At 71.3% G+C, this 114161-nt stretch carries 102 protein-coding genes, 3 tRNA genes and 1 pseudogene (1 of these 106 cut by a window edge); 58 read left to right on the forward strand and 48 right to left on the reverse strand.

What is annotated here, in order from left to right; translation table 11 throughout:
* The 3 genes from CP980_RS16965 to CP980_RS16975 all read right to left on the reverse strand — a co-directional run.
* Positions 1 to 1174: the 5' portion of an MFS transporter gene (locus tag CP980_RS16965; RefSeq protein WP_150528521.1), read on the reverse strand. 92 nt of this gene lie to the left of the window's left edge; only the first 1174 of its 1266 coding nucleotides appear in the window; its start codon is at positions 1172 to 1174; its stop codon lies beyond the left edge, outside the window.
* 105 nt (positions 1175 to 1279) lie between these two features.
* Entirely contained in the window at positions 1280 to 2362 is a 1083-nt protein-coding gene (locus tag CP980_RS16970) for an inositol-3-phosphate synthase (RefSeq protein WP_099890639.1), read from the reverse strand.
* 49 nt (positions 2363 to 2411) lie between these two features.
* Positions 2412 to 3014, reverse strand: a complete 603-nt coding sequence (locus CP980_RS16975) for a PadR family transcriptional regulator (protein ID WP_099890641.1) — start codon at positions 3012 to 3014, stop codon at positions 2412 to 2414.
* 273 nt (positions 3015 to 3287) lie between these two features.
* Here CP980_RS16975 and CP980_RS16980 point away from each other — a divergent pair, with 273 nt between their 5' ends.
* Both CP980_RS16980 and CP980_RS16985 read left to right on the forward strand, forming a co-directional pair.
* Positions 3288 to 5861, forward strand: a complete 2574-nt coding sequence (locus tag CP980_RS16980) for a transglycosylase domain-containing protein (RefSeq protein ID WP_132758123.1) — start codon at positions 3288 to 3290, stop codon at positions 5859 to 5861.
* Positions 5862 to 5946: 85 nt separating this feature from the next.
* Positions 5947 to 7407, forward strand: a complete 1461-nt coding sequence (locus CP980_RS16985) for a glycosyltransferase family 87 protein (RefSeq protein ID WP_150528522.1) — start codon at positions 5947 to 5949, stop codon at positions 7405 to 7407.
* 4 nt (positions 7408 to 7411) lie between these two features.
* Here the strand turns inward: CP980_RS16985 and CP980_RS16990 are convergent, their stop codons facing one another.
* From CP980_RS16990 to CP980_RS17000, 3 genes are all read right to left on the reverse strand, one after another.
* Positions 7412 to 8443, reverse strand: coding sequence for an alanine racemase (locus CP980_RS16990; RefSeq protein WP_099890647.1), 1032 nt, complete (start codon positions 8441 to 8443; stop codon positions 7412 to 7414).
* A 70-nt stretch (positions 8444 to 8513) separates the two neighbouring features.
* Entirely contained in the window at positions 8514 to 9632 is a 1119-nt protein-coding gene (locus CP980_RS16995) for a lipid II:glycine glycyltransferase FemX (protein ID WP_030857748.1), read from the reverse strand.
* 131 nt (positions 9633 to 9763) lie between these two features.
* Positions 9764 to 10078, reverse strand: a complete 315-nt coding sequence (locus CP980_RS17000; protein WP_099890649.1) for a hypothetical protein — start codon at positions 10076 to 10078, stop codon at positions 9764 to 9766.
* A 247-nt stretch (positions 10079 to 10325) separates the two neighbouring features.
* Here CP980_RS17000 and rpsF point away from each other — a divergent pair, with 247 nt between their 5' ends.
* The 4 genes from rpsF to rplI all read left to right on the forward strand — a co-directional run bounded on the left by rpsF (position 10326) and on the right by rplI (position 12027).
* Positions 10326 to 10616: a 30S ribosomal protein S6 gene (rpsF, locus tag CP980_RS17005; protein WP_004950685.1), complete on the forward strand. Its 291-nt coding sequence runs from the start codon at positions 10326 to 10328 to the stop codon at positions 10614 to 10616.
* 72 nt (positions 10617 to 10688) lie between these two features.
* The gene (locus CP980_RS17010) at positions 10689 to 11282 is read left to right on the forward strand and encodes a single-stranded DNA-binding protein (RefSeq protein ID WP_132758119.1); all 594 of its coding nucleotides are present in this window, start codon (positions 10689 to 10691) and stop codon (positions 11280 to 11282) included.
* A gap of 43 nt (positions 11283 to 11325) precedes the next feature.
* Positions 11326 to 11562: a 30S ribosomal protein S18 gene (gene rpsR, locus CP980_RS17015; protein WP_005315025.1), complete on the forward strand. Its 237-nt coding sequence runs from the start codon at positions 11326 to 11328 to the stop codon at positions 11560 to 11562.
* Positions 11563 to 11580: 18 nt separating this feature from the next.
* Positions 11581 to 12027, forward strand: coding sequence for a 50S ribosomal protein L9 (gene rplI / locus CP980_RS17020; RefSeq protein WP_030153214.1), 447 nt, complete (start codon positions 11581 to 11583; stop codon positions 12025 to 12027).
* A 146-nt stretch (positions 12028 to 12173) separates the two neighbouring features.
* On the opposite strand, the gene CP980_RS17025 is transcribed toward rplI, so the two are convergent.
* Positions 12174 to 13511, reverse strand: coding sequence for an MATE family efflux transporter (locus CP980_RS17025; protein ID WP_150528523.1), 1338 nt, complete (start codon positions 13509 to 13511; stop codon positions 12174 to 12176).
* Positions 13512 to 13963: 452 nt separating this feature from the next.
* Here CP980_RS17025 and dnaB point away from each other — a divergent pair, with 452 nt between their 5' ends.
* On the forward strand, positions 13964 to 15427 hold the full coding sequence (gene dnaB, locus CP980_RS17035) for a replicative DNA helicase (RefSeq protein ID WP_132758557.1): 1464 nt from the start codon (positions 13964 to 13966) through the stop codon (positions 15425 to 15427).
* Positions 15428 to 15436: 9 nt separating this feature from the next.
* A complete protein-coding gene (locus tag CP980_RS17040) occupies positions 15437 to 16822 on the forward strand; it encodes a serine hydrolase domain-containing protein (RefSeq protein ID WP_150528524.1) in 1386 nt (461 codons plus the stop codon).
* Between the two features lie 40 nt (positions 16823 to 16862).
* Here CP980_RS17040 and CP980_RS17045 read toward each other — a convergent pair whose 3' ends face one another.
* The 3 genes from CP980_RS17045 to CP980_RS17055 are packed head-to-tail and all read right to left on the reverse strand — an operon-like array spanning position 16863 to position 19477.
* Entirely contained in the window at positions 16863 to 18038 is a 1176-nt protein-coding gene (locus tag CP980_RS17045; RefSeq protein WP_150528525.1) for a winged helix DNA-binding domain-containing protein, read from the reverse strand.
* Positions 18039 to 18092: 54 nt separating this feature from the next.
* Complete coding sequence (locus CP980_RS17050) at positions 18093 to 18554, reverse strand: GNAT family N-acetyltransferase (protein WP_150528526.1); 462 nt, start codon at positions 18552 to 18554, stop codon at positions 18093 to 18095.
* 29 nt (positions 18555 to 18583) lie between these two features.
* Positions 18584 to 19477, reverse strand: coding sequence for a GNAT family N-acetyltransferase (locus tag CP980_RS17055; RefSeq protein ID WP_229907318.1), 894 nt, complete (start codon positions 19475 to 19477; stop codon positions 18584 to 18586).
* Between the two features lie 118 nt (positions 19478 to 19595).
* On the opposite strand from CP980_RS17055, the gene CP980_RS17060 reads away from it, so the two are divergent.
* Together CP980_RS17060 and CP980_RS17065 are read left to right on the forward strand one after the other, a co-directional pair.
* Positions 19596 to 20246: an HAD family hydrolase gene (locus tag CP980_RS17060; RefSeq protein WP_150528528.1), complete on the forward strand. Its 651-nt coding sequence runs from the start codon at positions 19596 to 19598 to the stop codon at positions 20244 to 20246.
* A gap of 140 nt (positions 20247 to 20386) precedes the next feature.
* A complete protein-coding gene (locus tag CP980_RS17065; RefSeq protein WP_425281770.1) occupies positions 20387 to 21571 on the forward strand; it encodes a globin domain-containing protein in 1185 nt (394 codons plus the stop codon).
* 25 nt (positions 21572 to 21596) lie between these two features.
* Here the strand turns inward: CP980_RS17065 and CP980_RS17070 are convergent, their stop codons facing one another.
* From CP980_RS17070 to CP980_RS17090, 5 genes are all read right to left on the reverse strand, one after another.
* Positions 21597 to 22076 (reverse strand): NUDIX domain-containing protein, encoded by a 480-nt coding sequence (locus CP980_RS17070; RefSeq protein ID WP_132758104.1) that lies wholly within the window; start codon positions 22074 to 22076, stop codon positions 21597 to 21599.
* A gap of 74 nt (positions 22077 to 22150) precedes the next feature.
* Positions 22151 to 23056 (reverse strand): LysR family transcriptional regulator, encoded by a 906-nt coding sequence (locus CP980_RS17075; protein ID WP_132758102.1) that lies wholly within the window; start codon positions 23054 to 23056, stop codon positions 22151 to 22153.
* Positions 23057 to 23233: 177 nt separating this feature from the next.
* Entirely contained in the window at positions 23234 to 24400 is a 1167-nt protein-coding gene (locus CP980_RS17080; protein WP_150528530.1) for a cystathionine gamma-lyase, read from the reverse strand.
* Positions 24397 to 24888, reverse strand: a complete 492-nt coding sequence (locus tag CP980_RS17085) for a low molecular weight protein-tyrosine-phosphatase (protein ID WP_150528531.1) — start codon at positions 24886 to 24888, stop codon at positions 24397 to 24399. Before CP980_RS17085 ends, CP980_RS17080 begins: the two co-directional genes overlap by 4 nt.
* A gap of 10 nt (positions 24889 to 24898) precedes the next feature.
* Positions 24899 to 25279: a phage holin family protein gene (locus CP980_RS17090; RefSeq protein ID WP_132758096.1), complete on the reverse strand. Its 381-nt coding sequence runs from the start codon at positions 25277 to 25279 to the stop codon at positions 24899 to 24901.
* Positions 25280 to 25368: 89 nt separating this feature from the next.
* Between CP980_RS17090 and CP980_RS17095 the strand changes: the two genes are divergently transcribed.
* The 4 genes from CP980_RS17095 (at position 25369) to CP980_RS17110 (ending at position 27676) form a co-directional block, all read left to right on the forward strand.
* On the forward strand, positions 25369 to 25686 hold the full coding sequence (locus tag CP980_RS17095; protein WP_150528532.1) for a cupin domain-containing protein: 318 nt from the start codon (positions 25369 to 25371) through the stop codon (positions 25684 to 25686).
* A gap of 163 nt (positions 25687 to 25849) precedes the next feature.
* A complete protein-coding gene (locus tag CP980_RS17100) occupies positions 25850 to 26068 on the forward strand; it encodes a DUF5326 family protein (protein WP_099895491.1) in 219 nt (72 codons plus the stop codon).
* Between the two features lie 290 nt (positions 26069 to 26358).
* Positions 26359 to 27129, forward strand: a complete 771-nt coding sequence (locus CP980_RS17105) for an IclR family transcriptional regulator (RefSeq protein ID WP_132758092.1) — start codon at positions 26359 to 26361, stop codon at positions 27127 to 27129.
* 97 nt (positions 27130 to 27226) lie between these two features.
* Positions 27227 to 27676 carry an SsgA family sporulation/cell division regulator gene (locus CP980_RS17110; protein WP_132758090.1) on the forward strand — a complete coding sequence of 150 codons (450 nt, stop codon included), beginning with the start codon at positions 27227 to 27229 and terminating at the stop codon, positions 27674 to 27676.
* A gap of 76 nt (positions 27677 to 27752) precedes the next feature.
* On the opposite strand, the gene CP980_RS17115 is transcribed toward CP980_RS17110, so the two are convergent.
* Positions 27753 to 29162 carry a YibE/F family protein gene (locus CP980_RS17115; RefSeq protein WP_150528533.1) on the reverse strand — a complete coding sequence of 470 codons (1410 nt, stop codon included), beginning with the start codon at positions 29160 to 29162 and terminating at the stop codon, positions 27753 to 27755.
* Between the two features lie 212 nt (positions 29163 to 29374).
* Here CP980_RS17115 and thiC point away from each other — a divergent pair, with 212 nt between their 5' ends.
* Positions 29375 to 31162, forward strand: coding sequence for a phosphomethylpyrimidine synthase ThiC (gene thiC, locus CP980_RS17120; RefSeq protein ID WP_099890687.1), 1788 nt, complete (start codon positions 29375 to 29377; stop codon positions 31160 to 31162).
* 91 nt (positions 31163 to 31253) lie between these two features.
* Here the strand turns inward: thiC and CP980_RS17125 are convergent, their stop codons facing one another.
* A complete protein-coding gene (locus CP980_RS17125) occupies positions 31254 to 32360 on the reverse strand; it encodes a tetratricopeptide repeat-containing glycosyltransferase (RefSeq protein WP_150530252.1) in 1107 nt (368 codons plus the stop codon).
* Between the two features lie 255 nt (positions 32361 to 32615).
* On the opposite strand from CP980_RS17125, the gene CP980_RS17130 reads away from it, so the two are divergent.
* On the forward strand, positions 32616 to 33536 hold the full coding sequence (locus tag CP980_RS17130) for a hypothetical protein (RefSeq protein ID WP_189999047.1): 921 nt from the start codon (positions 32616 to 32618) through the stop codon (positions 33534 to 33536).
* An 18-nt stretch (positions 33537 to 33554) separates the two neighbouring features.
* Here the strand turns inward: CP980_RS17130 and CP980_RS17135 are convergent, their stop codons facing one another.
* The 3 genes from CP980_RS17135 to CP980_RS17145 all read right to left on the reverse strand — a co-directional run bounded on the left by CP980_RS17135 (position 33555) and on the right by CP980_RS17145 (position 37094).
* On the reverse strand, positions 33555 to 34382 hold the full coding sequence (locus CP980_RS17135; protein WP_165937318.1) for a hypothetical protein: 828 nt from the start codon (positions 34380 to 34382) through the stop codon (positions 33555 to 33557).
* 150 nt (positions 34383 to 34532) lie between these two features.
* Positions 34533 to 35747 carry a metallophosphoesterase gene (locus CP980_RS17140; RefSeq protein ID WP_167535845.1) on the reverse strand — a complete coding sequence of 405 codons (1215 nt, stop codon included), beginning with the start codon at positions 35745 to 35747 and terminating at the stop codon, positions 34533 to 34535.
* Between the two features lie 231 nt (positions 35748 to 35978).
* Positions 35979 to 37094 (reverse strand): LacI family DNA-binding transcriptional regulator, encoded by a 1116-nt coding sequence (locus tag CP980_RS17145; protein ID WP_099890691.1) that lies wholly within the window; start codon positions 37092 to 37094, stop codon positions 35979 to 35981.
* A gap of 362 nt (positions 37095 to 37456) precedes the next feature.
* On the opposite strand from CP980_RS17145, the gene hisC reads away from it, so the two are divergent.
* A complete protein-coding gene (gene hisC, locus CP980_RS17150) occupies positions 37457 to 38536 on the forward strand; it encodes a histidinol-phosphate transaminase (RefSeq protein ID WP_132758080.1) in 1080 nt (359 codons plus the stop codon).
* A gap of 19 nt (positions 38537 to 38555) precedes the next feature.
* On the opposite strand, the gene CP980_RS17155 is transcribed toward hisC, so the two are convergent.
* A complete protein-coding gene (locus tag CP980_RS17155) occupies positions 38556 to 38924 on the reverse strand; it encodes a cyclophilin-like fold protein (protein WP_150528535.1) in 369 nt (122 codons plus the stop codon).
* Between the two features lie 189 nt (positions 38925 to 39113).
* Here CP980_RS17155 and CP980_RS17160 point away from each other — a divergent pair, with 189 nt between their 5' ends.
* Genes CP980_RS17160 through CP980_RS17175 form a run of 4 tightly spaced genes read left to right on the forward strand, consistent with a single transcriptional unit; the run spans position 39114 to position 47003 of the window.
* Positions 39114 to 40619 (forward strand): cytochrome ubiquinol oxidase subunit I, encoded by a 1506-nt coding sequence (locus CP980_RS17160; RefSeq protein WP_132758076.1) that lies wholly within the window; start codon positions 39114 to 39116, stop codon positions 40617 to 40619.
* An 18-nt stretch (positions 40620 to 40637) separates the two neighbouring features.
* Positions 40638 to 41639 carry a cytochrome d ubiquinol oxidase subunit II gene (gene cydB / locus CP980_RS17165; protein ID WP_150528536.1) on the forward strand — a complete coding sequence of 334 codons (1002 nt, stop codon included), beginning with the start codon at positions 40638 to 40640 and terminating at the stop codon, positions 41637 to 41639.
* Between the two features lie 42 nt (positions 41640 to 41681).
* Positions 41682 to 45242 carry a thiol reductant ABC exporter subunit CydD gene (gene cydD / locus CP980_RS17170; RefSeq protein WP_150528537.1) on the forward strand — a complete coding sequence of 1187 codons (3561 nt, stop codon included), beginning with the start codon at positions 41682 to 41684 and terminating at the stop codon, positions 45240 to 45242.
* A 24-nt stretch (positions 45243 to 45266) separates the two neighbouring features.
* Positions 45267 to 47003, forward strand: a complete 1737-nt coding sequence (locus tag CP980_RS17175) for a GAF domain-containing sensor histidine kinase (RefSeq protein ID WP_150528538.1) — start codon at positions 45267 to 45269, stop codon at positions 47001 to 47003.
* A gap of 70 nt (positions 47004 to 47073) precedes the next feature.
* On the opposite strand, the gene CP980_RS17180 is transcribed toward CP980_RS17175, so the two are convergent.
* Positions 47074 to 47958 carry a Cof-type HAD-IIB family hydrolase gene (locus CP980_RS17180; protein WP_132758068.1) on the reverse strand — a complete coding sequence of 295 codons (885 nt, stop codon included), beginning with the start codon at positions 47956 to 47958 and terminating at the stop codon, positions 47074 to 47076.
* A gap of 148 nt (positions 47959 to 48106) precedes the next feature.
* On the opposite strand from CP980_RS17180, the gene CP980_RS17185 reads away from it, so the two are divergent.
* Positions 48107 to 49012, forward strand: a complete 906-nt coding sequence (locus tag CP980_RS17185) for an LLM class flavin-dependent oxidoreductase (RefSeq protein ID WP_150528539.1) — start codon at positions 48107 to 48109, stop codon at positions 49010 to 49012.
* A gap of 55 nt (positions 49013 to 49067) precedes the next feature.
* Here CP980_RS17185 and CP980_RS17190 read toward each other — a convergent pair whose 3' ends face one another.
* The 3 genes from CP980_RS17190 to CP980_RS17200 form a co-directional block, all read right to left on the reverse strand.
* Positions 49068 to 52091 (reverse strand): tetratricopeptide repeat protein, encoded by a 3024-nt coding sequence (locus tag CP980_RS17190; RefSeq protein ID WP_150528540.1) that lies wholly within the window; start codon positions 52089 to 52091, stop codon positions 49068 to 49070.
* Entirely contained in the window at positions 52088 to 53971 is a 1884-nt protein-coding gene (locus CP980_RS17195) for an HSP90 family protein (protein ID WP_150528541.1), read from the reverse strand. Before CP980_RS17195 ends, CP980_RS17190 begins: the two co-directional genes overlap by 4 nt.
* A gap of 119 nt (positions 53972 to 54090) precedes the next feature.
* Entirely contained in the window at positions 54091 to 54630 is a 540-nt protein-coding gene (locus CP980_RS17200) for an RNA 2'-phosphotransferase (protein WP_132758060.1), read from the reverse strand.
* Between the two features lie 142 nt (positions 54631 to 54772).
* On the opposite strand from CP980_RS17200, the gene CP980_RS17205 reads away from it, so the two are divergent.
* Positions 54773 to 55579, forward strand: coding sequence for an aquaporin (locus tag CP980_RS17205; protein WP_132758058.1), 807 nt, complete (start codon positions 54773 to 54775; stop codon positions 55577 to 55579).
* Positions 55580 to 55610: 31 nt separating this feature from the next.
* Here the strand turns inward: CP980_RS17205 and CP980_RS17210 are convergent, their stop codons facing one another.
* The 4 genes and pseudogenes from CP980_RS17210 to CP980_RS17220 form a co-directional block, all read right to left on the reverse strand.
* Positions 55611 to 56525 carry a MerR family transcriptional regulator gene (locus CP980_RS17210; protein WP_099890717.1) on the reverse strand — a complete coding sequence of 305 codons (915 nt, stop codon included), beginning with the start codon at positions 56523 to 56525 and terminating at the stop codon, positions 55611 to 55613.
* 10 nt (positions 56526 to 56535) lie between these two features.
* Positions 56536 to 56691: pseudogene (locus tag CP980_RS36735) on the reverse strand (metal-dependent hydrolase); the annotation flags it as partial.
* Positions 56691 to 58481: an SDR family oxidoreductase gene (locus CP980_RS17215; protein WP_189999046.1), complete on the reverse strand. Its 1791-nt coding sequence runs from the start codon at positions 58479 to 58481 to the stop codon at positions 56691 to 56693. The pseudogene CP980_RS36735 and the gene CP980_RS17215, both read right to left, overlap by 1 nt.
* Entirely contained in the window at positions 58478 to 59335 is an 858-nt protein-coding gene (locus CP980_RS17220) for a M24 family metallopeptidase (RefSeq protein WP_132758056.1), read from the reverse strand. Before CP980_RS17220 ends, CP980_RS17215 begins: the two co-directional genes overlap by 4 nt.
* A 263-nt stretch (positions 59336 to 59598) precedes the next feature.
* On the opposite strand from CP980_RS17220, the gene CP980_RS17225 reads away from it, so the two are divergent.
* The 5 genes from CP980_RS17225 (at position 59599) to CP980_RS17245 (ending at position 63854) form a co-directional block, all read left to right on the forward strand.
* Positions 59599 to 60582, forward strand: a complete 984-nt coding sequence (locus tag CP980_RS17225) for an ABC transporter ATP-binding protein (protein WP_123513636.1) — start codon at positions 59599 to 59601, stop codon at positions 60580 to 60582.
* The gene (locus tag CP980_RS17230) at positions 60572 to 61459 is read left to right on the forward strand and encodes an ABC transporter permease subunit (RefSeq protein ID WP_099890723.1); all 888 of its coding nucleotides are present in this window, start codon (positions 60572 to 60574) and stop codon (positions 61457 to 61459) included. The genes CP980_RS17225 and CP980_RS17230 overlap by 11 nt, the downstream gene beginning before the upstream one ends.
* Positions 61456 to 62367 carry an ABC transporter ATP-binding protein gene (locus CP980_RS17235; RefSeq protein WP_099890725.1) on the forward strand — a complete coding sequence of 304 codons (912 nt, stop codon included), beginning with the start codon at positions 61456 to 61458 and terminating at the stop codon, positions 62365 to 62367. The genes CP980_RS17230 and CP980_RS17235 overlap by 4 nt, the downstream gene beginning before the upstream one ends.
* Positions 62368 to 62381: 14 nt before the next feature.
* Positions 62382 to 63101: an ABC transporter permease gene (locus CP980_RS17240; protein WP_123513638.1), complete on the forward strand. Its 720-nt coding sequence runs from the start codon at positions 62382 to 62384 to the stop codon at positions 63099 to 63101.
* A gap of 84 nt (positions 63102 to 63185) precedes the next feature.
* The gene (locus CP980_RS17245) at positions 63186 to 63854 is read left to right on the forward strand and encodes a rhomboid-like protein (RefSeq protein ID WP_150528542.1); all 669 of its coding nucleotides are present in this window, start codon (positions 63186 to 63188) and stop codon (positions 63852 to 63854) included.
* A 142-nt stretch (positions 63855 to 63996) separates the two neighbouring features.
* Here the strand turns inward: CP980_RS17245 and CP980_RS17250 are convergent, their stop codons facing one another.
* The 9 genes from CP980_RS17250 to CP980_RS17290 all read right to left on the reverse strand — a co-directional run bounded on the left by CP980_RS17250 (position 63997) and on the right by CP980_RS17290 (position 73776).
* Positions 63997 to 64809 (reverse strand): HAD family hydrolase, encoded by an 813-nt coding sequence (locus tag CP980_RS17250; protein WP_150528543.1) that lies wholly within the window; start codon positions 64807 to 64809, stop codon positions 63997 to 63999.
* The gene (gene serS / locus CP980_RS17255; RefSeq protein WP_099890733.1) at positions 64806 to 66083 is read right to left on the reverse strand and encodes a serine--tRNA ligase; all 1278 of its coding nucleotides are present in this window, start codon (positions 66081 to 66083) and stop codon (positions 64806 to 64808) included. The genes CP980_RS17250 and serS overlap by 4 nt, the downstream gene beginning before the upstream one ends.
* 527 nt (positions 66084 to 66610) lie before the next feature.
* Positions 66611 to 67546, reverse strand: a complete 936-nt coding sequence (gene pheA / locus CP980_RS17260; protein ID WP_150528544.1) for a prephenate dehydratase — start codon at positions 67544 to 67546, stop codon at positions 66611 to 66613.
* 42 nt (positions 67547 to 67588) lie between these two features.
* Positions 67589 to 68872 (reverse strand): iron uptake transporter deferrochelatase/peroxidase subunit, encoded by a 1284-nt coding sequence (gene efeB / locus CP980_RS17265; protein WP_373312973.1) that lies wholly within the window; start codon positions 68870 to 68872, stop codon positions 67589 to 67591.
* Entirely contained in the window at positions 68869 to 70869 is a 2001-nt protein-coding gene (locus CP980_RS17270; protein ID WP_150528545.1) for a copper resistance CopC/CopD family protein, read from the reverse strand. The genes efeB and CP980_RS17270 overlap by 4 nt, the downstream gene beginning before the upstream one ends.
* A 22-nt stretch (positions 70870 to 70891) precedes the next feature.
* Complete coding sequence (locus CP980_RS17275; RefSeq protein ID WP_150528546.1) at positions 70892 to 71377, reverse strand: copper chaperone PCu(A)C; 486 nt, start codon at positions 71375 to 71377, stop codon at positions 70892 to 70894.
* Positions 71374 to 72027 carry an SCO family protein gene (locus CP980_RS17280; protein WP_099890743.1) on the reverse strand — a complete coding sequence of 218 codons (654 nt, stop codon included), beginning with the start codon at positions 72025 to 72027 and terminating at the stop codon, positions 71374 to 71376. Before CP980_RS17280 ends, CP980_RS17275 begins: the two co-directional genes overlap by 4 nt.
* A gap of 110 nt (positions 72028 to 72137) precedes the next feature.
* Positions 72138 to 72842: a YcnI family copper-binding membrane protein gene (locus CP980_RS17285; RefSeq protein ID WP_099890744.1), complete on the reverse strand. Its 705-nt coding sequence runs from the start codon at positions 72840 to 72842 to the stop codon at positions 72138 to 72140.
* A 109-nt stretch (positions 72843 to 72951) separates the two neighbouring features.
* Complete coding sequence (locus CP980_RS17290) at positions 72952 to 73776, reverse strand: hypothetical protein (RefSeq protein WP_132758036.1); 825 nt, start codon at positions 73774 to 73776, stop codon at positions 72952 to 72954.
* Positions 73777 to 73995: 219 nt separating this feature from the next.
* Here CP980_RS17290 and CP980_RS17295 point away from each other — a divergent pair, with 219 nt between their 5' ends.
* Positions 73996 to 74493, forward strand: coding sequence for an ATP-binding protein (locus CP980_RS17295; RefSeq protein ID WP_150528547.1), 498 nt, complete (start codon positions 73996 to 73998; stop codon positions 74491 to 74493).
* Between the two features lie 103 nt (positions 74494 to 74596).
* Here CP980_RS17295 and CP980_RS17300 read toward each other — a convergent pair whose 3' ends face one another.
* Both CP980_RS17300 and CP980_RS17305 read right to left on the reverse strand, forming a co-directional pair.
* A complete protein-coding gene (locus CP980_RS17300; RefSeq protein WP_099890750.1) occupies positions 74597 to 76063 on the reverse strand; it encodes an aminopeptidase P family protein in 1467 nt (488 codons plus the stop codon).
* 104 nt (positions 76064 to 76167) lie between these two features.
* Positions 76168 to 77814: a PP2C family protein-serine/threonine phosphatase gene (locus tag CP980_RS17305; protein WP_150528548.1), complete on the reverse strand. Its 1647-nt coding sequence runs from the start codon at positions 77812 to 77814 to the stop codon at positions 76168 to 76170.
* A gap of 407 nt (positions 77815 to 78221) precedes the next feature.
* Between CP980_RS17305 and CP980_RS17310 the strand changes: the two genes are divergently transcribed.
* Positions 78222 to 78962 carry a bifunctional DNA primase/polymerase gene (locus CP980_RS17310; RefSeq protein WP_132758028.1) on the forward strand — a complete coding sequence of 247 codons (741 nt, stop codon included), beginning with the start codon at positions 78222 to 78224 and terminating at the stop codon, positions 78960 to 78962.
* 114 nt (positions 78963 to 79076) lie between these two features.
* On the forward strand, positions 79077 to 79700 hold the full coding sequence (locus tag CP980_RS17315; RefSeq protein ID WP_167535846.1) for a hypothetical protein: 624 nt from the start codon (positions 79077 to 79079) through the stop codon (positions 79698 to 79700).
* A 181-nt stretch (positions 79701 to 79881) separates the two neighbouring features.
* Here the strand turns inward: CP980_RS17315 and CP980_RS17320 are convergent, their stop codons facing one another.
* From CP980_RS17320 to CP980_RS17330, 3 genes are all read right to left on the reverse strand, one after another.
* Complete coding sequence (locus CP980_RS17320; RefSeq protein WP_150528550.1) at positions 79882 to 80856, reverse strand: DUF5926 family protein; 975 nt, start codon at positions 80854 to 80856, stop codon at positions 79882 to 79884.
* Positions 80857 to 81025: 169 nt separating this feature from the next.
* Complete coding sequence (locus CP980_RS17325; RefSeq protein WP_132758022.1) at positions 81026 to 81628, reverse strand: ATP-binding protein; 603 nt, start codon at positions 81626 to 81628, stop codon at positions 81026 to 81028.
* Between the two features lie 85 nt (positions 81629 to 81713).
* A complete protein-coding gene (locus tag CP980_RS17330) occupies positions 81714 to 82511 on the reverse strand; it encodes a glycerophosphodiester phosphodiesterase (RefSeq protein ID WP_132758020.1) in 798 nt (265 codons plus the stop codon).
* A 224-nt stretch (positions 82512 to 82735) separates the two neighbouring features.
* On the opposite strand from CP980_RS17330, the gene CP980_RS17335 reads away from it, so the two are divergent.
* The 6 genes from CP980_RS17335 to CP980_RS17360 all read left to right on the forward strand — a co-directional run bounded on the left by CP980_RS17335 (position 82736) and on the right by CP980_RS17360 (position 88219).
* Positions 82736 to 84223: a S1C family serine protease gene (locus tag CP980_RS17335; protein ID WP_150528551.1), complete on the forward strand. Its 1488-nt coding sequence runs from the start codon at positions 82736 to 82738 to the stop codon at positions 84221 to 84223.
* Between the two features lie 118 nt (positions 84224 to 84341).
* Positions 84342 to 85247, forward strand: coding sequence for a LysR family transcriptional regulator (locus CP980_RS17340; protein ID WP_150528552.1), 906 nt, complete (start codon positions 84342 to 84344; stop codon positions 85245 to 85247).
* 99 nt (positions 85248 to 85346) lie between these two features.
* On the forward strand, positions 85347 to 85901 hold the full coding sequence (locus tag CP980_RS17345; RefSeq protein ID WP_150528553.1) for a cysteine dioxygenase family protein: 555 nt from the start codon (positions 85347 to 85349) through the stop codon (positions 85899 to 85901).
* Positions 85901 to 86959, forward strand: a complete 1059-nt coding sequence (locus CP980_RS17350) for a YeiH family protein (RefSeq protein ID WP_150528554.1) — start codon at positions 85901 to 85903, stop codon at positions 86957 to 86959. The genes CP980_RS17345 and CP980_RS17350 overlap by 1 nt, the downstream gene beginning before the upstream one ends.
* 179 nt (positions 86960 to 87138) lie before the next feature.
* Positions 87139 to 88095, forward strand: coding sequence for a trypsin-like serine peptidase (locus tag CP980_RS17355; protein ID WP_132758010.1), 957 nt, complete (start codon positions 87139 to 87141; stop codon positions 88093 to 88095).
* A gap of 39 nt (positions 88096 to 88134) precedes the next feature.
* Positions 88135 to 88219: transfer RNA gene (locus CP980_RS17360), tRNA-Ser, on the forward strand.
* 175 nt (positions 88220 to 88394) lie between these two features.
* Here the strand turns inward: CP980_RS17360 and CP980_RS17365 are convergent.
* Together CP980_RS17365 and CP980_RS17370 are read right to left on the reverse strand one after the other, a co-directional pair.
* On the reverse strand, positions 88395 to 89348 hold the full coding sequence (locus tag CP980_RS17365; RefSeq protein WP_150528555.1) for an IS481 family transposase: 954 nt from the start codon (positions 89346 to 89348) through the stop codon (positions 88395 to 88397).
* A 110-nt stretch (positions 89349 to 89458) separates the two neighbouring features.
* On the reverse strand, positions 89459 to 89965 hold the full coding sequence (locus CP980_RS17370) for a GNAT family N-acetyltransferase (RefSeq protein WP_150528556.1): 507 nt from the start codon (positions 89963 to 89965) through the stop codon (positions 89459 to 89461).
* Between the two features lie 144 nt (positions 89966 to 90109).
* Between CP980_RS17370 and CP980_RS17375 the strand changes: the two genes are divergently transcribed.
* From CP980_RS17375 to CP980_RS17415, 9 genes are all read left to right on the forward strand, one after another.
* Positions 90110 to 90466 carry a DUF6344 domain-containing protein gene (locus CP980_RS17375; RefSeq protein WP_150528557.1) on the forward strand — a complete coding sequence of 119 codons (357 nt, stop codon included), beginning with the start codon at positions 90110 to 90112 and terminating at the stop codon, positions 90464 to 90466.
* Between the two features lie 541 nt (positions 90467 to 91007).
* Entirely contained in the window at positions 91008 to 91313 is a 306-nt protein-coding gene (locus CP980_RS17380; protein ID WP_099890770.1) for a hypothetical protein, read from the forward strand.
* 207 nt (positions 91314 to 91520) lie between these two features.
* Entirely contained in the window at positions 91521 to 92672 is a 1152-nt protein-coding gene (locus CP980_RS17385; RefSeq protein ID WP_150528558.1) for an acyl-CoA dehydrogenase family protein, read from the forward strand.
* Positions 92669 to 93682 carry a bifunctional MaoC family dehydratase N-terminal/OB-fold nucleic acid binding domain-containing protein gene (locus CP980_RS17390; protein ID WP_150528559.1) on the forward strand — a complete coding sequence of 338 codons (1014 nt, stop codon included), beginning with the start codon at positions 92669 to 92671 and terminating at the stop codon, positions 93680 to 93682. Before CP980_RS17385 ends, CP980_RS17390 begins: the two co-directional genes overlap by 4 nt.
* On the forward strand, positions 93682 to 94731 hold the full coding sequence (locus CP980_RS17395) for an acyl-CoA dehydrogenase family protein (RefSeq protein WP_132761386.1): 1050 nt from the start codon (positions 93682 to 93684) through the stop codon (positions 94729 to 94731). The genes CP980_RS17390 and CP980_RS17395 overlap by 1 nt, the downstream gene beginning before the upstream one ends.
* Entirely contained in the window at positions 94728 to 95123 is a 396-nt protein-coding gene (locus CP980_RS17400) for a hotdog family protein (protein WP_150528560.1), read from the forward strand. Before CP980_RS17395 ends, CP980_RS17400 begins: the two co-directional genes overlap by 4 nt.
* A complete protein-coding gene (locus CP980_RS17405) occupies positions 95120 to 96286 on the forward strand; it encodes a lipid-transfer protein (RefSeq protein WP_150528561.1) in 1167 nt (388 codons plus the stop codon). Before CP980_RS17400 ends, CP980_RS17405 begins: the two co-directional genes overlap by 4 nt.
* A 169-nt stretch (positions 96287 to 96455) precedes the next feature.
* Positions 96456 to 96989 carry a SigE family RNA polymerase sigma factor gene (locus CP980_RS17410; protein ID WP_150528562.1) on the forward strand — a complete coding sequence of 178 codons (534 nt, stop codon included), beginning with the start codon at positions 96456 to 96458 and terminating at the stop codon, positions 96987 to 96989.
* Positions 96990 to 97156: 167 nt separating this feature from the next.
* Complete coding sequence (locus CP980_RS17415) at positions 97157 to 98818, forward strand: long-chain fatty acid--CoA ligase (protein ID WP_123513658.1); 1662 nt, start codon at positions 97157 to 97159, stop codon at positions 98816 to 98818.
* A 25-nt stretch (positions 98819 to 98843) separates the two neighbouring features.
* Here CP980_RS17415 and CP980_RS17420 read toward each other — a convergent pair whose 3' ends face one another.
* From CP980_RS17420 to CP980_RS17430, 3 genes are all read right to left on the reverse strand, one after another.
* Positions 98844 to 99428, reverse strand: a complete 585-nt coding sequence (locus tag CP980_RS17420) for an antibiotic biosynthesis monooxygenase (protein WP_150528563.1) — start codon at positions 99426 to 99428, stop codon at positions 98844 to 98846.
* Between the two features lie 13 nt (positions 99429 to 99441).
* Positions 99442 to 102855 (reverse strand): PAS domain-containing protein, encoded by a 3414-nt coding sequence (locus tag CP980_RS17425; protein WP_150528564.1) that lies wholly within the window; start codon positions 102853 to 102855, stop codon positions 99442 to 99444.
* A gap of 119 nt (positions 102856 to 102974) precedes the next feature.
* Complete coding sequence (locus tag CP980_RS17430) at positions 102975 to 103412, reverse strand: SSI family serine proteinase inhibitor (RefSeq protein WP_132761391.1); 438 nt, start codon at positions 103410 to 103412, stop codon at positions 102975 to 102977.
* Positions 103413 to 103642: 230 nt separating this feature from the next.
* On the opposite strand from CP980_RS17430, the gene CP980_RS17435 reads away from it, so the two are divergent.
* From CP980_RS17435 to CP980_RS17490, 12 genes are all read left to right on the forward strand, one after another.
* A tRNA-Ser gene (locus tag CP980_RS17435) sits at positions 103643 to 103733 on the forward strand.
* Between the two features lie 252 nt (positions 103734 to 103985).
* Positions 103986 to 104058: transfer RNA gene (locus tag CP980_RS17440), tRNA-Arg, on the forward strand.
* Between the two features lie 186 nt (positions 104059 to 104244).
* Positions 104245 to 104610, forward strand: coding sequence for a PH domain-containing protein (locus CP980_RS17445; protein ID WP_054227156.1), 366 nt, complete (start codon positions 104245 to 104247; stop codon positions 104608 to 104610).
* A gap of 116 nt (positions 104611 to 104726) precedes the next feature.
* Positions 104727 to 105161, forward strand: coding sequence for an Lrp/AsnC family transcriptional regulator (locus tag CP980_RS17450; protein ID WP_132761393.1), 435 nt, complete (start codon positions 104727 to 104729; stop codon positions 105159 to 105161).
* Positions 105158 to 106039: a DUF2797 domain-containing protein gene (locus CP980_RS17455; protein WP_150528565.1), complete on the forward strand. Its 882-nt coding sequence runs from the start codon at positions 105158 to 105160 to the stop codon at positions 106037 to 106039. The genes CP980_RS17450 and CP980_RS17455 overlap by 4 nt, the downstream gene beginning before the upstream one ends.
* 115 nt (positions 106040 to 106154) lie before the next feature.
* Complete coding sequence (locus CP980_RS17460) at positions 106155 to 106493, forward strand: antibiotic biosynthesis monooxygenase family protein (RefSeq protein ID WP_167535847.1); 339 nt, start codon at positions 106155 to 106157, stop codon at positions 106491 to 106493.
* Positions 106477 to 107355, forward strand: a complete 879-nt coding sequence (locus tag CP980_RS17465) for an amidohydrolase family protein (protein WP_132761396.1) — start codon at positions 106477 to 106479, stop codon at positions 107353 to 107355. The genes CP980_RS17460 and CP980_RS17465 overlap by 17 nt, the downstream gene beginning before the upstream one ends.
* 88 nt (positions 107356 to 107443) lie before the next feature.
* Entirely contained in the window at positions 107444 to 108211 is a 768-nt protein-coding gene (locus CP980_RS17470; RefSeq protein WP_048476651.1) for a response regulator transcription factor, read from the forward strand.
* A 59-nt stretch (positions 108212 to 108270) separates the two neighbouring features.
* Positions 108271 to 109836 carry a sensor histidine kinase gene (locus CP980_RS17475; RefSeq protein ID WP_150528567.1) on the forward strand — a complete coding sequence of 522 codons (1566 nt, stop codon included), beginning with the start codon at positions 108271 to 108273 and terminating at the stop codon, positions 109834 to 109836.
* 25 nt (positions 109837 to 109861) lie between these two features.
* Positions 109862 to 111130, forward strand: a complete 1269-nt coding sequence (locus tag CP980_RS17480) for a bifunctional glycosyltransferase family 2/GtrA family protein (protein ID WP_123513672.1) — start codon at positions 109862 to 109864, stop codon at positions 111128 to 111130.
* Positions 111127 to 113358 carry an ArnT family glycosyltransferase gene (locus CP980_RS17485; protein ID WP_150528568.1) on the forward strand — a complete coding sequence of 744 codons (2232 nt, stop codon included), beginning with the start codon at positions 111127 to 111129 and terminating at the stop codon, positions 113356 to 113358. The genes CP980_RS17480 and CP980_RS17485 overlap by 4 nt, the downstream gene beginning before the upstream one ends.
* Before the next feature lie 90 nt (positions 113359 to 113448).
* Positions 113449 to 114105 carry a TetR/AcrR family transcriptional regulator gene (locus CP980_RS17490; RefSeq protein ID WP_150528569.1) on the forward strand — a complete coding sequence of 219 codons (657 nt, stop codon included), beginning with the start codon at positions 113449 to 113451 and terminating at the stop codon, positions 114103 to 114105.
* Positions 114106 to 114161: the final 56 nt, after the last annotated feature.

Genomic DNA, 114161 nt, shown 5'->3' on the forward strand with positions numbered 1-114161 from the left:
GCGGGAGCATCAGGGCGGCCACGGCGGCCGCACTCACGAACGCGACGTTGAAGAGCACGTCGTAGACGGAGAACACCCGGCCGCGGAAGTCGTCGTCCACGTGGGACTGGATGGCCGTGTCGGTGGAGATCTTGGCGCCCTGGGTGGCGAGGCCCAGCACGAAGGCGGCTGCCAGCATCGGACCGGGTGCGAAGAACAGGCCGAGCGGGGGTACGAGGACCGCCGCCCCGGCGGAGCAGGCCGTGATCCAGCCCCGGGTGCCCAGCCGGCCCACCAGCCAGGGGGTGATCAGGGCGGCGGCGAAGAATCCGGCCCCGGAGACGCCGACCGCGATGCCCAGCAGCGCGAGGCCGGCGGACTCGCTGTCCGCCCAGGCGTACCGGCAGAGCATGAGCAGCGTCACGAACAGGGCCCCGTAGCAGAAGCGCATCAGGGTCATGGCGGTCAGTGTCTGGGCCGCCTCGCGGCGGGAGGCCAGGTGCCGCAGCCCTTCGGTCATGCCCCGGACGGTCAGGGCTATCCCCTGGGCCACGGTGGGGTGGACCTGGCCGGTGGGGTGGTCCGGGCCGAGCAGGCCCACGGCCAGGCGCAGCGAGACCAGGGCCGCGCAGAGGTAGAGCCCCGCGCCCAGCAGCACGACCAGGGCGTTGGAGTCGGAGACCAGCAGCCGGACGAGGAAGGCCAGCCCTCCGCCGGCGACCGCCGCGAGCGTCCCGGCCGTGGGCGAGAGCGAGTTGGCCGTGACCAGTTGGGCGGGGGCGACGACACGGGGCAGGGATGCGGCGAGCCCGGCCAGGACGAAGCGGTTGACGGCGGTGACCGACAGGGCCGAGGCGTAGAAGAGCCAGTCGGGGACGTGCACGACGATCAGCAGGCCGGTGACGCAGGCGAGGACCGCCCGGAGCAGGTTGCCGTAGAGGAAGACCTGGCGCCGTCGCCAGCGGTCGAGCAGTACTCCGGCGAACGGCCCGATCAACGAGTAGGGCAGCAGCAGAACCGCCATGGCCGAGGCGATGGCCGCCGGCGAGGTCTGCTTCTCGGGGGAGAACACCACGTACGTGGCGAGCGCCACCTGGTACACGCCGTCGGCGGCCTGCGAGAGCAGCCGTACGGCGAGCAGGTTGCGGAAATCCCTCAGGCGCAGGAGTACGCGCAGATCACGTACGACGGGCATGAGGGCAAGGGTCACATACGCGGAGGGTCCCCGGGCACATTGCCCGGGGACCCTCCGCGGAAGAACAGTCGAAGACCAGGTGTCCGAAGACCCGTGGGGTCCGACTTAGCGCTCGACCTCGCCCTTGATGAACTTCTCGACGTTCGCGTAAGCCTCGTCGTCGAAGTACTGCACCGGCGGGGACTTCATGAAGTAGCTCGAAGCCGACAGGATCGGGCCACCGATGCCGCGGTCCTTGGCGATCTTCGCGGCGCGCAGGGCGTCGATGATGACACCGGCGGAGTTCGGGGAGTCCCACACCTCAAGCTTGTACTCGAGGTTCAGCGGGACGTCGCCGAAGGCGCGGCCTTCGAGGCGGACGTAGGCCCACTTGCGGTCGTCGAGCCACGCCACGTAGTCGGACGGACCGATGTGGACGTTCTTCTCGCCGAGCTCACGGTCGGGGATCTGCGAGGTGACGGCCTGCGTCTTGGAGATCTTCTTCGACTCCAGGCGGTCGCGCTCCAGCATGTTCTTGAAGTCCATGTTGCCGCCGACGTTGAGCTGCATGGTGCGCTCAAGACGGACACCGCGGTCTTCGAACAGCTTCGCCATCACGCGGTGCGTGATGGTGGCGCCGACCTGCGACTTGATGTCGTCGCCGACGATCGGGACACCGGCCTCGGTGAACTTGTCGGCCCACTCCTTGGTGCCGGCGATGAAGACCGGGAGGGCGTTGACGAAGGCGACCTTGGCGTCGATGGCGCACTGGGCGTAGAACTTCGCCGCTTCCTCGGAACCGACGGGCAGGTAGCAGACCAGAACGTCGACCTCACGGTCCTTGAGGACCTGGACCACGTCGACCGGGGTCTCGGCGGACTCCTCGATCGTCATGCGGTAGTACTTGCCCAGGCCGTCCAGGGTGTGGCCGCGCTGCACGGTCACGCCCGCGTTGGGGACGTCGCAGATCTTGATGGTGTTGTTCTCGCTGGCGCCGATGGCGTCCGAAAGGTCGAGGCCGACCTTCTTCGCGTCGACGTCGAACGCGGCGACGAACTCGACGTCACCCACGTGGTAGTCGCCGAACTGGACGTGCATCAGACCGGGGACCTTGGCCGCCGGGTCGGCGTCCTTGTAGTACTCGACGCCCTGCACCAGCGAGGCGGCGCAGTTGCCCACGCCGACGATGGCTACGCGAACCGAACCCATTCCGGTTGCTCCCTGTTCGTTCTTGGACGAGGCCTGCGAGATGCAGGCCTCACTTTGCAGTTTCGTCGGGCGGACCGGGGTTTCTCCGATCCCGTCCCGCCCGCTCACTCTCGATGAGCTCGTTCAGCCAGCGCACTTCGCGCTCCACGGACTCCATGCCGTGTCGCTGCAGCTCAAGCGTGTAGTCGTCGAGCCGCTCCCGTGTACGGGCGAGCGAGGCGCGCATCTTCTCCAGGCGCTCCTCCAGCCGGCTGCGGCGGCCCTCCAGGACCCGCATGCGCACGTCCCGTTCGGTCTGACCGAAGAAGGCGAAGCGCGCGGCGAAGGACTCGTCCTCCCAGGCGTCGGGGCCCGTGTGGGACAGGAGCTCTTCGAAGTGCTCCTTACCCGCTGCCGTCAACCGGTAGACGATCTTGGCGCGGCGCCCTGCGAGTGAAGTGGCGAGAGCGTCTTCCGGGGCGTTGCCCGGTTCTTCGATCAACCAGCCGTTGGCGACCAACGTCTTGAGGCAGGGATAGAGCGTCCCGTAGCTGAACGCCCGGAACACCCCCAGTGAGGTGTTGAGCCGCTTGCGGAGCTCGTACCCGTGCATGGGGGATTCGCGGAGCAGGCCGAGGACGGCGAACTCGAGGATGCCTGAGCGCCTGCTCATCCGCCTGCCTCTCCCTCGCCCCTGAGTTTTATACCGAGCTGATGTATCGGCTCGATACATCCAGACGATAGAACGGGGCGCCCTCGGCGACAAGGGGCGGGGTGGTGACCGGCGTCACATCACTAATTCGTACCAAGCGAGTTGCCTGATTTGGGGTGAACTTCGGCACTGTTCGGGTTTTGAGCGTGCGTAGTCTGTGGGCCATGACAACGGGGGAACCGGAATTCACCTGCCGCTTCCAGGCCACTCGCCTGCCCGAGGAGTAGTCGTTCGATGAGCGAGCACCGCCGCAAACCGCCGCAGCCCGAAGGGGGCGGACGTGCCGCGGCCCGTCGGGCCGCCCAGCAGCGCCCCGGCCGGGGCGCCGGGCCCGCACGCGACGTCCCCACCGCGTCGCCCAGCGGTCCGTACGCAGAGCCGCCCGGGCAGGGCGGCCGTTCCGGCGCGCGCCGGGCCGCCTCCCGCGGCTCCTCGGGGCGCGGGCGTGGCGGGGGCCGCCCCGGCAAACGACTGATCAACTACCCCCGCTCCGACAAGGACGGCTGGCAGCGCTTCGTACCGTCCTGGAAGCTGGTCTGCGGCACGGCGCTCGGATTCTTCGCCGTCGTCACGGCGGGCGCCGGGATCGGCATCGCGTCGGTGAACACTCCCGACCCGAACAAGGCGGCCCAGGCCCAGAACAACGTGTTCTTCTGGGAAGACGGCACCCAGATGGTGGCCACCGGCGGCTCCATGAACCGCCAGATCGTGCCCATCGACAAGATCCCCAAGTCGATGCAGAACGCGGTGATCGCCGCGGAGAACGAGTCCTTCGAGACGGACAAGGGCGTCGACCCGATGGGCATCGCCCGCGCCGTGTGGAACATGGCCAAGGGCGGCTCCACCCAGGGTGGCTCGACCATCACCCAGCAGTACGTGAAGAACACGTACCTGGACTCCGACCAGACGCTGAAGCGGAAGGTCACCGAGCTCTTCATCTCGATAAAGCTGGGTGTGTCCGAGGAGAAGGACACGATCCTCGCGGGCTACCTCAACACCGCGTACTACGGCCGGGACGCCTACGGCATCCAGGCGGCCGCGCGGGCCTACTTCGGCAAGGACTGCAAGGACCTCACCCCGTCCGAGAGCGCCTTCCTGGCCTCCGTGCTCAAGGGACCCAACCTCTACAACCCGGACGGCGGCGTCGGCACCGCGGCCACCCCCGAGAAGAACACCGAGCGGGCCAAGGAGCGCTGGGCCTGGGTCCTGGACCGCGAGGTCGCGGTGGGCCGCATGCAGAAGTCCGAGCGGGACCAGTTCACGGAGTTCCCGAAGATCGTCGACTCCGAGCAGGCCCGCAGTCTGTCCGGACAGACCGGCTACCTGGTCGACACGGCCAAGAAGTACGTGATGAAGGTCACGGGCCTCACGGCCGAGGAGATGGCCCGCGGCGGCTACCAGATCAAGACCACCTTCCAGAAGCCCAAGGTGGACGCCCTGGTCAAGGCCGTCGAGGACACCCGCAACAACTTCCTCGACGAGAAGGCCCGCCCCGAGTACGACACCTTCGTCCAGTTCGGCGCCGCCTCGGTGGACGTGAAGTCCGGGGCGATCGTGGCCCTGTACGGCGGTCCGGGCATGGACAAGAAGTACTTCAGCAACAACGCCGACACGCTCGGCGTCCCGGTCGGCTCGACCTGGAAGCCGTACGTCCTGGCGGCCGCGATGCGGTACGGCACCCAGAACTCGCACGGCGACGGCATCTCGGCCGACAGCAAGTACAACGCGAACGACCTGACCGTGATCAACAACCGCGACGGCAAGCCGCTGCGGGACGCCTCGGGCAAGCCGTTCAAGCAGAAGAACGAGAGCACCTACCCCTACGGGTACGTGACCCTCAACGAGGCGATGGAGAAGTCCATCAACGTGCCGTTCGCGCAGCTCGTCTTCGACGTCGGCCACAGCAAGGTCCGCGAGATGGCCCAGGCCACGGGCATCCTCAAGGACTCGATGAACCCGAACGACGACGCCTCGTTCGCCCTCGGCACCTCCACGCCGAGCGCCATCCGCATGGCCGACTCGTACGCGACCTTCGCCGCCTCCGGCACCCACCACGACCCCTTCTCGGTGACCAGCGTCCAGAAGGACGGCAAGGAGCTGCCCGGGTTCGGGGCCCCCAAGGAGACGCGGGCGATGGACGACGCCATCGCCGACAACGTCACCAAGGTGCTGGAGAACGTCATCGACAACGGCACCGGCACCAAGGTCAGGAAGCTCGGGTTCACCCGCCCCGCCGCCGGCAAGACCGGAACCACCGACCAGAACAAGTCGGCCTGGTTCGTCGGCTACACCCCGGAGCTGTCCACCTCGGTCGCCCTGTTCCGCACCGACCCGAACTCGACGGACAAGAAGCTCATCTCCATGAACGGCGTCGGCGGCGTGGACTCCATCCACGGTGGCGACATCCCGGCCGCGATCTGGACCGAGTACATGAAGGAAGCCCTCAAGGGCACCCCGGTCAAGGACTTCCCGGAGGCCGAGAAGATCGGTGTCACCGCCGACGCCTCCGGTGCCCCCTCGCCGAGTCCTTCCTTCTCCCCCTCGCCGTCCCCGTCGATGCCCTCGCCCTCGGCGAGCTCCTCGCCGCCGGTCTCCCCGAGCCCGTCGAAGGGCGGCAAGCCGACCTGCAAGCCGTGGGAGCTGTACTGCATCCCGGACACCAGCGGCGGTACGAACAGCGGCAACACCAACGGGGGCCCCGGCGGCGGGCCCGGTGGACCCAGCGGATCACCGTCGGGCAGCCCATCGGGCAAACCGGGCCGCCCCGGCGGTACCAGCTGGGGGACCTCGATGGGCGCCTCGGGCTGATCCCCTCCCCCCGCTCCGACGAGGGCCGTCGCACACCGTGCGGCGGCCCTCCCGCGTGCCCGGCCCCGTACGGCAGGATGAGCGCATGACGAAGGTGCACGAGGACCCGCCCGTACTGCCCACCCAGCAGGACGAGGTCGCCGCGGCCGGCAGCGAGTTCCTCGGCGGCCCGATGGGTCGCTACGCCCGGCTGGGCGGCCACTGGCTGACCCCGGTCCGCGTCGTGGCGCTCGTGGCCCTGGGGATGTTCGCGCTGGGCATGGTGCAGAAGCTGCCCTGCTACGACTGGGCGTGGTTCCGGGGAGCCGGTTCCCAGTACACGCACGCCTGCTACTCCGACATCCCGCACCTGTTCTCCGTGCGCGGCTTCGCCGACGGGCTCACGCCCTACTTCGACCGCCTCCCGGGCGACATGGAGTACCTGGAGTACCCGGTCCTCACCGGCCTCTTCATGGAGGTCGCCTCCTGGCTGACCCCCGGCGGCGGCTCCCTGCAGCACCGCGAGCAGATGTACTGGATGGTCAACGCCGGGATGCTGATGGCCTGCACCGCCGTCATCGCCGTGTGCGTCGTGCGCACCCACCGCCGCCGGCCCTGGGACGCGCTGCTCTTCGCCCTCGCGCCCGCCTTCGCGCTCACCGCGACGATCAACTGGGACCTGCTGGCCATCGCCCTGACCGCCGCGGGAATGCTCATGTGGTCCCGTGGCCGGACCCTGCTCTTCGGCGTCTTCATCGGCCTGGCCACCGCCGCCAAGCTCTACCCCGTCCTCCTGCTCGGCGTGCTGTTCGTGCTGTGCTGGCGGGCCGGGAAGTGGCGGGCGTTCGGCTCCGCCGTCCTCGGTGCGGCGGTCTCCTGGCTCGTGGTGAACCTGCCCGTCATGCTCTACGCCTGGGACGGCTGGACGAAGTTCTACACGTTCAGCCAGGAGCGCCCGATCGACTTCGGCTCCGTGTGGCTGCTGATCTCCCAGCGCTCCGGAAACCCCCTGTCCGACGCCAACACGTACGCGACGGGTCTGACGCTGCTGCTGTGCGCGGGCATCGGCCTGCTGACGCTGACCGCCCCCCGCCGCCCCCGCTTCGCGCAGCTGGCCTTCCTGGTCGTGGCCGCGTTCATCCTGGCCAACAAGGTCTACTCGCCGCAGTACGTGCTCTGGCTCATCCCGCTCGCGGCGCTGGCCCGTCCGCGCTGGCGGGACTTCCTGATCTGGCAGGCCGGCGAGGTCGTGTACTTCTTCGGGATCTGGCTGTACCTCGCCTACACGACCAGCGGGGACAAGCACCAGGGCCTGCCCACGGAGGGCTACCAGGTGGCGATCGCCGCCCACCTGCTGACGACGCTCTACCTGTGCGCGGTCGTCGTCCGCGACATCCTGCTGCCCGAGCGGGACGTCGTTCGCCGCGACGGATCGGACGACCCGTCCGGCGGTGTCCTGGACGGGGCCGAGGACGTGTTCGTGCTGTCGGACGCCGCGAGGGCGCCGCAGGAGGCGGCGCCCTCGGAGGGACAGCGGGTGGCGTGGGGCACGGCCCCCAGGGACTGACCGGTCAGGCGTCGAGCACCCGGTCGAACTGCGTGGTGGTGTGGCGCAGGTGCGCCACCAGCTCGTCGCCGACCTTCGGCTCGGGGGCGTCCGACGGCACGAACAGGATCGACACCTGCATGTGCGGGGGCTCCGCGAACCAGCGCTGCTTGCCCGCCCACACGAACGGCGACAGGTTGCGGTTCACGGTCGCCAGACCGGCCCGGGCCACGCCCTTCGCGCGCGGCATCACGCCGTGCAGGGCCTTGGGGGCTTCCAGGCCCACCCCGTGCGAGGTGCCGCCCGCGACCACGACCAGCCAGCCGTCGGAGGCGGCCTTCTGCTGGCGGTAGCCGAACCGGTCGCCCTTGGCGACGCGCGTGACGTCCAGGACGGCGCCGCGGTACTCGGTCGCCTCGTGGTCGCCCAGCCACAGCCGGGTGCCGATGCGCGCCCGGAAGCGCGTCTGCGGGAACTGCTGCTGGAGGCGGGCCAGCTCCTCGGCCCGCAGGTGGCTGACGAACATGGTGTGCAGCGGCAGCCGGGCCGCACGCAGCCGGTCCATCCAGCCGATGACCTCCTCGACGGCGTCCGAGCCGTCCGGGCGGTCCAGGGGCAGGTGCAGGGCGAAGCCCTCCAGCCGTACGTCCTCGATCGCCGCGTGCAGCTGGCCCAGATCCTGCTCGGAGATGCCGTGACGGCGCATCGAGCTCATGCACTCGATGACCACGCGGGCGCCGACCAGGCCGCGGACCCCGTCCAGCGAGGACACCGAGCGGATCACCCGGTCCGGCAGCGGCACCGGCTCCTCGCCCCGCCGGAACGGGGTGAGGACGAGCAGGTCGCCGCCGAAGTAGTCCTTGATGCTGGCGGCCTCGTACGTGGTCCCGACGGCCAGTACGTCGGCGCCCAGGCGGGTCGCCTCCTCGCACAGGCGCTCGTGGCCGAAGCCGTAGCCGTTGCCCTTGCAGACCGGGATCATCCCGGGGAACTGGTCCTGGATCTGCTTCTGGTGCGCACGCCAGCGCGCGGTGTCGACGTAGAGCGTGAGCGCCATGCCCGTCCGGAGCCTCTCTCGAAAAAGCTGCCTGTGCAGCGGTGCGGTGGGTGTGGGGTGCGGCAGCGGGTCAGCGGCGCGACATGTAGATGTCGAGCGCCTTGTGCAGCACCTTGTTGAGCGGGAAGTCCCACTCGCCGACGTACTCGACGGCCTCGCCGCCGGTGCCGACCTTGAACTGGATGAGGCCGAACAGGTGATCGTTCTCGTCCAGCGTGTCGCTGATGCCGCGCAGGTCGTAGACGCTCGCACCGAGCGCGTACGAGTCGCGGAGCATGCGCCACTGCATCGCGTTCGAGGGGCGCACTTCTCGCTTGTGGTTCGCCGATGCGCCGTACGAGTACCAGACGTGCTGGCCGACGGTGAGCATCGTGGCCGCCGCCAGCGGCTCCCCCTCGTGCTTCGCGATGTACAGCCGCATCCGGTTCGGGTCCTCGGAGTTGAGGGCCGTCCACTGGCGCTGGAAGTAGCTGAGCGGGCGCGGGCGGAACTTGTCGCGCTCCGCCGTGACCTCGTACAGCTCCTGCCAGACCGGCAGGTCCTCGTAGCCGCCCTGGACGACCTCGACACCGGCCTTCTCGGCCTTCTTGATGTTGCGGCGCCACAGCTGGTTGAAGCCCTTGAGGACGTCGTCCAGCGAGCGGTTGGCCAGCGGTACCTGGAAGACGTAGCGGGGCTGGACGTCGCCGAAGCCGGCGCCGCCGTCCTCGGCCTGCTGCCAGCCCATGCGGCGCAGCTTGTCCGAGACCTCGAAGGCGCGGGGCTCGATGACCGAGGCCTCCACGTCGCGCAGGCGCTTGACGTCCGGGTCCTGGATACCGGCCTTGATGGCGGCCGAGTTCCAGCGGCGGATGACGACGGGCGGGCCCATCTTCACGGTGAAGGCGCCCTGCTGCTTGAGGTGGGCCAGCATCGGCTGGAGCCACTCCTCCAGGTTCGGGGCGTACCAGTTGATGACCGGGCCCTCGGGCAGGTACGCGAGGTACCGCTTCACCTTGGGCAGCTGCCGGTACAACACGAGGGCGGCACCGACCAGTTCGTCGTTCTGGTCGAACCAACCGAGGTTCTCGGAGCGCCACTCGTTCTTCACGTCGGCCCACGCCGGGACCTGGCAGTGGCTAGCCGAGGGCAGGCTCTGGAGGTATCCCAGATGCTGCTCTCGGCTGATGGTCCTCAGGGACAGGCTCATGCGGGGCGTCTCCTCCGGCGGCTTCGCTGGCTATGGCGCGAAGCCTACTGCGACAAGGGCGCCACCCATCTGGGGGACGGGCCGTGCCCGGGCCGGTGAATGGCCGGCGCCCTGTCGCCGAGGTGCCCCGGTCAGCCCGCCCAGCCGCCGAAGAGACCGCCGTGCGCCATGCCGAGGTAGAAGCCCACGCCCGCCGCGCCAAGCCCGATGATCAGTGCGAAGCGCTCGCGTGTCGTCTCCGAGATGAACTGTCCGTACGCGCCGGTGAGGATGCCGACGAGTCCGGTCCACGAGCTCAGCAGGTGCAGATTGTCGAAGAACCCCGTGATGAACGCCACGATGCCGAGCACGACCGTGGCCACCACGAGGGTGTCCTGGAGCGGATGGGGCTTGCCGTCGGTCGCGAGGAGCGAGATGGAGGACTTGGGTTGCATGGCCTGTGCCATCGGAAGGCACCTCCTGGCTGAAGCAGAGCGGTGCGCGGGCGCCTCCGGCTGGGGCCGGGGGCATAGCACCGAGCACACCCGATGCATACAGAGTGTGGCCTCCTCCCGCCGGATTTCAACCGGAAGGAGTCGAGCAGGTAGTCTGTACAGCTGCGCGGTGTCTGCTCACAGACGCCGTGCGCACGCATCACGACCCTCCTGCCACGGAACGACCGTGGCCGCTGAGTCCAAAGGAGGTGGGTTCCACATGCGTCACTACGAAGTGATGGTCATCCTCGACCCCGATCTCGAGGAGCGCGCTGTCTCCCCGCTGATCGAGAACTTCCTCTCCGTCGTCCGTGAGGGCAACGGAAAGGTCGAGAAGGTCGACACCTGGGGCCGTCGTCGTCTCGCTTACGAGATCAAGAAGAAGCCCGAGGGCATCTACTCGGTCATCGACCTTCAGGCCGAGCCTGCGGTCGTCAAGGAGCTTGACCGACAGATGAACCTGAACGAGTCGGTTCTCCGGACCAAGGTCCTTCGCCCCGAGACCCACTGAACTTCGGTTCAGCGGTAATCGGGACCGAGTAGCACAGCAGCCCAGCAGCAATCCCCGCCGAGAGGTTCATCCATGGCAGGCGAGACCGTCATCACGGTCGTCGGCAATCTCGTCGACGACCCCGAGCTGCGCTTCACCCCCTCGGGTGCGGCGGTCGCGAAGTTCCGTGTCGCGTCCACCCCCCGCACCTTCGACCGCCAGACCAACGAGTGGAAGGACGGCGAGAGCCTGTTCCTGACCTGCTCGGTGTGGCGGCAGGCGGCCGAGAACGTCGCCGAGTCCCTTCAGCGGGGCATGCGCGTCATCGTGCAGGGCCGGCTGAGGCAGCGGTCGTACGAAGACCGTGAGGGTGTCAAGCGCACGGTCTACGAGCTGGACGTCGAGGAAGTCGGCCCCAGCCTGAAGAACGCCACGGCCAAGGTCGCCAAGACCACCGGTCGCGGTGGTCAGGGCGGGTACGGCGGCGGCGGCCAGCAGCAGCAGGGTGGCGGCGGTGGCTGGGGCGGAGCCCCCAGCGGCGGCGCCCCGCAGGGCGGCGGAGCTCCCTCCGACGACCCGTGGGCGTCCAGCGCGCCGGCCGGCGGCCAGCAGCAGGGCGGCGGGGGCGGCTGGGGCGGAAGCTCCGGCGGCTCCAACGGCGGCTACTCGGACGAGCCTCCCTTCTAGGGAAGCTCGCATCCCCACTTCTTGATCACACAGGAGAGACACAATGGCGAAGCCGCCTGTGCGCAAGCCTAAGAAGAAGGTCTGCGCATTCTGCAAGGACAAGACCGCGTACGTGGACTACAAGGACACGAACATGCTGCGGAAGTTCATTTCCGACCGCGGCAAGATCCGTGCCCGCCGCGTCACCGGCAACTGCACGCAGCACCAGCGTGACGTCGCCACGGCCGTGAAGAACAGCCGTGAGATGGCGCTGCTGCCCTACACGTCCACCGCGCGATAAGGAAAGGGTGACCGACTAATGAAGATCATCCTGACCCACGAGGTCTCTGGCCTCGGCACCGCCGGCGATGTCGTCGACGTCAAGGACGGTTACGCTCGCAACTACCTGGTCCCGCGTGGTTTCGCGATCCGCTGGACCAAGGGTGGCGAGAAGGACGTGGCGCAGATCCGCCGCGCCCGCAAGATCCACGAGATCGCGACCATCGAGCAGGCCAACGAGGTCAAGGCCAAGCTTGAGGGCACGAAGGTCCGTCTGGCCACCCGCTCGGGTGACGCCGGCCGCCTCTTCGGCTCCGTGACCCCGGCCGACATCGCCACGGCGATCGAGGCTTCCGGTGGTCCGAAGGTCGACAAGCGCCGCGTCGAGCTGGCTGCCCCGATCAAGACCCTCGGTTCGTACCAGGTCTCCGTGCGTCTGCACGCCGAGGTCGCCGCGAACGTGGGCGTCGAGGTCGTCGCCGCCTAAGTGCTGCGAGCGAAGGGCCGCACCCCTGTGGGGTGCGGCCCTTCGTCATGTCCGGGTGTTCGCCGATCGATGTTTCACGTGAAACATGCGCCGGAGCGTCCGATGTTTCACGTGAAACATCGGCTCATGGAGCAGTGGATCACGGATCAGCGGGTCGCCCCCGCGACCAGCCAGCGGCCGGAGCGGGCGCGCAGCTGGAGGGTGGCCATCCGGACCAGCATCATCAGCGTCATGGCCCACCAGAGTGCCGTGAGACCGCCACCGAGGGCCGGGACGAGCAGGGCGGCCGGGGTGAACACGGCGAGCGTCAGGAGCATGGCCCAGGCCAGATAGCGCCCGTCGCCCGCGCCCATGAGGACGCCGTCGAGCACGAAGACGATGCCGCACACGGGCTGGGAGACCGCCACGACCAGCAGGGCCGGCAGGAGAGCGGCCTCGACCACCGGGTCCCCGGTGAAGAGCGGGATGAACAACGGACGGGCCGCGACCACCATTGCACCCAGGACGACCCCGGAGCCGATCCCCCACTGCACCATGCGGCGGCAGACGGCCTTGGCTCCTTCGGTGTCACCGGCGCCCAGGTAGCGGCCGATGATGGCCTGCCCGGCGATGGCGATCGCGTCGAGGGCGAAGGCGAGCAGGCTCCACAGGGAAAGCAGGATCTGGTGGGCGGCGATGTCCGCGTCGCCGAGCCGTGCTGCCACGGCGGTGGCGATCATCAGAACGGCCCGCAGCGACAGCGTGCGTACGAGCAGCGGTACACCGGCCTGGGCGCAGGCCCGGATGCCTGCGGAATCGGGCCGCAGCGAAGCCCCGTGTCTGCGGGCTCCGCGCACGACGACGAAGAGGTAGGCCCCGGCCATGGCGCACTGGGCGATCACGGTGCCCCAGGCGGAACCGGCGATGCCGAAGCCGGCTCCGTAGACGAGGGCGCCGTTCAGGCCCGCGTTGAGGGCGAAGCCTCCGATGGCGACGTAGAGCGGTGTACGGGTGTCCTGGAGGCCGCGGATGACGCCGGTGGCGGCGAGCACCATCAGCATGGCCGGGATGCCCAGGGCGGAGATCCGCAGATAGGTGACCGCGTACGGGGCGACCGTGTCGGAGGCCCCGAAGAGGGAGACCAGCCAGGGCGCCGTGGGCAGCAGGACGGCGACGACGGCGGCGCCGATGAGGAGGGCGAGCCAGATGCCGTCCATGCCCTGTCGGATGGCGGCCCGGAGGTCCCCGGCGCCGACCCGCCGGGACACGGCCGCGGTGGTGGCGTAGGCGAGGAAGACGAAGACGCTGACGGCTGTGGTGAGCAGGGCCGCGGCTATGCCGAGGCCGGCCAGCTGGGGAGTGCCGAGGTGCCCCACGATGGCGCTGTCGGCCATCACGAACAGGGGTTCGGCGACGAGTGCGCCGAAAGCCGGGACGGCGAGCGCGAGTATCTCGCGGTCGTGCCGTCCCGGGGCAGGCTTCAGCGGGGCGAGGGCCTGTGTCATGCGCTCAATCTAATCTTCCACAGGTAATGGATGCAATGGTCTTTGGATCCTTACCGGCGAGTTGGTTCACACGTTCTCGGCACCCCGTTGGAGGCGATCTCGAAACTGGGGCCAAGAATTTTCTCCCCCACAGCCGGTGGAGGAAGAAATCGCAGGTCAGAACCGGTGATTGGGTGGGTCAGGTGATTTTGTCCACAGCGCCGTCCCCCGGTCCGTGCACAGCTTCCGGCGAGTTACCCACAGCATTGGGTCGGTCATCCACATCTCATCCACACAGCCTGTGGATAACAAGATTGGCTGACGTCGCCGTCGGCCCTACCGTTGTGCGTTGCCCGACTCGCCGACGGCGGAACCGGGTGCCCCACATGTCAGAGCCGTGTCGTAGAAAGAGTGGCACGGCAAGGTCCGCTTTGCGGACGGGAGGAGGCGGCCCGGTGAGTATCCCCGAGCCCATGGACGACCCCTGGGCCGACAGCGGTCCTGGTGACCGTCTGCCCGCCCGTCCGCGCCGTAACAACGAGGGCCGCGGCCGCGGGGACGACCAGCACGAGCGGGGCCGCGAGGGCGGCTCCTGGGACGGCGGTGGCGGCGGCTTCGAGCGCGTACCCCCGCAGGACCTCGACGCCGAGCAGTCGGTGCTCGGCGGCATGCTCCTGTCCAAGGACGCCATCGCGGACGTCGTCGAGGTCATCAAGGGGCACGACTTCTACCGCCCCTCGCACGAGACGATCTACCAGGCGATCCTCGACCTGTACGCCAAGGGCGAGCCGGCCGACCCCATCACCGTCGGCGCCGAGCTGACCCGCCGTGGCGAGATCAGCAAGGTCGGCGGGGCCTCGTACCTGCACACGCTCGTCCAGTCGGTGCCGACCGCGGCGAACGCCGAGTACTACGCGGAGATCGTGCACGAGCGGGCGGTCCTGCGCCGCCTCGTCGCCGCCGGTACGAAGATCACGCAGATGGGATACGCGGCGGACGGCGACGTCGACGAGATCGTCAACAGCGCCCAGGCCGAGATCTACGCCGTCACCGAGCAGCGGACCTCCGAGGACTACCTGCCGCTGGGCGACATCATGGAGGGCGCGCTCGACGAGATCGAGGCGATCGGCTCCCGCAGTGGCCAGATGTCCGGCGTCCCGACCGGTTTCACGGACCTCGACTCGCTGACCAACGGTCTGCACCCCGGCCAGATGATCGTCATCGCCGCCCGCCCCGCCATGGGTAAGTCCACCCTCGCGCTCGACTTCGCCCGGGCCTGCTCCATCAAGAGCAACCTGCCCAGCGTGATCTTCTCCCTCGAAATGGGGCGCAACGAGATCGCGATGCGCCTCCTGTCGGCGGAAGCCCGGGTCGCCCTGCACCACATGCGCTCCGGCACCATGACGGACGACGACTGGACCCGGCTGGCCCGCCGGATGCCCGACGTCTCCGCCGCCCCCCTCTACATCGACGACTCCCCGAACCTGTCGATGATGGAGATCCGTGCGAAGTGCCGGCGCCTCAAGCAGCGCAACGACCTCTCGCTCGTCGTCATCGACTACCTCCAGCTCATGCAGTCGGGCGGTTCGCGCCGTCCCGAGAGCCGCCAGCAGGAGGTCTCGGACATGTCCCGAAACCTCAAGCTGCTGGCCAAGGAGCTAGAGGTGCCCGTGATCGCGCTGTCCCAGCTGAACCGTGGTCCCGAGCAGCGCACGGACAAGAAGCCGATGGTCTCCGACCTGCGTGAGTCGGGTTCCATCGAGCAGGACGCCGACATGGTCATCCTGCTGCACCGCGAGGACGCGTACGAGAAGGAGTCGCCCCGAGCGGGCGAGGCGGACCTGATCGTGGCGAAGCACCGTAACGGCCCCACGGCGACGATCACCGTCGCCTTCCAGGGCCACTATTCGCGGTTCGTGGACATGGCCAACACGTAGCATCCGATCATGGATGCCGTATCTGAGGACCTGGAGTTGCTCCCCGCCACCCGGCGCGCCCTGAGGCACCGGATCGCCGTCGCGCAGAGCGAGGGCCGGGCGCCGTCGGTGGTGGCGGCCGTGGCCCGCGGCGGCGAGGTCGTCTGGGAGGGCTCCCGGACCTCCGTCGAGGGGCACGGGCCCGATGGGAACGTGCAGTACAGGATCGGGTCGATCACCAAGACCTTCACCGCGGTCCTGGTGATGCGGATGCGGGACGAGGGTTTGCTGAGCCTTGAGGACCCGCTGGAGAAGCATCTGCCGGGGACGGGCGCCGGAGAGGTGACCCTCGCCCAGCTGCTGTCCCACACCGGCGGGTTGGCGGCGGAGACGCCGGGCGAGTGGTGGGAGCGCTCACCGGCTGAGCTGCGGCCCGAGCTCGCGGACGTGCTGGGTGAGGAGCCGTTCCGCTTCCGGCCCGGGCGGCGCCACCACTACTCCAACCCGGGCTATACGCTGCTGGGTTCGCTCGTCGAGGCCGTACGCGCAAAGCCCTGGGCCGAGGTGCTCCGGGCCGAGGTGCTGGAGCCGCTGGGTCTGGACCGTACGACGACGGGGCCGCAGGCTCCCCACGCGGGCGGCTGGGCGGTACATCCGTGGGCCGATGTGATGATGCCCGAGCCCTCGGAGGATCTGGGGCTGATGGCCGCGGCCGGACAACTCTGGTCCACGACGCACGATTTGGCGCGGTTCGCGGTGTTCCTCTCCCGCGGTGACGAGCGGGTGCTGAGCGCGGAGTCGGTACGGGAGATGCGCACGTCGGCCGCGCCGCCGGAGCCCGGTGTCGCCGAGTTCGGCTACGGGCTCGGCATGCAGCTGACGCAGGTGGGCGGTCGCAGTCTCGCGGGCCACACCGGTTCGCTGCCGGGGTTCGTCGCGGGGCTGTGGCTGAGCGAGGCGGACGACGTGGCCGCCGTGGTGCTGGCGAACTGCACGTCGGGGCTGCCCGCAGCGACGGTGGCCGCGGAGCTGGTGGGGATCGTCGCGGACGCGGAGCCCCGCTTCCCGCAGCCGTGGCGGCCGTTCCGGGAAACCGCTCCGGTCGCTCTTGAGCTGTGCGGGCCCTGGTACTGGGGCACCTCTCCGCAGGTGCTGCGGCTGAAGGCGGACGGGCTGCTGGAGCTCGCGCCGGTGGGGGCGACGGGCCGGGCGGCCCGGTTTCGGGCGGAGCCCGACGGCAGTTGGACCGGGCTCTCCGGCTACTACGCGGGGGAGAGCCTTCGGGCGGTCCGGCGCGAGGACGGCTCGGTGAGCCACCTCGACCTGGGCTCGTTCGTGTTCACGAGGGAGCCGTACGACACGCAGGCCCCGGTGCCCGGCGGAGTGGACCCGCAGGGCTGGCGGGGAATCGGCTAGGCCGTCTCCGGCAGGGAGCCGCCCGGGACAGCCGGCTCGATCACGCGACGAGTTCGCGTTCCAGCGGGGTGCGGAAGCGCGGGGTGATCCGGGCCTCGCCCACCCATCGGGCGAGGCGCGCCGCCTCGGCGGCCACGGATTCCCCGGCGGCGCGCCCGCGGTCGGCGAGCAGACGCCAGACGATCTCGCCATCCGCGCGCTGGGCCCACCCCCCGACGATCTCACCGTTCCACCAGACCGTGGGGCCGATGTTGCCTGCGTAGTCGAAGAGCGCGGGCCGGTGGGCGGGGTCGAGGTGGAAACCACGGTCGGCCCAGCCCATGCCACTGGGGTCCAGGCCCGGCAGCAGCGCGGCCCAGGGCTCCGGGGCGGCCTCGGGCGCGGCGTCACCGGGGCCGACCAAGGCGGTCCTGCCGTCGTCAAGGAGGACCTGTGCGGGACCGACGGCGGCGAGGGCCTTGCGGACCTCGGTGAGGGTCCAGCCCGTCCACCACTTGAGGTCCGCCTCCGTGGCCGGTCCGTACGAGTGCAGCCAGCGGCGGGCGATCTCGGCGCGCGCCTCGGCTGGTGGTACGGCGGGCCAGGGATCGGTGTGCACCCAGCGGAACTGGCTGGAGGTCCATGATCCGCGCGGCCGGTCACGGCGGATCCGGCCGTCGGCGGCCAGGAGCCGTATCACCCGGGTGGCGACGCCGGTCTCGGCCTCGTACTTCTTGCCGCGGCCGACGGTGATCTTCCGTCGCAGGGCCGGCACGGCCGCGGAGAGCTGGCTGCCGGTGCAGGGTCCGTGGGCGTCGAGGGCTTCCAGGGCTGCGGCCTCGGCTGCGGCCAGCCAGTCGGAGTCGAGGCCCTGGACGTCCTCGTCGAGGTGCTTGAGCAGCGTGCTGCGCTCCTTGACGGCGATGCCCCGGGCGGTGGAGGAGTCGACGTACGGGGCGAGTTCGCCGGAGACGGCGAAGAGGGTCCTGCGCATGCTGAGCAGCCGGACGAGGGAGACGTCCTCGTAGAGCGCCTGCTCGACCAGTGCGGGGCCGCCCTCCGCGAGCCGGGCGCGGGCCGAGAGGAACAGGGTCGCGGCGTCGGTGGCGTGCAGGGCGACGACGGCGTCCGCGACCTCGGCGACGCTGGATGCCCGCGTCGACGGGGCCAGGCGGTGCCTGCGCCCGAGCCGGTGGCGGCGCTCGGCGGTGGTGACGATCGGGAGGCTGGGACTCACCTTCCCGATCGTAGGCCGGGCCGGCGACAGCGGCCCGGCCTACGGTGCCGGCGGTCAGAGGGAGAGCTTGAACCCGACGTGGGACGCGGTGAACCCGAGTCGCTCGTAGAAACGGTGGGCGTCGGTACGGGTCACGTCCGACGTGAGCTGGACGAGTCGGCAGTTCTCACGGCGGGATTCCTCGATGGCCCATCGGATGAACTGCGTGCCCAGGCCGCTGCCGCGCTCGTCGGCGTGGACCCGGACGCCTTCGATGATGGATCGGGTGGCTCCCTGGCGGGACAGCCCGGGGACGATGGTGAGCTGCAGGGTGCCCACGACGCGGTTCTCGCGGACCGCGACGACCACGCGCTGGTGGGGGTCGTCCGCCAGACGCTTGAACGCCGCGAGGTACGGGGTGAGGTCGTCGGGTGATTCTCGGGCGGCGCCGAGCGGGTCGTCCGCCAGCATGGCGACGATGGCGGGCAGATCCCCTTCGGTGGCGGGACGGATCTCCGGCTCGTCGGGGTCGGTCATGGGGTCGTTCCTTTCTCGTCCCGGCACCCTCAGCCCGCTGCCAGGGTGAGCGGGGCCCAGCGGCGGGTCCAGTCGCCGGGGAGGGCCGGGATGTCACGGGTCATGACGGCGTTGAACGCCACGGAGTCGAGCCCGCGGTCCTTGAGCCAGGCGAGGAGCTGCTCGTGGCGTACGTCGATGTCGGTCCGCAGCGGCCGGTCGGTGGCGGCGGCGAGCGCGGTGACGAGCGCTTGGGCGTCGGCCGTGTCCCGTGCGATCAGCGGCCCGATGACGTGGGTTTCCATGTTGGGCCAGATCGCGGCATAGCCGATGAGCTCGCCCTGGGCGTCCTCGGCGACCATCAGCCGGTCTGCGAAAGCGGGCAACCGCGTGATCATGTGTGTCCGGTCGGTACCGAAGACCTCGGTGTCCAGGCGGACGATCCGCGGGATGTCCTCGCCGGTCGCCGGCCGGACCGTCGTGGAGCCGGCCTCGGTAGCCAGGGACCCGGGCTCTGCGCGGAAGGTACCGCGGAGCATCTCCGCTCGGCCGGTGGTGTCGAAGCCGAGCTCCTCGTAGAGCGGGCGGCCGTAGGGAGTGGCGTGGAGGGTGAGGGGGACGCCCTTGAGGACGTCGTCGCAGATGTACGTCATGAGGCGGCGGCCCAGGCCCTGCCGGGCGAAGCGCTCGGCCACGAGGACCATGCCGATGGCGGCAAGCTCCGGGCCGGAGGAGGTGTGCCCGTACGAGGTGACGACGCAGGCGGCGGCGAGTCCCTGTCCATCGGGTGCATCGATGCCGTAGCCGCTGCCTGCGGCGAGAAGCAGCCCCCACTTGTGGTCCTCGCGCGGCCACCCGCGGTCTTCGGAGAGGTCGGCGCAGCTGCGGAGATCATCCACGGTCAGCGCACGGATCGGCAGGTCGGTGAGGTGTGGTGGTGTCACGGGCCCAGACTGGATCATCAGCCGGAGGGCGTCCAGAGGATTTGGGATCGATGTTTCACGTGAAACATCGACCGGACGATGTTTCACGTGAAACATGAACGGGCTAGCCTCGTGTGCCATGAGCCTCCTGCACCTCTTCGATCTCGACGGGACGCTGATGCACGGCTCGGCAGCGCCGGTCGAGATCTCCCGACAGCTCGGCCTCAGCGCGGAGATCGCTGAGCTGGAGCGGGCGTTCGGTGCGCAGCAGATGGATCCGCACGAGTTCGCCGTGGCGGCTCATGCACTGTGGGCGGGGCTGACACCCGCGCACGTCCGGGCGGCGTTCGACGGTGCTCCGTGGCTGATGGGCATCCGGGAGGTGTGGCAGGAGATCAGGGAGCGCGGGGACTACTGCGCGGTGATCTCGCTGTCGCCCTCGTTCTTCGTGGAACTGCTCCTGGAGTGGGGCGCGCATGTCGCTCACGGTTCCGTCTTCCCGGAGGTGCCCTTCACCCGGCCCGTGGACGCGGCCGGGCTCCTGACGCCTGAGGGCAAGGTCATGATGGCGGACCGGCTCTGCGCGCAGTTCGGAGTGACCCGGGCCGATTGCGTCGCGTACGGGGATTCACCGACCGACTCGCTGCTCTTCGACGCCGTGTCGGTGTCGGTGGCGGTGAACGCGGGGCCGTATCTGGCGGAGCGGGCGACGTACGTCTACGAGGGCCGGGACCTGCGAGAGGCGTATCGCTTGGTCGGGGCGGCGCGCACGGAGGTCCAAGCATCTTAAGAGGGAAGCGGATCCGAAACGCGGACTTTCCAGGTTTTCCCGCGAGTAGTTGAGGCGGCTGGCAGGCTCTGAGGCCCGGAACCACGGATTCGAAGGCCGTGGCGTGCTTACCGACCGAGATGTTCGAAGCGAGGCACCGCATGGACGCTCCGCCCACCAGATCGGCCAGACGGACGGCCCGGATACCGTCCGGGGGCGGTGCGGTAGAGCCCTCCCCGGACGCGGTGCTCATCCGCCGGACCCTTGAGGAGATCGCACCGATCGCCGACAGGGTGACCTCCTACTTCTACGCCCTGGTGTTCACCGGGCATCCCGAGGTGCGGGGCATGTTCCCGGCCGCGATGGACGTACAGCGCGATCGGCTGCTGAAGGCCCTGCTGACCGCGGCCGAGCACATCGACGATCCGGAGGTGCTCGTCCCGTACCTGCGCCGCCTCGGTGCCGGGCACCGCAAGTACGGGACGATGGCCGGGCACTATCCGGTGGTGGGCGAGGCCCTCATCGGCGCGCTGTCCCGTTACGCCCAGCAGACCTGGGGACCGGAGACACAGGCCGCGTGGGTGCGGGTCTACACCGTGATGTCCCAGACGATGATCGACGCCGCGGCGGAGGACGAGGTGGAGAGCCCCGCGTGGTGGAACGCGGAGGTGGTCTCGCACGATCTGCGTACCCCGGACATCGCGGTGCTGACGGTCCGTCCCGACCAGCCGTACGCCTTCCTCGCGGGCCAGTACACGAGCCTGGAGACCCCGTGGTGGCCCCGGGTGTGGCGGCATTACTCGTTCGCCTCGGCGCCTCGCGCCGACGGGCTTCTGTCCTTCCACATCAAGGCCGTGCCGGCCGGCTGGGTCTCCAATGCGCTGGTGCGGCACGCGCGGCCCGGCGACGTGCTGCGGCTCGGGCCGCCGGCCGGGTCGATGGTGGTGGACCACAGCACCGACAACGGGATGCTGTGTCTGGGGGGCGGGACCGGCATCGCCCCGATCAAGGCGCTGATCGAGGACGTGGCGGAGCACGGCGAGCGCCGCCCGGTGGAGGTGTTCTTCGGGGCACGCAGCGACGGCGGCCTGTACGACAAGGACACCCTGCTGGGGTTGCAGCGCTCGCACCCGTGGCTGTCGGTGCGCCCGGTGGTCGGGGAGGGCCTCGCGGCCCAGCTGCCCCAGGCGATCGGCGAACACGGGCCCTGGAGCTCGTACGACGCGTTCGTCTCGGGGCCGCCCGGCATGATCCGCAGCGGCGTGAGCGAGCTCAAGCGCATCGGGATACCGGGCGACCGGATCCGCTTCGACGCGGTGGAGGAACTGGTGGCCGCGGCCGGCTGAGACCCGGCGTCCGGCCGGGCCGGAATCAGCCCAGGTCGGGGGCGTGCATGGCGCGTACCCCCTCGATGTTGCCATCGAGGTAGTGGCGCAGGGACAGAGGGACGAGATGCACGGCGGCGATGCCGACCCGGCTGAAGGGCACGCGGACGATCTCGTACTCGCCGGCGGGCTCGTCGATTTCGGGGCCGTGTCGCTGGCTCGGGTCCATGGATTCGAGGTGGCAGACGAAGAAGTGCTGCACCTTCACTCCGGTCACCCCTCCGTCGGCGATGTGCTCGATGGTGTCGACGAAGCAGGGCACGACATCAGTGATCTTCGCGCCGAGTTCCTCGTGGAGCTCTCGGTGGAGGGCGTCGACGACGGTGGCGTCCGAAGGCTCCACTCCCCCGCCGGGGGTCACCCAGTACGGATCGACGCCGGGCTTGGTGCGCTTGATGAGGATCAGGTCGTCACCGTCGAGCAGGATCGCGCGGGCGGTGCGTTTGACCACGGGACGTTCGGTCATGGGAGAAGAGTGGCCCGGACCGGGGTGTCTGAAACGCGTGTCGGCGAAACGCGCCGTACAACGCAAGCGGAGGCTCACCAGTGGGCGGCGGCGCGCAGCAGCCGGTCGTGTGCACGGGCGAGGTGGGCGAGCGCGAGACTGCCGGTCCGTACGACGAGGAACCACGTGCGCAGCGGTGGTACGGGCGGCTCCAGCAGGGCGACGATCTGCCCGCTGCCGAGGGCGTCCTGGCACAGATACCGAGGCAGGACGGCAAGTCCGGCGCCGGCCCTGACGCACTCCAGCACGGCCCGCAGATCGGGCGCGACGACGGTGGCGGCATCGGGCCGGGTTCCGGGACGGGTCTCGAAGACCGCTGCCCAGTAGCGGGCGACGAGCGGCAGCGTCTCGTGGACCTCGACGAGCGGAATCCCGTCGAGGGCGGCGGGGCCGCTCTCGCGCAGCCGGTCCGGATCGACGAGGGCGGCCCAGTAGGGCGCGGCGACCAGGACGTGCTCCTCGTCGCACAGGGCGGTCGCGCTGAAGAGGCCGCCGCGTGGGCGGGCCGTGGTGACGACGAGGTCGTGGTGGCCGGCGGCGAGCCCGTCGAGGGCCTCCTCGGCTCCGGCCTGGAGCACGGTGCGCAGGGTGTGGCCCTGGCCGACGAGCGGTGCGAGGGCGGGCAGGACGCGCAGGCACAGGAACTCGGGTGGACCGGCGAGGTGCAGGGTGCGTAACGCGCCGGCGGCCTCGCGTTCCGCCTCGGTTATCCGCAGCAGGGCGTCGAGGTGGGGGGCCGCTTTGTGCGCGAGTTCGTCGCCGACGGCGGTGGGGGTCACCCCGCGCGCCCTGCGGTGGAAGAGGGGCCGGCCCAGCTGGCGTTCGAGGGTGCGGATCTGGGAAGTGACGGCGGGCTGTGACAGCCCGAGGAGCGCGGCGGCCCGGGTGAACGAGCCCGCCCGGTGCACGGCGACGAAGGTGCGCAACAGGGCCAGGTCCATGAAGGCCCCTCTCGGTGGGGGCCTTCAACTATAAATATGCCGATAGGCCCCTGTCGTTACCGTGATTGGACTCTGACGCTGAGTCAACTAGCCTTGTGCGCGTGGTTCTTCGCGCGCGGAACCCGGAGCGGTCCGAGCCACTAGGGGGGAGGCTCGGACCGCTCGTGTTCCTGCTGCTCAGGCGCCCGTGCCCGCCACGTCCAGGGCCCGCAGCACGTCCGCGACCAGGTCGTCGGTGTCCTCGGCCCCGGCGGACAGGCGGATGAACCCGTCCGGGACGGGGTCGCCGCCCCACCGTCCGCGCCGCTCCGCGGTGGACCGTACGCCGCCGAAGCTCGTGGCGTCCTCGACCAGGTGCAGGGCGGCCATGAACCGCTCCGCGTACGCGCGGTCCGGCAGGATGAAGGAGACGACGGACCCGAAGCCGCGCATCTGCCGGGCGGCCGTCTTGTGCGACGCGTCCGCGGGCAGGCCGGGGTAGCGCAGTCCGGTGACGTCCCTCCGGTCGGCCAGCGCTTCGGCGACGGCCAGCGCGTTCGCCCACTGCCGCTGGGCCCGCAGTTGGATGGTGGCCAGCGAGCGGTGGGCCAGCCAGGCCTCCATCGGGCCCGGGATCGCGCCGATGATCTTGCGCCAGCGCCGGACGGCGGCGGCGAGCTCCGGGTCGCGGCAGACGACGTAGCCGAGCAGCAGGTCGCCGTGGCCGGTCAGCCCCTTGGTGCCGCTGGCGACGGAGAAGTCCGCGCCGAGTTCCAGGGGCCGCTGACCCAGCGGGGTGGCGAGGGTGTTGTCGACGGCGACGAGGGTGCCGCCCGCGTGGGCGGCCTCGGCCAGGCGCCGGATGTCGCACACGTCGAGCCCGGGGTTGGAGGGCGTCTCGATCCACAGCAGTCTGGCCCCGTCGAGGACGGCGAGCTGCGCGTCCTCCCCGGTCGGCGCGGTGCGGACGTGGATCCCGTACGCCTCCAGCTGCTCGCGGACCAGGGGCAGCGCCTGGTAGCCGTCGTCGGGCAGGACCACGGTGTCGCCGGTACGGGCCTGGGAGAAGAGGACGGCGGAGACCGCGGCCATGCCGGAGGCGAAGACGACGGTGTCCACGCCTTCCTGGCCCGGCGCTTCGAGTTCCCCGATGGCCCGCTCCAGCAGGGTCCAGGTGGGGTTGGTGTCGCGGCCGTAGGTGTACGGACCCTCCACGTCGCCGGGGAGGTGGAAGTGGGCGGCGAAGACGGGGCCGGGCAGGGGCGGTTCGTTCTTGACCGGTTCGGGCAGACCGGCGCGGACGGCCCGGGTGCCGTCGCCGGTGCCGTCCGCGGCCGCCGCCGTCTCGGCGGAGTGGTCGTTCATGCGGTGTGCTCCTTCACTGCCTCGCGTACCGCTTCCAACAGGCCCGCGCTCGCCGCCTCGACGAGCTCCAGGCACTGCTCGAACCCGTCGAGGGAGCCGTAGTAGGGATCCGGTACGTCGGCGTCGGAGGCCTTCGCCGCCGGGTCGTAGGAACGCAGCAGCCGTACCTTGGCGGCGTCCGCGGGGGTGGGCGCGAGCGCGCGCAGGTCCCGCAGGTGCCCGGCGTCGAGCGCGATGACGAGGTCGAGGCCGGGGAACCAGGAGGCCCGGAAGCGCCGGGCGCGGTGGCTCTGTTCGTATCCGGCGGCCTCCAGGACGGCGACGGTACGCGGATCGGCGCCGTCCCCCTCGTGCCAGCCGCCGGTGCCGGCGCTGTCCACCTCGACCAGGGCGTCGATCCCGGCCTCGGCGACGCGGGCCCGGAAGACGGACTCGGCCATGGGGGAGCGGCAGATGTTGCCCGTGCAGACGAAGCACACGCGGTACATGGCGGCCGGCTCAGTTCTTGTCGGGCAGGGCCATGTTCACGGCCCACGAGACGACGGAGATGATCAGGCCGCCGAGCAGCGCGGTCCAGAAATTGTCGACGTGGAAGCTGAGGTCGAGCTGGTCGGCCAGCCAGGAGGTCAGCAGCAGCATCAGGGCGTTCACGACGAGGGTGAACAGTCCGAGGGTGAGGATGAACAGGGGAAGCGACAAGAGCTTCACCACGGGCTTGACAATGAAGTTGACCAGGCCGAAGACCAGGGCGACCAGGATCAAGGTGAGGGTCCGGCGACCGAGGGAACTGTGGTCGTCGAGCGTGATGCCGGCGAGCAGCCAGATGGCGACGGCCAGGGCGGCCGCATTGGCGAGCGTCTTGACTACGAAATTCGTCATGTGTCTGATCGTGGCAGAGAAGATCCCGGTGGGACATCAGCAGATCAGCGGATGCCAGGGAACGTGAGAGAGCAAGGGGCACAAGGACGATGAAGGCCTTCCGGCTGGACGAGCTCGAGGCGGAGCGGCTCGCGAACGACGGCGCCTATCTGCAGTTCCTGCGCGAGCGGAACATGTCGGTGGGGCTGTACGCCCTCGATGCCGGCCGGAGCGATCCGCAGCAGCCGCACCGCCAGGACGAGGTGTACTTCGTGGTGAGCGGCCGGGGTTCGATCACGGTCGGGGAGGAGACGACGACGGTGGCGCGCGGCAGCGTCGTCTACGTGCCCGCCGGGGTGGTCCACAAGTTCCACCACATCACCGAGGACCTGCGGGTATTGGTCGTGTTCTCCCCGCCGGAGACCTGACCGGGCGGCCCCGGCCCAGGGTCGGACCCCCTGATTCCCCTAGGGGGCGGATCAGGGGAGTCCGAGGGCTCGCGGGCCCCCGGACGGTTGAGCGGCCTCCTAGCATCGAGAGCAGGAAGTCACGGCTCAGGAAGCTCAGGAAGAGGTCGAGGACATGGACGGCATCCGACAGACATTCGCAGGCATGCCCTGGTGGGTTAAGTGGGTCGCGATCCCGCTTCTGGTGCTCTTCGTCTTCGGCGGTGTCATCACGAGCATTCTCGGTGCCCTGATCTCGTTCGTCTTCAAGCTGCTGCTCTTCGTCGCCCTCGTCGGCGGTCTGATCTTCATCGTGAAGAAGTTCACCGGGGGCGGCACGAAGTCCTCCTCGCGCGACTGGTAGGTCGCCGGAGCCCCAGCTCCCAGGGCTCCGGGCTCCGGGCCCCGGGTCAACCGGGGCGATTAACCCGGGTGGGGGAACGTGGGGTGGCAAACCGCCCGCACCGCGGTAATCGGCCGATAGGGTGGCAATCTGCGCCGCTCCCTGGGCACCGGACGCCGGTGGTGCCGCCTTGACCAGCGGTTTTCTCCAGTTCCGGCCTCAGCACGACCCCCAGGAACCGCGGCGCGCGCGGGGGCGGCCCCCGCAGGGCGGGCCCTCCCCAGGCCCGCCGCCACGCCTGGGGGTGAGCTTTGTCTTCGGTTCACAATGCCGGTGTGCCGACGCTGATCGGTTCGGTGCAGCGCGCGTTGAGGCTGCTCGAAGCAGCGGGTTCCCACAGCGAGGGAGCCCCGGCGAAACAGCTGGCGCGCGAGGCCGGGCTCCCGCTCCCCACCGCGTACCACCTGCTGCGCACCCTCACGCACGAGGGCTATCTGCGGCGCGAGAGCGGAGTCTTCGTGCTCGGCGCCGCCGCCGGGCGGCTGGCGGCGGGCGGGCTGCAGCAGAAACGTCGCAGCATGATCCTCGACTCCCTCGCGCACTTCCGTGACGCGGTCGGGGCCCCCGTCTACTTCGCCGTGTTCCGCGAGGGTGAGATCGAGCTCGTGGGAGTCTCGGACACCCCGGCCAGCCCCGCCGTCGAGGAGTGGGCGGATTTCCGTGCGACCGGCCACGCGCACGCCATCGGACAGTGCCTGCTGGCCCAGCTCGACGAGAAGACGCGCAAGGACTATTACGAGCGGCACCCCGTCGAGGCCGTCACCCAGTACACCGTCCGGGACCAGAGCGCCCTCGAACATCGCATCGGCGCCCTCGGACGCATGGAGCCGGTTACGGAGCGTCAGGAGTACGCGCTGGGCACGGTCTGTGCAGCCATCCCCATCACTGCGGGCGATACCGCCGCAACCATGGCGATTTCTCTCCCTTTGCACCATGAAGAAAGATTGCTGTATGTGGTCGATCGACTACGGAGTGAAGTAGGCGCGCTGTTGAGCACCCTCTCGTTCTCTATCAGTATCTGAAAACTCACTCCTTGTGATCTGCATGAGCTTCCACCACCCTTGTCAAGAGGGCCCTGGGGGATCATTCCTGGCCACTTCCACTACAGCGGGGTAGTCCATGCGCGAGTCGGTACAGGCAGAGGTCATGATGAGCTTCCTCGTTTCCGAGGAGCTCTCCTTCCGGATCCCGGTGGAACTCCGGTACGACACCCGGGACCCCTACGCAGTGCGCCTGACGTTCCACCTTCCCGGAGACGCCCCCGTGACCTGGGCGTTCGGCCGCGAGCTGCTCCTCGACGGCATCAACAAGCCGTGCGGCGACGGCGATGTGCACATCGCCCCCACCGATCCGGAGGAACTGTCCGACGTTCACATCAGGCTCCAGGTCGGCAGCGACCGGGCCCTGTTCCGCGCCGGCGCGGCGCCGCTCGTCGCGTTTCTCGACCGTACCGACCGGCTTGTTCCGCTCGGTCAGGAGCGCAGCCTCGGCGACTTCGAGGAGAACCTCGACGAGGCGCTCGACCGGATCCTGGCCGAGGCCCGGCAGAACGAGCAGAACGCCGGCTGAACGGAGGGCCCGGACGGACCGGGCGGACCGACCGTACGCGCCGAGCAGCCCCGGGCCCCCGAGCCTCCCGGGTCGCTCAGCGCTTGCGCCGCCGCCCCCGGCCGCTGCGGACCGGCCCCGAGGCCGCCGCTCCGGCCGGGGCCCCCGGCCGGTCGGCGGAGACCACCAGCGCCGCGAGCGCCGTGGTCACCGGGACCGAGGCCACCAGGCCGATCGACCCGACGAGGGTCCGTACGATCTCCTCCGCGACCAGCTCGCTGTTGGCCACCGACCCCATGCTGCTGTTCGCGATCGAGAACAGCAGCAGCAGCGGCAGCGCCGCGCCCGCGTAGGCGAGCACCAGGGTGTTGACCACCGAGGCGATGTGGTCGCGGCCGATCCGGATGGCCGCGCGGTACAGGGCGCGGGGCCCCATCGACGAGTCGGCCTGGTGGAGTTCCCAGACCGCCGAGGTCTGGGTGACCGTCACATCGTCGAGTACGCCCAGCGACCCGATGATCACTCCCGCAAGCAGCAGACCGCTCATGTCGATGTCCGGGTAGAGCCCGTGGATCAGCCCGGTGTTGTCGTCGGTGTTGCCGCTGAGGAACGCCCAGTCGACGAACACCGAGCCGAGCAGCCCGATCAGCAGCAGAGAGACGAGCGTGCCGAGGACGGCTACGGAGGTACGGGCGCTCAGGCCGTGGCACATGTAGAGCGCGATCAGCATGATGGCGCTGGCTCCGACGACCGCGACGACCAGCGGGTTCGAGCCCTGGAGGATCGCCGGCAGGATGAACAGGGTCAGCACGCCGAAGCTGACGACCAGCGCGATCAGGGCGAACATCCCCCGCATCCGTCCGACGACGACCACGGCCACCGCGAAAATGCCGGCCAGGACCGCCAGCGGCAGCTTGCGGTTCACGTCGACCACGGAGTACTGGAGGTCCCGGGGCGCGTCCGGTGCGTACGCGACGACAACCCCCTGGTCCTTCTCCAACTGCCGTGGCGCGCCCGGCTGGACGATCTCGACGAACGTGCGGCCCTTGTCCGGTCCGGTGCCGACTTCGATGGTGGCCTTCTTGCAGTCGCCCGTCTGCTGGGCCTGGGCCTCGCGGCCCTCGGGGGTGGTGACGTTCCCGGTGGTCGGCACCTGTGAGGCGTTCACCGATTTGCAGTCGACCTGTTCGAGCGAGACGACACGTCCCTGCTGGGTCTGCCGGTCGAACCCCACCCCGGAGCGTTCGTGGGCGGGTGCGCCGCCCGGCCAGAGCACCACCATGCCGACGAAGACGGCGACGGCGAACGGGATCAGGACCGCCGCGATGACCTTCCGCAGGTGCTTCGAGACGGGAGCCGCCGGTCCGTGGCCGTGGGAATGACCATGGGAGTGGCCCGGGGGCGGGCTCTGGTCATGCCCGTGGTCGTGCCCGTGGCCCACGTGCGCGTGGTCGGTGTGACCTGTGGGCCCGGGGGGCTGGGTGGGGGGCTGCGGCGAGAACGTCACCGGCAGATCATCGCAAGAGTTGAGGGGGCCCACTGTTCAGCACGCCACAAATGACGCTAGCGTGGGGGCACCTTTGCACAACGCGGGAGCTCGGAGCACCGGGCTGAGAGGGCGCTGATCACCGTACGCGCAGTACAGATGCGTACGGGAAGAGGCTGCGTCGACCGCCGAACCTGTTACCGGGTAATGCCGGCGTAGGGAGATCAGGTCTCATGACCATTCAGGACGCACGCACGCCTGCCGTCAGCCAGGACGACGATGGCCGGACCGAGCGCCAGCCGGGCTGGCACAAGGGCTACGTGGCGGGCTCCCGCCCCGACATCCGGGTGCCGGTCCGCCAGGTCCACCTCACCAACGGCAAGGACGTGACGCTCTACGACACGTCCGGGCCGTACACCGACCCCCAGATCGAGACCGACGTACGGCGCGGACTGCCGCCGCTGCGCGAGAACTGGATCATCAGCCGCGGAGACACCGAGGAGTACGCGGGCCGCCCCGTGCGCCCCGAGGACGACGGCATCAAGCACACCTCGCCCCGCGGTGGCCTCAAGAACCTCGACGCGGTCTTCCCTGGACGCCCGCGTCAGCCCCGCCGGGGCCGTGACGGCGCCGCCGTCACGCAGCTCGCGTACGCCCGCCGCGGTGAGATCACCCCGGAGATGGAGTACGTCGCGATCCGCGAGAACGTCTCCCCCGAGGTCGTCCGTGAGGAGATCGCCGCGGGCCGGGCGGTACTTCCCGCGAACGTGAACCACCCGGAGATCGAGCCGATGATCATCGGCAAGCGCTTCCTGGTGAAGGTCAACGCCAACATCGGCAACTCCGCCGTCACCTCCTCCATCGAGGAGGAGGTCGACAAGATGACGTGGGCGACCAAGTGGGGCGCCGACACGGTCATGGACCTCTCGACCGGCCGTAACATCCACACCACCCGCGAGTGGGTGCTGCGCAACTCCCCGGTCCCGATCGGCACCGTGCCGCTGTACCAGGCGCTGGAGAAGGTCGACGGCCGTGCCGAGGACCTGACCTGGGAGATCTACAAGGACACGGTCATCGAGCAGGCCGAGCAGGGCGTCGACTACATGACGGTCCACGCCGGCGTGCTGCTGCCGTACGTGCCGCTGACAGCCCGCCGCAAGACCGGCATCGTCTCCCGCGGCGGTTCGATCATGGCCGCCTGGTGCCTCGCGCACCACAAGGAGAACTTCCTCTACACGAACTTCGAGGAGCTCTGCGAGATCCTCGCCACGTACGACGTCACATACTCGCTGGGCGACGGCCTGCGCCCCGGCTCCATCGCGGACGCCAACGACGCGGCGCAGTTCGCGGAGCTGAAGACGCTGGGTGAGCTGAACACGATCGCCAAGCGGCACAACGTGCAGACCATGATCGAGGGCCCGGGCCATGTCCCGATGCACAAGATCAAGGAGAACATCGACCTCCAGCAGGAGATCTGCGAGGAGGCGCCGTTCTACACGCTCGGCCCTCTGACCACGGACGTCGCCCCGGCGTACGACCACATCACCTCGGGCATCGGCGCCGCGATGATCGCCTGGTGGGGCACCGCGATGCTCTGCTACGTCACGCCGAAGGAGCACCTGGGCCTGCCCAACCGTGACGACGTGAAGACCGGCGTCATCACGTACAAGATCGCCGCGCACGCGGCGGACCTGGCCAAGGGCCACCCGGGCGCCCAGGAGTGGGACGACGCCCTGTCGGACGCGCGGTTCGAGTTCCGCTGGGAGGACCAGTTCAACCTGGCTCTCGACCCGGACACGGCCCGCGAGTTCCACGACGAGACGCTCCCGGCCGAGCCCGCCAAGACCGCGCATTTCTGCTCCATGTGCGGTCCGAAGTTCTGCTCGATGAAGATCTCCCAGGACATCCGCCGTGAGCACGGCGGCGATCTGAAGGCCGACGAGATCGAGGCGGGGATGGCGGAGAAGTCCGCCGAGTTCGCGGCGAGCGGCAACCGGGTGTACCTCCCGCTGGCCGACTGACCCGCCCATGGCGGCCGGCGCTGCTCTGGGGAGGATGAGGGGGCTTCCCAGAGCAGTGTCCCGGCACGCACATGCGGTGCGACAGCGGTGGTCAGACCTTCGCTTCGCGCGATGTTTCACGTGAAACAGGGACGGACGGCCCACTGCGCGCCGCCGCGAAACCGCGATTGGCCTCCGTCTGCCGGCGATACGGCTCCGGCAGGTCGGGCAGGGCCAGCAGCCGGTCGCAGGCGCGCAGGGAGGCCTGCATGTCGCCCACCCAGTACGCGGTGATGGAGTGCTCGAAGAGCAGCCCCCATCGGTACACCCAGGGCTGGACGAAGAGCAGGTCCGACGGGGCCGGGCGGTCCAGCACACCCGCCGTGATCGCGTGGGCCGTGTGGTGGCGCCCCAGCACCCTGAGCCTGGAGGCGAGTTCGTAGCAGGCTTCCAGCCGGGTGGGCCTGGATTCCCAGGCCTGTGAGAAGGCGTCCGTGGCCGTGGGCCAGTCGCCGGACTCGGCGCTCAGGACGCCGACCTGGAGCAGCGCGAAATAGACCTCTTCGGCCCAGCCGCCCATGGCCGCGCGGCGTTGGTAGAGCCGGATCGCCGCGGCCGTCTCGCCCATGTCCCGCATCGTCTGGGCCAGGTAGAAGACCGTCCTGGTGTTGGAGGGGTCCCGTTCGAGTTCGGCGCTGAGCAGGCGGGCGTCGCGCTCGAACTTGTCGTGCCGGGAGCCCCCGTCCGCATGGTCCTCGATGGACAGCGCGTCGAGTTTTTCCTGGAAGCCGGGCCGCTCGTCGTACTCCCCGGGCGAGTCGCAGGTCAGGTACTCGTGCGTGACGCCCTCGTACCGCCAGGGGAGATCCCCCCGGACCAGGCGCTTGATGCGGTACTCCGTGGTGCCCTCGTGGCGCAGCATGTACGACTGCGCCGTGAGCGGGGGCAGCGGGCCGGAGCGGCGCAGCACGAGGTCGGCGTCCAGCAGGAGCAGGTAGTCGGCCTTGCCGCGGGCATGCGCGATGTTGAGGCTGCGGTTGTGCCCGAAGTCGGTCCAGGGTTCCTCATGGAGCTCGCCGGGGATCCCGTGCAAGGCGCTGCGGATCAGTTCCTGGGTGCCGTCGGTGGATCCGGTGTCGGAGATGACCCAGGTGTCGATGAGGTCCCGTACCGAGTCGAGGCAGCGCTCGATGACGGCGGATTCGTTCTTCACGATCATGCAGAGGCAGATGGTCGGTTTCACGGCGGCTGACCCTAGGGACGGGGGCGGGCGGGCCGTCGGCGCCGCGCCGGGGCGCGGCCCGGGTGGCTCCCTCCTGCACCGCCAAGTGGCTGCGCGCGCTGGTCCGATTTGCTGACAGGCGGGCGAGGCGAAGTGGCTTCCGGGACATGGAACTTCAGGATGACCCGCGGGTCCGGTCATCTGGCCGGACTTCGAGCGATCATTCGATCCGGTGCGTGCGAGGAGCGGTACATGAGTTCTGAGGACAGGGCCCGATCCATCCTGGGGCCCCTGCCCCGAAGGGCCGGCTGGCTGGCGGGAGGCACCTTCGCCTCCGTCGCGCTGGTTCTGGCGAGCATCGCGGCTCCGGCCGCGGCCGGGGCTCCGCAGCCTGCGGGGACCGTCGTGGCCGGCGGTGGCGACCACTGCGGGCCGCGCGCCAAGAAGGCGATGGACCCGGCGGTCGGCCAGCCCTCGGGCGGTGGCGACAAGTGCAAGGCCGGCCCGACCGGGCCGCGGGGCCCCAAGGGCCACCCCGGGGCGACGGGCCCGACGGGCCCGACCGGTCCCACCGGACCGACGGGCGCGACCGGTTCCACGGGCCCCACCGGCCCGGGGACCGGTGTAACCGGCCCCACCGGTCCGACCGGTCCCACCGGCGACACGGGCCTGACCGGCGCGACGGGCTCCACCGGTCCCACGGGTCCGACCGGTCCGACGGGCCCCACCGGCGCGACGGGTACCCAGGGCGCGAGCGGCCAGTGCTTCGACGTGGACTCGATCCGGCCCGCTGCCTCTCGCGAGGTCAAGGCGGTCCTCTCCGACACCATCACCTACGCGGGCATCCGCGACCTCACGCCCTCGCCGACCAACTGGCGCTGGTACGACCTGACCGACACCGGCGAGACGTACCCGACCGACGCGTGTGCGGTATCGGTCTCGTCCCAGGCCAACATCGTCAACATCGAGGTCCTGACCACCGGGGGTGACATCTACGAGACCTCCTGCACCATCAACCCCGGCAGCCCGGACTCTCTCTCCTGCACAGAGGTGTGGGCGCCTGCGAACCCCCAGCCGACCCCTGGCTCGACCGGCGTCGTGACGCCTCTGATGCGGTTCTCGCACCAGCTGACCAAGGAGGACCTGAACCTGCGCCCCAAGGAGATCAAGTAACGGCAGCCCAGGCCGCCGTCACTGCGAGCCGCCGTCCGGGCTCGTGAAGTCCGGGCTCGTGAAGTCCGGCGGGGTGTAGCCGGGTCGGGGACCCTGTGAAGGGGAACCCGGGCTGGTGAAGTCGGGCCGGGTGTATCCCAGGTTGGGGATGCGCCCGGCCTTCGGCGTGTGCGGGGCCGGATACGCCGGCCCCGCGCTCGGATCGGCCAGCGCGTCCCGCAGGAACGGCAGGATGCCCCGCTCCAGCAGGGCTCGGCGCCAGGCCTCGCGGGCCCGCGCCACCTCGTCGGGTATCGCCTCGGCCCCGTCCTCGGCCACCACTTCGGTCGCCCGGTTGCGGACGGCCGTCACCAGCAGGGCTATCACCGCGAACAGCAGCGAGACCACGGTCAGCGCGCCGAACAGCCAACCGGCCGTCAGCATCGTGTCCGCGAAGGCCGGTTCGGGCTCGATCGCCTTCAGGATGTAGCCCACCAGCAGGAATATCAGCATCGCGGTGCCCGCCAGGACGGGTGCGAGCACGGCGACCACGGCACTGACACCCGCGCCGTCCTCGCCCTCGCCCTCCGACCCGGCACCCTGGTCCCCGGCCGAACCGGGGGTGGACAGCACCTCGTCGCGCCGTTCTCCGCGGAGCTTCACGTAGTGGTCGTACTCGGCCGCGGCCGCCGTCGTCAGCAGCGCGCTGGCCCCGATGGCCATCGTGCGCAGCTGCTCGGCGTTCAGGCGCTCACCGAGGGCGGCGAGCTCGGGCCGTTCGTGCGCGGTGCGCAGCGCCTCGTCGAGGAGCCGATCGAACTCGGGTCGGTCTTCGGTCAGCAGGTGCGGAGCGCTGTTCATGTGCATCCCCCGATGCTCCGTAGGGACCGGTTTGCCCGCGTAGACCCGGGCGCCGGCACAAACGGAGGAGAGCCTGCTACGGATAGGGCGATGGTAGAGCGCCCATGCCACGCCGTGACAGGGGCTTTCCCGAAATTACCCCCCTTCTGATAACCGTCAGTCGTTCAGGGGGAGTTGCACCACCAGCAGTTTGCCGGCCATCGTGACCCCGCCGTCCATCGCGATGGCGAGCCCCTCCGCGTACACGTGCGGCCCGTTCACGGCTTCCGGACCGCGCGACGCGTCGCCGTCCTCGGTACCCACCTCGCCCAGCAGGTACGGGATCGGGCTGTGCCCGTGCACCACGCGGCCACCGCCGTAGGTGTCGAGGAGTTCGCGTACGGCCTGGGGGCCGGTCTCCTCGTCGCGGAACGCGAACCGCTTGGTGAACTTGCGGAACAGGTCCCAGGTGATGTCGGCGTCGTTGCGGTTGAGCAGCTCGTGGATGGTGTCGTTGACGTCCTCGACGGAATCGCCGTAGTCGAGGTACGCGGTGGTGTCGGAGTGGAGCAGCAGGTGCCCGTCCTCCAGCACGGCCGCGTCCAGGCGCTGCATCCACTGCAGGTGCACGTCCTCCAGGCGCTCCATGTCGGTGCGCTGGCCGCCGTTGAGGAGCCAGGCGGCCTGGAAGGTGGCGGTGCCGGCGCCCGAGGCGACCGGGGTGTCGCCGAACCGCTTGGCGCCGATCAGCAGCAGCTCGTGGTTGCCCATGAGGGCCTTGCAGTAGCCGCCGGCGGCGGCGGCCTCGGCGGACAGCCGCATCACGAGGTCGATGACGCCGATGCCGTCGGGGCCGCGGTCGGTGAAGTCGCCGAGGAACCAGATGCGTGCGTTGCCGGCCGACCAGCGGCGGTCGGCGTCGATGAGGCCCTGCGCCTGGAGCTCGTGGACGAGCTCGTCCAGATAGCCGTGGACGTCGCCGACGACGTACAGCGGTCCGGGGCCGGAGGCCGGGGACTCCTGGGGTACGTACTGGACCTGGACGGTGTCGCCCGGTCCGCCGCGGCCGATGACCGGCAGATCGCGCTGGGTCGGCGTGTAGCCCTCGTCGTAGTCCTCGCCCGTCCCGTCCCCGTCGGCCGGGGCGGGTCCGTCGGAGGCGGGAGCCTGGCCCACGGGCGGCTGCGGGGGTCCGGCGGGCTGGGGCGGCACGGAGGGCTGAGGGGGCAGCGGTGCGCCCTCCCCGTAGTACGCGGGGTACTCGCCGTACACCGGGGCTTCTTCGGGAAGCGCGCCGGGCACGCCGTACGGGACGGGCTCGGCGACCGGAACCCGGAAGTCCCGCAGCGTCTCCGTCCGCATAGCGGGTCCCTGACCGGCCCCCTGAGTCATCGACCCCTCCACCACCGTCGCGCTGCCGTACACCTGCGGACCCTCCTGGCCTCCTGGGCGGAGGGTCCGTGATGTCGTGCGCCCATCATAGGAATGCGGCTCGCGCTCTGTGACGCACCAGGGGTGGTGAATCCTGGGCGGAACCAATAGTTCCTGCCGCTTTCTCCCGAAATGGGTGTTGCGGAAATCCCCGGCGGGACCTTCAGCCCCGCCGGTATCACGCCGCGGCGGTCAGTCCTTGGCCGGCGAACGGGGCGGGCTGACGGTCGTCCGGGGCTGCCTGCGCTGTGAGGAAGTGCGGACGATCAGCTCGGTCGGGACGACCTGTTCGACCGGGCGGCCGGTGTCCACCCCCTCGATGGCGTCGATCAGGAGCTGTACGACGGCCGTGCCGATGCGGCGCGGTTTGAGGGAGAGGGTGGTGATGGGCGGTTCGGTGTTGGCGTACACGGTGGACTCGCTGCAGCAGACGAGCAGCAGGTCCTCGGGAACGCGCAGGCCGTACCGGCGGGCGGCGGCGAGCAGATCGGTCCCGTTGGGGTCGAAGAGCCCGTAGACGGCGTCGGGCCGGTCGGGCCGGGCGAGCAGCCGGTCCGCGGCGACGGCGCCCGCGCACGGGTCGTGGGCGGGGTAGGACTCGTAGACGGGGTCCTGGCCGACGCGCTCGCACCAGTTGAGGTAGGCGGTGGTCGACAACCGGGTGTAGGTGTCCGTGGTGGTGCCGGTCAGCAGACCGATCCGGCGGGCGCCGGCGGCGGCGAGGTGGTCGAGCAGGTTGAGTACGGCGGCCTCGTGGTCGTTGTCGACCCAGGCGGTGACGGGGAGGGAGCCCGCCGGACGGCCGTCGGAGACGACGGGGAGTCCCTGTCGGACCAGTTCGCTGACGACGGGATCGTGGTCGGAGGGGTCGATGACGACGGTGCCGTCGAGGGCCACGTTGGACCACACGTCGTGTCGGGATGTGGCGGGGAGGATGACCAGGGCGTAGCCGCGGGCGAGCGCGGCGGAGGTGGCGGCCCTGGCCATCTCGGCGAAGTACGCGAATTCGGTGAAGGTGAAAGGTTCATCCCCGTACGTGGTCACGGTCAGGCCGATGAGGCCCGACTTGCCCGTACGGAGGGTGCGGGCCGCGGCGGAAGGGCGGTAGCCCAGCCGGTCGGCGACCTCGCGAACGTGGCGGCGGGTGGCGTCCGGCAGCCGTCCCTTGCCATTGAGCGCGTCGGAGACGGTCGTGATCGAGACGCCCGCCGCGGCGGCCACGTCCCTGATGCCGGCCCGGCCCTGTCGGCCGGCGGCCCGCCGGGTGGTCTCGGTCCGGCTCACCTGATGCTTCCCTGCTGCTGTCATGGCGAGCCGATAGTAGGGCTCGGCGGGGTGGGTGGTCCGGGTGCATATGCACGCGTTGACAGGCACGATTCTGCACGGTTCGCCACCCCCAATGACCTTGGAAATGAAGGAATTTAAGCGCAGCGAGTGAGCAGGGTGCTTGTCGGCGGGTACGGGCATGCCAAAGCGGTGTGATCTCGGGACGGTCTCAACTCACCTGTACGAGGGATGCGCGCCACGGCGCGGGCCACCGGCGCACGCATATATGCGTGCGCTCCCCCGCAATCCCGGCGCCGCCCATTTTCGGGAGGGCGGAATCCTCATAAGGTGAGCAGTATTGAGTCGACGGCGACGTCGTACGGGACGGTCGAGGAGGACCTGCGGTGAGCGAGAAGAGCCCGAAGCTGCGCGCCGAGCTGGACGGCATTCCCACCTACAAGCCCGGGAAGCCCGCTGCCGCGGGCGGTCCGGTCGCGTACAAGCTGTCCTCGAACGAGAACCCGTACCCGCCGCTGTCCGGGGTGCTGGAGACCGCGGTCGCTGCGGCCGGACAGTTCAACCGCTACCCCGACATGGCCTGCACGGGCCTGGTCAACGAGCTCGCCGAGCGGTTCGGGGTCCCGGTCGAGCACATCGCCACCGGCACGGGCTCCGTGGGCGTGGCCCAGTCGCTGATCCAGTCGACGGCCGGCCCGGGCGACGAGGTCATCTACGCCTGGCGCTCCTTCGAGGCGTACCCGATCATCACGCAGATCTCGGGTGCCACGTCCGTGCAGGTCCCGCTGACCGAGGGGGACGTGCACGACCTCGACGCGATGTTCGACGCGATCACCGAGCGGACCCGACTGATCTTCGTCTGCAACCCCAACAACCCGACCGGCACCGCGGTGCGCCGCGCCGAGCTGGAGCGGTTCCTGGACCGCGTGCCCTCCGACATCCTGGTGGTGCTGGACGAGGCCTACCGCGAGTTCGTCCGCGACACGGAGGTCCCGGACGGCATCGAGCTCTACCGCAGCCGTCCGAACGTCTGCGTGCTGCGGACGTTCTCCAAGGCGTACGGGCTCGCCGGCCTGCGCGTGGGCTTCGCGGTGGCACACGAGCCGGTCGCCGCGGCCCTGCGCAAGACGGCTGTGCCGTTCGGCGTCAGCCAGCTCGCCCAGGACGCGGCGGTCGCCTCGCTGCGGGCCGAGGACGAGCTGATGGGCCGGGTCGGGGCACTGGTGGGCGAGCGCGCACGGGTCCACAAGACGCTGCTCGGGCAGGGCTGGACCGTGCCGGACACCCAGGCGAACTTCGTGTGGATGCGGCTGGGGGAGCGGACCGCCGATTTCGCGGCGGCCTGCGAGAAGGCCGGTGTGGTGGTCCGGCCCTTCGCGGGCGAGGGCCTGCGGGTCACGATCGGTGAGTCCGAGGCGAACGACATCTTCCTGCACACGGCCGAGGCCTTCTTCAAGGAGATGTAGGGCGCTGAGCGGCTGGCGGCTACGCCAGCTCCACGCGGATCGGATCGCCGTCGCGGACGGTGGACAGCAGGCGGGGGTCGCCCTCGAACGAGCCGAGCACATTGCACGGGCTCGCCAGGCGGCTCTCGCCTGCGCGCGATATGGGGGTCGGGCCGTAGGGCAGCGCGAGTGCGTCGCCCTCGGTCCAGAACGCGACCGTGCCCGGCTCGACGACCTGCCGGGCGTCGTGTTCCAGCGCCACCGAGACGCCGGTGTCGAAGTAGACCTCCTCGCCCCAGGTATGGGCGGAGGCGGAGATCGGGAGGGCCTCGGCCAGCGCCTTGCTGGTCGGGGTCTCGTCAAGGGTTGCCGTGAGCTGGCCCGCGGGCCAGGAGATACGAATCCTCATGGTCGGCATTCAACAATCTGTTGAATGTATTGGCTAGGGGGACCCCGGCTGAAACGCGCCGAAGCCGGTACGACATAATGCTTGTGAATGTGAACGCGTTCACAAGCGTGTCCTGGTTCATCCCGTATTGGGTAGGGCATGCCAGGCAAACTGCGGCAGTGACCACGGCGCACCGAAGGAGACGACGACGTGGACGTAGCTTTGGCGCCAGAGACGTTGGCGCGATGGCAGTTCGGCATCACCACCGTCTACCACTTCCTCTTCGTTCCCCTGACGATCTCGCTCGCCGCGCTCACGGCAGGCCTTCAGACCGCCTGGGTGCGTTCGGGGAAAGAGAAGTACCTCAGAGCCACCAAGTTCTGGGGCAAGCTCTTCTTGATCAATATCGCCATGGGTGTCGTCACGGGCATCGTGCAGGAGTTCCAGTTCGGTATGAACTGGTCCGACTACTCGCGCTTCGTCGGTGACATCTTCGGGGCGCCGCTGGCCTTCGAGGCGCTGATCGCCTTCTTCTTCGAGTCGACCTTCATCGGCCTGTGGATCTTCGGCTGGGACAAGCTGCCGAAGAAGATCCACCTGGCCTGCATCTGGATGGTCTCGATCGGCACCATCCTCTCCGCGTACTTCATCCTCGCGGCCAATTCCTGGATGCAGCACCCGGTCGGCTACCGGATCAACGAGGAGCGGGGCCGGGCCGAGCTCACCGACTTCTGGCTGGTCCTCACCCAGAACACCGCGCTCACCCAGTTCTTCCACACCATCACGGCCGCCTTCCTGGTCGGCGGCGCCTTCATGGTCGGCATCTCCGCCTTCCACCTGGCCCGCAAGAAGCACGTTCCCGTGATGCGGACCTCGCTGCGGCTCGGCCTGATCACGCTGATCATCGCCGGCATGGGCACCGCCATCAGCGGTGACCTGCTCGGCAAGGTGATGTTCAAGCAGCAGCCGATGAAGATGGCAGCCGCCGAGGCGCTCTGGGACGGCGAGGCGCCCGCGCCCTTCTCCGTCTTCGCCTACGGAGACGTGGAAAAGGGCCACAACAAGGTCGCCATAGAGATCCCGGGCCTGCTGTCCTTCCTGGCCAACGACGACTTCACCTCCTTCGTCCCCGGCATCAACGACGTCAACAAGGCCGAACAGGAGAAGTTCGGGCCCGGCGACTACCGGCCCAACATCCCCGTGGCCTACTGGGGCTTCCGCTGGATGATCGGCTTCGGCATGGCCTCGCTCGCCGTCGGCGTGCTGGGGCTCTGGCTCACCCGGAAGAAGTTCATGCTGCCCCCGGGGCTGCGCACCGGCGAGGACGAGGTCCCGCACCTGGTCCTCTTCAAGAAGGTGCTCAGTCCCCGCTTCGCCACCTGGTACTGGATCGTCGCCCTCTGGACCATGGGCTTCCCGCTCATCGCCAACTCCTGGGGCTGGATCTTCACCGAGATGGGCCGCCAGCCCTGGGTGGTCTACGGGGTCCTGCGCACCCGGGACGCGGTCTCGCCCCACGTCTCCCAGGCCGAGGTACTCACCTCGATGATCGGGTTCACGCTCCTGTACGCCGTGCTCGCGGTGATCGAGGTCCGGCTCCTCGTGAAGTACGTGAAGCTCGGCCCGCCCGAGCTGACCGAGGCCGACCTCAACCCGCCCACCAAGATCGGCGGGGACGACAAGAACCCCGACCGGCCGATGGCCTTCTCCTACTGAGGCTGAGGGGACCACACCATGCAACTCCATGACGTCTGGTTCGTGCTCATCGCCGTCCTGTGGACCGGCTACTTCTTCCTGGAGGGCTTCGACTTCGGAGTCGGTGTCCTGACCAAGCTCCTCGCCCGCGACCGCACCGAGAAGCGGGTCCTGATCAACACGATCGGGCCCGTGTGGGACGGCAACGAGGTCTGGCTGCTCACCGCCGGCGGTGCCACGTTCGCCGCCTTCCCGGAGTGGTACGCCACCCTCTTCTCGGGGTTCTACCTGCCGCTGCTTCTCATCCTGGTCTGCCTGATCATCCGAGGCGTCGCCTTCGAGTACCGGCACAAGCGGGACGAGGACCGGTGGCAGACCAACTGGGAACACGCCATCTTCTGGACCTCGCTGATCCCCGCGTTCCTGTGGGGCGTGGCCTTCGCCAACATCGTGCGCGGCGTGAAGATCGACGAGGACATGAACTACGTCGGCAGCCTTTTCGACCTGCTCAACGTCTACTCCCTGCTCGGCGGCCTCGTCACCCTCACCCTCTTCACCTTCCACGGGGCGGTGTTCACCTCCCTCAAGACGGTCGGGGACATACGGGAGCGCTCGCGGACGCTGGCGACCCGGCTGGGTGTGCTCACCGCCGTACTGGCCCTCGTCTTCCTGATCTGGACGCAGGTCTCGCACGGTGACGCCAAGAGCCTGATCGCCATGGTCGTCGCCGTCGTGGCCCTGGTCGGGGCCTTGGGCTTCAACCTCGCGGGCCGCGAGGGCTGGTCGTTCGCCCTGTCAGGGGTCACCATCGCGGCCGCGGTCGCGATGCTCTTCCTGACGCTCTTCCCGAACGTGATGCCGTCCTCGCTGAACGAGGCCTGGAACCTCACGGTCACCAACGCCTCGTCCAGCCCGTACACGTTGAAGATCATGACCTGGTGCGCGGGAGTGGCCACGCCGCTCGTCCTGCTCTACCAGGGATGGACGTACTGGGTGTTCCGCAAGCGGATCGGTACGCAGCACATCGCTGACGCGCACTGACCCCGACCCTGCTGCCCGACCCTGCTCTGGGGGATGTTTCACGTGAAACCGATCGACCCGCGCCTGCTCCGGTACGCCCGCTCCACCCGCCTCTTCCTCGCGGCCGTGGTGGCCCTCGGACTTGTCGGGGCGGGCCTGGTCGTCGGTCAGGCGATGCTGATCGCCGAGATCGTGGTCGGTGCCTTCGAGCGGGGCCTGGACGGTGAGGCGCTGCGGACCCCGCTGCTGCTGCTCGCGGCGGTCGCGCTGGGCCGCGGGCTGCTGGCCTGGCTCACGGAACTGGCCGCCCACCGGGCCAGCGCGGCGGTCAAATCGCAGCTGCGGGGCCGACTGCTGGACCGGGCCGCGGAGCTGGGGCCCGGCCGGCTGGGCGGACACCCGGTCGGGTCGCTGGTGGCGTTGGCCACCCGGGGCGTGGACGCCCTCGACGACTACTTCTCCCGCTACCTCCCCCAGCTGGGGCTCGCGGTGGTCGTCCCGGTGGCGGTCCTCGCCCGTATCGTCACCGAGGACTGGGTCTCGGCGGCCATCATCGTCGTCACGCTGCCGCTCATCCCCCTGTTCATGGTGCTGATCGGCATGGCCACCCAGTCCCGCATGGACCGCCAGTGGCGGCTGCTGTCCCGGCTGTCGGGGCACTTCCTGGACGTCGTGGCCGGACTGCCGACGCTGAAGGTCTTCGGCCGGGCCAAGGCCCAGGCCGAGTCGATCCGCAAGATCACCGACGACTACCGCCAGGCGACGGTGCGGACCCTGCGCATCGCCTTCCTCTCCTCCTTCGCGCTGGAACTGCTGGCCACCCTGTCGGTGGCGCTGGTCGCCGTGACCATCGGGATGCGGCTGGTCCACGGGGAGCTCGACCTGTACACGGGGCTGGTCATCCTGATCCTGGCGCCCGAGGCGTACCTGCCGCTGCGCCAGGTCGGGGCGCAGTACCACGCGGCCGCCGAGGGGCTGTCGGCCGCGGAGGAGATCTTCAAGGTGCTCCAGACGCCGGTCGCCGCTTGCGGCGGGGTGGCTCCGGTGCCGGCCGCGGAGCTGCGGATCGAGATCGACGGGGTCGCGGTCCGTTACGAGGGCCGGGGTGAGGATTCGCCGGGAGCGGTCTCACTGGCCGTCGGGCCCGGCGAGTGCGTCGCGCTCACCGGGCCGAGCGGAGCGGGCAAGTCCACCCTGCTCCAAGTGCTGCTGGGCTTCGTCGAGCCGACCGCGGGGCGGGTGCGGATCGGGGGCGTGGACCTCGCCTCTCTCTCGCTCGAACAGTGGCGGGAGCAGATCGCGTGGGTTCCGCAGCGGCCGCACCTGTTCGCGGGGACGATCGCCCAGAACGTACGGCTGGCCCGGCCGGACGCGTCCGCTGAGGCGGTGGCGGAGGCACTGAAGGACGCCGGGGCATGGGAGTTCGTGGCCGCGCTGCCGCGCGGTGTCGAGACGGAGCTCGGGGAAGGCGGGGTCGGGCTGTCCGCCGGACAGCGCCAGCGGCTGGCACTGGCGCGGGCGTTCCTCGCGGACCGGCCGGTGCTGCTGCTCGACGAGCCGACCGCGGCCCTCGACGGGGAGACCGAGGCGGCCGTCGTCGACGCCGTACGCCGCCTCGCGGTGGGGCGGACCGTGCTGCTGGTCGTCCACCGGCCGGCGCTGCTGGCCGTGGCCGACCGCGTGGTGCGGCTGGGTGCGCAGCCGGCCCCGCCGAGCGCGCAGGGGCTCCTGCCAGCTCCCGTCGCAGTCGTCCCCGCGGCCTCCGGCAGCCTCGGCGGGGAGCACAACGGGCCGGCCGGCCCCGGGGAGTGGATCCTCGGAAACGCGCCCGAGAGGGTCACCAAGGCCGCCAGCACCGACGCGGGCGGCGGTGACCCGCTCCGGCGGGTACGCGCCGTGGCCAAGGCGTGGCAGGGGCGGTTCCGGCTCGGCCTGCTGCTCGGGGCCCTGGCCGTCGGATGCAGCGTCGGGCTGATGGCCGTCTCCGGATGGCTCATCTCCCGGGCTTCCGAACAGCCGCCGGTGCTTTACCTGATGGTGGCCGTCACGGCCACCCGGACCTTCGGGATCGGGCGGGCCGTCTTCCGGTACGCGGAGCGTCTCGTCTCCCACGACGCCGTATTGCGGATGCTCGCCGACCTGCGGGTGTCGGTCTTCCGCCGGCTGGAGCGCATCGCGCCCGCCGGGCTGCGCGAGCAGCGCCGCGGGGACCTCCTGGCCCGCCTGGTGGCCGACGCCGACTCCCTCCAGGACTACTGGCTGCGCTGGTTGCTGCCGGTGGGCACCGCGGTACTCGTCGGGACCGGTTCCGTCGCCTTCACCGCCTGGCTGCTGCCGGGGGCGGGCGCCGCGCTCGCCGTCGGGCTGCTCGCCGCCGGGGTCGCGGTGCCGCTCGTCAGCGGAGCCTGCGCCCGGCGCGCGGAGCGGCGCCTGGCCCCGGCCCGGGGCGAACTCGCCACGCGGGTGGCGGACCTGCTGACCGGGACCGCCGAGCTGACCGTCGCCGGCGCCCTGGCCGGGCGCAAGGACGCCGCGAAGGAGAGCGACCGCACGCTGACCGCCATCTCCGCGCGGGGCGCCGCCGCCACCGGGCTCGGGAGCGGGCTGACCGCCCTGGTGTGCGGGCTGACCGTGGTCGCCTCCGCGGCGCTGGCCGCCGATGCCGTGCACGGCGGGCGGCTGTCCGGGGTCGCCATGGCCGTGGCCGTGCTGACCCCGCTCGCCGCCTTCGAGGCGGTCAACGGGCTTCCGCAGGCCGTCCAGTACCGGCAGCGGGTGCGCCGCAGCGCGGAGCGGATCTACGAGGTCATCGACGCCCCCGTCCCGGTCGCCGAGCCGGAGCGGCCCGCCGCGGCGCCGGCCTCCCCCTTCCCGCTGCGGCTGACCGGGCTCGCCGCGCGGCATCCCGGGCAGGAGCAGGACGCGCTGTACGGGTTGGACCTCACCCTGGAGGCCGGCCGGCGGATCGCCGTCGTCGGCTCCTCCGGTGCGGGCAAGACCTCGCTGGCCCAGGTCCTGCTGCGGTTCCTGGACCCGTGCGAAGGCACGTACACCCTGGGTGGCACCGACGCGCGCACGCTCGACGGCGACGAGGTCCGCCGGATGGTGGGCCTGTGCGCCCAGGACGCACACCTCTTCGACAGCTCGGTACGGGAGAACCTGCGGCTGGCCCGGACCGGGGCGAGCGAGGAACAGCTGCGGGAGGCCCTGGCGGCGGCCCGGCTGCTGGAGTGGGCCGATGGCCTCCCGGACGGGCTGGACACGCTGGTGGGCGAGCACGGCGAGCGGATCTCCGGAGGCCAGCGCCAGCGCCTGGCCCTGGCGAGGGCGCTGCTCGCCGACTTCCCCGTCCTCGTCCTCGACGAGCCGGCCGAGCACCTGGACCTGGCCACCGCCGACGCCCTGACCGCGGATCTGCTCGCCGCCACCGAGGGGCGGACGACCGTGCTGATCACGCACCGGCTGGCGGGTCTGGAAGCGGTCGACGAGGTGCTCGTACTGGAGCGGGGAGCGGTCGTGCAGCGCGGTACGTACGCGGAGCTGGCCGCGGTCGAAGGGCCGCTGCGGAACCTGCTGGAGCGGGAGCGGGCGGCCGACGGTGCCCTGGCCGACTTTCCCCGGTAAAAGGGACTAACTAGGCTCAAGGGCATGTCAGTGCAGGAGTCGCAGGAACCGCCGGAGTCCTCACCCGGAACACCGGACCCACTGGAAGCGGCCACCCAGGCCACCAGAAGTCTGCATGGCCTCTCCACCGAGCTCACGGCCCGGGTGCCGCAACTGCTGGAGGCCATGCGCTCCGTCGGAACCGGACTCGAACTGCACTCCACCCTCGACCGCATCTGCGAGACCGCGGCCGAGCTCGCGGACGCCCGTTACGCGGCGATCGGCGTCGTCGACACCGAGGGCCGCGGGCTGTCGGACTTCGTCACCTTCGGCATCGACGCCGAGACGGCCGCGAAGATCGGACACCGGCCGGACGGCAAACGGGGCCTGCTCGGCGCGCTGATCTCCCACCCCGACACGGTGCAGCTCGCCGATCTCACGAAGGATCCGCGCGCGGCAGGGTTCCCGAAGCACCACCCGCCCATGAAGACCTTCCTCGGCGTCCCGATCCGGGTCCAGGGGGAGATCTTCGGCAATCTGTACCTCGCCGAGAAGAACGGCGGCGGCCGGTTCAACGACTACGACGTCCACATGGTCCGGGTCCTGGCCACCGAGGCGGGCATCGCCATCGGCAACGCCCGGCTCTACGAGGCCGCCACCCAGCGGGAGCGGTGGATCGACGGCTCGGTGGCCGTCACGACCGCCCTGCTGTCGGGAGGGGACGCGGACGACGCGCTCTCGGTGGTGGCCGAGCAGGCCCGCCACCTGGCGGACTCCGCCGCCGGGATCGTGATGCTGCCGGCCGAGGACGGCGGTATGGAGATCGTCGCCGTCTCCGCCGAGAGCGCGGCGACCTCCCTCGGCCTGGTGATCCCGGCCGAGAGCCCGGTGGTGGCGAAGCTGCTGGAGGGCGAGCCGGTCTTCGTGGAGGACGCCGCCAGCGATCCCCGTATGGTCAGCCGTCTGACCAGCCAGTACGGGCCCTGCATGATGCTGCCGCTGCACAGCGGCGGGCGGGTGCTGGGCGCACTGGTCACCCCGCGGGCCCGCGGCAAGAGGCAGTTCAGCGAGGCCGAGCGGACTCTGGCCACCCAGTTCGCCTCCCAGGCGGCGCTCGCGCTGATGATGGCCGAGGCGCAGCGCGACCGGGAGCGGCTCGCGGTGTTCGAGGACCGTGACCGGATCGCCCGGGACCTGCACGACCTGGTCATCCAGCGGCTGTTCGCCACCGGGATGATGCTGGAGGGGGCCCAGCGGCGGTCCGTCGTCCCCGAGGTCGTCGACGGGGTCGGCAAGGCCGTGGACGAGCTCGACGTGACGATCCAGGAGATCCGCACCGCGATCTTCGCGCTCCAGCAGGGACCGGCCGAGGCTCCGTCGGGGCTGCGCACCCGGGTCCTGCGGGAGATCAACATGGCCGCGGTGCCGCTGGGCTTCAAGCCGGCGCACCGCTTCCTCGGCCCGGTCGACACGGTGGTCGGCGAGCTGGTGGGCAAGAACCTGATCGCGGCGCTGCGCGAGGCCCTGTCGAACGCCTTCCGGCACGCCGAGGCGTCCCGGATCGAGGTGGTCGTGGACTGCACCGGCACGCTGGACGACGGGAGGCCCGGGGTACGCCTGGAGGTCGCCGACGACGGGGTGGGCATTCCCGACGGCGGCCGGCGCAGTGGGCTGCGGAACCTGCGCCGGCGGGCCGAGTCGCTGGGCGGGTCGAGCTCGTACGGCCCGGGCATCGGGGAGGACGGCACCGGGACCACCCTGCTGTGGGAGGCCCCGCTCTGACGTCCCCGCGCCCGACCCGGCGCCCGTCCTGCGCCGTGCTGCCTCGTGCTGCCGCGTTCCGCGGCCGGTCCTAGCCCTGGTGCGCGGCGCGTTCCGCGAGGATGCGCTCGATGACGACGGCGACGCCGTCCTCGTTGTTGGCGACCGTACGGCCGGAGGCGGCCGCGATCACGTCCGGGTGCGCGTTGCCCATCGCGTACGAGGCCCCCGCCCAGCGGAGCATCTCCACGTCGTTCGGCATGTCCCCGAAGGCGACGACCTCGGCGGGAGAGATACCGCGCTCGGCGCAGCACAGCTCCAGGGTGCTGGCCTTGGAGACCCCGAGCCCGCTGATCTCCAGCAGGGCGGTCGGGCTGGAGCGGGTGATCGACGCGTAGGCACCGGCGGCCGAGCGGGCGAGCGCCAGGAACTCGTCCGGGGCCAGCTCGGCGTGGTGAGCCAGCAGCTTGAGGACGGGAGCGGCCGTGTCGTCCGCCTCCTCCTCCAGCAGCTTCTCGGCCGTGGCCACATGGGCACCCGGGTCCTGGAAGAAGGGCGGGTACAGCGGCTCGTAGTTGATGCCGGTCGTCATCTCGACGGCGAAGGAGGTGCCCGGCGCGGCGGCGCGCAGCGTCTCCACGACCGTCAGCGCCGTGGCCCGCGGCAATGAGCGGACCTGTACGAACTCCCGCCCCGCGTGGAGATCGACCACCGCGGCCCCGTTAGCGCAGATCGCCAGGCCGTGGCCGTGGACGTGGTCGCTGACCACGTCCATCCAGCGGGCGGGGCGACCGGTCACGAAGAAGACCTCGATCCCGGCCTCCTCGGCGGCGGCGAGTGCGGCGACCGTGCGGAGCGAGACGGATTTGTCGTCGCGCAGCAGGGTGCCGTCGAGGTCGGTGGCGATGAGCCGGGGAGTGGGGGTTGGCCCGTCCGGGCGCTGGGGAGCCGAGGTCACGGATCCATCTTCACCCATGGCTCCGCGACAGCCGACCAGTGCGGGCCGGGCACCAGCACCCGATGGCGATGTTTCTCCCCCGCCCACGGTCGGGCGGAGGGCCGTGGCGAAGAGGCGGGAGGCGATGTTTCACGTGAAACATGCGCGGAGCCGTAGGCTCGAACGCATGAGTCTGCGTCTGAGCACTGTGATCCTCCCGGTACGCCCGTGGCATGAGGGCGGCCGTGACCAGTGGGTGCGAGCCGAGCGGCTCGGGTTCCACACCGCTTACACCTACGACCACCTGACCTGGCGGTCCTTCCGGGACAAGCCCTGGTTTGGCGCGATCCCGACCCTGACCGCGGCGGCCACCGCCACCGAGAAGCTGCGCCTGGGCACGCTCGTGACCTCGCCGAACTTCCGGCACCCCGTGACGCTGGCCAAGGAGCTCATGTCGCTGGACGACATCTCCGGCGGCCGTTTCACCCTTGGTATCGGCGCCGGTGGCAACGGGTTCGATGCCACGGCGCTCGGTCAGGACCCGTGGACCCCGCGTGAGCGCGCGGACCGCCTCGCGGAGTTCGTGCCGCTGCTGGACCGGCTGCTCACCGAGACCGAGATCAGCGAATCCGGCACGTTCTACTCCGCGACGGAGGCCCGCAATCTTCCCGGCTGTGTGCAGCGGCCGCGCCTGCCCTTCGCCGTCGCCGGGAACGGCCCGCGGGGCATGAAGCTGGCTGCCGCCCACGGCCAGGCCTGGGTGACCACCGGCGATCCGAAGCTCTTCGAAGAGGGCACCCCCGAGCAGTCGGTGGAGGCCATCCGCGGCCAGCTGGCCAAGCTCGACAAAGCCTGTGCCGAGATCGGTCGCGCCTCCGAGCCGATGGACAAGATCCTGCTGACCGGCTTCACCCCGGACCGCAACACGATGCTGGACTCCGTCGACGCGTTCGTCGAGTTCGCCGGCCGTCACCGGGAGCTCGGTATCACCGAGATCGTGATCCACGCGCCGATCCCGGACTCCGAGTTCGCGGCCGACGAGAACGTCTTCGAGCGGATCGCCACCGAGGGTCTGGCCCAGCTGAACGGCTGAACCGCCGGAGCGGAGACGGTGCCCCCGCCGCCACCGGGCGGCGGGGGCACCGTGGTCACGACCGCAGGCTGTCGAGGGAGGACTGGGCGCGCTCCAGCAGCCCGTCCGGGACGACCCCCTCGGGCATGGCCCGGAGTTCCTCGATCAGCGCCGCGAGCCGAGTGGCCCCCGCGTCCTCGCGACCGATCTCCTGCTCGGTCCAGGCGGCGTACTGCACGCACTGGAGCCGGTCCCCCAGATGGTTCGGCCCCAGTTCCGCGTACAGCTCACCGGCACGCGCCGTCAGGTCGATCTCCTCCAGCCTCAGCGCCTGTACGTCCACCTCGGACCCGTCAGCGGACTCGTCCCCGTCCCGGGACGCGGACCCGTCCTCGGACTGCTCGTGCGAGGTGACCCGCCAGTCGAGCACCTGCGCCAGCTGGAGCCAGGTCTGGGCGAGCTCGGCCCGCAGTGGTGACGCGTCGGCCCCGGTGGGCCCGGCGTTCGCCGCGTGCTCGGCCAGCGCCGCCTCCAGGACGGTGGAGGCCTGGTCCATCAGCTCCCGTGCCCGCGCCCACGCCGCCGTACCGGTGCTCTCCCGCGGAGCCAACCAGGCCAGGGAGCGCAGGATCCGCACCTCGGCGACGGGGGCGTCCCCCGTGACCCGGAACAGCTCAAGGGACCGCTCGTACGCCGCGGTCGCCTCCTGGTCCAGGCGGGCGGCGGACAACTGCTCGGCCGCCGCCTGTGCCAGGGCGGCCTGGGGGCGGGGGTCCTCCCACTCCTTGGCCACCTCCGCCGCCAGCAGGTACTGCTCCGCCGCCGCCCGGGGGTCGTTCAGCTGCCGCAGCAGATCGCCGAGGAACTCGCGTACGGACACGGCCTGTCCTTCGCCGTGCTCCAGCAGATCGGGCAGCGTCGACTGCAGCACCTCCGCCGCGTCCGCGTGCCGGCCCTCGCGCGCATACGCCCGGGCCAGCACCAGCCGGGCCTGCGCCCCGCCGTCGGCGGTCAGATCCGCCTGGTCGAACCAGTGCGCGGCGGTGAGGGCGTGCTCGGCGGCTTCCGCCGCCCCGTCGGCCCGGCGCAGCAGGATGTCCGCGAGGGTGAGCCGTACGACGGCCTGCGTCTCGGGCTCCGTCACCTGCGCGGAGTGCTCCAGCGCGGAGCGCGCCGCCTCCTGCGCCTCCTCGGGCCGCTCCACCGACATCAGCACACCGGCCCGCAGCACCAGCGCGTCCACCGCCTGCCACGGCATGCCCGCCGACACCGCGCGCGCCGCGGACGCGGCCAGGAGCGGCAGGGCACGCTCGGGGTCGCCCTGCGACAGAGCGACGCGGCCCAGCATCTCCTCGGCTTCGGCCGCCAGGTCGGGCAGTGCCTCCTCGTACGAGGCGACGAAGGCGGCGAGTTCGGCCGCCAGCTCACCGTGACCGTGGTCCTGTCCCGGCTCGTGGAGGTGTTCGTGCTCGGGGCCGGCCTCCAGCGAGCGCAGGTACGACTCCACGCGGATCGAGGACAGCTCCGCCAGTGCGATCCGGCGCCCGCGCAGCGGTTCGCCCTCGTCCAGTGCCTCGGCTGCCTTCAGGGCAGCGGCCAGCAGCTCCCGGATGCGCCGCGGCTCGGCGCCTGACTGCGCGGCCTCGCTCGCCAGCCGCAGCTGCGCCAGTGCCGCGCGCTCCGCCCGGCCGAGCTCCAGGTAGCGGTCGCGGACCGCCTCCAGCAGCTCCGCCGCGTTCTCGGCGCCGCCGCGCGCCGCCGCCAGCGCCCGCTGGTCGGCGACATCGGCCGCGAGCAGCGGGTCCACCTCGTCCTGCGGGAGCGCGTCCACCCGTACGCCGACCTCGGCCCAGAGCGCGTCCGCGGCCGGGTGCCGCTGCTCCCGGGCCTGCCGGGCCCGCTCCACCAGCTCCTCCAGACCGGCCGCTGGCGCTGCGGGTACGGCCGTGGTCGCGGGGGCGGTGACGGCGACCGCCGGCCGCGGCAGCGCCGAGCTGCGCACCCCGAGCGGCAGTACGTCGACGAGCGGCTCCCGCTCGATCCGGGCGAGGAAGCGGTCGGAGACCCGGGTGGTGCCGTTGCGGGCGTCGAAGCGGCGGGAGATCTCCAGCGAGCTCGCGCGCAGCACCTCGTACAGCTCGGACACCGTGTGCGGGACGCCGTCGTACGGGACGGCCGGGCTCCGGCCGTGCCCCAGCTCGGTCAGTCGGCGCAGCAGTACGAGGATGCCGCCGTGGAAGGCCAGCTGGTCGTCGACGTTGACCAGCGGGCTCATGTGCGCGGCATGCTCGGCGAGGATCTCCAGGCCGCGGGACTCGTTGCCGCTCAGGGCGCAGAACTCGATGTGCTTGCCGATGGAGGGCAGCAGGCTCTCGTTGCCGCGGGCCATGCGGTAGCCGCGTACGTGGTGCGAGCGGGCCTCCTCGAAACGGCCCAGGCGCAGCAGCGGCAGCAGCGAGGTGGCGAGGAGCCGGTGGGGCTCCTCGGCGCAGGTCCGCTCGCCCGTCAGCACCGGCTGCCACAGCTCCAGGGCCCGGGCGTCGTCCCCGCGCAGCACGGCGTACGCGCCCTGGCCGTTGAGCTCGCAGGCGTGGCAGTCGCTCATGTCGTCGCGCTCGGCCGCCAGCCAGGCCCGGTGCGCCCGCTCGGCCCGGTCGTCGTCACCGATCGCGTCGGCGAGCCACATCTCGGACTCGCGGACCGGCCGCTCGCTGTAGCCGGCGATCCGGTAGCGGCGCTCCATCTCGTCCAGCCAGCCGATGGCGGACTGGAGCGGGATCTCGGGGGAATCGCTGATGGCCGTGGCCACCCACTTGAACTGCCAGAACAGCGAGTGGGCGTCCCACCGGTCGAAGGCTCCGGGGTCCTTGTCGTACTCCTGGAGCAGCCGGGCGAAGGGCACCAGCATCTTGGAGGACTCGGCGCTCCAGAGATAGGCGTTGATCAGGTTGTCCAGGGCCGTGCGGAACAGGGGGCCGTCACCGATCGCCTCCGCCGCGCCCACGAGCACCTCGGCGTGCGCGTTGCGTGCCGTCCCGTTGGGGGAGTTCCTGTTCTCGGCCAGGCCCTGTTCGATCTCCTCGCGCGTCAGTACGGTCACTTCTGTCCCTCCTGGGAGTCGGTGGAGTGGGTCGCCCATTCGAGGAGCCCGAGGAAGGCCCGGTTGAGCAGCGTGGAATCGGCGGGCCGCAGCGGCCGCTGGGACATCAGCAGGGCCTGCCCGTACAGCGATTCGACGGCGGTGCCGGTCAGGGCCTCGTCGGGCAGGGCCGAGATCCGGCGGATCAGCGGGTTGTTGTGGTTGAGCACCAGGCGGGCGCGCGGGGCGGAGCCGCGCAGCGCGCCGAGGATCCCGCTCCACAGGGAGTCGGCGCTGTCCAGCGCCGCCGTGCGGTCGCGTTCCTGGCGGGCCTGTCGGTCGTCGAGGTAGAGCGCGGGGACGGAGACGGGCTGGAAGGACCGCAGCACGACGTCGCAGCCCTGCGCCTCCAGCCGGGTGCGCGCCGTGGACAGGAAGGGCGCGAGGGCCAGTTCGGCGGAGGTCGGGACCGGGTCGAGGCGCTCGGTGACGGCGCCGGCGTCCAGCTCCGTGACCTTAAGGTCCGGGCGCACGGTGGGCAGCAGGGCGAGCAGGTCGGCGTCGTAGGTGTATCCCGCGTTGATAACGCCGAGGCCGTGGGCGGCAGCGATCGGGGCGATCTGGCGGAACTCCTCGACCGTGCGCGTGAAGTGGACCTCGGTGTGCGCCGCCGTGAACTCCTGGAGGCTCATCGAGCCCTCGCTCGTCTCGAACGGCAGCCAGGGCAGCATCAGGCCGAGCAGCTCGGCGTCGTGCCGGGCGAGGGACTTCACCCCGAGGTGGTGGACGCTCAGGAAGGCTGCCAAGCGCTCCGGTTCGCTCGCGGCGAGCTCGGCGAGCCAGGCCCGGACCCGGGCGCCGAGGGCCTCCCGTACGGCGGACAGGGTCTCGTCGTCGTAGAGGTTCTCGCGGGAGGCGGTGGGCCGCAGGGTGTCCGTGTCGATGACCGCGCGGACGAAGAAGGCCCAGTCCGGCAGCAGGTTGTCGGCGTGGTCCGTCAGCAGCATGCCCTTGAGGTGGACGCGGTGCCCGGCCCGGTGGGCGGGGCTGGTCGGCTCGGGGAGGACGTACGCGACTCCGCGCACCCCGGCGACGGGCAGGTCGAGGTCGATGCTGTCGAGCGGGGTGAAGCCGAAGAGCTGCGCGCAGTGGCCGGCGAGCGCGACGCGGCGCGCGGCGGGGGTGGGGAAGGGGCGGTCCCATATGGCGGGCCGGTCGGTGATGCCCCGCGGCTCGCCGCCCCCGCTGCCCTCCTCCCCGCTCCCGCCCTCGGTGAAGGTGATGTCGTACGGGAGCAGGGAGCCGTAGTCGCGGGCCAGCTGCTCGACCTTGGCCGGGACGGTCCACTCCTCGGCACCCGGGCGCGCCTGGAGGATCACGGTGGTGCCGGGCTCCCGGCGCGCGTCTTCGGGCAGTTCACGGACGGTGTAGGAGCCGTCGTCCGTGGCCAGCCACTCGACGGGCGCGGCCTGGGGGTCGCGCGCGGAACGCGTGATGACGCGGATCTGGCGGGCCACGACGAAGCAGGCGAGCAGGCCGATGCCGAACTGGCCGAGGAACTCGCGGCGGGTGGTTTCGAGGCCGTGTTCGCCGCCGCGCTTGGAGCTGCGGCCGATGGTGGCGAGGAGGGAGTGGGCCTCGGCGGCGGTCAGGCCGATACCGCTGTCCTCGATGGTCACCCGGCCCGCGGACGCCGACAGCCGGATGCGGATCTCCGCCTCGGGGTCGAGTGCCTGGCGGGCGGTGACGGCGTCCACCGCGTTCTGCAGCAGCTCGCGGACGTAGACGCGCGGGCTGGAGTAGAGGTGGTGGGAGAGCAGGTCGACCAGGCCGCGCAGATCGACCTGGAAGCTGTTGGCGGCGGGATCCGAGTGGATGGAGGAAGAGGATGCGGACGTCATGGGGCGTCACCTCGCGTGCTCGCATGGATGGTTCGGCGTTCGCGAGGTACCCCCCTCACGGACCGGAATGAGGAACAGAGTAGGGGGATGATCTGACAATCCCGTCCTGAATTCCTGCGTTAGGAGAAGCGCAGGAACTGCGGCGGTACGGCGTCCGCCAGCCACACCCCGTTGGCGCTGACACGGAATACGTGCCCGGCCGCGCGCATCGCCCCCGCGTCGACGGCGAGTACGACCGGCCGGCCCCGTCGTGCGCCCACGCGGGTCGCGGTCTCCCGGTCGGGGGACAGGTGCACGTGGTGGCGGGCCATGGGGCGCAGGCCCTCTGTGCGGATCGCGTCCAGGGCGGCCGCGACGGTGCCGTGGTAGAGGTACGCGGGCGGTTCGGCCTCCGGCAGGTCCAGGTCCACGGGGACGGTGTGGCCCTGGTTGGCGCGGATGCGGGTGCCGTCGACGGCGAACCGCTGCTTGTCGTTGGCCGCCACGACGTGGTCGAGCTCGGCGCGGCTGATGGGGAAGCGGTGGGCTGCGGCCGCGGCGAGGAGGTCGTCGATCTCCACCCAGCCCTGGGGATCGAGCACCAGTCCGATGCGTTCCGGCTGATGCCGCAGGTGTTTCGAGACGTATTTGGACACCTTCACGGTGCGTCTGTCGTCCATGGGCCCAGCTTGCCGGGTCGGACGGGGGTCGAGCAGGGATTTATCGGGGCTCCGCTGCCCTGGGCCACCGTGGGACACCCCTATCGCGTTTCCAAGATACGGAATACATTTTCCGCTGTACTTCTGCCCAGGGGGAGAACCCATGACAATCCACGCTTCCCTGCCGCGCCGTGCGGTCGCCGAGCTCGTCGGCACCGCCGGCCTTCTCGTGGTCGTGATCGGTTCCGGTATCCAGGCCGCCGACCTCAGCCGCGACACCGGTGTCGCCCTCGTCGCCAACTCGCTCGCCTCGGCCATCGGCCTCGGCCTGATCATCACGCTCTTCGGGCCGCTGTCCGGAGCCCACCTCAACCCGGTCGTCACCCTCACCTCCTGGTGGGCCCGGCGGACCGGCGGCGAGGGGCTCGGCGGCCGGGAGGCCCTCGTCTACACCGCCGCCCAGACCGCCGGCGCCATCGGCGGGGCGGTCCTTGCCGAGGTGATGTTCGGCCGTGCCCCCGGGACCTTCTCCACACAGATCCGCAGCGGCGGCCATCTGCTCGTGGGTGAGATCGTCGCGACCGCCGGGCTCGTCCTCGTCATCCAGGGCCTGGAGCGCATCGGACGGTCGAAGCTGATCCCGGCTGCGGTCGCCGCGTACATCGCCGCCGCGATCTGGTTCACCTCGTCCGGCTCCTTCGCCAACCCGGCGGGGACCATCGGGCGGGCCTTCAGCGACTCGTTCACTGGGATCGCCCCGCAGTCGCTGCCCGGATTCCTCGCGGCCCAGGTGGTCGGCGGCGCCGTGGGACTTGCCCTCGCCGGGCTCCTGTACGGGAGCGCCCCACGGGGTGCGCAGGAGGCGCCGGCCCCGCTGTCCACAGGGTTGCCCACAGGCAATACCGACTTGTCCACAGCCGGTTGGGTGGGTTTTGCGGGTAAACGAGTGATCCGCCCTGTGGACTACTGAGCGGGTGCCGGGGGCCGTTACCCCTGTGCCGTCACCCGCCTCCCCGGCGGGCCAGTTCGTTCATCGTCCGGGCCTGGAGCTCCCGCTCCGTCGCGGCCCGGACGAACTCCCCCACGTGCTCGGCGCCGACCAGCTCCTGAACCGCCCGTACGGTCTCCGCCGGCAGGGCCACCGGCGCGGGTCCGGGGGGCTGCGGGGCCCCGGGCGCGCCCAGGTGGCGCTGGAGATGCCGGGTCGCGAACAGCCGCATCGCCCGCGCCAGCTCGGCGTCCACCGTCTGCTGGGCCAGGGGGCGCAGTCTCCGTACCATCGTCGCCGCCTCCGCCGCGTCGGAGTCCGTCGGCGGGACCTCCCCGAGGTAGCGGGCGAAGACGTGCTCGGTGGTGAACTCCAGGAACCGCGAGGCGATGTGCTCCACCTGTCCGCGCAGCTCCCGCAGGTGGCCGGTGATCGCGGACAGCGGCACCCCGGCCGCGTACAGCTCGGCGGCCACCGCCAGCTCCTGCGGGGAGGGCACCAGGAACTCGTCCGGGCGCCCCGGGATCGCCTCCAGCACCCCCAGCTCGCAGGCCTCGCCCACCGCGTCGTCGTCGGGCCGGCCGCCGAACCGCTCGTTGAGCTCGGCCCGGCTGATGCGGGCGGCCTCCTCGTCGGTCCACGGTCCGTGCACCTCGGCGACGAGTCCGAGCACGCCGCCGAGCCCGCGCCCGGCGTCCCAGGCCTCCAGCAGCTCCTTGATGGAGGCCAGGGTGTAACCGCGGTCCAGCAGATCGGCGATCTGGCGCAGCCGTGCCAGATGCGTGTCCCGGTAGACGTTGGAGCGGCCGCGCCGCTCCGGCTTCGGCAGCAGCCCACGGTCCTGGTACGCCCTGATCGTGCGCACCGTCGCCCCGCTGTGGTGCGCGAGATCCTCGATCCGGTACTCGGCCACCGCCTGTTCTGACAATCCCGGCTCCCTACGACATGGCGGCTCGGCCGACCGCGGCCGCCGCGGCCCGGGCGGCAGGCGAAGCCGCAAGGTACTCGGCCGCCCTGCGCGGCGAGCCCTCCTGCGAGGGATGGTACGACCGCCGGGAGGAGCGGGATATGGCCGTGCCGGGCTCTGTCCCGGTCACAGCCGCGGCTCCAGTTTCGCGATCCGGCGCAGAGTGCCCGGCGCGAACCGGGACATCCACAGGGCTCCCTTGGACTCCGGGGTCACCGGTACCACGGCCTCGTTGCGCACCACCGCCCGCAGGATCGCCTCAGCGACCTTCTCCGGCGGGAAGTTGCGCAGCCCGTACAGCCGCGAGGAGCGCTCCTGGCGGCGCTTCTCCTCCGCCGCGTCCACTCCCGCGAAGCGCGAAGTGGCGGTGATGTTGGTGTTGACGATGCCGGGGCAGATCGCCGAGACCCCGATCGACTGCGAGGCGAGCTCGGCGCGCAGGCACTCGCTCAGCATCAGCACCGCCGCCTTCGACGTGCTGTAGGCGGGCAGGGTCTTGGACGGCAGGTAGGCGGCGGCGGAGGCGGTGTTGACGATGTGGCCGCCCTGGCCGCGCCCGGCCATCTGCCTGCCGAAGATCCGGCAGCCGTGGATGACTCCCCACAGGTTGACGTCGAGGACCTTCTTCCAGTCCTCCGAGGTGGTCTCCAGGAAGGGCCCCGACAGGCCGATCCCGGCGTTGTTGACCAGGACGTCCACGATGCCGTACTCGGCGGCGGTCTTCGCGGCGAGCTTCTCCATCGCCTGCTCGTCGCTGACGTCGACGCACTCGCCCCAGGCCTCGGGGGCCCCGACGAGCCGTGCCATGTCGGCCGTGCGGGCCGCTCCCTCCGCGTCCCGGTCCACGCAGACCACCCGGGCCCCGGCCTCGGCGAACGCGAACGCGGTGGCCCGGCCGATCCCGCTGGCGGCGCCGGTGACCAGTACGAGCTGGCCGCCGAACCGGTCGGCGTACTTGCCCGGAGCCTTCTGCTCGGGTGCCCGGGTGGCAGGCTCCTCCCGGGAGGTGACGAACTCAGTGATCCACGCGGTCAGCTGGTCGGGCCGGGTCCGCGGCACCCAGTGCTTTGCGGGCAGGGTGCGCCGCACCAGGTCGGGGGCCCACAGTTCGAGGTCGTCGTAGAGCCGCTCGGACAGGAAGGCGTCCCCGGTCGGGGTGATCAGCTGGACGGGCACGTGCGCGTACGCGTCGGGGCGCGGCCGGCGCATCCGGGGCCGTACGTTGTCGCGGTAGAGCCAGGCCCCGTGCGCGGCGTCCGAGGGCAGCGAGGCCGTCGGGTACGAACCGGAGGGGACCTTCTCCACGCGCTCCAGCATCCGCGGCCACCGCTTGCCGAGCGGCCCGCGCCAGGCGAGCTCCGGCAGCACGGGGGTGTGCAGCATGTACACGTACCAGGACTTGACGCCCTGGCCGAGGAGCTGGGCCGCCCGGCGCGGGGTGGGCCGGGTCATCCGCTTCTTGATCCAGTGCCCGAAGTGGTCCAGGGAGGGGCCCGAGATCGAGGTGAAGGAGGCGATCCTGCCCTCCGTACGGGCAACGGTGGCGAACTCCCAGCCCTGTACCGAGCCCCAGTCGTGGCCGACCAGGTGCACCGGGCGGTCGGGGCTTACCGCGTCCGCCACCGCCAGGAAGTCGTCGGTCAGCTTCTCCAGGGTGAATCCGCCGCGCAGGGGCACCGGAGCCGTGGAGCGCCCGTGGCCGCGTACGTCGTAGAGCACCACGTGGAAGCGGGCCGCCAGCCGCTCCGCGACCTCCGACCAGACCTCCTTGCTGTCCGGGTACCCGTGCACGAGCAGCACGGTCGGCCGGTCCGTCTCGCCGAGCTCGACGACGCACAGCTCGATTCCGCCCGTGCTCACCCGGCGCTCGCGCGCTCCCGCGAGGCCCGACCCGTTGATCTCGCTCATGCCGCTCATGCTGCCTTCTCCTCGGCCCAGCGCCGCACGTGCGGCAGATCGTCGTCCAGCCAGAACGCGCTCTCCCCGGGGTCCCGTGAGTCGGTGACCACCAGGATCTCCTCGAACTTCGCACCGGTGCCCCGGAACCCCAGATGCGGCTCCACCGCCCACAGCCCGGGCTGCGGCGGGTGGTCGGAGAAGCGGTAGGGGCTCCACAGGGGGGACCATCCCTCGCGGTGTCCGTGCAGGGCGTCGGAGGCCAGCCCCTTGAGGGACTGCGTCCCGAACCCGAAGGCGGTCGGGGACCAGCGCCTCTCCTTGACCCGGTCTATCTTGTGGGCGATCACACCGAAGGGGTAGGCGCGGTGCCGGTTGGCGTACCCCTGCCGGATCATCAGCCGCTCGACGTTCTCGTAGATCTCGCGCAGCGGGCGCCGCTCGCGGACCTGGTCCAGGATCAGCTCGCGGTGCACCCGCAGATCGGACATGAGCCGGTCCTGCACCGGATTGAGCCCCATGCTGCCCGAGTACCCGATGTCGGCCGCGTACCCCTTGTAGACCGGCGCCATGTCGAGGATGAACGGCATTCCCGGCTCCAGCTTCCGGTTCGTCGGGAAGAACTGGAGGGGGATCTTGAAGTTCGCGAAGGCGGTCCGGTCCCCGAACCAGGCGAACGGCAGGTGGAACCAGTCCCGCACCCCGCGCTCGCGCAGCCACTCGCGCTGCATCCGCGCCGCCTCGCGCTCGGTCACCCCCGGCCGCAGCTGCGCCGCGACGGTCTCCGCGCACTCGTACGAGAGGCGCTGCACTTCCCTGAACCCGCGCAGGTCCGGAGAGAGTCGCGCGGTGCGTTGCCTGGTGTCCGCAGCCATGACAGCCGTCCGTCCGTAGAGCCGTACGCGCTACGCGCCCGTAACTTGACACTGATGAATGTGACAATGACCGGAGATCACGTCAAGGGTCGTGCACGGACCTGTGGACAACTTGTCCGATCCACCGCGTACGCGCCGCTTCGTCGGGGCCCTTCGACCGGTCCGCGTCAGCCTTTCGTCAGGGTGTGTAGTCCTGAAGGCGGAGACGCGATGACGCTCCTGGTCTGACGATCGGCGCGGTCCGCGCCACTAACGTCGAAGCCGTGACTGTCATCGCGACCGAAAGCCTGAGCAAGCGGTACCCCCGAGTGACCGCAATCGACCGGCTCTCCCTGGACATCGGGCCGGGAGTGACCGGCCTCGTGGGTGCCAACGGAGCCGGCAAGTCCACGCTGATCAAGATCCTGCTTGGACTGTCCCCCGCCACCGAGGGCCGTGCCGCCGTGCTCGGACTCGATGTCGCCACCCATGGCAGCGCCATCCGCGAACGCGTCGGATACATGCCCGAGCACGACTGCCTGCCGCCCGACGTCTCGGCCACCGAGTTCGTCGTGCACATGGCGCGCATGTCCGGGCTCCCGCCGACCGCCGCCCGCGAGCGGACCGCCGACACCCTGCGCCACGTGGGCCTGTACGAGGAGCGCTACCGCCCCATCGGCGGCTACTCCACGGGCATGAAGCAGCGCGTCAAGCTGGCCCAGGCGCTCGTCCACGACCCCCAGCTGGTCCTGCTCGACGAGCCCACCAACGGCCTCGACCCCGTCGGCCGCGACGAGATGCTCGGCCTGATCCGCCGCGTCTACACCGACTTCGGCATCTCCGTCCTGGTCACCTCCCACCTCCTCGGCGAGCTGGAACGGACCTGCGACCACGTCGTGGTCGTCGACGGCGGGAAGCTGCTGCGCTCCAGCTCCACCAGCGACTTCACGCAGATCACCACGACCCTCGCGGTCGAGGTCACCGACACCGACGCCCACCCGGACGGCACCGCCGCCCTGCGCAAGGCGCTCGCCGAGGCCGGTCTGACCCTGCACGCGGGCGAGGAGGAGGGCCTTCCCGGAGCCGGCCACATCCTGCTGCTGGAAGCCACCGGCGAGGAGACGTACGACATGGTGCGCGACACCGTCGCCGACCTCGGCCTGGGCCTGGTCCGCATGGAACAGCGCCGCCACCACATCGCGGAGGTCTTCCGCGCCAACGACCAGCAGCAGCTCGTCCGGAAGGGAGCCGGTTCCGATGGCGCCTGACACCTCGACCCAGATCCACAACATCGGCTACCGCTCCTACGAAGGAGCCCGGCTCGGCCGCGCCTACGCCCGCAAGTCGCTGTTCTCGCAGTCCCTGCGCGGGGCGTACGGGCTCGGCCGCTCGGCCAAGTCCAAGGTCCTGCCCATGCTGCTCTTCGCGGTGATGTGCGTCCCGGCGCTGATCATCGTCGCGGTCGCCATCGCGGTGCCCGGATCCACCAGCCTGCCGATCAAGTACACGACGTACGCCCTGACCACCCAGGTGATCATCGGTCTGTACCTCGCCTCGCAGGCGCCCCAGTCGGTCTCCCGGGACCTGCGCTTCAAGACCGTGCCGCTCTACTTCTCGCGGCCCATCGAGCGCGTCGACTACGTCCTCGCCAAGTTCGCGGCGATGGCCTCGGCGCTGTTCATCCTCACCGCCACGCCGCTGCTGATCATGTGGATCGGCTCGCTGCTGGCCAAATTCGACTTCGCGGACCAGACCAAGGGGTTCGCCCAGGGACTGGTCTCCGTGCTGCTGCTCTCGGTGCTGTTCGCCGGCCTCGGCCTCATCATGGCCGCGCTCACCCCGCGCCGCGGTTTCGGCGTCGCCGCCATCATCGCCCTGCTCCTGATCCCCTACGGCGCGGTGACCGCCGTCCAGGGCATCGCGTACAACACCGGCTCCACCGGTCCCATCGAGTGGATGGGCCTGTTCTCCCCGATCACCCTGATCGACGGCGTGCAGACGGCCTTCCTCGGAGCCACCTCCGCCTTCCCGGGCGGTGACGGCCCCTCGGCCGGTGTCGGATTCGTCTACCTGCTCGTCGTCCTCGCCCTCATCGCCGGCTCCTACGCCGCCCTGATGGCCCGCTACCGGAAGGCCGGGCTGTGACCACCATCGACATCGACCACACCTCCCGCTGGTTCGGGAACGTCGTCGCCGTCAACGACGTGACCATGCACATCGGCCCCGGGGTCACCGGGCTCCTGGGCCCCAACGGCGCCGGGAAGTCGACCCTCATCAACATGATGGGCGGCTTCCTCGCCCCCTCCACGGGCACCGTCACCCTCGACGGCGCGCCGATCTGGCAGAACGAGCAGGTCTACAAGCAGATCGGCGTCGTGCCCGAGCGCGAGGCCATGTACGACTTCCTCACCGGCCGGGAGTTCGTCGTCGCCAACGCCGAGCTACACGGCCTCGACGACGCGGCCGCCCAGCGCGCGCTCGCCACCGTCGAGATGGAGTACGCCCAGGACCGCAAGATCTCCACGTACTCCAAGGGCATGCGCCAGCGCGTGAAGATGGCCTCGGCCCTCGTCCACGACCCGTCCGTGCTGCTCCTGGACGAGCCGTTCAACGGCATGGACCCGCGCCAGCGCATGCAGCTGATGGACCTGCTGCGGCGCATGGGCGACGACGGGCGCACCGTGCTGTTCTCCTCGCACATCCTGGAGGAGGTCGAACAGCTCGCCTCCCACATCGAGGTGGTCGTCGCCGGCCGGCACGCCGCCTCCGGAGACTTCCGCAAGATCCGCCGCCTGATGACGGACCGCCCGCACCGCTACGTCGTCCGCTCCTCCGACGACCGGGCCCTCGCCGCGGCCCTGATCGCCGACCCCTCCACCGCCGGCATCGAGGTCGACCTCAAGGAAGGCGTCCTGCGCATCCAGGCCGTCGATTTCGGCCGCTTCACCGAGCTGCTGCCCCAGGTCGCCCGGGCGCACGGCATCCGACTGCTGACGGTCTCGCCCTCCGACGAGTCCCTCGAATCGGTCTTCTCCTACCTCGTCGCGGCCTGAAGGAGCTGGCACCCATGTACAACCCCACCGTCGCCCGGCTCACCTACCGCGCGCTGCTCGGCCGCCGCCGCGCCCTGATCCTCTGCGGGCTGCCCGTCCTGCTGATCGTCATCTCCATCGCCGTCCGCGCCTTCACCGGCCTGGACGACAAGGTCGCCGCCGACCTGCTGGGCGGCTTCGCCCTCGCCACCATGGTTCCGCTGATCGGCGTCATCGCCGGCACGGGGGCCATCGGCCCCGAGATCGACGACGGCTCGATCGTCTACCTGCTCTCCAAGCCGGTGAAGCGCCCGACGATCATCATGACCAAGCTGATCGTCGCGATCGGCGTCACCATGGCCTTCTCGGCGATCCCGACCCTGATCGCCGGGTTCATCCTCAACGGCAACGGCCAGCAGATCGCCGTCGCCTACACCGTCGCGGCCCTCGTCGCCTCGATCGCCTACAGCGCCCTGTTCCTGCTGCTGGGCACCGTCAGCCGGCACGCGGTCGTCTTCGGCCTGGTCTACGCCCTGATCTGGGAGTCGCTCTTCGGCAGCCTGGTCTCCGGCGCGAAGACCCTCAGCGTCCAGCAGTGGGCCCTGGCCCTTGCCGAGAAGGTCGCCGGCGAAGGCTATGTCGACGCCACCGTCGGCCTGCCCACCGCCGTGACCCTGCTCTGCGTGGTCACCGTCGGCGCCACCGTCTACGCCGGCCAGAAGCTGCGCCGCCTCACCTTGGCGGGCGAGGAGTAGGCCCCCGCCGCACCGGCTCGACGACCGTGCCCCGCCCGGCCCACCGGCCAGGCGGGGCGCCGTCGTACGGGGCAAAATCAGGGCATGGTCGAGCACCCCGAGCCCGAGCCGTCCAGGCCCGTACGGTCCTGGATACGCTCCTCGCCGGGTACGCACATATGGCTGCTGCTCCTCGCCGTCACGAGCGTCATCGTCGTGATCGCGCCCGACCATCTGGAGCACGTCCTGCTCCACCGCCACAGCAGCAATATCCACGAGCTCACCCGGCACCCCGTGCGGGCCCTGCTCTCCAGTGCCTTCTGGATCGAGAACCCGGCCTCGCTCGCCCTGTACGCCGTCCTCTTCGAGCTCTTCCACGCGCCCGTGGAACGCTGGCTAGGCACCCTGCGCTGGCTCGCCATCGTCGCGACCGCACACATCACGGCCACCCTCATCAGCCAGAAGGTGGTCCTGATGGCCATTCAGGACCACCGGGCCCCGCACAGCATGGTCCACGTCGTCGACGTCGGTGTCAGCTACGGCCTCGCGGCCTCGATCGGCGTCCTCACCTACCGGCTCCCGAACCCCCTGCGCTGGCTCTACCTCGCCGGCGTCGTCGCCTTCTTCGGGCTGCCCCTCCTGACCGGAGGAACCTTCACCGACCTCGGGCACGCCATCTCGCTCGCCGTCGGCCTGCTCGCCTGGCCGCTCACCCGCCACCCGCACCCCCGGCATGTTTCACGTGAAACAGACCACCACACCGTCGACGGCTGAGCCGCGGAAATTGACTGGTACGGGACCTGCGCCCCGGGCAGAGTGAGTCGCGCGGGGAGCAACAAAAAGGTCCGGAGCAGCCACTTCGAGCGCGCCTCGCGGCGCGGGCTGTTCCGGACCTTCCCCGTTTCTGGGCGGGCCGTCAGGCAGCGCCCAGCAGTCGTTCCAGCACGACGGCGATGCCGTCCTCCTCGTTGGAGGTGGTCACCTCGTCGGCCACCGCCTTCAGCTCGGCGTGGGCGTTGGCCATCGCGACCCCGTGCGCCGCCCAGCCGAACATCGGGATGTCATTGGGCATGTCACCGAAGGCGATCGTCTCCGCCGCCTTCACGCCCAGCCGGCGGGCGGCCAGCGAAAGCCCGGTGGCCTTCGTCAGCCCCAGCGGCAGGATCTCCACTATCCCCGGACCGGCCATGACGATGTCGACCAGGGAGCCCACGGTCTCCCGGGCCACCTTGACCAGCGCGTCGTCACCGAGCTCCGGGTGCTGGATGTACAGCTTGTTCAGCGGAGCCGTCCACACTGCCGCCGTGTCCTCCAGGTAGAGCGCCGGGAGGCCCTCCTGCACCTGGTAGCCGGGCCCGAAGAGGACGTCGCCGTCCACCCCGTCCCGGCTGGCGGCGAGCGCCAGCGGACCCACCTCGGCCTCCAGCTTCGACAGCGCCAGACCGGCCAGCTGCCGGTCGAGCGTCACCGAGGTCAGCAGCCGGTGCGCGCCCGCGTCGTAGACCTGCGCGCCCTGCCCGCACACCGCGATCCCCTGGTAACCGAGATCGTCCAGTACGCCCCTGGTCCAGGGCACGGCCCGGCCGGTGACGATGATGTGGGCCGCGCCCGCCGCGGTGGCCGCGGCGAGTGCTTCACGGGTGCGTTCCGAAACGGTGTCGTCGGCACGCAGCAGCGTGCCGTCGAGATCGGTCGCGACGAGCTTGTACGGGAACGGGGCCGGGCTCACTTGGCGATCGGCTCCAGGACCTCACGGCCGCCCAGGTAGGGGCGGAGCACCGCGGGCACGCGCACGGAGCCGTCGGCCTGCTGGTGGTTCTCCAGGATCGCCACGATCGTGCGCGGTACGGCGCACAGGGTGCCGTTCAGCGTCGAGAGCGGCGCGGTCTTCTTGCCGTCGCGGTAGCGGATCGACAGGCGGCGGGCCTGGAAGCCGTCGCAGTTCGAGGCCGAGGTCAGCTCGCGGTACTTGCCCTGCGTCGGGATCCACGCCTCGCAGTCGAACTTGCGCGAGGCGGAGGCGCCCAGGTCACCGGTGGCGACGTCGATCACCTGGAAGGGCAGCTCCAGGCTGGTGAGCCACTGCTTCTCCCACTCCAGGAGGCGCTGGTGCTCGGCCTCGGCTTCCTCCGGCGCGACGTACGAGAACATCTCGACCTTGTCGAACTGGTGGACGCGGAAGATGCCGCGGGTGTCCTTGCCGTACGTACCGGCCTCACGGCGGAAGCACGGAGAGAAGCCGGCGTACCGCAGCGGCAGCTTCTCGGCGTCGATGATCTCGTCCATGTGGTACGCGGCGAGCGGGACCTCGGAGGTGCCGACCAGGTAGTAGTCGTCCTTCTCCAGGTGGTACACGTTCTCCGCGGCCTGGCCGAGGAAGCCGGTGCCCTCCATGGCGCGCGGACGGACCAGCGCCGGGGTCAGCATGGGGATGAAGCCGGCCTCGGTGGCCTGCGCGATCGCCGCGTTGACCAGGGCGAGTTCCAGCAGGGCGCCGACACCGGTCAGGTAGTAGAAGCGCGAGCCCGACACCTTGGCGCCGCGCTCGACGTCGATGGCGCCGAGCGACTCGCCGAGCTCCAGGTGGTCCTTGGGCTCGAAGCCCTCGGCGCCGAAGTCGCGGATCGTGCCGTGCGTCTCCAGGACGGTGAAGTCTTCCTCGCCGCCGACCGGGACGTCCTCGTGGACGATGTTGCCGAGCTGGAGCAGAAGTCGCTTGGCGGCCTCGTCGGCCTCGTTCTGCTCGGCCTCGGCGGCCTTGACGTCCGTCTTGAGCTGCTCGGCCTTCTTCAGCAGCTCGGCCCGCTCCTCCGGGGAGGCCTTGGGGATGAGCTTGCCGAGCGACTTCTGCTCATTGCGCAGTTCGTCGAAGCGCATGCCGGAGGACCTGCGGCGCTCATCGGCGGAGAGCAGTGCGTCGACAAGGTCGACGTCCTCTCCACGGGCGCGCTGCGAGGCGCGGACACGGTCAGGGTCTTCACGGAGCAGCCGGAGGTCAATCACCCCTCCAGGCTACCGGGCTGGGCTTCCTGGGCTCACACCGATATCACGCTGCGTGTCGCTATGTCCTGATTGTGGAGAATGGAAAACGGCGAACCGGCTGGCCGGAAGTGACCCTTCCCGGGCGGTCAATAAAAGCGGCCCATTCCCTGAAAAGGGGCACAAGTGCGGTATCCGGGCGCCCTCTGAGCAGGGCGGGAAGGTCTTCCTTGTCCACAGGAATTGTGCACGGACCGGACTTGTCCACAGGCTGTGCGCCGCATCTGTGGACACGGAAATAGATCAATCCCCACCCGCGGCCCGTCGGGGCGATTCAGGGTTCAAACCACCCTCACACACTCATTCGGGTGGGAATGGCTCGCTCCAAAGAGTTGATCGGCGATGCGGGGGTGACGCCGTTCACCTTCCGCTCCCCAGCGCGAAACCTGGGCCCCCCGACCGATTTGTCGACCTTGTCGTGCCGCGATGTCGACTAGTCCACAGGTCCCCATCTCCGCCTGTGGATAACTCTGTGGACAGTGGACGAAGAGCTAGGCCCGGCCGTCGAGGCAGCGCGTCAGCCAGTCGGAAGCGGCCATGAAGTCACCGTCGGAGGTTCCGGACCGCGGAGCGCGCACGTCACCCTGAGCGACGCCGGCGCGCGGGTAGGAGCCGAGGAAGCGGACCTGGGGGCAGGTGCGCTTGAGCCCCATGAGCGCCTCGCTGACCCGGCGGTCGGAGATGTGGCCCTCGGCGTCGACGGCGAAGCAGTAGTTGCCGATCCCCTCACCCGTCGGCCGGGACTGGATCAGCATCAGGTTGACCCCGCGGACGGCGAATTCCTGGAGGAGCTCCAGCAGCGCACCGGGGTGGTCGTCGCCGAGCCACAGCACGACGGAGGTCTTGTCGGCGCCGGTCGGCGCCGCCGGCCGGGCGGGCCGGCCGACCAGCACGAACCGGGTCTCGGCGTTCTCCGCGTCGTGGATCTCGGTGACCAGCGGGACGAGCCCGTACGTGGCGGCCGCGAACTCGCCCGCGAAGGCGGCGTCGAAGCGCCCCTCCTGGACCAGCCGGGCCCCGTCGGCGTTGGAGGCGGCGGACTCCCACACCGCGTCGGGCAGGTTCCCCCGCAGCCAGTTGCGCACCTGCGGCTGGGCGACCGGGTGCCCGGTGACGGTCTTGACGTCCGACAGCTCGGTCCCGGGACGCACCAGCAGCGCGAACGCGATGGGGAGGAGCACCTCGCGGTAGATCATCAGCGGTTCGCCGGAGGCCAGCTCGTCGAGGGTGGAGGTGACCCCGCCCTCCACCGAGTTCTCGATCGGCACCAGGGCGGCCGCGGCCTCCCCGTTGCGCACGGAGTCCAGGGCGGCCGGGACCGACACCATCGGGACGAGTTCCCGGGTCGCGGCTTCCGGCAGTGTGCGGAGGGCGGCTTCGGTGAAGGTGCCCTCGGGACCGAGATAGGTGAAGCGGGTGGCCGACATGTGATCAGCCTAATGCCGGGTCCCCGACCGCCGGGTCGCTGTTCATCCTTCGAGCAGCCGCTGCCCCACGTACTCCCCGTCGCGGGGGCCGGGCGGAACCGCGTACAGCCCGCTGGACTCGTGCCGGATGAACACCGATAGGGCGTCCCCCCGGTCCAGCTTGCGCTGGACGGGTACGAAACCGCGCAGCGGATCGGCCTGCCAGCAGATGAAGAGGAGCCCGGCGTCCGGGGTGCCGTCGGCGGCGATCCCGTCGTGGAAGGAGAACGGGCGCCGGAGCATGGCGGCCCCGCCGTTCTGCTCGGGAGCGGAGATCCGGGCGTGCGCGTTCGACGCGATGACCGGCTTGCCGTCGGGGCCGATCTTGTCGAGGGCCATCTTCGTGGTCTCGGTGCCGCCGGTCAGGGGCGCGCCGGTGGCCTTCGTACGGCCTATGACCTGCTCCTGCTGGGCCAGGGACTGCTTGTCCCAGTCGTCGAGGAGCATGCGGATGCGCCGTACGACGGCGTACGAGCCTCCGCCCATCCAGGCGTGCTCGGCCGGGCCGGGGCCGGCGGCGGGGACGAAGACCCGCTTGTCGAAGTCGGGCTGGGCGGGCTTCGGGTTGCCGGTGCCGTCGATTTGGCCCATGAGATTGCGGGCGGTCATCGGGGCGGCGGTGGCGCCGGGGGACCGGTTGAAGCCGTTCATCTGCCAGCGGACCCGGGCGGCCTCCCCGGCCTCCTTCTGGAGGGCGCGCAGGGCGTGGAAGGCGACGAGCCCGTCGTCGGCGCCGATCTGGACCCACAGGTCGCCGTTGCTGCGCTGGGGGTCGAGCCGGTCGGCGGAGAAGTCGGGCAGCGGGTCCAGGGCGGTGGGACGGCGGGAGGCGAGCCCCGTGCGTTCGAAGAAGGAGTGGCCGAAGCCGAAGGTGATGGTGAGGGAGGAGGGCCCCGCGTCGAGGGCGATACCGGAGTCCGCGCCCGAGGAGGGCTTGCCCGCCATCAGCAGGCGGGCGGTGTCGGACCAGCGCCGCATCAGGGCGGCGGCCTCCTTGCGGCCTGCCCCGGGAGCCAGGTCGAAGGCGAGGACGTGGCCCTTGGCCTGGAGCGGGGTGGTGATGCCGGCCTGGTGCTCGCCCTCGAAGGCGACGTGGGTGGCGCCGAGGGAGGCGAGGCTCCCGGAGGCCCCGGCGGCGCCGGCCGGGGAATCGTCGAACGCGGAGTGCACGAGGGCGCCGCCGGTGGCGCCGAGCGCGAGTCCGGCGGCGCCCGCGGCGCCGACGGTGCCCAGCAGCCGGCGCCGGGAGATCTCGATGTCGGGGTTGCTCTCGGTCACGCTGGTCAGCCGATCTTCACGTTCTTCTGCACGGTCGTCTGGTCGATGTCGGAGGTACGGACGGTCACGTCGATCCGCCATTCCCCGGCCAGCGGGAGCTGGACGCCCGAAGCGCTCCAGTGTCCGGGGGCCGCGCGCTCCGGGAGGAGTGGCAGGGGGCCGATGTCCTTGGCGGGGAGGGTGAAGGAGACCTTGATCTCCGGCACGTCGAGGGGCTGGCCCTGGGGGTCCTCGATCCAGACGTGGAGCGAGTTGGCCCCGACCCGGCCCGGGTCGACCTCGACCCGGACCGACCCCTTGCCGTTCTGGCCGCCGGTGTCGAACGGCAGCGTGATCTTGATGGCGCGGTTGGGAACGGCGGTGGCCACGGAGTCCCGCACGCTCGCCCGCTCCGCGGTCCGGCCGGGTTCGGTACTGGTGAGCACGGTGGTCACGGCGAGCAGGGCGATGGCGATCCCGGCCTCGGCGAGGACGGAGCGGCGTAGTCCCGCCCGGGCCGGATCGGCGTCGCGGACCTGCTTCTCACGGGCGCTCTCGCGGGCGGCCCGCTGCCGGGCGAGCTGGGCGGCCCGCTTGGGGTCCTCGGGGACGGTGACGGCGGCAGGGGATGTTTCACGTGAAACATCGCGCTGCCGGGCGATCTTGGCCGGCTTCCCCGCGGGGGCGTCGGTGAGCCGCGCGGTCCACGAGCGGGAGACGTAGGCGATGCCCACGAGGACGGCGACGAGCCCGACCTTCACCAGCAGGAGCTGTCCGTAGCTGGTGCCGGTGAGGGCCGACCAGCTGCCGAGCTGCCGCCAGGACTGGTAGACGCCGGTGACGGCGAGGACCAGGACGCTGACGAACGCGACCCGGGAGAACCGCTGGACCGCCGCGCGCTCGATTCCCGGCACCTTGTGGAGGGCGACGAGCAGAGCGATGAGCCCGCCGAGCCAGGCGGCGACGGCGAGGAGGTGCAGGATGTCGGCGGGCATCGCGATGCCCGGCTGGATGCCGGTGGAGGCGTGCTCGGACAGGGCCCACGTGGCGGCGATGCCGCCGGCCACGACGGTTCCGCCGATGCCGAGACCGAAGAGCAGGTCGTCGGCCTCCTTCTCGGCCCCCGCCTCCTTGTCCGTCCCCGCCCCCTTGTCCGCGCCGCGGCCCTTCGCCTTGCCCTTGCGCTTCGCCGTCTCCTCGGCCTCCGCGGCCCTGCGGGCGTAGGCGCCGAACAGCACGGCGATGAACAGCGCGGCGGCGCCCAGGAGCAGCAACCGGGAGACGAGGGAGGCCCCGGTCTTGGTCTCCAGGACGGCCTTCAGCCCGTCGAGGTCCAACGCGTCGGCGAACTTCCCCGACCCCGTGTACGGGGTACGGAGCACCAGCATCGCGAGCGTGGCGGCGGTGAGCGTGACCCATGCACGCACGATGAGCTTCTGCAGCGGGCGCTGTGAGGCGCCGCGCCGCCAGCACAGGAGGACGAAGGCCGCGCCGCCGACGAGGACGGTGAAACCGGCGTACGCGGCGTAGCGCGCGACGTCGTACGCGATGCCGACCGGTCCGCCGCCCACCTGTGCGGTGGGCAGCGCCACGCTGGTCGCCGAGGGGGCGCCGATGGAGAAGGTGAACGCGCCGGAGACCGGGTGGCTGTCGGCCGAGACGGCCTGCCAGGCGACGGTATAGGTGCCGTCCGGCAGGCCGGAGTGCAGCGCCGTGCCGTAGCGGATGGTGGTTCCGCTGCACATGTCGCGCAGTTCACCGGTGTCCACCCGCTTGCCCTGCGGGTCCATGACGCGGATGGAGTCGTCGCCCATGGCGACCTGCTCCGAGAAGGAGAGGGTGACCTGGGCGGGGGCCGTGGCGACCACCGCCCCGTCCTGGGGGTCGCTCGCGGTGAGCGCGGCGTGCGCCGAGGCCGGGCCGGCCGCGGTGAACAGGGCCGCCAGCAGAGCTGCGAGGACCAGCGTGAGCCGCGGCAGGAGTGCCGTGACCCGGACGCGGGCCGGGGAGGGGGCGGTGGCCGTCATGGCGTGTCAGTACCTCGGTCCGTCAGTGGGCGCTGGTGTTCTGGGCGTTGTACGTCCGCTCCTTGACGTCCAGCTCGACCTTGACCGGGTCGGCCTTCTCGAAGCGCAGCTCGAAGGCGATCTTGTCGCCCACCTTCGGCAGGCTCTTCAGCCCCATGAGCATGATGTGGTTGCCACCGCGCTCCAGCCGGAGCTCACCGCCCGCAGGCACGTCCATGGCTGCGACCTGCTGCATCTTCTGGTCCTTGGTCTCGTGGATCTGCAGATCGTCGGAGATCGGACTGGTGACGGCGGTGAGCTTGTCCGCCGACTTGGACCCGTTCTTGATGATCATGAACGCGCCGGCCATCTGGTCGTTCACGGGCTCCGGCATGAACGCGCCGCTGACCGTCATCTTCGGCTTGTCCGCGCCAGCCTTGGCGTCGGAGTCCGAGGAGCAGCCCGATATGGCGAGCGCTGCCGTCAGGGAGAGCGCGGCGGCGAGGGTACGGGTGGTGCGGGCGTTCACGGGTTCTCTCCCTTGACGATCTTCGGCAGGTCCTTGGTGTAGTCGTCGACGGTGGTGCCTTCGCCGTAGAGGAGGTAACCCTCGTCGGTCTTGGGCGAGAACGCGATGACCTGGGCGCCGTGCATGGAGACGACGGTGCCGTCGGCCTCCTTCTTCGGTGCCTCGATACCGATGCCGAGCTTGCGCGCGGCGGCCTGGATGGTGGCGAAGTCCCCGGTCAGTCCCGTGAAGGACGGGTCCTGGGCCTTGAGCCACGCGCCGAGGGAGTCGGGGGTGTCCCGTTCGGGGTCGGTGGTGACGAACACGACCTGGAGGTTGTCCTGGTCGGCCTTCGGCAGTGCCTTCTTGGCGACGGCGATGTTGCTCACCGTCAGGGGGCACACGTCGGGGCAGTGGGTGTAGCCGAAGTAGATGAGCGTCGGCTTGCCCTTGGTCTGCTCGCGCAGGTTCCACGGCTTGCCGGTGGTGTCCGTCAGGACCAGCTCCGGCTTGTCGAAGGGGCGGTCGAGGACCGTGGCCTTGCCGGCCTTGGTCTGGCCGCCGGCGATCTGGGTGACGGTGTTCGGCTTGGCGGTCTCACCGCCGCAAGCGGTGAGGGTGAGTGCGGCCGCCGCCACGAGGGCGGCGACCGTCACACGAGTGGTGCGCATGAAGAAGTGTCCCTGGGATCGGGGATGTGGGCGCGGGCGGGCCGGCCGTGAAGAAGGGCCGGCCGCGCGCACGTTCTGGACAAGGGGATACGGCCTGCGGCCGCTCGGGGTCAGGAGGCGCGACGGCGCGAGGCGACACCGAAGGCGACACCGCCGAGACCGACGACGATGCCCGCGACGCCGAGGGCGCGCGCGGTCGTGTCGGAGGTGCTCTCGGCGGCCTCGTCGTGACCCTTGTCGTCCTTCGCGGCCGGAGCGTTCTTGTCGTCGTGGTGGTCGTCGGCGGCCGGCGCGGCGGTCAGCTTGAGGACGGGAGCCGGGTTCTGCGGCTCCGCCGCGCCCGCCTTCGTCTCCTCGATCCAGCGGACGACCTCGTTGTTGTCGTACGTCTGGATCGCCTTGAAGACCATCTGGTCGGCGTTGTCGGGCAGCTTGCCGACGGAGACCGGGAACTGCTGGAACTTGCCGGGCTCGATCTTGCCGCCGCTCCAGGTCACCTTGGTGACGGCCTCGTTGACCTGCTTGCCGTGGACGGTGAGCGGCTTGTCGAGCTTGCTCTTCTCCACCGTCACGGTCCAGCCGGGGATGTCCTGCGGCATGACGGACGTCAGCGGCTGGTCCACGGGGAAGTTGACTTCCAGCTGCGTGGTCGAGGCGTTGTCGCGCTCGTTCGGGACCTTGAAGTTGATGGTCGCGTAGCCACCCTTCGCGGCGTCCCCGGGCTGCACGCTGACGTGCGCGAACGCGGTGCCGGACAGGACGAGGACGGTGCCGGCGGCAAGGGCGGCGGCGAAGGAGACGCGAGAGGTCTTCATGGCGGAACACTCCACTGGGGCAGGGGTGACGGTGATGTCCGCGCACGGGTGCGCGCGGAGTCCGCGGCACCGGTGCTTCCGCCGGGTGCTCCGGGGAGTGGGTGCCGCGTCAGGCTGCGAGGGCGAGCGCCGTACGGGGCGGCCCGCGCCTGATCACGGTGTGGTGGAGTGCGTCCCGGCCGGTGTGCGCGGCGGGTTCGGCGGCGGTACGGGCCGCCTGCGGGGCGCCGGCGGGCGTGCCCGCGAGCCCGGCGCCGAGGGCCCGTACGAAGGCCAGCGCGGCGCGCAGCGGACGTACCGGGTCGGCGTCTGCGGAACCGCGGGACAGCTCCACGAGCCGGAACAGGGCGGCGTCGCCACGCCCCAGCAGCCAGCCGGCGGCCAGCGCGGCCAGCAGGTGTCCGACGAGCATGCCGGTACTGAACAGGCCGGTGGCGGGCGCCGCGGTGGCCTGCGCGAGGTGCGCGTGCCCGGCATGGAGGGGCGCCGCGCCCTGCGCCGCGGTCTGGGCGGCGAGGGCGGCCGGATCCAGGCCGGCGGTCTCCAGGATCTGCCGGGCGTCGGCCGGGCTGAGCGGGACGGAGTTGCCCCCGCAGACCAGCCGGGCGGCGAGCGCCGCGAGCGAGGGGTCGGCGGCGCCGGGTGCCTGGGCCGCGGCGGCGCTGTGCTGGCCCAGGCCGAACACGGCGTGCAGCCCGAGCTGTCCGAAGGCGAGCCCGGCGGCGATGCCGGGCAGCGAGCGCCGGCGGCCCGCGAGCGGGGCGGCGACCGCGAACACGGAGAGGAAGGCGATGACCAGGGCCCACCAGGGCACCGCGGCGCAGGACGCCAGGGCGTGCCCGGCCGCGGACAGCACGACGCAGACCGCGGTGAACACCGCGGCCCGGAGCAGCCGGAGTCCGGCTCCGGCGGGCGTCGCGTGGGGGACAGTCATGGCCGGGCCATCATCGCACTGCCCTCACACCGTCCATACGGCAGGTCCGGAAGGTCGTGAGTGCCCCTGTACGCGGGCTTCACCTCGGGTGTCCGTGCCGGGGCAGCGGTCAGTACGCCGCCGCATACACCGCTGCTTCGGAGTGCCGCATCGGCCGAATGAGGGCTGTGACGTCCGCCGGGGGCTTACGCCCCGCCGTGGGCGGCAATACGTAACCGTATGAGCATCTGGTGGTCTCTCCACTTGAGGCGCGAAGCCGCGAGCGTGCCGCTCGCCAGGCGATTGCTGCTGGGGACGATGGAGACCGCGGGGGTGGACCCGGACATCTCCTTCGATCTCTCGGTGGCACTGAGCGAGGCCTGCGCGAACGCGGTGGAGCACGGCGGTCCGTCGGCCGGTGCCGGCGCCTGCGCCGGCGCGGAGTCCGTCCCGCAGGCGTGCGCGGAGTACCGCGTCACGGCGTACCTGGACGGGGACCGCTGCCGCATCGAGGTGACCGATTCGGGCCCGGGATTCCCCGCGGCGACGGTCGCGGGGCGCAGACCCCTGCCGGCCGGCCCCTCCGCACCCTCGGAGAGCGAGCACGGCCGGGGACTGGGACTGATCGCGGAGCTCGCCGACCACGTCAGATTCCGCAACCGGCCGGGCCGGGGCGCGGTGGTCAGCTTCGACAAGATCCTGAAATGGCGTGAGGGAGCGCTGCTGAAGGTGTCGTAGCGCCGGAAGGACTCCCGGATACGCCGATGGACGGGACTCGCGCACGAGATCCCGCCCATCGGAAGCGAACTCAGGCCCCGGCAGCGGCCGGGGTCTTCGGCTGTCAGCCCTTGAGGCGCGCCATCCAGGCCTCGACGTCGGCCGACGCACGGGGCAGTCCGGCCGACAGGTTCCGGTTGCCGTCCTCGGTGACCAGGATGTCGTCCTCGATCCGGACGCCGATGCCCCGGTACTCCTCGGGCACGGTCAGGTCGTCGGCCTGGAAGTACAGACCGGGCTCGACGGTGAGGCACATGCCCGGCTCCAGCGTGCCGTCGACGTACGCCTCGGTGCGCGCCGCGGCGCAGTCGTGGACGTCCATGCCGAGCATGTGGCCGGTGCCGTGCAGGGTCCAGCGGCGCTGGAGGCCGAGCTCCAGGACGCGCTCGACCGGGCCCTCCAGCAGACCCCACTCGACGAGCTTCTCGGCGAGCACGTGCTGCGAGGCGTCGTGGAAGTCGCGGAACTTGGCACCCGGCTTCACGGCCGCGATGCCGGCTTCCTGGGACTCGTACACCGCGTCGTAGATCTTGCGCTGGATGTCGGTGTACGCGCCGTTGATCGGCAGCGTGCGCGTGACGTCGGCGGTGTAGAGGGAGTGGGTCTCCACACCGGCGTCGAGCAGGAGCAGGTCGCCCGAGCGGACGTCGCCGTCGTTGCGGACCCAGTGCAGGGTGCAGGCGTGCGGGCCGGCGGCGCAGATGGAGCCGTAGCCGACGTCGTTGCCCTCGACGCGGGCGCGCAGGAAGAACGTGCCCTCGATGTAGCGCTCGGACGTGGCCTCGGCCTTGTCCAGGACCTTCACGACGTCCTCGAAGCCGCGGACGGTGGAGTCGACGGCCTTCTGGAGCTCGCCGATCTCGAAGGCGTCCTTCACGGCGCGGGCCTCGGAGAGGTAGACGCGCAGCTCCTCGTCGCGCTCCTTGGTGACCTTGTCGGTCAGGGCCGTCTCGATGACGGTGTCGTGGCCGCGGACATTGCGGACCGGGCCCTCGGCCTCGGCCAGCTCGTCGGCCAGCTTGCGCACGTCCTTCGCCGGGATGCCCAGCAGCTGCTCGGCCTCGGCGAGGGAGTGGCGGCGGCCGACCCACAGCTCGCCCTGGCCGGACAGCCAGAACTCGCCGTTCTCGCGGTCGGAGCGGGGCAGCAGGTACACGGTGGCGGTGTGGCCGGTCTCGCCCGCGGGCTCCAGCACCAGCACGCCGTTCTCGGTCTGGTCGCCGGTCAGGTAGGCGTACTCGGTCGAGGCGCGGAACGGGTACTCGGTGTCGTTCGAGCGCGTCTTGAGGCGGCCCGCGGGAACGACCAGGCGCTCGCCGGGGAAGCGCGCGGACAGCGCGGCGCGGCGGGCGGCGGTGTGCGCGGCCTGGGCGATCGGCTCCAGCCCGTGCAGCTCGGTGTCGGCCCAGCCCGAGCGCATGTTCTCCGCGAGTTCGTCGCTGACGCCCGGGTACAGCCCGTTCTTGCGCTGCTTGTGCTTCTTCTGGGGCTGCTCTTCTTCCGGGGTCTCCGGGGTGAGCTCGTCAGCCACGTCTTCTCCTCAGCTACGACACCTACGACAGCTACTACAGGACCGGGTAGGACCGCATCCATCGTATGTGCGAGGGGAAGACGCCCGGCGGCGGGTGTGAGAAATCAGTCAAAACGGGCAGCGAGCAGGACGATGTCCTCCACTCCGTCCTCCGTGGCGGCCATGGCGGCGGTGGTGGCGGAAGCGGCCGGAGCGGCGGGGGCCGACGAGACGGAGCCAGCTCCGGCCGGCGCGAGCGCCGGATCGTCCGCCGGCAGCACCGTGCGCAGGATGTGCTCGCAGATGGCCGCCGGATCGTCCCTGATGCCCCGGGGCACCCCCGCGGCCGCTGCGTGCAGCCTCGCGTAGGCCCGGTCCATGGGGTCGCCGGTCCGCCGCAGGAGCCCGTCGGTGTACAGCAGCACCGTTTCTCCAGGCGCGGGTTCGATCTCCACGCTCGGCGCCTCCCAGCACGAGAGCATCCCGAGCGGCGCGGAGAGCGTGGTCTCCACGTACTCCGTGCGGTGCTCGCCGATGAGCAGCGGCGGGGTGTGCCCGGCCCCGGCCAGGATGATCTTCCGCCCCTGGCTGCCCGCGTGCGGGGCCCCGGCGGGCTCGCAGTACGCGAAGAGCGCCGTCGCGCAGCGCGCGGGCTCGGTCAGGCGCAGCAGCAGCTCCAGGTCGGACAGGACCGCGACGGGGTCCTCCCCCTCCATGACGGCGTACGCGCGCAGCGATGCCCGAAGCCGTCCCATCGCGGCGACGGCGCTGGGCCCGGCGCCGGTGACGGAGCCGACGGCCAGTCCGAGGGCGCCCTCGGGCAGCGGCAGCGCGTCGTACCAGTCACCCCCGCCGCGCGGTCCGGTGTGGTGGCGGGCGGCGAGCTGGACCCCGGGGATCCGGGGCAGCCGACTGGGCAGCAGTTCCTCGGCGACCGTGGCCAAGCGGCTGCGGGACCGTTCCACCTCCAGCATCCGGGCCAGGTGTTCGGCGGCGTGGCGGACGTAGAGCCCCGCGAGGTCGCGCTGGCGCTCGCTCGGCTCGGCCTGTTCGTCGTAGAGCCAGACGGCGGCGCCGAGGCGGCCGGTGGCCTCGGCGGTCAGCGGCAGCGCGTAGCTCGCGGCGTAGCCGAGCCGGGCGGCGACCTCGCGGTGGCGGGGGTCGACAGGGGTGCCGTACCCGCCCGAGCCGGGGGCGGCGTCGGGTTCGGGGAGCACCTCGGAGCCGCCCCGGGCGTCGGGGAGTCCATCGAGGATCCGGCCGTACGAGGTCGCGGTGCGCGGGACGGTTTCGATGTGCCCGAGGTCGGCGCGGCCGAGGCCGAGGCCGATCGTGGTCGTCGGCCCGAGCCCGTCGGAGGGCTCCAGGACGATCAGGCCGCGGCGCGCGCCGACCAGGGCGGCGCCGGCGCGCAGGAACTCGTGGAGGGAGGAGTCGAGGTCACAGGCGCGGGCGAGGCGCTCGGTGAGCTCGTGGAGGGTGGTGAGGTCGGAGACCATCCCCGCCAGCCGGTCCTGGATCACGGTGCTCGGCCCGGGGACCGCTGCCGGGGCCGCTACGGGGGCGGTTCGGGCGGGCGTGGGCGCCGCAGTCTGCGGGACCGCGGTAACTGCTGGATCGATTCCAGCCACTTTCGGCAGATGCGGGGCGCTCATGGCGTCCGCCTTTCCACCTGGTGCGATTCGCCATATAGCATCGCAAACCCCCAGATCGTGCTGCGCCGCCATCAATGAATCCACATCTACACGCACACGAGGATCGATGTCCAGCATTGCCCAGGTGGGAATCCTGGTGTCCGTGGGACGGCAACTCACTGTCCAGCCAAGGCTAGAACTTGGCTGGAAAAAGCCGGAAGCGGACGGTTTTTGCGATCGACTGGTCGGGCGTCGGAGTGGCTCCGGGTACCTAATCGGTGGTGCCCGGGGAGAGTTGGCGCAGCCCGGCGGTCGCCGGGAACCGCCCGGCGTGGGCCGTCGTCCTTAGCGGCGGCAGCCGGTTTCGGCACTGGCGTGGGTCGCGTTCCGCCCCGCCGGACGTTTCATGGACCCGTAAGAAAACTGCACGAACCGTGTGAACCTGCTTCAAGGCGGACAGTGACGCGAAACGTGTACGTGTGGTGAAACACCGGTTACATGGTGTGATGTGGCCCTCGGCGTTCAACGGAAAGGAACGAGCGCTCATGCGCGAGATCCTCGGAAGGCGTCTCCAGCGGCTCCGCGATCGCTTGAAAACCCTTCGCCCCGCCCCGGGGCGGAGCGGTGACCCGGCCCTCCCCCTCCTCGACGCGGCGCTCGCCTGCGCCGCCCTCCGGCAGTGGCCCGTGCTCCCCGGCGTCGGCCGCTCCGGCGCCGACAGCGGGCGGTGCGCCTGCCCCGACCCCGACTGCGCCGTCCCCGGCGCCCACCCCTTCGACCCCGGGCTCCTCGCGGCCACCACCGACCCCCGGATGGTGGCCTGGTGGTGGACCAACCGGCCCACCGCTCCCGTACTGCTGGCCACGGGCGGGTCCGCGCCGTGCGCCGTGAGCCTGCCGGCCAACGCGGCCGCGCGGGCCGTCGTACGCCTGGACGCGCAGGGCATGCGGCTCGGTCCGATCGTGGCCACGCCCACCCGCTGGGCGCTGCTGGTAGCGCCCTACTCGCTGGAGCGGCTCGGCGAACTCCTGTACGCCAAGGACCACGTGCCCTCCTCGCTGCGCTTCCACGGCGAGGGCGGTTACCTGTTGCTCCCGCCCTCCCCGGCGTCCGGCGGCGGGCAGGTGCGGTGGGAGCGGGCCCCCGAAGACGACCCGGCCGGCCCGGCGGGCCCGGCCGGACCCGACGGCGGCGGTCCGTGGCTGCCCGAGGTCGAGGCCGTCGTGCACGCGCTGGTCGAGGCGAGCACCGGGGCTTCGGGCGGCGGCAGCCGGCTCGCGTACTGAACCGGTGCTCCGGGCGTCCGCCGATCACTCGTACGGGTGCCAGCGCGACGAGTTTCCAGGGGAATTGGGCGCGGGGATCTCCGCGCCCCATTCCCGCATCGCTATCTTCGCCGAATGAATCTCCGCTTGATCGGTATCAGCGCCGGTGTGCTGATCATCTTGTCGCTCCCGCTGGCAGGAGCGATCGCCGGACCGGATTTCACCGGTCAGGACGACGGAAAAGGCGGCGGGCTCCTCTCCTCGCTCGGACTGGCCGGTCCGACGGACGGTGCGCGTACGCAGACACCTGCCGCCGGGCCCGCGCGGCAGGCCGGGCCGCCGGAGGGGCAGCCGCAGCCGGGGCGGGAGGGCCGGCCGCGGGCGCAGCAGCCGGGCCCGTCCGAGCAGCCCCGTACGGACTCCCGGTGCGGACCCGAACTCTCCTCCCCCCAGGGCCTGGAGGCGCAGACCTGCGTCCTGGCGGGTGAGGGCCGGACCTGGGGCCGCAGCTACTACCGCAACACCAGCGGGCGCGCGCTGGACGCCGTCCTGACGGTGATGGGTCCGGCGGGGCACACGGTGCAGATCCGCTGCGCGGTCGGGGCGGGTGACGAGCCGGGGCTGTGCGAAACGCCGCGTGAGGACTCGACGGGGGCGCCGGAGGCCTACTCGGCAGTTGCGGAGTTTGCAGTTCCGGATGATGAAGGGCGGCTGCTGCTGCGGTCCGGGAGCAACTCACCGGCACCGGCCGACGGTTGAACGACGGCGGAAATGGAAGGGCCCGGTCGCTGGCGACGGGGGATGCACCAGCGACCGGGCTACAAGAACGGTAACAAGAGATCGCCTGTTCGCAAATTCGATCTCTGATATTCAGACACCGATTTGCAGGCGATTAGCGGGAGTTGTGACCCCAGTCACCGCTCCTGCGCGTGCTCGGCGGTCAGCTGAGCGTGACCTGGCGGTTCGTCAGTCCGCCGCGCGCCCGGCGCTCCTCCGCGGTCAGCGGGGCGTCCGCGGCCAGGGCCGTGGCCAGCCGCTCCGCGAACTCCGCCGCGGGCTTCTCCACGTCGTCGGCGGTCACTCCGGTGGGCAGGTCCCAGACGGGAACCATCAGACCGTGCGCCCGGAACGAACCGACGAGTCGGGTGCCTTCGCCGAGCGAGGAGGTGCCCGCGGCGTGCAGCCGCGCGAGGGCGTCGAGCAGCTTCTCCTCGGGGTGCGGCATGACCCAGCGCAGGTGGTTCTTGTCCGGGGTCTCGCACCAGTAGGCCGCGTCCACGCCGGCCAGCTTGACCGTGGGGATGGCGGCGGCGTTGGCACGCTCCAGGGAGGCGGCGACCTCCGGGGAGGCGTTCTGGGCGCTCTCCGCATCCGGAATCCAGAATTCGAACCCGCTGTGCACAACCGGCTCGAAAACGCCGTCCGTGTCCAGGAGATCCTGAAGTCGGGGACCCTCGGCGGGAACGCGGCGGGCCGCCACCGGGGTGCCCGGTTCCGCGACGAGCGCGCGCTCCAGGGTGTCGGCCATGTCCCGGGCGAGGTCCCCGGTGGTCGAGTCGTTCTGGAGACCGAGCAGGACGGACCCGTCCTCGCGGCGCAGCGCCGGCCAGGCCATCGGCAGTACGGTCACCAGCGTGACGGACGGGACGCCCTCGGGCAGCCCGCCCTTGAGCGTGAGCGGGATGGTCGCGGCGGGCACGAGCTCGCGCAGCGCCACCCAGTCGCACTCGCCGGGCAGGCCCTCGAAGGGGCGCGCCACGTGCTCGGTGACGGCGTGTGCGGCGGCTGCGCCGTGGCAGGCCTTGTAACGGCGGCCGGACCCGCAGGGGCAGGGCTCGCGTGCGCCCACCACCGGGATCTCCCCGTTCTTGAGCTGCGGCTTTGCAGTCTTCGCTGCGGGGCGCTTCTTGGCCATCGTGGGTGTCTCCCGGTTGCGGCGGTACGGCGTGGTGTCTGGGCGCGAGCCTAGCCGTTCGTACCGCCGCAACCGGGAGGGTGCGGCCGGGAGCACGGTCGGCGTGCGCTCCCGGCGGCCGCTCGTTCGGACGTCCGGTGGTGCGGGTCCTGCTTGAGGGGCGTCGCGATCACGGATGGAGATCGTCGAAGGCCGTGCTGAAGTCGATCGCCGGGGGCGCAACGCGCGTAGCGAAATCCTCGTGCCGGGCCCCGCACGCAACCGTCACCCATACGGTGACCTCGCCTGCCGCTCCGTCCCGGACACCCCAGTCCTGGGCGAGGGCGCTGATGATGTTCAGCCCTCGGCCGCCGCGCGCGGTGACCGACGGCGTGGCCGGAACGGGGCGCGTGGGACCGCCCCCGTCCGTGACCTCGACCGTCAGCCGCCCCGCCGTGTCGATGCGCCACGCGGCGCGTATCTCCCCGTCCCCGATCTCCCCGGCGCCCAGCGGTCTGCCGTGCCGGCAGGCGTTGCTGAGCAGTTCGGAGAGGATCAGCACGGCATCGTCCACGACCGATTCGGACACTCCGCTCAGGCGCAACTGCTCACGCATGCGGCGTCTCGCCTCACCCACGCCCGCTGGACCATGGCACACGTCCATACGCGAAGACGTGGGCACTTCCTGTGCCACCACCAACGCCACCCCCGGAACCTCCTTAGCCCCACGCCAAGGTCTGGATGCCCCAATGGCCTGGACCGGAAACCGGTCAAGCGGAGCCCTCCGACGCATTCACGACGGACGATTGCGGAGCGGATGCGCCGGTGCACACCCTGTCACGTACGTGACGTGCGGGGCGGGTGGGCAAAACGGGACGTCAGCGCCCCAGCTGTGACAGAACTTGTCGCGGCCTGTTCGTGATGATCGCTTCCACACCCAGATCAGCGCAGAGCTGAACGTCTTCCGGTTCGTTCACGGTCCATACGTGAACGGAGTGGCCCGCGTCCTGGAGCCTGCGGATGAACCCCGGGTGGTTGCGCACGATCCGCATGCCCGGTCCCGCGATCCGTACTCCCGCCGGCAGCCGTCCGTCGCGCATCCGCGGCGAGATGAACTGCATGAGGTACACGGTCGGGATCGTGGGTGCCGACGCCCGCACCCGGTGCAGGGAGCGCGCGGAGAAACTCATGACGCGGACCGGGTGCGGGCCCTCGGCGGGCGGTGCGTCCAGTCCGAAGCGCTTGAGGAGGAAGAGGAGGCGCTCCTCCACCTGTCCGGCCCAGCGGGTCGGGTGCTTCGTCTCGATGGCGAGCTGCACCGGCCGGCCGGCGTCCGAGACCAGTTCCAGCAGGCGCTCCAGCGTGAGCACGGAGGTGCGCTCGGGGTCCGCGTCCCAGTCGGGGGACTCCTCGCGGTCCTTCCACGAGCCGAAGTCGAGGGCGGCGAGGTCGGCCAGTTCGAGGGCGGAGACGGCGCCGCGGCCGTTGGAGGTGCGGTTGACCCGGCGGTCGTGGACGAGGACCAGATGGCCGTCGGCGGTGAGCCTGACATCGCATTCGAGGGCGTCGGCGCCGTACTCGATGGCCTTGCGGTAGGCGGCCAGGGTGTGCTCGGGGGCATCCTCCGAGGCGCCGCGGTGGGCGACGACCTGGATGGGCGGCAGTGCGTGGGTCACCGGGTCATGGTGCCACCGGTACGGCCCCGCATGTCGGGCTCCGCCGTGCGGATGCGCCCGGAATGCCCGATATAAAGAATGGGGAAGACGCACAGGTCCGGCTTACAGTGCTCTGACGGGTCATGGGGAAGGCTTTTCCCAGGAACTTGTGCGGCACGTCGAACGTTCGGCCGGGCCGAATCGCCAGTTTTACCGAAGCCGTGTGTGACGAGGAGAAGAGCGCTGTGAGCACCGAGAACGAGGGCACCGCGGACCCGACACCCTCCGCGGCCCCGTCCACACCCCCGGTGGCCGCTCCTGCCCCCGAGAGGCCCGCCGCGGAGCCGATCACCCAGCAGCTCCCGCCGACGCCCCCGCCCGGTACGGAGCCGACCCAGCAGATCCCGCCGACCCCGGCGGGCCCGGCGCCCGCGCAGGCGCCCGCACCGGCTCCGGCCTACGGCCAGGCCCCCGCGCCGCAGGCCCCGGCCGCGCACGGCGCCGAGGGCTGGCCGCCCCCGCCGCCGGCCGTCCCGGCGTACGGTTCGGGCGGCGGCCACGACGGCGGCACCTGGGGCGCGCCCCCGACCGCCGACGGCATGCCGCCCGCCAAACCGAAGGGCAAGGGCGGCCTGGTCGCCGCCGTGCTCGTGGCGGCCCTCCTCGCCGGCGGAGTCGGCGGAGGCATCGGCTTCTGGGCCGCCGAGCGCAGCGAGAAGGGCGTCGGCTCGACCACGGTCGCTGCGAGCAACACCCCCAAGGACCTCAAGCGGGAGTCCGGCTCGATCGCGGGCCTGGCCGCGGGCGCGCTGCCCAGCGTCGTCACCATCGAGGCCTCGGCCGGCGACGGCGAGGGCGGCACCGGCACCGGCTTCGTCTACGACCAGCAGGGGCACATCCTCACCAACAACCACGTGGTGGCCTCCGCAGCGAACGGCGGCAAGCTCTCCGCGACCTTCTCCGACGGCAAGAAGTACGAGGCCGAGGTCATCGGCCGGGCCCAGGGCTACGACGTGGCCGTGCTCAAGCTGAAGAACCCTCCCTCCGGCCTCAAGCCGCTGCCGCTCGGCGACTCCGACAAGGTCGCCGTCGGCGATTCGACCATCGCGATCGGCGCCCCCTTCGGACTGTCCAACACGGTCACCACCGGCATCGTCAGTGCCAAGAACCGCCCGGTGGCCTCCGGAGACGCCTCCGGCGGCAAGAACTCGTACATGAGCGCCCTCCAGACGGACGCCTCGATCAACCCGGGCAACTCGGGCGGCCCGCTGCTCGACGGGCGCGGGGCGGTCATCGGCATCAACTCCGCCATCCAGTCGGCCGGCAACGGCGGCTTCGGCGGCGGCCAGGCCGGCTCCATCGGCCTCGGCTTCGCCATCCCGATCAACCAGGCGAAGAACGTCGCCGAGTCGCTGATCAAGACCGGCAAGCCGGTCTACCCGATCATCTCGGTCTCGGTGGACCTCCAGTCCAAGACCGACGGCGCCAAGATCTCCGAGCAGGGCGCGGCCGCCAACGACCTGGTCGACCCCAACGGTCCGGCCGGCAAGGCAGGCCTCAAGCCCGGCGACATCATCACCCGGTTCGGCGACAAGCCGATCGACAGCGGCCCGACCCTCATCAGCGAGATCTGGACGCACAAGCCGGGCGACGTGGTGAAGCTGACCTACCTGCGCGACGGCAAGCCGACCACCGTCGACATCACCCTCGGCTCGCGGGTCGGCGACAAGTGACGAAGGCCGACGGCCGCCCCGGGACCTGACGGACCGGGACCGCAGGCTGGCGCGATGGGAGGGGCCGTGGGCGCGAATACGCCTACGGCCCCTCCCAACGTCCGCTTATGCTTCCCTTGTGTTCGATTCGCGGCACATACGCACGTTCCACGAAGTGGTCGCCTCCGGGTCGTACTCGGCGGCCGCCCGTGTCCTGGGGTACACCCAGCCCGCGATCACCCAGCAGATGAAGGCGCTCGAACGCGCCGTCGGCACCCCGCTCTTCACCCGGGTCGGCCGCAAGATGCAGCTCACCGAGGCCGGCGAGTCCATGGCGCGGCACGCCGAGTCCATCCTCGGGAGTCTCTCGGCCGCCGAGGCGCAGCTCAAGGCGTACGCGCGCCTGCGCACCGGGCGGGTCCGGCTCTGCGGCTTCCCGAGCGCCAACGTCACCCTGGTCCCCGAGGCCCTGAGCGATCTGGCCAAGGACCATCCCGGCATCCAGGTTGAGCTGTTGGAGGGGGAGCCGCCGGAGTCGCTGCGCAGGCTGGAGCGCGGGGAGTGCGACATCACCCTGGCCTTCACCTATCCCGGGCTCCACGAGGAGATACCGGAGGAGGTGGCCGAGGTCAGGCTCCTGGAGGACCAGCTGACGGTGCTGCTCCCGACCGGGCACCCGCTGGCCCGGCGCAGGGCCGTGCACCTGGCCGACCTCGCGGAGGAACGGTGGATCGCCGGCTGTCCGCGCTGCCGGGCCAACCTGCTGCACGAGTGTGCCGAGCTGGGCTTCGTCCCCGACATCCGGTTCGCCACCGACGACAACCTGGTCGTGCAGAGCATGGTCGGACAAGGCCTCGGCGTGGCGATGATGCCCGCGCTCGTGCTGCCCTCCCTCTCCCTGAGCAAGGTGTGCGGGCGGCCGCTCCAGCCCGCCGCGCGTCGCCACATCGCCGCGTACGTCTACCGCGACCACCTGCGCATCCCGGCGACCGCCGTGGTCCTCGACGCGCTCAAGCAGGTGGCCTCCAACCGCGTGGGTTGCTGATCACCCGGCCGCTCCTCCCCTCAATGCATAAGCGGTACTTGGGATTTCAGGTGAAAACTGTCGTTGGACGTGATGGATCGGCTGTCCGACGCTGCGTTCATGACCACCACTACGCCGGCCCGTACGACCGCGAGGATGGCCGCCCTCGTCAGTGAGATCCGTACGGTCGTGGACCGGGGGCTGGCCCCGGACCTGACCGCCTACCTCGTCGGCGAGCGCGTCGCCCCCCACCTGGGCACGCCGGACCTGCTCACGCCCGAGCAGCGCGTGGGGGACCCCGACCGGTACCGGCAGCACGTCCTGCACGCCGAGCCGGACGGCAGCTTCTCGGTGGTCGCGCTGGTGTGGCTGCCCGGCCAGGAGACCGCCATCCACGACCACGTCTCCTGGTGCGTGGCCGGGGTGCACGAGGGCCAGGAGAGCGAGCTGCGCTATCGGCTCGCCCCCGCGACGGGAGACGGCTGCGCCCGGCTGGTGGCGACCGAGCACGTGGTGAACGGCGCCGGTGACGTCTGCGGCTTCGCCCCGCCCGGCGACATCCACAAGGTCTACAACTCCTGTCGCACCACCGCGATATCCCTGCACGTCTACGGAGCCGACGTCATCCGCCTGGGCAGCAGCGTCCGTCGCGTCTACACGCTCCCCACCGACTGATGGCCCTGCTGAACCGGACGGTACGGGGGGCGGAGACCGAGAGCACCGGGCGTGTTTCACGTGAAACATCCTCGTCCTGGCCCGGGTTGGGGATGGCGGCCGCCGGAGTGCTGGTGGCCTGGGGTGTTCACCAGCTGGTGCCCGCGGTACCCATGCTGACCGCGTCGGTGGTACTCGGCATCGCGGTGGCCCATCTGCCGGGCGTACGGGACCTCGTACGGGGAGCGGGCCGCCCGGGCCTCTCGCTGGCCGGGCGGCGGCTGATGCGGATCGGCATCGTCCTGCTCGGCCTCGGCCTCGGACTGGACCAGGTGCTCCGGCTGGGCTGGGCCACGGTGGCGATGGTGGCCGCGGTGGTCGCCGCCACCTTCTTCGGCACGCTCTGGCTGGGCCGGCGGCTCGGGCTGCCGGGAGACCAGCCGCTGTTGATCGCCACGGGCTACTCGATCTGCGGGGCGTCGGCCATCGGCGCCGTGAGCCAGGTGTCGGGCAGCGACGAGGAGGACGTGGCCGCCTCGGTGGCGCTGGTGACCCTCTGCGGAACCCTGGCGATCGCGGTACTCCCGCTCCTCCAGAGCCCGTTGGGGCTCTCGGACCCGGCCTTCGGCCGCTGGGTCGGCGCGAGCGTCCACGATGTCGGCCAGGTGGTGGCCACCGCGCAGACCGCCGGCCCGGGCGCGCTCGGCGAGGCCGTCCTGGTCAAGCTCATGCGGGTGGCCCTCCTGGCTCCGCTGGTGGCGGCGGTGGCCTTCTCCGTACGGGCGCGGAGGCAGGGCGTGCGGACGCCCTCGGGGCGCCGCCCGGCACCGGTCCCGCTGTTCGTGGCCGGATTCCTGGCCGCGGCCGCGCTGCGTGCCACCGGGGTGCTGCCGGAGGCGGCGCTGGACTGGGCGCACACCGCGCAGGAGCTCCTGCTGGCGGCGGCCCTGTTCGGGCTGGGCAGCGCGGTGGACCTCCCCCGGCTGGCCCGGACGGGCGGGCGGGCCGCGGTACTGGGGCTCGGGGCCTGGCTGGTGGTGGCGGGGGTCTCGTACGCGGGCGTGCTGCTGACGATGTGACGGCAGGGCACCGCCACGGACAGGAGTTGGCCAATTCCTGGCCGGAACCGACCGAACGTTCCGACCGTCTCCTGACTTCTCGTGCCGTACGTGCGAACCTGCGGCCGATCCGCACCGACAGCTCTTCACCCCCACCCTGCCCGTTCCGACGGGACCGGGCACGGCAGAAGGAGTCCTGCGTGAATCGTCATCGCACGGCAGCATCGGTCCTCATGGCGGCGGGCGCCCTGATCGCGGGCGCGCTGACGGCGGCCGCCCCCTCGGCGGCGGCCGATTCCCCGGCCTCGTTCAGGCAGCAGCACACCCAGGGCTTCTGGACCGCCGAGCGGATGCGCGGCGCCACCCCGCTGGACGTGACGGCAGCGCCGGGGACCGGACGGGCGCCGGTCGCGGCGGCCGCAGCGCCCACGGCGATCGCCCCGACGGCGGCCTCCGCCGCGGCATCCCCGGCGTCGTTCCCACAGGCGGGCGGCGCGTGGACGGGCGGCGGAGCGGTGGTCAAGACCTCGGGCCGGGTCTTCTTCACCTTCGGCGACCGCACCGCGTCCTGCTCCGGTGACTCGATCACGAGCGCCAACGGCAGCACGGTCATCACCGCCGGCCACTGCGTGAAGTACCAGGGCACCTGGCACACCAACTGGATCTTCGTTCCCGGGTACGAGAACGGGAACGCGCCCTACGGCCAGTGGTCGGCCACCAAGACCTTCGCGACCGACCAGTGGGCCGCCAGCGAGGACATGAACATGGACGTCGGCCTCGCCGTCGTCGCCCCGCTGAACGGCCAGAAGCTCAGCCAGGTCGTCGGCGCCCAGGGGATCCTGTTCAACGGCGGCTACAACAAGAAGATGTACTCGTTCGGGTTCCCGGCGGCCGCGCCGTACGACGGCACGAAGTTGGTCTACTGCAGCGGGAACACCGGCAAGGACTTCCTGCTGACCAAGGACCACGGCCTGGGCTGCAACATGACCGGCGGCTCCAGCGGCGGCCCCTGGTTCCAGGACTTCAACGAGGCCACGGGCCTGGGCACCCAGGTCTCGGTGAACAGCTTCGGCTACACCTTCCTGCCGAACCGGATGTTCGGCCCGTACTTCGGCAACGAGGCGAAGGCCGCCTACGACAAGGCCCAGAATTCCTGACCCGGCCGCCCCCCACCTGCCGGTACTCTGTACCGGCCAGGTGGGTTGCCCGAGCGGCCTAAGGGAACGGTCTTGAAAACCGTCGTGGCGCGAGTCACCGTGGGTTCAAATCCCACACCCACCGCTTGCAGATCAGAGAAGTAGCAGGTCAGAGGGCGGGTCCCCCGATTCGGAGGACCCGCCCTCGCTGTTGCGTGACGGCGGCGGTGGCAGGTCGTTCACCGGTGCGGTATCGGCGGCGGGTGGCGGCGGCCGCCAGCGGATTGTGTGCGGCCCCGCCGTGATTCGAAAGACACGGCCTAGGTGTGCTGTCCGGATAGGTTGGTGACGCGGCTGGCTGGAGTGTGGCCGCTGATTCCGGTGTGGGGTCGGTGGTAGTTGTACCAGTCCAGCCAGTCGGGAAACGCTGCCTGGCGTTCGGCGTCTGAGGTGTAGGGCCGGATGTAGGCCCATTCGTCGAGCAGGGTGCGGTGGAAGCGTTCGACCTTGCCGTTGGTCTGGGGTCGCCAGGGCCTCGTCCATCGGGGGCTGATGGCCAGGTCGTGGCAGGTGTCGCGCCAGGTGTTCTTGGTATAGGCCCAGGCGTTGTCGGTCAGGACGCGTTCGATGGTGATGCCGTGGGCGGCGAACCAGGCGGTGGCGCGGGCGAGGAAGCCGGCGCAGGTCGCGGCGGTCTCGTCGGGCAGGTCTTCGGTGTAGGCCAGGCGGGAGTGGTCGTCCAGGGCGGTGTGCAGGTAGGCGTAGCCGGTGCCGGTGCGGTTGCGTCGCCCTTCGGCGCGGCCCTGGGTGCGGTGCCCGCCGCCGTCGGGGATGCGGCCGAGCTTCTTGACGTCGATGTGGACCAGTTCGCCGGGCCGGGAGCGTTCGTAGCGGCGGACGGGTTCGCCGGTGGCCCGGTCCAGGATGGTCAGGACGGGCAGACCGTGTCGCATGAGGATGCGGTGGGCGGTGGAGGCGGCGATGCCGCATCGGGCGGCCAGCCGCAGCGGGCCGATGCGGTGCTCTCGCCGTAGCCGCAGGACGTGTGCCTCCACCTGGGCGGGTGTCCGGCGCGGCTGACGGTGCGGACGGCTGGAGCGGTCCTGCATGCCCGCCTCGCCGTGCCGCCGGTAGCGGCTTGCCCAGCGTGCGGCGGTGGTGTGGCTGACCTGGAAGCGTTCCGCGGCCCGGCGCAGCGGCCAGCCGTCGTCCACGACACACCGGGCCAGACGGAGCCTGCCGGTCGGGGTCAGCGGGGCATTACGGTGGGACACGAGGGCCTCCTGCGGTCGGGCGTAGATGTCGCAATCCACACCGAACCCAGAAGGCCCTCACCTGTTCAAGCACCCAGCACGCGTGTCACCAACGTGCCGGGACAGCACACCTAGGCCAGTACGGCCCGCCAGTCGTTGCAGGTGTGCCACTGGCCCGGCGGGTACTCGAACTCGGATTCACCGAGCAGTACGAAGCCCGCTTTGCGGCAGACGGCGTTGGACGCCGCGTGGCCGAGCGACGGGAAGGCGTGCAGGTGGCGGCGCGCGCCGTGCACCGACGCGTGGACGATGACCGCGCGGGCCGCCTGCGCGGCAAGGCCGCGGCCCTGGAATTCGGGGAGGATGCCCCAGCCGGTCTCGTAGACCTCCTCGTCCTTCCACACGCGCTCCCAGAAGGCGATCGTGCCCACGCTCCCGCTCCCGGCGACGATCCGGAACACCCGTCCGGCCGCCGGCTCGCGGGCGCTCAGCGCCAGATACCGCTGATGGCGCTCCTGGAGCTTGGCCTCGGTCTCCGGTCCGCCGAGGTGTTCGGTCATGACGGGCTCGTTCTGGCGCAGCAGAAGCCAGAAGTCGTCTTCTGCCCAGGGCACGAGCTGGAGGGAAGAGGTGTCCATGGTCTTCACGGTAGGCGTTGGCCCTTCCGAGTGGTGTTTGTCGGAAGATCGGCGCGGGTGGTGGGGGTGCTGCGGTTGCGCACACATCATGACGAATGTATGCAGATCCGCCCGTCGGAACATCGCGAAACGAAGGACCTCGTCATGGCTCACCGCATCACCGTCACGTCGATCTGGACCGCACTCGTCGCCGTCGTCGTGGCGCTCCTCGCCTCCCTCGGATTCGGTGCCAAGGCCGCGCCGGCCGCCGCCTCCGGCACCTGCGCTCCTGTTCCTTCGCGCCGCGCGGCGGCCGCCGTACGCCGGCCGGCCCGGCCGATGGGCCGGCGGAGCTGGCGGGCGATGATGCGGGGCGGTTCCCTCCCGCCGACCATCAAGCAGCGCATCCGCGCCGAGGCGCACGGCAAGGCCCCGTCCGTCCGTCGCTCGACCACCGCCGCCGCGTCGATGGCCGTGGCCGGTTCCGGAGCCGGCCGCGACGAGCTCGACCTGGTCGCATAGCGCCCGTACGGCATCGCGCCCGTACGGCATCACACGCTGCGCAGTGGTACGCGCAGTCGTCGGTCCAGAGAGGTAACGGCAGCAGCAAGCGCTGGAGCCCGGTCGGCAGGTAGCGGCCGCGGATCGCGCCGGTGATGTGCCCCCGGAGTGGGACACGGTGGGATGGCCCCGGCGGGCGCCGGGGGCGTGCAGGGGGCGTGAAGCCTGGCATTGCAGGGCCGCAGGCCCGGGAGACGGTGGGGTTCCCGGACGGAGCGGCCCTCTTCGGCATGTTCGGCGCACATGAGTTTGAGGAAACGTTTCATCCCTGCATCGACGCTGGTTTCAGCGGAATTCCGCCGCGCTGACCTGGGGCGTTGGGGTGCGAATGAGGTTTATCCGGTGTTGCTCATGCTTGCGGGGGAATCGTGGGCTCCGGGCTGGTTCGCCGGGGATTCGGTGGGCAACTCTGGTCTCGCGACGTCGTCACCACGCAACCACCGAGGCGGTCGGCCAACTGCCTTGGAGCAACCCCCACTTCGCTTTTCTGGAGGATCCACACATGGCAAGCATCCGTACCGCCCGCGTCATCGCCGCCGTCGCCGCCCTCCCCCTCGCCGTCGCCCTCTTCGGCGGTGTGGCCACTGCCGACAACGGCTCTTTCGCGAACGACGGATCGAATGCGAGCGTCGCCAGCATCATCGGCAGTGGTGTCGGCGGGAACAACAGCGGCAACTCGTCCACCTCGCAGCAGGTGGCCACCGGCTCCGGTGCGTCCAACCAGAACAACACCGCGCAGGTCAACGGCTCCGCCTTCTCGGCGATCCAGCAGGGCAACGTCGCGGTCAACTTCCACCCGTGGTGGTAGGCGCTCCCCGAGTCCTCTGAGTTTTGAGGGCGCCTGCGCCACCGGACCGGCTGGGGTCCGGTGGGGCAGGCGCCCTCGCGCGTTCACGCCTTCGCCCGTCCGGCAGCAGGGCCCAGTCCTTCCCGGACGGTCCCGACCTTGACATCCACAGGGAATCTGACGGACAGTCAGGTTCCCTCGAAGATGTGATGCCGGGAGGCCAGCGCCGTGCACCTCGCCCCGACAGAAGGCCAGTTGCGGCTCCGCGCCGAACTGCGGCAGTACTTCAACGATCTGCTGCCGGACGGGCCCCCCGAGGACCCCGCCGCACAGCGCGCACTGCTGCGCCGCATCGGCGCCGACGGACTGCTCGGCCTCGGCTGGCCCGTCGAGTACGGCGGCCAAGGGCGGGGCCCCGACGAGCAGTTCGTGTTCTTCGACGAGGCCTACCGGGCCGGAGCCCCCGTCTCCATGGTCACCCTGAACACCGTCGGCCCGACCCTGATGAAGTACGGGACGCCGGAGCAGAAGGACTATTTCCTCCCCCGAATCCTCAGCGGCGAACTCGTCTTCGCCATCGGCTACTCGGAGCCCGAGGCCGGCACCGACCTCGCCTCGCTGCGCACCCGCGCCGTACGCGACGGAACCGACTGGGTCGTCGACGGGCAGAAGATCTTCACGTCCAACGCCCAGAACGCCGACTGGATCTGGCTGGCCTGTCGCACGGATCCCGAAGCCCCCAAGCACAAGGGCATCTCGATCATCCTGGTTCCCACCGACGCCCCCGGCTTCGCCTGGACGCCGATCGACACGGTCGGCGGTCTCACGACCACGTCGACGTACTACGACGGGCTCCGCGTGCCCGCCGGCAACCTCGTCGGACCCGAGCACGGCGGCTGGGGTCTGATCACCAACCAGCTCAACCACGAGCGCGTGGCCCTCGCCGCCATCGGCATGCAGGCCGAGGACTTCTACGCGAGCGCGCTGCGCCACGCCCGCACCCCCGATCCGGTCACCGGTGAACGCCCCGCCGACCGGCCCTGGGTGCAGTCCCGGCTCGCCGAGGCGCACGCCCGGCTGGCCGCCGTACGTCTCCTCAACTGGCGCCTCGTCCAGGACGTGGGCGGCGGCACCCTGGCCCCGGGCGACGCCAGCGGCGTGAAGTTCCTGGGCACCGAGTCGACGGTCGAGGTGTACCGGATGTGCCAGGAGGTGGTGGGCGAGGAGGCGCTCGTACGGGGGCCCGCCGCCTTCGCCGGCGGTGAACTGGAGCGGATGAACCGGGCCGCGCAGATCAACACCTTCGGCGGCGGGGTCAGCGAGGTCCAGCGGGAGATCGTCGCCATGATGCGGCTCGGTATGAAGGGAAGGAAGCGATGAGCGCCACGGTGGACCAGCCGGCGGGTGCGGACGCGGGCTCGGGAGCGGGTGAGGGCGCCGAGGAGGCCGCCCGGTTCCACGCCCTGCTGGCGGCCTTCGAAGGGCGGGCCGCCGCCACCGTGGGCCAGGGCAAGGACCCCGTCAACCGGCCGATGATCCGCCACTGGTGCGAGGCGATGGGCGATGCCAACCCCGCCTACTCCGGCCCGGACGCCATCGCCCCGCCCACCATGCTCCAGGCCTGGACGATGGGCGGCCTGTCCGGCCACGGCGACCGTTCCTCCGCCTACGACGAGCTCCTCGCGCTCCTCGACCGCGCGGGTTGCACCTCCGTCGTGGCCACCGACTGCGAGCAGGAGTACCTGCGGCCCCTGCGCCCCGGTGACACGGTCACCTACGACGCCGTCATCGAGTCCGTGTCCCCGCGCAAGACGACCAAGCTGGGCACCGGCCACTTCGTGACCACCCGCATGGACATCCGCGCGGACGGCGAGCTCGCAGGGACCCATCGCTTCCGGATCCTGAAGTACGCACCCGCCGCTCCCCGCGAGCAGAAGCCCGCCGCTCCCCGCGAGCAGAAGCCCGCCGCTCCCCGCGAGCAGAAGCCCGCCGCCCGGCGTCCCCGACCGGTGGTCAACCGGGACAACCAGGGGTTCTGGGACGGGGTCGCGGAGCACAGACTGCTGATCCAGCGGTGCGCCGCCTGCGGGACCCTCCGCTTCCCCTGGCTGCCCGGCTGCAACGCCTGCGCGAGCCTGGACTGGGACACCGTCGAGGCATCCGGCGCGGGCACGGTGTTCAGCTACGTCGTCATGCACCACCCGCCGTTCCCCGCTTTCGACCCGCCCTACGCGGTCGCGCTCGTCGAACTCGCCGAGGGCGTCCGGATGGTCAGCAACATCACCGGAGTCCCGTACGACAAGGTCCGCATCGGAATGCCCGTGCGGCTGGAGTTCCTGAAGGCCGACGAGGACCTGGAACTGCCGGTCTTCCGGGGGAGCGAGGGCTGATGGACTTCCACCCCACCGAGGAGCAGGCCGCCGCGGCCGATCTCGCCGCCCGGATCTTCCGCGACCTCGCCACCCACGAACGTCTCGCCGCGGCGGGCACCGGCAGCGACGCCGAACTGTGGAAGGCCCTGACCACCGCCGGACTGACCGCGGCCGTGGAGGACGTCGGGCTGCTCGGGCTGGTGCTGCTGCTCGAAGAGCAGGGCCGCACCACCGCGCAGGTCCCGTACGCCGCCACCTGCGCGTACGGGATCCTGCCCGTCGCCGCGCACGGCAGCGCCGAGCAGCGCGCCCGGCTGCTGCCCGCCCTGGGCTCGGGCGAGGCGGTCGCCACCGGCGCCTTCCCGGCCCGCGGCCGCATCACCGCCTCGCCCGACGGCCGGCTGACCGGGACCGCCCCCGTGGTGCCCTGGCTGCGCGACGCCACGCACGTGCTGGTCCCGGACGCCGACCGGGCCCTGTGGCTCGTACGGACGGAGGCGCCCGGGGTCGCAACGGCCGAAGTGGAGACCACGGCCCCCTGGTCGGCGGGGTGCCTCACCCTGACCGGGGCCGAGGCCGAACGGCTCGGGGAGGGCCGGGCCTACGAAGAGGTCCTGTCCACCGCCCGCACCGCCTTCGCGGGCCTCCAAGCCGGAGTGTGCGCGGGATCCCTGGCCCGCGCGGTCGAGTACACCTCCACCCGCGAGCAGTTCGGCCGGCCGCTCTCCACCAACCAGGGAGTCATGCTGCGCGCCGCCGACGCGTACATGGACACCGAGGCGATCCGGGTCACCGCGTACGAGGCGGCCTGGCGGATCGACGAGGGACTTCCGGCGCGCGAGCACGCTCTCACCGCGTCGTGGTGGGCCTCAGAGGCGGGCAAACGCGTCGTGCACGCGGGCCAGCACCTGCACGGCGGAATGGGCGCCGACCTGGACCATCCCGTCCACCGGCACTTCCTCTGGGGGCGCCAGCTGGACGCCTACCTCGGCTGCGGCAGCGAGCTGCTGGCCGAGCTGGGCGCGCTCCTGTCCGACCACGCCGCACCCGAGGGGGACGACGCATGAACGTCGGCGACACACTGGCGCCGCTGGAGATACCGGTGACGCGCACGCTGATCGTCGCGGGCGCGATCGCCTCCCGCGACTACCAGGACGTCCACCACGACGCCTCGCTCGCGCGCGAGAAGGGCTCCCCGGACATCTTCATGAACATCCTGACCACCAACGGCCTGGTCGGCCGGTACATCACCGACCGTCTCGGACCGGGCGCGGTGCTGCGCAAGGTGGCCATCCGGCTCGGCGCCCCCAACTACCCCGGCGACACGATGGTCCTGACCGGCACCGTGGCCGCCGTCGACGGGGACCGGGCGGAGATCCAGGTCCTCGGCGCCAATTCCCTGGGGCACCACGTCACCGGCACGGTCGTCGTCACCGTCACGCCGGAGGTGGCGGCATGAGCGTCCGGCACCGCGACACGCTCGGCGGGCGCGCCGCCATCGCCGGCATCGGCGCGACCGAGTTCTCCAAGGACTCCGGCCGCAGCGAGCTGCGGCTCGCCGTCGAAGCCGTGCACGCCGCCCTCGACGACGCCGGGCTGACCCCCGCGGACGTCGACGGCCTGGTCACCTTCACCATGGACACCAGCCCCGAGATCACCGTGGCCCAGGCGGCCGGGATCGGGGACCTCTCCTTCTTCTCCCGGATCCACTACGGCGGGGGCGCGGCCTGCGCCACCGTCCAGCAGGCCGCCCTCGCCGTCGCCACCGGGGTCGCGGAGGTCGTGGTCTGCTACCGCGCCTTCAACGAGCGCTCCGGCCGCCGTTTCGGCTCCGGCGTGCAGCAGCGCGAGCCCTCGGCGGAGGGCGCGGCGCTCGGCTGGTCGCTGCCCTGGGGACTGCTCACCCCGGCCTCCTGGGTGGCCATGACCGCTCAGCGCTACCTGCACACCTACAACCTGACCCCCGAGGCCTTCGGCCATGTCGCGGTCACCGACCGGCGGCACGCCGCCAACAACCCCGCCGCGTACTTCCACGGCAAGCCCATCACCCTCGCCGACCACGCCGCCTCGCGCTGGATCGTCGAACCGCTGCGGCTGCTGGACTGCTGCCAGGAGACGGACGGCGGCCAGGCGCTGATCGTCACCAGCACCGAGCGGGCCCGGGACCTGCGCCACGCGCCCGCCGTGATCACCGCGGCCGCGCAGGGCGCCGGCCGCCGCCAGGAGGCCATGACCTCCTTCTACCGCGACGACCTCACCGGCCTGCCGGAGATGGACGTGGTCGCCCGCCAGCTGTGGCGGACCAGCGGACTGCGGCCCGCGGACATCGACGTGGGCATCCTCTACGACCACTTCACCCCGTTCGTCCTGATGCAGCTGGAGGAGTTCGGCTTCTGCAAGCCCGGCGAGGCCGCCGACTTCGTGGCCGCGGACGCGCTCCCGCTCAACACCCACGGCGGCCAGCTCGGGGAGGCCTACCTGCACGGCATGAACGGCATCGCCGAGGCCGTCCGCCAACTGCGCGGCACCTCCGTGAACCAGGTGGCGGGAGCCGCCCGCGCCCTGGTCACGGCCGGTACCGGGGTGCCGACGTCCGGCCTGATCCTCGGCGCCGACGGCTGAGTCCGCAGCCGCGGACCGGCCTTCGGCCCGTCCCCCGGCTCGCCCCGGGCCCGCCCGCCTCCTCCACCTTCAGGAGGTAGGGCAGGCCCCACCCCTACAACCTGAGATGGATCCACCTTCGGCACCTGCGGCCGATCCCAGGTCCGGACCGCGCTTCTAGCGTGGAGCCATGACCACGCCTGTGTGCACGCTCGCCTCGAACCCGACGCCGTACCCGTCGTTCTCGGCGTACGTCCGGACCCGCGGCTCGGTCCTGATGCGCACCGCACGCTCGCTCACCGCCAACCCGTGCGATGCCGAGGACCTGCTCCAGACGGCCCTCACCAAGACGTACGTCGCCTGGGACCGCATCGAGGACCACCGCGCCCTTGACGGCTACGTCCGCCGCGCCCTGGTCAACACCCGTACCTCCCAGTGGCGCAAGCGCAAGGTCGACGAGTTCGCCTGCGAGGAGCTCCCGGAGCCCGAGGGGACACCCGGGTACGACCCCGCCGAGGCGCAGGCGCTGCGCGACGCGATGTGGCGGGCGGTGACCCGGCTTCCCGACCGGCAGCGGGCCATGGTCGTCCTGCGCTACTACGAGGACCTGAGCGAGGCGCAGACCGCCGAGCTGCTCGGGGTCTCGATCGGCACGGTCAAGAGCGCCGTCTCCCGCGCCCTGGTCAAGCTCCGCGAGGACCCGGAGCTCACGCCGGTCCGCTGACCCGGCCCGGGCCCGTGTTTCACGTGAAACATCGGTGTTTCACGTGAAACGTCGGCGATTGGTTGCCGTGTTTGTACTTCCGGGTAGTGACATGCCGACCGGTACGTGCGCAGAATCGGCTGCATCCGTAGCCGCCGCAGCGCCGCAGCGCTCACCGGGAGGACGCTTTGCTGAGCACCATGCAGGACGTACCGCTCCTCGTCACCCGCATACTCCAGCACGGGATGACGATCCACGGTAAATCCCAGGTCACGACCTGGACCGGGGAGGCAGAGCCGCACCGCCGCAGCTTCGCCGAGATCGGTACCCGCGCCACCCGCCTCGCCAACGCCCTGCGCGACGAACTGGGCGTCCAGCAGGACGACCGGGTGGCGACCCTGATGTGGAACAACGCCGAGCACGTCGAGGCGTACTTCGCGATCCCCTCCATGGGCGCCGTACTCCACACCCTCAACCTGCGCCTGCCTCCCGAGCAGCTGGTCTTCATCGTCAACCACGCGGTCGACCGGGTCGTGCTGGTGAACGGGACCCTGCTGCCGCTGCTGGTCCCGCTGCTGCCGCACCTGCCGACCGTCGAGCACGTGGTCGTCACCGGCATCGGCGACCGCTCCGGCCTCGAAGCCCTCGCGCAGGAGCGCGGCGTGCGCGTCCACGACTACGAGGAGCTGATCGCGGACCGCGCGACCTCGTACGACTGGCCCGAGCTGGACGAGCGCCAGGCCGCCGCCATGTGCTACACCTCTGGCACCACCGGCGACCCCAAGGGCGTCGTCTACTCGCACCGCTCCATCTACCTGCACTCCATGCAGGTCAACATGGCCGAGTCGATGGGCCTGACCGACCGCGACACCAGCCTCGTCGTGGTCCCGCAGTTCCACGTCAACGCCTGGGGCCTGCCGCACGCGGTGTTCATGACCGGCATCAACCTGCTGATGCCCGACCGGTTCCTCCAGCCCGCCCCGCTCGCCGAGATGATCGAGCGGGAGAAGCCCACCCACGCCGCGGCCGTCCCCACCATCTGGCAGGGGCTGCTCGCCGAGGTCACCGCCAACCCGCGCGACCTGACCTCGATGAAGCAGGTCACCATCGGCGGCGCGGCCTGTCCGCCCTCCCTGATGGAGGCCTACGACAAGCTCGGCGTCCGCCTCTGCCACGCCTGGGGCATGACCGAGACCTCCCCGCTGGGCACCATGGCGCACCCGCCGGCCGGCCTGAGCGCCGAGGAGGAGTGGCCCTACCGGATCACCCAGGGCCGCTTCCCGGCGGGCGTCGAGCCGCGCCTGGTGGGCCCCGGGGGCGACATCCTGCCCTGGGACGGAGAGTCGGCGGGCGAGCTCGAAGTACGCGGTACCTGGATCGCGGGCGCGTACTACGGCGGAGCCGCTGGTGAACCGCTGCGCCCCGAGGACAAGTTCAGTGCGGACGGCTGGCTCAAGACCGGTGACGTCGGTGTGATCAGCCCCGACGGGTTCCTCACGCTGACCGACCGCGCCAAGGACGTCATCAAGTCCGGAGGCGAGTGGATCTCCAGCGTGGAGCTGGAGAACGCGCTGATGGCGCACCCCGAGGTCGCCGAGGCGGCGGTCGTCGCCGTCCCGGACGACAAGTGGGGTGAGCGACCGCTGGCCACCGTCGTCCTCAAGGAGGGCGCGACCGTGGACTACGCAGGGCTGCGCGTCTTCCTCGGTCAGTCCATCGCCAAGTGGCAGCTCCCCGAGCGCTGGACGACCGTCGAAGCCGTCCCGAAGACCAGCGTCGGTAAGTTCGACAAGAAGGTCATACGGCGGCAGTACGCGGACGGCGAGCTGGAAGTCACCAAGCTGGACTGAGGCACGAACGCGCGCCGCCCGATGCTCAGCCCTGGCCGCCCTTGGTCAGCCAGGGCCGCAGCAGCCGGCTGACGGCCGGCATCGCCAGGTAGGTCATCAGCGTGCTGAAGACGACGGCGAAGGCGGCCGTCCGCACCACGAAGTGCAGGTTCACCAGGTACGGCCCGAGCACCGCGTTGCCGACGAGCGAGATCGGGAAGATGGCCAGCCCCGAGCTGATCGCCATCTTCCAGCGCGGCGGCGCGGGCCGGGTCGTGCCCGGCTTCGCGAACCAGGTCTCCATGCCGTGCAGTTCGCGCCGGGCTATCTCGGTGTGGTGGTGGCCCAGGCAGTTGGAGAACCACTGGGCCCGCTCGGCGGAGTCCTGCCAGCGCTGGAAGGCCTCGTGGTCGCGGAAGCGGTGGACCAGGAACCACGGCCCGCCGTCCGTGGCCGGACGGAAGAGCCCGTACCCCAGGTGCCCGGGGAAGGTCGCGGCCGTCTCCAGGATGCCGTGGGCCCAGGCCTCGAACGCCTCCTCGTGGCCCGCCTCCACCTGTCGGGCGATCAGCAGGTTCACCTCCCCGCTGTCGGCGGGGACGGTCTGCTCGCTCGTGTCGATGATGGACATCGGGCCAGGATGACTAGTTCGTTCCGATCTTGGCCAGCAGGTCCACGATGCGGCCCTGGACGTCCGCCGTGGTGGACCGCTCGGCGAGGAAGAGGACGCTCTCCCCGGAGGCCAGCCGCGGCAGTTCGGCCGGGTCGATCCCCGTGGCCGTGTAGACGACCAGCGGGGTCCGGTTCAGCTGCCCGTTGGCACGAAGCCAGTCCACGATCCCGGCCCGCCGGCGCCGGACCTGCATGAGGTCCATGACCACCAGGTTGGGCCGTATCCGCGTCGCCAGCTCCACCGCATCGGTGTCCGCGCCCGCTCGTGCGACCTGGAGGCCGCGCCGTTCCAGGGCGGCCGTCAGCGCCGTCGCGATCGCGTCCTGCTCCTCGATCAGCAGCACCCGGGAAGGGTGCTGCTCACTGTCGCGCGGCGCGAGCGCCTTGAGCAGGACGGCCGGGTCGGCCCCGTACGCCGCCTCGCGCGTGGCGTGTCCCAGGCCGGCCGTGACCAGTACGGGGACCTCGGCGGCCACCGCGGCCTGGCGCAGGGACTGCAGCGCGGTCCGGGTGATCGGCCCGGTCAGCGGGTCCACGAACAGCGCGGCGGGGAACGCGGCGATCTGCGCGTCCACCTCCTCGCGGGAGTGCACGATCACCGGGCGGTAGCCGCGGTCGCTGAGCGCCTGCTGGGTCTGCACATCGGGCGCCGGCCACACGAGCAGGCGGCGCGGGTTGTCCAGGGGCTCGGGGGGCAGCTCGTCGTCCACGGGCGCCGGGACGGGCCGGTTGACGACCTCGACGGCGCCCCCGGGACCGTCCAGCGGCTCGGGCCCCTCGTCGGCGCCCGCCTCGGGGGCCCCTATGGCGAACGCCCGGCCCTGGGGCGCGGGCTCGGCGAGCCGGCGACGGCGGCCGGAGCCGCCCGTGACGCCCGCGCCGTTGGTGGATCCGGAGTCGACCGAGATGCCCTGGCCGAGAGTGCCGAGGGCGCGCACGCTGATCGGCTGCGCGGCCTCCGGGGCGTCCTGCGGCTGCCGGGCGCCGGGCACGGCCACGGGCCCTGCGGCCTCCTCGTCCTCGGGCGCGGTCCGGGCAGCCGGGACCGGCCAGGCCGGCGTGGCGGGCAGCGCGCGCCGCCGACCGGTCGGCGGTACGGGTTCCTCCGCGGCCGGGGCCGGCTGCGCGGCGGGTGCCGCGGGCTCGGCGGCGGGCGCACCCAGGACCCGGCGCCCGCGCCGCCCGGCCGGGGTCTCGCCCCCGGCCCCACCGGGCGCGGGGACCGGACCGGCCATGGCGGGGCTCTGCGCGGGGCTCTGTGCCGGGGCCGGCGCGGGAGCCGCCGCCGGGGTCGGGCCGGCGGGCAGCGCGAAGCCGCCCTCGGGAGCGATGGGCCGTACCGAAGCCTGCGGAGAGGCGGCGGCCGGAGCCGGGCCCAGACCCGTCGCGGGCACGGGCCCGCCGGGCTGCGGCGCGGAGGCCGCACCCAGCGCGCGCCGCCGCCCGGCGGGATGCTCGGTCACCGGAACCGGCGGCACGGCGGGCACCGGAGGTACGGGCGGCACCGCCGAGCCCTGCTGCACCGGGGGCACAGCGGGACCCGGACCGGCCGGCGGTCCCTGCGGCACCGGCGGAAGCGCGGGCATCGCGGTGCCCTGCGGGGGCACGGGACGGCCGGGGCCGCCCTCGCCGCTGCCGTCGCCGTCCCGGCCGCGCCGGCGCCCGGTGCCCAGGCCCGCCGGGTTCACCGGGGACTGCGCGAGCTCGGGGCTCGCGGCGTCGACGGCGCCGGCCTCGCCCGCCCGCCGCCGCCCGGAAGGGAGCGCCAGCGCGCCCCCGCCCCCGGCGGCGCCGTTCGCCTTCGCCTCCTCGGCCGCGTCCTCCAGGAACGCGTCCACCCCGCGCCGGGCGCGCCGGCCGGCGGGGCCCTTGCCCGCGCCCTCGGCGGCCGCCGGCTCCTTCGCGGGCTCCGGCTCCGGCAGCGTCACCGTTCCGGCTCCGGCGCCGAGCGGCAGTTCCAGTACGTACGCACCGCCAGGCGCGCCCGGCACCTCCACCGTCTGCAGCACGCCACCGTGCGCGGACACGACACCCCGCACGATCGGCTCGTGCACCGGGCTGCCGCCCTCGTACGGCCCGCGCACCTCGATCCGTACGACCTCGCCCCGCTGCGCGGCGGCCACGACGATCGTCGAATCGCTGTACCCGCTGCCCTGGCGGGTCTTGCCCGTGGCGTCCACCCCGGCGACGTCCGCGACCAGGTGCGCGAGGGCTCCGGCGATCCGCTCGGCGTCCACCTCGGCCTCGATGGTCGGCGCGTGGACGGCGAACTGCACGCGGCCCGGGCCGATCAGCTCGACGGCGCCGTCGATGCCGGCCGCGACGACCCCGTCGATCAGGACCTTCTTCTTCTTGAGCTTCTCGGCGCCCGCGTCGAGCCGCTGGAAGCCGAGCACGTTGTCGACCAGCGCGGTCATCCGGGAGTATCCGGCGGCCAGGTGGTGCAGCAGCTGGTTGGCCTCGGGCCACAGCTGTCCCGCGTCATCGGCTGCCAGCGTGGCCAGCTCCCCGCGCAGCTCCTCCAGAGGCCCGCGCAGGGAGTCGCCCAGGACGGCCAGCAGCTGGGCGTGGCGAGCGGCCAGGGCGTCGTAGGGCCGCCGGTCGGTGAAGGTCATGACGGCGCCGACGAGCAGTTCCCCGTCCCGTACGGGAGAGGTGGTCAGGTCGACGGAGACCGGCTGTCCGGCCTTGTTCCACAGCACCTGGCCGCGGACCCGGTGCTTGCGGCCGCTGCGCAGGGTGTCGGCGAGCGGGGACTCCTCGAAGGGGAACGGCGAGCCGTCGGCGCGCGAGTGCTGGATCAGGCCGTGCAGCTCGCGGTTGCCGAGGTCGGTGGCGCGGTACCCGAGGATCTGTGCCGCGGCCGGGTTGACGAGGACGACCCGTCCCTCGGTGTCCGTGCCGACGACGCCCTCGGCGGCGGCGCGCAGGATCATCTCGGTCTGCCGCTGCGAGCGAGCCAGCTCGGCCTCGGTGTCCACGGTCTCGGAGAGGTCGCGTACGACCAGCATCAGCAGCTCGTCACCCGTGTACGCGGGCTGCGGCTCACGATAGGCGTCGCGGCCGTCGAGGTGGGCGGCGGTGACCTCGACGGGGAACTCGGTGCCGTCGGTGCGGCGCGCGACCATCCGCTTGGGTTTGGCCCGTCCGCCCTCGTCCTCGCCGGGCCGGCGCATGGAGCCGGGGATCAGCTTGGAGTCGAACTCGGGGAGGAGGTCCAGCACCCCGCGACCGACGAGGCCGGTGCCGGGGCTCTCCATGACTTCGAGGGCGATCGAATTCGCGTTGACGACCGTGCCGTTGGCGTTGACGAGCAACAGCGCGTCCGGAAGAGCGTCGAGTATTGCTGCGAGGCGAGCAGCGCCTCGGGATGGCCTGCTGCTCACGACGAGCTTCCTCCCTGACCACAACTACCGGCATGTCACGGGAGGAGTCTAAGGGCACTGCCCCGGCCTGAGGTGGCGGATGTTCTGCGGAAACCGTGCATCCTTCGCATCCTCCCAGGTCAGGAGCGCCCACCCGGAAGCACAGGTTCCAGGTTGTTCCAGCGGGCGATCTCGCATCCGTTGGTCCGCCGGAACGTCGCGTCCACCCTGTGGCCTTGCCACGTTCCGGTGATCTGAGCGGTGGCCGGACCGCCGTCCTGCATGGTGCAGATCTGCCGCTTGGAGGCCGGGGCGAAGGGGTCCTTGTCCTGCTTCGCGAGGACGTCGAGGCGGTCGCAGGCCCGCTCGGCCTCGGGGTGGTTCCCGCCGACGGGGTTGCACTCCAGCAGGTACTCGCCGTTCGCCCGCGGGTTGCCGGTGGAGGACACGGTGATGGTGAGGCGGTCGGGCGCGGCGAGCAGCCGGCCCAGCGGCGGCAGCGGGGGCAGCGGTCCGGCGGCCGTGACCGCCGAGGCGGCCAGGGCGGAGGTGACGGCGAAGGCGGCGAGACGCAGCATGAGGCACTCCAGGTCGTCCGTACGTCGTACGCCTGACCAACGACGTGCGCTCGCCGACGTTGCGTACGGACGGGAGAGCGGACGTGCGGGAGGGGTGGGCGTGCCGGGCGTACCGGGCCCCTTAAGGCTTTGCTCTGGCGGCGGCTGTCCTTGTACCGTGGGAGCGGATTGGTGAGCGGCCCGGTGGCTGTGTCATCATCTGCACGCACCCTCGTACGCGGGGGTGTGCTGGAGGCGTCGCCTAGTCCGGTCTATGGCGCCGCACTGCTAATGCGGTTTGGGTCTTAAAGCCCATCGAGGGTTCAAATCCCTCCGCCTCCGCACCTGCCGAAGCCCCGGTCCTGACGGACCGGGGCTTCGGTGCGTTCCGGGGTCTTGCGTTGACGCGTTCCGGCCAGGCCGACCGCCGCCCCAACCCCGCCCCGACAGCGGCGCGAACCCGTTCGGATGATCTTCGTTCGAGACGTTTCCGCAGGTCAGAGTCGGTTTGGCTAATGGATTTCGCGTCCCGGCGAGGTCCATGTATTGTTGTTCTCGCAAGGCCAACGGGGCGCAAAACCCCGAAAAGCCCAAGCACTCGTAGCTTAACGGATAGAGCATCTGACTACGGATCAGAAGGTTGCAGGTTCGAATCCTGCCGAGTGCACAGCCTGAGAGGCCTCCCGGTTCGCCGGGGGGCCTCTTGCGTTGTCCGGGTCCTTCTTGGTGGGGAGGGGGGTCTCGGGGTTGTCCGGGGTGGGGGTCGGTCCTGCGGGGGATGATCGGCGGCCCGGGGGTGGATACGGTCCTCGGAGACGGTCCGGAACGGTCGGGCCGCGGGAGGGGGACTGTCATGGGGCTCTTCGGGAACGCGCACACCGTCGATCCGGTGTCGGCGCAGCGGGACTACGCGCGGCTGCTCGGGCAGGGGGAGCAGGTGCACGCCGCGTACCTGCTGATACGTGACACGATCCTGTTCACCGACCGGCGGCTCGTGCTCATCGACAAGCAGGGGCTCACGGGGAAGAAGGTGGAGTACCACTCCGTCCCGTACCGGAGCATCACGCACTTCTCCGTGGAGACCGCCGGGCATTTCGATCTCGACGCCGAGCTGAAGATCTGGCTCTCCGGCAGTGCGGCGCCGATCGAGAAGACGTTCACCAAGGGTGTGGACATTTATGAGGTGCAGGCCATCCTCACGCAGTTCGTCGCCCGGTAGTGGGTAGCTCTTCCGCCTGACCCGGGATTCCTTTGAATGTGGTTCGGCATTCTGGTGGGATCGCAAGATCCTGTACTGTCGACGCCAGGATTTCAGGGGAAGTGGAGGGAGATCGCGTGGACGACATCGACCGGGCGCTCGTCCGGCGCCTGCAGCAGGACGCGGGCCAGTCGTACGCCGCCCTCGGCGCTGCCGTGGGGCTCTCCGCCGGAGCCACCCACGAGCGGGTGCGCAAGCTGCGCGAGCGCGGGGTCATCCGGCGCACGACGGTCGAGGTGGACCCCGCGGCCGTCGGGAGCGGGGTGCTCGCGTATGTGATGGTCGACTCCAACGCCTGGATGGGGGACTCGAAGGAGGCCTTCGAGGCGATCGCCGAGATCCAGGAGGCGCACGTCATCGCGGGCAGCGCCTCGGTCCTGGTGAAGGTGCGCACGGCCACGACCGCACAGCTCCAGGACGTCCTGCGGCGCCTCTACGCCGTCGAGGGCGTCAGCGGTACGCACGCCACCGTCGTGCTGGACACCTTCTTCGAGCGCCCGCTCCCGCTGTGACCTGGCGGTGCACCGGCATCCGGTGGAACGACGGCCTCCCCGCCATCGGGTGGTGCGCCGAGGGTCGCGGTGAGCGCAGCAGCCCGCTCGTGTACGGGCAGCGGCTGGCCTTCGCGGCCCTCGGGGAGCGCCACTGCCTCGGTGTGCGGCGGGCCGGGAAGCGGACCCCGTGCCCCACGGCCGCCACCGTTCCCGGCCGGGCCGGGAACGCCCAGTGCCCCGAATGCGCCCGCCTGGACCGGTCGTTCTCGGTGGCCGCCGACACCAACGCCGCCGATCCGCGCACCTATCGCGTCTACCTGGCCTGGTTCGGGCCCGAGATGGTCAAGGTCGGCATCACCGCCGAGGAGCGCGGCCCGGCCCGGCTGCTGGAGCAGGGAGCGGTGACCTGGACCTGGCTCGGGCGGGGGCCGCTGATGGCCACCCGCCGCACCGAGGAGCTGCTGCGGGCCGCGCTCGGTGTGCCGGACCGGATCGCGTACGCCCGCAAGCGCGCCGTACGGGGCCACCTGCCGGCGGCCGCCGACCGGGCCCGGGAGGTCGGGGAGCTGCACGCCCGGGCCGCGGCCCTGCCGGGGTGGCCGGAGTCGCTGGAGCGGCTGGAGTGCGAAATCGCCGATCATGCCGGGCCGTTCGGGCTGGACGGGCTGCCCGCCCCCGCGCGGGTGCTCACCGCGATGGTCCCCGGCGGGGCCGTCGTGGGCCGGCTCGCCGGCGCGGCCGGTCCCGATCTGCATCTCGCCGACGGCCTCGTGGTGGACAGCCGGCTGCTCGCGGGCTGGGAGCTGGTCGCCCCCGACGCCGACGCCACGACCGCCGTGCCGGTCGCCGAACTGCCGCCGCTCGCCGCTCCCGGCGGGCAGGACGGGCTGTTCTGAGCAGCGGGTCCGGGCCGGCGCCGACGGGCGTCCAAGGTCAAAACTTGGATCCCTTTGGGCTCCCGGGCCCCGTTCCTGTGGACACGCCCGGGGGACGCTGCGGAAGGTGGTGGGCATGAGCATCCAGCCCGTACCCGCCTTCGAACCGCCGTACGTGATGGCGGTCTTCAGCAACGTCCGCACCCCTGACGACGCCGGATATCCGGAAGTCCTCGACCGGATGAACGAGATCGTGCACGCGAATCCGGGCTTCCTCGGCTACGAGTCCGCCCGCACGCCCGGAGGCCTCGGCATCACCGTCGCCTATTTCCGCGATCACGAGTCCCTCGCCGAGTGGCGGCAGGACCTGGAGCACCAGGCGGCCATGAAGAAGGGCCGCGCCGACTGGTACGAGAGCTACACCCTGCACGTCGCGACCGTCGAACGGAGCCACGGCTTTGCCCGCAACGGCTGACGCCGTCCGCGCCTTCCGGGAGCGGCTCGGACTGCCCGGACTGGTCGACGTCCACACGCACTTCATGCCCGAGCGGGTCCTGGCCAAGGTGTGGGACTACTTCGACGCCTTCGGACCGCTGAACGGCGTCGAGTGGCCCATCACCTACCGGCACGAGGAGGAGCACCGGGTCGCTCTCCTGCGGGAGTTCGGGGTCCGGGCCTTCACCTCCATGCTCTACCCGCACAAGCCGGCGATGGCCGCCTGGCTCAACTCCTGGTCCGCCGGCTTCGCCGACCGGACCCCCGACTGCCTGCACACCGCGACCTTCTTCCCGGAGGACGGGGCCGGGGCGTACGTCCGGCAGGCCGTGGAGGCCGGGGCCCGGGTCTTCAAGGCGCACCTCCAGGTCGGCGGGTACGACCCGAACGACGGCCTCCTCGACCCCGTCTGGGGACTGCTCGCCGAGGCGGGCATCCCGACGGTGATCCACTGCGGGTCGGGGCCGGTCCCCGCCAAGCACACCGGACCCGAGCCGATCGCCCGGCTGCTGGCCCGCCACCCCCGGCTCCCCTTGATCGTCGCGCACATGGGGATGCCCGAGTACGCCGACTTCCTGGACCTCGCCGACCGGTACGCCGCGGTGCGCCTGGACACCACCATGGCCTTCACCGACTTCTCCGAGCGGTTCCGCGGTTTCCCGGACACCGAGCGCGGACGGCTCGCGGACCTCGGCGACCGGATCCTGCTCGGCACCGATTTCCCGAACATCCCGTACCCGTACGAACACCAGCTGGAGGCCCTGGAACGGCTCGGCCTCGGCGACGACTGGCTGCGCGCGGTCTGCCACGACAACGGGGCCCGGCTGTTCCGCCTGGTCTGAGGCGGTGCACCGGGGGCGCAGCGGGTTTCTCAGGGAATTCACAGGTAGGGACAAGAACGCTCTCAGAGGCCGCGGCCAGCGTGGTCGCATGACTGCGACGACCACCGCCCACGCGTCCACGTCCACCAGCAACCCGACGGCCCTCGTCCGGCCGGACGGCGGCCCCTGCCGGGTGCTCGTCGTCGACGACGAGGCCTCGCTCTCCGAGCTGCTCTCCATGGCCCTGCGCTACGAGGGCTGCGAAGTCCGCAGCGCGGGTGACGGGGCCGGCGCGGTGCGGGCCGCGCGGGAGTTCCGTCCCGACGTCGTGGTCCTCGACATCATGCTGCCCGACATGGACGGACTCGCCGTCCTCGGACAGCTGCGCCGGGAGATCCCGCAGCTCCCCGTGCTGTTCCTGACCGCGAAGGACTCCGTCGAGGACCGCATCGCGGGCCTGACGGCGGGCGGCGACGACTACGTCACCAAGCCCTTCAGTCTGGAGGAGGTCGTGGCCCGGCTGCGCGGCCTCGTCCGCCGCTCGGGCGCGGCGCAGGCCGCGCGCGGGGGCTCCGTCCTGGCCGTCGGTGATCTGCGCCTCGACGAGGACAGCCACGAGGTGTCCCGGGGCGGCCGGGAGATCCACCTGACCGCCACGGAGTTCGAGCTGCTGCGCTACCTGATGCGCAACCCGCGGCGCGTGCTGAGCAAGGCGCAGATCCTGGACCGGGTGTGGTCGTACGACTTCGGCGGTCAGGCGAACGTCGTCGAGCTGTACATCTCCTACCTGCGGCGCAAGCTGGAGAGCGGCCCCGGCTACCCGCCGATGATCCACACCCGGCGCGGCGCCGGCTACCTGATCAAGCCGGCCGAGTAGTGGCCCGCCGCCCCCCACGGCCGCTGCGCGCGTTCCGCCCGCCCCGCCTCTTCCGCCCGGTGCGCTCCTGGTCCCTGCGGGCCCGCCTCGTCGTATCGGCGGTGGCGCTGATCGCCGTGGTGGGCACGGCCATCGGCGCCGTCACCACCCTCGCGCTGCGCTCGTACCTGGTCGACAAGCTCGACGACCAGCTGAGGGTCTCCGTGGAGATGGGCACCCGCAAGCCCCTCGGGGAGAAGGCCGTGCGCGACAAGGACGACAAGTTCGTCTTGGCCCCCGGCTCCCCCCTGGGTGCCGCCGGGATCCGTCTCCTCGCCGACGGGACCGTCGCCAGCACGGCCCGCAGCGCCGCCCTCGGCGGCCCGGGGTACGACCACATCCAGCGCCTGACCGAGGCCCAGACCCAGGCCCTGGCGAAGGCCGCCCGCAAGGCAGCCGGTCAGGGCATGCCCGGCGCCGTGAACCTGGACCTGCCCGACCTCGGGGCGTACCGGGTGCTCACCGCTCCTGACGGGAGCCTCGTCCTCGGCTTCCCGCTCGCCGAGGTCGACTCCACCGTCAGCACGCTGATCGCCGTGGAGGTCTTCGTCACCCTCGCCGGGCTGATCGCGGCCTCCCTCGCCGGACAGGCCCTGGTCGGAGTCGCCCTGCGCCCGCTGCGCCGGGTGGCGGCCACCGCCACCCGGGTCTCCGAACTCCCCCTGCACAGCGGCGAACCCGCCCTCCACGAGCGGGTCCCGGATGCCGAGGCCGACCCCCGTACCGAGGTCGGCCAGGTCGGCGCCGCCCTCAACCGGATGCTGGGGCACGTCTCCTCCGCCCTCACGGCCCGCCAGCAGAGCGAGACCCGGGTCCGCCAGTTCGTCGCGGACGCCAGCCACGAGCTGCGCACACCGCTCGCCTCCATCCGCGGATACGCCGAACTCACCCGCCGGGGACGGGAGGAACCGGGCCCGGACACCCGTCATGCCCTGGGCCGCATCGAGTCCGAGGCGACCCGGATGACCGGCCTCGTCGAGGACCTGCTGCTCCTCGCCCGGCTCGACGCCGGCCGCCCCCTCAGCTCCGACGACACCGACCTCGCCCCGCTCGTCGTCGACGCCGTCAGCGACGCCCGGGCCGCCGGACCCGAGCACCACTGGCGCCTTGAGCTCCCCGACGAGCCCGCGCCCATCCGTGCCGACCCGGCCCGGATCCAACAGGTCCTGGTCAACCTGCTCGCCAACGCCCGTACGCACACCCCGCCCGGCACCACGGTCACGGCCCATGTTTCACGTGAAACATCCCCATCCGCCGTCCGGCTGAGGATCGAGGACGACGGGCCCGGTATCCCGCCCGCCCTGCTCCCCCACGTCTTCGAACGGTTCGCCCGCGGCGACGCCTCCCGTTCCCGGGCCGCGGGCTCCACCGGCCTGGGACTGGCCATCGTCGAGGCCGTCGTGACGGCGCACGGCGGACGGGTGGACGTACAGAGCGAGCCGGGGCGCACCTGCTTCGAGGTCCTCCTCCCCCTGGCCCCCGACCAGCCCCCGAGGAACGGCTCCCGGCCGGGCTCCGGAACGGACTCCCGGATCGACGCCCGGGCGGACTCACAGACGGGGCACAGGCTCACCACACAGCGGTGACAGCCCGCCCGGAGAAGGTCGGTACATGCGAACCGACACCTCCTCCGGCGCCCTTCCGGCCCGGGCGCACCTCGCGCCCGTGCCCGGCGAGCCCGTACTCGACGTGGTGATCCCGGTCTTCAACGAGGAGAAGGACCTCGGCCCCTGCGTGCGCCGGCTCCACGACCACCTCACCCGCACGTTTCCGTACCCGTTCCGCATCACGATCGCCGACAACGCGAGCACCGACCGCACCCCCGAGGTCGCGGCCGACCTCGCGGCAGCGGTCGACGGCGTACGCAGCACCCGGCTGGAGGAGAAGGGCCGCGGCCGCGCGCTGCGGACGGTCTGGTCCGACTCCGAGGCACCCGTCCTCGCGTACATGGACGTGGACCTGTCCACCGACCTCAACGCGCTGCTCCCGCTGGTCGCCCCGCTCATCTCCGGGCACTCCGACCTCGCGATCGGCACCCGCCTCGCCCGCTCCTCGCGCGTGGTGCGCGGCGCCAAGCGGGAGTTCGTCTCCCGCGCCTACAACCTGCTCCTGCGCTCCTCCCTCGCCGCCCGCTTCAGCGACGCACAGTGCGGGTTCAAGGCCATCCGGCGGGAGGTCGCGGAGCGGCTGCTGCCACTGGTGGAGGACTCGGGCTGGTTCTTCGACACCGAACTGCTGGTCCTCGCCGAGCGGGCCGGGCTGCGGATCCACGAGGTGCCCGTGGACTGGGTCGACGACCCGGACTCCACCGTCCACATCGTCAGCACCGCCACCGAGGACCTCAAGGGCATGTGGCGGGTGGGCCGGGCCCTGGCCGTCGGCGCGCTGCCCCTCGACCGGCTCGCCCGCCCCTTCGGCGACGACCCGCGCGACCGCAGCGCCCTGCCCGGGGTGCCGCGCGGACTCGCCCGCCAGCTCCTGGGCTTCTGCGCCGTCGGGGTGCTCTCCACGCTGGCCTACCTCGCCCTGTACTCCCTCTTCCGGCTCGGCGCCGGACCACAGCTCGCCAACGCGGCCGCCCTGTTGGTCTCCGCCGTCGCCAACACCGCCGCCAACCGCCGGCTGACCTTCGGGGTCCGCGGCCGCGACCGGGCCGTACGCCACCAGGCCCAGGGCCTCGTCGTGTTCGGCGTCGGACTGGCCCTGACCAGCGGATCCCTGGCCGCCCTCGGCGCGGCCACCTCCACCCCCTCCCACAGCACCGAACTGGCCGTACTGATCACGGCCAACCTCGCCGCGACCGTGCTGAGGTTCCTGCTCTTCCGCGCCTGGGTCTTCCCCGAGCGGCGCGCCACTCCCGCGAAGGACGACAACCGATGACCACGGCCGTACCACCCATGGACTCCCCGTTCCCCGAACGGGCCCCGACCGCACCGGCAGAGCCGACAGCCCCGACCGCACCGGGCCACGCGGCCGGTACCGCGACCGCCGGCCGCCCCCGCTGGGAGCGGCCCGCCTACGTGGCGCTCTTGCTGGCCACCGCCGTCCTGCTGCTGTGGAACCTGGGCGCCTCCGGCTATGCGAACTCCTTCTACTCCGCGGCCGTCCAGGCGGGCAGCGAGAGCTGGAAGGCCTTCTTCTTCGGCTCCTCCGACGCCGGCAACTCCATCACCGTCGACAAGCCCCCGGCCGCCCTGTGGCCCATGGCCCTGTCCGTCCGGCTGTTCGGGCTCGGCGGCTGGCAGATCCTCGTCCCGCAGGCCCTGATGGGCGTCGGCACCACCGCCGTGCTCCACGCCGCCGTCCGCCGCCACTTCGGGCCGGCGGCCGCGCTGATCAGCGGCACGGTCTTCGCGCTCACCCCGGTCGCCGCGCTGATGTTCCGCTTCAACAACCCGGACGCGTTGCTCACCCTGCTGCTGACCGTCACCGTCTACTGCGTCCTGCGCGCCCTCGACGGCGCCCACACCAAGTGGCTCGTCTGGGCCGGCGTCGCGGTCGGCTTCGCCTTCCTGACCAAGACCCTCCAGGCCTTCGTCATCCTGCCGCCACTCGCCCTCGTCTACGCGGTCTGCGCGCCGACCCGGCTGCGCCGCCGGCTCGGCCAGCTGTTGCTCGCCGGAGCCGCCATGGTGGTGGCCGGCGGCTGGTGGGTGGTGATCGTGGAGCTCTGGCCCGCGTCCTCCCGCCCGTACATCGGAGGCTCGCAGAACAACTCCTTCCTGGAACTCACCCTCGGCTACAACGGCCTCGGCCGGATTAACGGCAACGAGACCGGCAGCGTCGGCGGTGGAGCCCGCCCCGGCGGAGGCGGCGGGGGCGGTGGCTGGGGAGAGACCGGCATCGACCGGCTCTTCTCGGCCAACATCGGCGGGCAGATCTCCTGGCTGCTCCCGGCGGCCCTGGTCATGCTCGTGACCGGACTCGTGATCACCTGGAGGGCCCGCCGGGCCGCCGACTCCCTGGAGGGAATGGCACGGGCGGCGTTCCTGGTGTGGGGCGGCGCCCTGCTGATCACGGCGCTCGTCTTCAGTTACATGCAGGGCATCTTCCACGAGTACTACACCGTGGCGCTGGCCCCGTTCGTGGCCGCGCTGGTCGGCATGGGCGTGGCCATGCTCTGGGAGGAGCGGGGCAGCAAGGCCGCCGCGCTCACCCTGTCCGCCACCCTGGCCCTGACCGCCTGGTGGTCGTACGTCCTGCTCGGCCGCTCGGCCGGGTACCTGCCGTGGCTGCGCTGGACCGTGCTCGTGGCCGGTCTCGTCTCCGCCGCCGGGCTGCTGGTCGGTGCCCGGTTCGGTCGGCGGTTCGCGCTGGGCGCGGCGGGGCTGGGGATGGCGGCGGCGCTGGCCGGTCCGCTCGCGTACTGCCTGACGACGGTGGACTCCACCCGCGGCGGATCGATCGTGACGGCCGGGCCGGCGGTCTCGGGCGGCCGGGGCGGCATGGGCATGGGCATGCGCTTCGGCGGCGGTGAACTCCCGCCCGGCGCCTTCCCGCAGGGGATGCCGCAGGGCGGCCCGCAGCAGGGCCAGCCGGGCGGCGGTGCGCAGGGCGGGCCCCGGCAGTTCCCCCGAGGCCAGGGCGCGGCGGCCGGCCAGGGCTTCCCGGGCGGCCGGGGGGCCCTCGGCGGGCGCGGCGCGGAGAACTTCGCGGGCGGCCCGGGCGGCGGCGGTATGGGCGGCCTGCTGGGCGGTACGAAGGTCGGTACGGAGGCCACGGCGGCCCTGCGCAAGGACGCGGGGAAGTACACCTGGGCGGCAGCCGCCGTCGGCGCGCAGAACGCGGCGAGCTACCAGCTGGCCTCGGGCGAGCCGGTCATGCCGATCGGCGGGTTCAACGGGAGCGATCCCTCCCCGACGCTGGCGCAGTTCCAGGAGTACGTACGCTCCGGCAAGATCCACTACTTCATCGGCGAGGGCGCCCGCGTCGGCGGCGAGGGGCAGGCCGGGCAGGCCGGGCGCGGCGGCCCGGGGGCCGGCCCGAGTGGCGGCACCAGCAGTGCCATCACGAGCTGGATCCAGGCCAACTACCGGTCCACCACGGTCGGTGGAGCCACCTTCTACGACCTGACCGCCCCCCTGAACGGCACGTCCGCCCCGTCCTGAACCTGCCGAAACGCGGGAGGCACCCTCTAGCATCAAGTGGGCGGACCGGGCATTCCGGGCTGATCCAGCTGTCGTGAGGAGGGTGCCTCCATGGTGACCGCGGCCGATCCCGGCGAGACCCGGACCAGCGTGTGGTTGTCCCCCGGACACGGCGCACCCGCCAAGCGCCGCAGCGAGGCGCCCTCCGGCCTCGACCGTGACCGGATCACCGGCGCCACCGTCCGGCTGCTCGACACCGAGGGGCTGGCCCGGTTCTCGATGCGGAGGCTGGCGGCCGGGCTCGGGGTCACCGCGATGTCCCTGTACTGGTACGTCGACACCAAGCACGATCTGCTCGAACTCGCCCTGGACCGGGCCCTCGGCGAGCTTCCGCTGCCCCGCAGCGCCCCAGCCGCCGCCGATCCGCCCGTCCCCGCCGCCCCGCCCGCGGAAGGCTGGTCCGGCCGGCTTCGGTCGCTGGCCTGCGGGTACCGGCGGCTGCTGGCGGAGCACCCGTGGGTGGCCCCCCTGACCGCCGCGTACCCCAACATCGGCCCGCACGCCCGCGCCTTCGACTCCGCCCTCCAGCGGCTGCTCGACGCCACCGGCCTCGCGGGAGCCTGCCGGACCGGCGCTCACCTGGCCGTGTCGCAGTTCCTGCACGGCTGCGGGGGCGCGGCCCGGCGGACCTCCGAGGGGGACTTCGCCCTCGCGCTCGACGTCCTGATCGCGGGCATCGAGGCGAAGGCCGCCCGCCCGGGGGCATAGGAAACCCCCGCCGGGCGCCGCCCCGCCCTGTCACACAGGGGAGGGGGCCCGACGGG

This window comes from Streptomyces vinaceus (assembly GCF_008704935.1).
Taxonomy (GTDB): domain Bacteria; phylum Actinomycetota; class Actinomycetes; order Streptomycetales; family Streptomycetaceae; genus Streptomyces; species Streptomyces vinaceus.

Bases quoted from the DNA above. Each gene is read 5' to 3' on its own strand.
- CP980_RS16970 (WP_099890639.1), bottom strand. From the start codon at position 2,362: ATGGGTTCGGTTCGCGTAGCCATCGTCGGCGTGGGCAACTGCGCCGCC.
- CP980_RS16975 (WP_099890641.1), bottom strand. From the start codon at position 3,014: ATGAGCAGGCGCTCAGGCATCCTCGAGTTCGCCGTCCTCGGCCTGCTC.
- CP980_RS16980 (WP_132758123.1), top strand. From the start codon at position 3,288: ATGAGCGAGCACCGCCGCAAACCGCCGCAGCCCGAAGGGGGCGGACGT.
- CP980_RS16985 (WP_150528522.1), top strand. From the start codon at position 5,947: ATGACGAAGGTGCACGAGGACCCGCCCGTACTGCCCACCCAGCAGGAC.
- CP980_RS16990 (WP_099890647.1), bottom strand. From the start codon at position 8,443: ATGGCGCTCACGCTCTACGTCGACACCGCGCGCTGGCGTGCGCACCAG.
- CP980_RS16995 (WP_030857748.1), bottom strand. From the start codon at position 9,632: ATGAGCCTGTCCCTGAGGACCATCAGCCGAGAGCAGCATCTGGGATAC.
- CP980_RS17000 (WP_099890649.1), bottom strand. From the start codon at position 10,078: ATGGCACAGGCCATGCAACCCAAGTCCTCCATCTCGCTCCTCGCGACC.
- rpsF (WP_004950685.1), top strand. From the start codon at position 10,326: ATGCGTCACTACGAAGTGATGGTCATCCTCGACCCCGATCTCGAGGAG.
- CP980_RS17010 (WP_132758119.1), top strand. From the start codon at position 10,689: ATGGCAGGCGAGACCGTCATCACGGTCGTCGGCAATCTCGTCGACGAC.
- rpsR (WP_005315025.1), top strand. From the start codon at position 11,326: ATGGCGAAGCCGCCTGTGCGCAAGCCTAAGAAGAAGGTCTGCGCATTC.
- rplI (WP_030153214.1), top strand. From the start codon at position 11,581: ATGAAGATCATCCTGACCCACGAGGTCTCTGGCCTCGGCACCGCCGGC.
- CP980_RS17025 (WP_150528523.1), bottom strand. From the start codon at position 13,511: ATGACACAGGCCCTCGCCCCGCTGAAGCCTGCCCCGGGACGGCACGAC.
- dnaB (WP_132758557.1), top strand. From the start codon at position 13,964: ATGGACGACCCCTGGGCCGACAGCGGTCCTGGTGACCGTCTGCCCGCC.
- CP980_RS17040 (WP_150528524.1), top strand. From the start codon at position 15,437: ATGGATGCCGTATCTGAGGACCTGGAGTTGCTCCCCGCCACCCGGCGC.
- CP980_RS17050 (WP_150528526.1), bottom strand. From the start codon at position 18,554: ATGACCGACCCCGACGAGCCGGAGATCCGTCCCGCCACCGAAGGGGAT.
- CP980_RS17060 (WP_150528528.1), top strand. From the start codon at position 19,596: ATGAGCCTCCTGCACCTCTTCGATCTCGACGGGACGCTGATGCACGGC.
- CP980_RS17065 (WP_425281770.1), top strand. From the start codon at position 20,387: ATGGACGCTCCGCCCACCAGATCGGCCAGACGGACGGCCCGGATACCG.
- CP980_RS17070 (WP_132758104.1), bottom strand. From the start codon at position 22,076: ATGACCGAACGTCCCGTGGTCAAACGCACCGCCCGCGCGATCCTGCTC.
- CP980_RS17075 (WP_132758102.1), bottom strand. From the start codon at position 23,056: ATGGACCTGGCCCTGTTGCGCACCTTCGTCGCCGTGCACCGGGCGGGC.
- CP980_RS17080 (WP_150528530.1), bottom strand. From the start codon at position 24,400: ATGAACGACCACTCCGCCGAGACGGCGGCGGCCGCGGACGGCACCGGC.
- CP980_RS17085 (WP_150528531.1), bottom strand. From the start codon at position 24,888: ATGTACCGCGTGTGCTTCGTCTGCACGGGCAACATCTGCCGCTCCCCC.
- CP980_RS17090 (WP_132758096.1), bottom strand. From the start codon at position 25,279: ATGACGAATTTCGTAGTCAAGACGCTCGCCAATGCGGCCGCCCTGGCC.
- CP980_RS17095 (WP_150528532.1), top strand. From the start codon at position 25,369: ATGAAGGCCTTCCGGCTGGACGAGCTCGAGGCGGAGCGGCTCGCGAAC.
- CP980_RS17110 (WP_132758090.1), top strand. From the start codon at position 27,227: ATGCGCGAGTCGGTACAGGCAGAGGTCATGATGAGCTTCCTCGTTTCC.
- thiC (WP_099890687.1), top strand. From the start codon at position 29,375: ATGACCATTCAGGACGCACGCACGCCTGCCGTCAGCCAGGACGACGAT.
- CP980_RS17125 (WP_150530252.1), bottom strand. From the start codon at position 32,360: ATGATCGTGAAGAACGAATCCGCCGTCATCGAGCGCTGCCTCGACTCG.
- CP980_RS17130 (WP_189999047.1), top strand. From the start codon at position 32,616: ATGAGTTCTGAGGACAGGGCCCGATCCATCCTGGGGCCCCTGCCCCGA.
- CP980_RS17135 (WP_165937318.1), bottom strand. From the start codon at position 34,382: ATGCACATGAACAGCGCTCCGCACCTGCTGACCGAAGACCGACCCGAG.
- CP980_RS17140 (WP_167535845.1), bottom strand. From the start codon at position 35,747: ATGACTCAGGGGGCCGGTCAGGGACCCGCTATGCGGACGGAGACGCTG.
- CP980_RS17145 (WP_099890691.1), bottom strand. From the start codon at position 37,094: ATGACAGCAGCAGGGAAGCATCAGGTGAGCCGGACCGAGACCACCCGG.
- CP980_RS17155 (WP_150528535.1), bottom strand. From the start codon at position 38,924: ATGAGGATTCGTATCTCCTGGCCCGCGGGCCAGCTCACGGCAACCCTT.
- cydB (WP_150528536.1), top strand. From the start codon at position 40,638: ATGCAACTCCATGACGTCTGGTTCGTGCTCATCGCCGTCCTGTGGACC.
- CP980_RS17175 (WP_150528538.1), top strand. From the start codon at position 45,267: ATGTCAGTGCAGGAGTCGCAGGAACCGCCGGAGTCCTCACCCGGAACA.
- CP980_RS17180 (WP_132758068.1), bottom strand. From the start codon at position 47,958: ATGGGTGAAGATGGATCCGTGACCTCGGCTCCCCAGCGCCCGGACGGG.
- CP980_RS17185 (WP_150528539.1), top strand. From the start codon at position 48,107: ATGAGTCTGCGTCTGAGCACTGTGATCCTCCCGGTACGCCCGTGGCAT.
- CP980_RS17195 (WP_150528541.1), bottom strand. From the start codon at position 53,971: ATGACGTCCGCATCCTCTTCCTCCATCCACTCGGATCCCGCCGCCAAC.
- CP980_RS17200 (WP_132758060.1), bottom strand. From the start codon at position 54,630: ATGGACGACAGACGCACCGTGAAGGTGTCCAAATACGTCTCGAAACAC.
- CP980_RS17205 (WP_132758058.1), top strand. From the start codon at position 54,773: ATGACAATCCACGCTTCCCTGCCGCGCCGTGCGGTCGCCGAGCTCGTC.
- CP980_RS17215 (WP_189999046.1), bottom strand. From the start codon at position 58,481: ATGAGCGGCATGAGCGAGATCAACGGGTCGGGCCTCGCGGGAGCGCGC.
- CP980_RS17220 (WP_132758056.1), bottom strand. From the start codon at position 59,335: ATGGCTGCGGACACCAGGCAACGCACCGCGCGACTCTCTCCGGACCTG.
- CP980_RS17230 (WP_099890723.1), top strand. From the start codon at position 60,572: ATGGCGCCTGACACCTCGACCCAGATCCACAACATCGGCTACCGCTCC.
- CP980_RS17240 (WP_123513638.1), top strand. From the start codon at position 62,382: ATGTACAACCCCACCGTCGCCCGGCTCACCTACCGCGCGCTGCTCGGC.
- CP980_RS17245 (WP_150528542.1), top strand. From the start codon at position 63,186: ATGGTCGAGCACCCCGAGCCCGAGCCGTCCAGGCCCGTACGGTCCTGG.
- pheA (WP_150528544.1), bottom strand. From the start codon at position 67,546: ATGTCGGCCACCCGCTTCACCTATCTCGGTCCCGAGGGCACCTTCACC.
- CP980_RS17270 (WP_150528545.1), bottom strand. From the start codon at position 70,869: ATGACGGCCACCGCCCCCTCCCCGGCCCGCGTCCGGGTCACGGCACTC.
- CP980_RS17280 (WP_099890743.1), bottom strand. From the start codon at position 72,027: ATGCGCACCACTCGTGTGACGGTCGCCGCCCTCGTGGCGGCGGCCGCA.
- CP980_RS17285 (WP_099890744.1), bottom strand. From the start codon at position 72,842: ATGAAGACCTCTCGCGTCTCCTTCGCCGCCGCCCTTGCCGCCGGCACC.
- CP980_RS17290 (WP_132758036.1), bottom strand. From the start codon at position 73,776: ATGACTGTCCCCCACGCGACGCCCGCCGGAGCCGGACTCCGGCTGCTC.
- CP980_RS17295 (WP_150528547.1), top strand. From the start codon at position 73,996: ATGAGCATCTGGTGGTCTCTCCACTTGAGGCGCGAAGCCGCGAGCGTG.
- CP980_RS17305 (WP_150528548.1), bottom strand. From the start codon at position 77,814: ATGCTGGACATCGATCCTCGTGTGCGTGTAGATGTGGATTCATTGATG.
- CP980_RS17310 (WP_132758028.1), top strand. From the start codon at position 78,222: ATGCGCGAGATCCTCGGAAGGCGTCTCCAGCGGCTCCGCGATCGCTTG.
- CP980_RS17315 (WP_167535846.1), top strand. From the start codon at position 79,077: ATGAATCTCCGCTTGATCGGTATCAGCGCCGGTGTGCTGATCATCTTG.
- CP980_RS17320 (WP_150528550.1), bottom strand. From the start codon at position 80,856: ATGGCCAAGAAGCGCCCCGCAGCGAAGACTGCAAAGCCGCAGCTCAAG.
- CP980_RS17325 (WP_132758022.1), bottom strand. From the start codon at position 81,628: ATGCGTCGGAGGGCTCCGCTTGACCGGTTTCCGGTCCAGGCCATTGGG.
- CP980_RS17345 (WP_150528553.1), top strand. From the start codon at position 85,347: ATGACCACCACTACGCCGGCCCGTACGACCGCGAGGATGGCCGCCCTC.
- CP980_RS17350 (WP_150528554.1), top strand. From the start codon at position 85,901: ATGGCCCTGCTGAACCGGACGGTACGGGGGGCGGAGACCGAGAGCACC.
- CP980_RS17370 (WP_150528556.1), bottom strand. From the start codon at position 89,965: ATGGACACCTCTTCCCTCCAGCTCGTGCCCTGGGCAGAAGACGACTTC.
- CP980_RS17375 (WP_150528557.1), top strand. From the start codon at position 90,110: ATGGCTCACCGCATCACCGTCACGTCGATCTGGACCGCACTCGTCGCC.
- CP980_RS17380 (WP_099890770.1), top strand. From the start codon at position 91,008: ATGGCAAGCATCCGTACCGCCCGCGTCATCGCCGCCGTCGCCGCCCTC.
- CP980_RS17390 (WP_150528559.1), top strand. From the start codon at position 92,669: ATGAGCGCCACGGTGGACCAGCCGGCGGGTGCGGACGCGGGCTCGGGA.
- CP980_RS17395 (WP_132761386.1), top strand. From the start codon at position 93,682: ATGGACTTCCACCCCACCGAGGAGCAGGCCGCCGCGGCCGATCTCGCC.
- CP980_RS17400 (WP_150528560.1), top strand. From the start codon at position 94,728: ATGAACGTCGGCGACACACTGGCGCCGCTGGAGATACCGGTGACGCGC.
- CP980_RS17405 (WP_150528561.1), top strand. From the start codon at position 95,120: ATGAGCGTCCGGCACCGCGACACGCTCGGCGGGCGCGCCGCCATCGCC.
- CP980_RS17410 (WP_150528562.1), top strand. From the start codon at position 96,456: ATGACCACGCCTGTGTGCACGCTCGCCTCGAACCCGACGCCGTACCCG.
- CP980_RS17420 (WP_150528563.1), bottom strand. From the start codon at position 99,428: ATGTCCATCATCGACACGAGCGAGCAGACCGTCCCCGCCGACAGCGGG.
- CP980_RS17430 (WP_132761391.1), bottom strand. From the start codon at position 103,412: ATGCTGCGTCTCGCCGCCTTCGCCGTCACCTCCGCCCTGGCCGCCTCG.
- CP980_RS17445 (WP_054227156.1), top strand. From the start codon at position 104,245: ATGGGGCTCTTCGGGAACGCGCACACCGTCGATCCGGTGTCGGCGCAG.
- CP980_RS17460 (WP_167535847.1), top strand. From the start codon at position 106,155: ATGAGCATCCAGCCCGTACCCGCCTTCGAACCGCCGTACGTGATGGCG.
- CP980_RS17470 (WP_048476651.1), top strand. From the start codon at position 107,444: ATGACTGCGACGACCACCGCCCACGCGTCCACGTCCACCAGCAACCCG.
- CP980_RS17480 (WP_123513672.1), top strand. From the start codon at position 109,862: ATGCGAACCGACACCTCCTCCGGCGCCCTTCCGGCCCGGGCGCACCTC.
- CP980_RS17485 (WP_150528568.1), top strand. From the start codon at position 111,127: ATGACCACGGCCGTACCACCCATGGACTCCCCGTTCCCCGAACGGGCC.
- CP980_RS17490 (WP_150528569.1), top strand. From the start codon at position 113,449: ATGGTGACCGCGGCCGATCCCGGCGAGACCCGGACCAGCGTGTGGTTG.